General features: G+C 34.3%; 110 protein-coding genes, 2 tRNA genes, 1 other RNA gene and 1 riboswitch (1 of these 114 running past the window's edge). Of the genes, 66 read left to right on the top strand and 47 right to left on the bottom strand.

Going from position 1 to position 115,343, the window contains the following annotated elements; genetic code table 11:
• From BLT22_RS02475 to addA, 21 genes are all read left to right on the top strand, one after another.
• A protein-coding gene (locus BLT22_RS02475) for a PhoH family protein (RefSeq protein WP_236048772.1) crosses the window boundary here: on the top strand, positions 1–886 show its 3' portion. The gene continues 86 nt to the left of window position 1, outside the view; 886 of the gene's 972 nt are visible here — the last part of the coding sequence; its start codon lies off the left edge, out of view; it ends in the stop codon at positions 884–886.
• Positions 886–1,359 carry an rRNA maturation RNase YbeY gene (ybeY, locus tag BLT22_RS02470; protein ID WP_087059573.1) on the top strand — a complete coding sequence of 158 codons (474 nt, stop codon included), beginning with the start codon at positions 886–888 and terminating at the stop codon, positions 1,357–1,359. Before BLT22_RS02475 ends, ybeY begins: the two co-directional genes overlap by 1 nt.
• A complete protein-coding gene (locus tag BLT22_RS02465; RefSeq protein ID WP_087059571.1) occupies positions 1,343–1,738 on the top strand; it encodes a diacylglycerol kinase family protein in 396 nt (131 codons plus the stop codon). The genes ybeY and BLT22_RS02465 overlap by 17 nt, the downstream gene beginning before the upstream one ends.
• 15 nt (positions 1,739–1,753) lie before the next feature.
• Entirely contained in the window at positions 1,754–2,158 is a 405-nt protein-coding gene (locus tag BLT22_RS02460) for a cytidine deaminase (protein WP_087059569.1), read from the top strand.
• Position 2,159: 1 nt separating this feature from the next.
• Positions 2,160–3,068, top strand: a complete 909-nt coding sequence (gene era, locus BLT22_RS02455; RefSeq protein WP_091760298.1) for a GTPase Era — start codon at positions 2,160–2,162, stop codon at positions 3,066–3,068.
• A 128-nt stretch (positions 3,069–3,196) separates the two neighbouring features.
• On the top strand, positions 3,197–3,973 hold the full coding sequence (gene recO, locus BLT22_RS02450) for a DNA repair protein RecO (RefSeq protein WP_087059565.1): 777 nt from the start codon (positions 3,197–3,199) through the stop codon (positions 3,971–3,973).
• Positions 3,974–4,070: 97 nt separating this feature from the next.
• Positions 4,071–4,559: a hypothetical protein gene (locus tag BLT22_RS02445; RefSeq protein ID WP_087059564.1), complete on the top strand. Its 489-nt coding sequence runs from the start codon at positions 4,071–4,073 to the stop codon at positions 4,557–4,559.
• 345 nt (positions 4,560–4,904) lie between these two features.
• Positions 4,905–5,834 (top strand): glycine--tRNA ligase subunit alpha, encoded by a 930-nt coding sequence (gene glyQ, locus BLT22_RS02440; RefSeq protein WP_087059562.1) that lies wholly within the window; start codon positions 4,905–4,907, stop codon positions 5,832–5,834.
• A gap of 1 nt (position 5,835) precedes the next feature.
• Positions 5,836–7,926, top strand: a complete 2,091-nt coding sequence (gene glyS, locus BLT22_RS02435; protein WP_087059560.1) for a glycine--tRNA ligase subunit beta — start codon at positions 5,836–5,838, stop codon at positions 7,924–7,926.
• A gap of 117 nt (positions 7,927–8,043) precedes the next feature.
• On the top strand, positions 8,044–9,759 hold the full coding sequence (locus BLT22_RS02430) for an ABC transporter ATP-binding protein (protein WP_091760295.1): 1,716 nt from the start codon (positions 8,044–8,046) through the stop codon (positions 9,757–9,759).
• A 128-nt stretch (positions 9,760–9,887) separates the two neighbouring features.
• Positions 9,888–10,400 carry a transcription repressor NadR gene (locus BLT22_RS02425; RefSeq protein ID WP_087059558.1) on the top strand — a complete coding sequence of 171 codons (513 nt, stop codon included), beginning with the start codon at positions 9,888–9,890 and terminating at the stop codon, positions 10,398–10,400.
• 87 nt (positions 10,401–10,487) lie between these two features.
• The gene (locus tag BLT22_RS02420; protein WP_087059651.1) at positions 10,488–11,054 is read left to right on the top strand and encodes a hypothetical protein; all 567 of its coding nucleotides are present in this window, start codon (positions 10,488–10,490) and stop codon (positions 11,052–11,054) included.
• A 41-nt stretch (positions 11,055–11,095) separates the two neighbouring features.
• Positions 11,096–11,428 (top strand): tRNA-binding protein, encoded by a 333-nt coding sequence (locus tag BLT22_RS02415; RefSeq protein ID WP_087059556.1) that lies wholly within the window; start codon positions 11,096–11,098, stop codon positions 11,426–11,428.
• 158 nt (positions 11,429–11,586) lie between these two features.
• Positions 11,587–13,470 carry a DNA primase gene (gene dnaG, locus BLT22_RS02410; RefSeq protein ID WP_087059554.1) on the top strand — a complete coding sequence of 628 codons (1,884 nt, stop codon included), beginning with the start codon at positions 11,587–11,589 and terminating at the stop codon, positions 13,468–13,470.
• 20 nt (positions 13,471–13,490) lie between these two features.
• The gene (rpoD, locus tag BLT22_RS02405) at positions 13,491–14,627 is read left to right on the top strand and encodes an RNA polymerase sigma factor RpoD (protein ID WP_091760292.1); all 1,137 of its coding nucleotides are present in this window, start codon (positions 13,491–13,493) and stop codon (positions 14,625–14,627) included.
• Positions 14,628–14,817: 190 nt separating this feature from the next.
• Positions 14,818–15,438: a 50S ribosomal protein L25 gene (locus BLT22_RS02400; protein ID WP_087059550.1), complete on the top strand. Its 621-nt coding sequence runs from the start codon at positions 14,818–14,820 to the stop codon at positions 15,436–15,438.
• A 145-nt stretch (positions 15,439–15,583) separates the two neighbouring features.
• Positions 15,584–16,285, top strand: coding sequence for a tRNA (adenine(22)-N(1))-methyltransferase (locus BLT22_RS02395; RefSeq protein ID WP_087059548.1), 702 nt, complete (start codon positions 15,584–15,586; stop codon positions 16,283–16,285).
• Positions 16,282–17,400: a Nif3-like dinuclear metal center hexameric protein gene (locus BLT22_RS02390; RefSeq protein WP_091760288.1), complete on the top strand. Its 1,119-nt coding sequence runs from the start codon at positions 16,282–16,284 to the stop codon at positions 17,398–17,400. The genes BLT22_RS02395 and BLT22_RS02390 overlap by 4 nt, the downstream gene beginning before the upstream one ends.
• A 73-nt stretch (positions 17,401–17,473) precedes the next feature.
• On the top strand, positions 17,474–18,703 hold the full coding sequence (gene pepT / locus BLT22_RS02385) for a peptidase T (protein WP_091760285.1): 1,230 nt from the start codon (positions 17,474–17,476) through the stop codon (positions 18,701–18,703).
• 90 nt (positions 18,704–18,793) lie between these two features.
• Entirely contained in the window at positions 18,794–22,411 is a 3,618-nt protein-coding gene (locus BLT22_RS02380) for a PD-(D/E)XK nuclease family protein (RefSeq protein WP_091760281.1), read from the top strand.
• Complete coding sequence (addA, locus tag BLT22_RS02375) at positions 22,408–26,214, top strand: helicase-exonuclease AddAB subunit AddA (protein ID WP_091760278.1); 3,807 nt, start codon at positions 22,408–22,410, stop codon at positions 26,212–26,214. The genes BLT22_RS02380 and addA overlap by 4 nt, the downstream gene beginning before the upstream one ends.
• Positions 26,215–26,269: 55 nt before the next feature.
• Here the strand turns inward: addA and BLT22_RS02370 are convergent, their stop codons facing one another.
• From BLT22_RS02370 to BLT22_RS02360, 3 genes are read right to left on the bottom strand one after another with little or no spacing between them, the layout of a single operon-like run.
• Complete coding sequence (locus BLT22_RS02370) at positions 26,270–27,496, bottom strand: putative glycoside hydrolase (RefSeq protein ID WP_091760275.1); 1,227 nt, start codon at positions 27,494–27,496, stop codon at positions 26,270–26,272.
• Positions 27,496–28,380 (bottom strand): polysaccharide deacetylase family protein, encoded by an 885-nt coding sequence (locus BLT22_RS02365; RefSeq protein WP_091760272.1) that lies wholly within the window; start codon positions 28,378–28,380, stop codon positions 27,496–27,498. The genes BLT22_RS02370 and BLT22_RS02365 overlap by 1 nt, the downstream gene beginning before the upstream one ends.
• A gap of 12 nt (positions 28,381–28,392) precedes the next feature.
• A complete protein-coding gene (locus BLT22_RS02360; RefSeq protein ID WP_176935284.1) occupies positions 28,393–29,037 on the bottom strand; it encodes a YkyA family protein in 645 nt (214 codons plus the stop codon).
• Between the two features lie 228 nt (positions 29,038–29,265).
• On the opposite strand from BLT22_RS02360, the gene lspA reads away from it, so the two are divergent.
• Genes lspA through pyrR form a run of 3 tightly spaced genes read left to right on the top strand, consistent with a single transcriptional unit; the run spans position 29,266 to position 31,228 of the window.
• Entirely contained in the window at positions 29,266–29,742 is a 477-nt protein-coding gene (gene lspA, locus BLT22_RS02355) for a signal peptidase II (protein ID WP_087059532.1), read from the top strand.
• Complete coding sequence (locus tag BLT22_RS02350; protein ID WP_091760265.1) at positions 29,742–30,647, top strand: RluA family pseudouridine synthase; 906 nt, start codon at positions 29,742–29,744, stop codon at positions 30,645–30,647. The genes lspA and BLT22_RS02350 overlap by 1 nt, the downstream gene beginning before the upstream one ends.
• A gap of 29 nt (positions 30,648–30,676) precedes the next feature.
• Entirely contained in the window at positions 30,677–31,228 is a 552-nt protein-coding gene (gene pyrR / locus BLT22_RS02345; protein ID WP_091760262.1) for a bifunctional pyr operon transcriptional regulator/uracil phosphoribosyltransferase PyrR, read from the top strand.
• A gap of 76 nt (positions 31,229–31,304) precedes the next feature.
• On the opposite strand, the gene BLT22_RS02340 is transcribed toward pyrR, so the two are convergent.
• The gene (locus BLT22_RS02340; protein WP_091760258.1) at positions 31,305–33,005 is read right to left on the bottom strand and encodes an NFACT RNA binding domain-containing protein; all 1,701 of its coding nucleotides are present in this window, start codon (positions 33,003–33,005) and stop codon (positions 31,305–31,307) included.
• Positions 33,006–33,173: 168 nt separating this feature from the next.
• Between BLT22_RS02340 and BLT22_RS02335 the strand changes: the two genes are divergently transcribed.
• The 16 genes from BLT22_RS02335 to ffh all read left to right on the top strand — a co-directional run bounded on the left by BLT22_RS02335 (position 33,174) and on the right by ffh (position 51,977).
• On the top strand, positions 33,174–33,623 hold the full coding sequence (locus BLT22_RS02335) for a MarR family winged helix-turn-helix transcriptional regulator (RefSeq protein ID WP_091760255.1): 450 nt from the start codon (positions 33,174–33,176) through the stop codon (positions 33,621–33,623).
• A gap of 30 nt (positions 33,624–33,653) precedes the next feature.
• Positions 33,654–34,250 (top strand): ECF transporter S component, encoded by a 597-nt coding sequence (locus BLT22_RS02330; protein WP_091760252.1) that lies wholly within the window; start codon positions 33,654–33,656, stop codon positions 34,248–34,250.
• A gap of 129 nt (positions 34,251–34,379) precedes the next feature.
• Complete coding sequence (locus tag BLT22_RS02325; protein WP_091760249.1) at positions 34,380–35,519, top strand: zinc-dependent alcohol dehydrogenase; 1,140 nt, start codon at positions 34,380–34,382, stop codon at positions 35,517–35,519.
• A gap of 159 nt (positions 35,520–35,678) precedes the next feature.
• The gene (locus BLT22_RS02320) at positions 35,679–36,380 is read left to right on the top strand and encodes a YrrS family protein (protein WP_091760245.1); all 702 of its coding nucleotides are present in this window, start codon (positions 35,679–35,681) and stop codon (positions 36,378–36,380) included.
• A 159-nt stretch (positions 36,381–36,539) separates the two neighbouring features.
• Complete coding sequence (locus BLT22_RS02315) at positions 36,540–37,817, top strand: YcjF family protein (RefSeq protein WP_091760242.1); 1,278 nt, start codon at positions 36,540–36,542, stop codon at positions 37,815–37,817.
• 378 nt (positions 37,818–38,195) lie between these two features.
• Positions 38,196–38,507: a PTS sugar transporter subunit IIB gene (locus tag BLT22_RS02310; RefSeq protein ID WP_087059514.1), complete on the top strand. Its 312-nt coding sequence runs from the start codon at positions 38,196–38,198 to the stop codon at positions 38,505–38,507.
• Positions 38,508–38,536: 29 nt separating this feature from the next.
• Positions 38,537–39,835 carry a PTS cellobiose transporter subunit IIC gene (celB, locus tag BLT22_RS02305; protein ID WP_091760239.1) on the top strand — a complete coding sequence of 433 codons (1,299 nt, stop codon included), beginning with the start codon at positions 38,537–38,539 and terminating at the stop codon, positions 39,833–39,835.
• A gap of 83 nt (positions 39,836–39,918) precedes the next feature.
• Positions 39,919–40,227 (top strand): PTS sugar transporter subunit IIA, encoded by a 309-nt coding sequence (locus BLT22_RS02300; RefSeq protein ID WP_212745561.1) that lies wholly within the window; start codon positions 39,919–39,921, stop codon positions 40,225–40,227.
• A 13-nt stretch (positions 40,228–40,240) separates the two neighbouring features.
• A complete protein-coding gene (gmuD, locus tag BLT22_RS02295) occupies positions 40,241–41,626 on the top strand; it encodes a glycoside hydrolase family 1 protein (RefSeq protein WP_087059512.1) in 1,386 nt (461 codons plus the stop codon).
• A gap of 101 nt (positions 41,627–41,727) precedes the next feature.
• Complete coding sequence (locus BLT22_RS02290) at positions 41,728–43,674, top strand: BglG family transcription antiterminator (protein WP_176935282.1); 1,947 nt, start codon at positions 41,728–41,730, stop codon at positions 43,672–43,674.
• A gap of 162 nt (positions 43,675–43,836) precedes the next feature.
• Positions 43,837–44,535, top strand: a complete 699-nt coding sequence (gene rnc / locus BLT22_RS02285; protein WP_091760233.1) for a ribonuclease III — start codon at positions 43,837–43,839, stop codon at positions 44,533–44,535.
• Between the two features lie 58 nt (positions 44,536–44,593).
• A complete protein-coding gene (smc, locus tag BLT22_RS02280) occupies positions 44,594–48,157 on the top strand; it encodes a chromosome segregation protein SMC (protein ID WP_091760230.1) in 3,564 nt (1,187 codons plus the stop codon).
• A gap of 88 nt (positions 48,158–48,245) precedes the next feature.
• Positions 48,246–49,058, top strand: a complete 813-nt coding sequence (locus tag BLT22_RS02275) for a Cof-type HAD-IIB family hydrolase (RefSeq protein ID WP_236048770.1) — start codon at positions 48,246–48,248, stop codon at positions 49,056–49,058.
• A gap of 64 nt (positions 49,059–49,122) precedes the next feature.
• Positions 49,123–50,184 (top strand): signal recognition particle-docking protein FtsY, encoded by a 1,062-nt coding sequence (gene ftsY, locus BLT22_RS02270; RefSeq protein ID WP_087059504.1) that lies wholly within the window; start codon positions 49,123–49,125, stop codon positions 50,182–50,184.
• Between the two features lie 12 nt (positions 50,185–50,196).
• Complete coding sequence (locus BLT22_RS02265; protein ID WP_087059502.1) at positions 50,197–50,547, top strand: putative DNA-binding protein; 351 nt, start codon at positions 50,197–50,199, stop codon at positions 50,545–50,547.
• Positions 50,548–50,552: 5 nt separating this feature from the next.
• Positions 50,553–51,977, top strand: coding sequence for a signal recognition particle protein (ffh, locus tag BLT22_RS02260; RefSeq protein WP_087059500.1), 1,425 nt, complete (start codon positions 50,553–50,555; stop codon positions 51,975–51,977).
• Positions 51,978–52,046: 69 nt separating this feature from the next.
• On the opposite strand, the gene BLT22_RS02255 is transcribed toward ffh, so the two are convergent.
• Positions 52,047–52,382 carry a helix-turn-helix domain-containing protein gene (locus tag BLT22_RS02255; RefSeq protein WP_091760227.1) on the bottom strand — a complete coding sequence of 112 codons (336 nt, stop codon included), beginning with the start codon at positions 52,380–52,382 and terminating at the stop codon, positions 52,047–52,049.
• Positions 52,383–52,567: 185 nt separating this feature from the next.
• Here BLT22_RS02255 and rpsP point away from each other — a divergent pair, with 185 nt between their 5' ends.
• From rpsP to BLT22_RS02225, 6 genes are all read left to right on the top strand, one after another.
• Positions 52,568–52,840: a 30S ribosomal protein S16 gene (gene rpsP, locus BLT22_RS02250; protein WP_087059497.1), complete on the top strand. Its 273-nt coding sequence runs from the start codon at positions 52,568–52,570 to the stop codon at positions 52,838–52,840.
• A 67-nt stretch (positions 52,841–52,907) separates the two neighbouring features.
• A complete protein-coding gene (locus BLT22_RS02245; protein WP_072694908.1) occupies positions 52,908–53,153 on the top strand; it encodes a KH domain-containing protein in 246 nt (81 codons plus the stop codon).
• A 153-nt stretch (positions 53,154–53,306) separates the two neighbouring features.
• Positions 53,307–53,822 (top strand): ribosome maturation factor RimM, encoded by a 516-nt coding sequence (rimM, locus tag BLT22_RS02240; RefSeq protein ID WP_087059494.1) that lies wholly within the window; start codon positions 53,307–53,309, stop codon positions 53,820–53,822.
• Entirely contained in the window at positions 53,819–54,553 is a 735-nt protein-coding gene (gene trmD / locus BLT22_RS02235; protein ID WP_091760224.1) for a tRNA (guanosine(37)-N1)-methyltransferase TrmD, read from the top strand. The genes rimM and trmD overlap by 4 nt, the downstream gene beginning before the upstream one ends.
• Positions 54,554–54,693: 140 nt before the next feature.
• On the top strand, positions 54,694–55,044 hold the full coding sequence (gene rplS, locus BLT22_RS02230) for a 50S ribosomal protein L19 (protein ID WP_072694905.1): 351 nt from the start codon (positions 54,694–54,696) through the stop codon (positions 55,042–55,044).
• Positions 55,045–55,153: 109 nt separating this feature from the next.
• Positions 55,154–55,945 carry an alpha/beta fold hydrolase gene (locus BLT22_RS02225; protein WP_087059490.1) on the top strand — a complete coding sequence of 264 codons (792 nt, stop codon included), beginning with the start codon at positions 55,154–55,156 and terminating at the stop codon, positions 55,943–55,945.
• A 99-nt stretch (positions 55,946–56,044) separates the two neighbouring features.
• Here BLT22_RS02225 and BLT22_RS02220 read toward each other — a convergent pair whose 3' ends face one another.
• Positions 56,045–56,395, bottom strand: coding sequence for a YjgN family protein (locus BLT22_RS02220; protein ID WP_087059488.1), 351 nt, complete (start codon positions 56,393–56,395; stop codon positions 56,045–56,047).
• 191 nt (positions 56,396–56,586) lie between these two features.
• Here BLT22_RS02220 and BLT22_RS02215 point away from each other — a divergent pair, with 191 nt between their 5' ends.
• Entirely contained in the window at positions 56,587–57,072 is a 486-nt protein-coding gene (locus tag BLT22_RS02215) for a hypothetical protein (RefSeq protein WP_087059486.1), read from the top strand.
• A gap of 8 nt (positions 57,073–57,080) precedes the next feature.
• Positions 57,081–57,500, top strand: coding sequence for an OsmC family protein (locus tag BLT22_RS02210; RefSeq protein WP_236048769.1), 420 nt, complete (start codon positions 57,081–57,083; stop codon positions 57,498–57,500).
• A 395-nt stretch (positions 57,501–57,895) separates the two neighbouring features.
• On the opposite strand, the gene BLT22_RS02205 is transcribed toward BLT22_RS02210, so the two are convergent.
• Positions 57,896–58,804: a helix-turn-helix domain-containing protein gene (locus BLT22_RS02205; RefSeq protein ID WP_091760218.1), complete on the bottom strand. Its 909-nt coding sequence runs from the start codon at positions 58,802–58,804 to the stop codon at positions 57,896–57,898.
• A 144-nt stretch (positions 58,805–58,948) separates the two neighbouring features.
• Between BLT22_RS02205 and BLT22_RS02200 the strand changes: the two genes are divergently transcribed.
• Positions 58,949–59,239, top strand: a complete 291-nt coding sequence (locus BLT22_RS02200; RefSeq protein ID WP_091760214.1) for a hypothetical protein — start codon at positions 58,949–58,951, stop codon at positions 59,237–59,239.
• A 345-nt stretch (positions 59,240–59,584) separates the two neighbouring features.
• On the opposite strand, the gene BLT22_RS02195 is transcribed toward BLT22_RS02200, so the two are convergent.
• Positions 59,585–59,677 carry a putative holin-like toxin gene (locus BLT22_RS02195; protein ID WP_091760211.1) on the bottom strand — a complete coding sequence of 31 codons (93 nt, stop codon included), beginning with the start codon at positions 59,675–59,677 and terminating at the stop codon, positions 59,585–59,587.
• 335 nt (positions 59,678–60,012) lie between these two features.
• Between BLT22_RS02195 and BLT22_RS02190 the strand changes: the two genes are divergently transcribed.
• Both BLT22_RS02190 and BLT22_RS02185 read left to right on the top strand, forming a co-directional pair.
• A complete protein-coding gene (locus BLT22_RS02190) occupies positions 60,013–60,492 on the top strand; it encodes an AI-2E family transporter (RefSeq protein WP_176935280.1) in 480 nt (159 codons plus the stop codon).
• Positions 60,493–60,549: 57 nt separating this feature from the next.
• On the top strand, positions 60,550–61,305 hold the full coding sequence (locus tag BLT22_RS02185; RefSeq protein ID WP_143020614.1) for a hypothetical protein: 756 nt from the start codon (positions 60,550–60,552) through the stop codon (positions 61,303–61,305).
• A 697-nt stretch (positions 61,306–62,002) separates the two neighbouring features.
• On the opposite strand, the gene BLT22_RS02180 is transcribed toward BLT22_RS02185, so the two are convergent.
• From BLT22_RS02180 to BLT22_RS02175, 3 genes are all read right to left on the bottom strand, one after another.
• Positions 62,003–62,395: a GNAT family N-acetyltransferase gene (locus tag BLT22_RS02180; RefSeq protein WP_171034345.1), complete on the bottom strand. Its 393-nt coding sequence runs from the start codon at positions 62,393–62,395 to the stop codon at positions 62,003–62,005.
• Entirely contained in the window at positions 62,331–62,516 is a 186-nt protein-coding gene (locus tag BLT22_RS12295) for a hypothetical protein (RefSeq protein WP_176935273.1), read from the bottom strand. Before BLT22_RS12295 ends, BLT22_RS02180 begins: the two co-directional genes overlap by 65 nt.
• Positions 62,517–62,853: 337 nt before the next feature.
• Complete coding sequence (locus BLT22_RS02175) at positions 62,854–63,711, bottom strand: aldo/keto reductase (RefSeq protein ID WP_091760199.1); 858 nt, start codon at positions 63,709–63,711, stop codon at positions 62,854–62,856.
• 213 nt (positions 63,712–63,924) lie between these two features.
• Positions 63,925–64,135: riboswitch (Lysine riboswitch) on the top strand.
• Positions 64,136–64,241: 106 nt separating this feature from the next.
• Between BLT22_RS02175 and BLT22_RS02170 the strand changes: the two genes are divergently transcribed.
• The 7 genes from BLT22_RS02170 (at position 64,242) to BLT22_RS02140 (ending at position 71,114) form a co-directional block, all read left to right on the top strand.
• Positions 64,242–65,444 carry an aspartate kinase gene (locus BLT22_RS02170; protein ID WP_091760196.1) on the top strand — a complete coding sequence of 401 codons (1,203 nt, stop codon included), beginning with the start codon at positions 64,242–64,244 and terminating at the stop codon, positions 65,442–65,444.
• Between the two features lie 36 nt (positions 65,445–65,480).
• Positions 65,481–66,473 (top strand): aspartate-semialdehyde dehydrogenase, encoded by a 993-nt coding sequence (locus tag BLT22_RS02165; protein ID WP_091760192.1) that lies wholly within the window; start codon positions 65,481–65,483, stop codon positions 66,471–66,473.
• A complete protein-coding gene (gene dapA / locus BLT22_RS02160; RefSeq protein ID WP_087060218.1) occupies positions 66,470–67,354 on the top strand; it encodes a 4-hydroxy-tetrahydrodipicolinate synthase in 885 nt (294 codons plus the stop codon). Before BLT22_RS02165 ends, dapA begins: the two co-directional genes overlap by 4 nt.
• Positions 67,355–68,089 (top strand): 4-hydroxy-tetrahydrodipicolinate reductase, encoded by a 735-nt coding sequence (gene dapB, locus BLT22_RS02155; protein ID WP_091760188.1) that lies wholly within the window; start codon positions 67,355–67,357, stop codon positions 68,087–68,089.
• Between the two features lie 4 nt (positions 68,090–68,093).
• Positions 68,094–68,807, top strand: a complete 714-nt coding sequence (gene dapD / locus BLT22_RS02150) for a 2,3,4,5-tetrahydropyridine-2,6-dicarboxylate N-acetyltransferase (RefSeq protein WP_087060222.1) — start codon at positions 68,094–68,096, stop codon at positions 68,805–68,807.
• A 98-nt stretch (positions 68,808–68,905) separates the two neighbouring features.
• The gene (locus BLT22_RS02145; protein ID WP_091760185.1) at positions 68,906–70,054 is read left to right on the top strand and encodes a M20 metallopeptidase family protein; all 1,149 of its coding nucleotides are present in this window, start codon (positions 68,906–68,908) and stop codon (positions 70,052–70,054) included.
• Between the two features lies 1 nt (position 70,055).
• Positions 70,056–71,114: an alanine racemase gene (locus BLT22_RS02140; RefSeq protein WP_091760182.1), complete on the top strand. Its 1,059-nt coding sequence runs from the start codon at positions 70,056–70,058 to the stop codon at positions 71,112–71,114.
• Between the two features lie 218 nt (positions 71,115–71,332).
• On the opposite strand, the gene BLT22_RS02135 is transcribed toward BLT22_RS02140, so the two are convergent.
• From BLT22_RS02135 to pflB, 3 genes are all read right to left on the bottom strand, one after another.
• The gene (locus BLT22_RS02135) at positions 71,333–72,262 is read right to left on the bottom strand and encodes a manganese-dependent inorganic pyrophosphatase (protein ID WP_087060197.1); all 930 of its coding nucleotides are present in this window, start codon (positions 72,260–72,262) and stop codon (positions 71,333–71,335) included.
• Between the two features lie 113 nt (positions 72,263–72,375).
• Positions 72,376–73,119 carry a pyruvate formate-lyase-activating protein gene (gene pflA / locus BLT22_RS02130; protein ID WP_072694883.1) on the bottom strand — a complete coding sequence of 248 codons (744 nt, stop codon included), beginning with the start codon at positions 73,117–73,119 and terminating at the stop codon, positions 72,376–72,378.
• A 47-nt stretch (positions 73,120–73,166) separates the two neighbouring features.
• Positions 73,167–75,425, bottom strand: coding sequence for a formate C-acetyltransferase (pflB, locus tag BLT22_RS02125; RefSeq protein ID WP_091760178.1), 2,259 nt, complete (start codon positions 75,423–75,425; stop codon positions 73,167–73,169).
• 319 nt (positions 75,426–75,744) lie between these two features.
• On the opposite strand from pflB, the gene adhE reads away from it, so the two are divergent.
• Positions 75,745–78,360: a bifunctional acetaldehyde-CoA/alcohol dehydrogenase gene (gene adhE, locus BLT22_RS02120; RefSeq protein WP_091760175.1), complete on the top strand. Its 2,616-nt coding sequence runs from the start codon at positions 75,745–75,747 to the stop codon at positions 78,358–78,360.
• Positions 78,361–78,431: 71 nt separating this feature from the next.
• Here the strand turns inward: adhE and parC are convergent, their stop codons facing one another.
• Together parC and parE are read right to left on the bottom strand one after the other, a co-directional pair.
• Positions 78,432–80,897 carry a DNA topoisomerase IV subunit A gene (gene parC, locus BLT22_RS02115; protein ID WP_091760172.1) on the bottom strand — a complete coding sequence of 822 codons (2,466 nt, stop codon included), beginning with the start codon at positions 80,895–80,897 and terminating at the stop codon, positions 78,432–78,434.
• 19 nt (positions 80,898–80,916) lie between these two features.
• Positions 80,917–82,890: a DNA topoisomerase IV subunit B gene (gene parE / locus BLT22_RS02110; protein WP_091760170.1), complete on the bottom strand. Its 1,974-nt coding sequence runs from the start codon at positions 82,888–82,890 to the stop codon at positions 80,917–80,919.
• Between the two features lie 339 nt (positions 82,891–83,229).
• Here parE and plsY point away from each other — a divergent pair, with 339 nt between their 5' ends.
• On the top strand, positions 83,230–83,826 hold the full coding sequence (gene plsY, locus BLT22_RS02105; RefSeq protein WP_091760167.1) for a glycerol-3-phosphate 1-O-acyltransferase PlsY: 597 nt from the start codon (positions 83,230–83,232) through the stop codon (positions 83,824–83,826).
• Positions 83,827–83,890: 64 nt separating this feature from the next.
• Here plsY and BLT22_RS02100 read toward each other — a convergent pair whose 3' ends face one another.
• The 16 genes from BLT22_RS02100 to BLT22_RS02025 all read right to left on the bottom strand — a co-directional run bounded on the left by BLT22_RS02100 (position 83,891) and on the right by BLT22_RS02025 (position 98,941).
• The gene (locus BLT22_RS02100) at positions 83,891–84,715 is read right to left on the bottom strand and encodes a hypothetical protein (RefSeq protein ID WP_091760164.1); all 825 of its coding nucleotides are present in this window, start codon (positions 84,713–84,715) and stop codon (positions 83,891–83,893) included.
• 59 nt (positions 84,716–84,774) lie between these two features.
• Positions 84,775–86,196, bottom strand: a complete 1,422-nt coding sequence (hslU, locus tag BLT22_RS02095) for an ATP-dependent protease ATPase subunit HslU (RefSeq protein WP_371861788.1) — start codon at positions 86,194–86,196, stop codon at positions 84,775–84,777.
• A gap of 10 nt (positions 86,197–86,206) precedes the next feature.
• Positions 86,207–86,746 carry an ATP-dependent protease subunit HslV gene (gene hslV / locus BLT22_RS02090; RefSeq protein ID WP_091760158.1) on the bottom strand — a complete coding sequence of 180 codons (540 nt, stop codon included), beginning with the start codon at positions 86,744–86,746 and terminating at the stop codon, positions 86,207–86,209.
• A gap of 54 nt (positions 86,747–86,800) precedes the next feature.
• Positions 86,801–87,697: a tyrosine recombinase XerC gene (xerC, locus tag BLT22_RS02085; protein WP_091760155.1), complete on the bottom strand. Its 897-nt coding sequence runs from the start codon at positions 87,695–87,697 to the stop codon at positions 86,801–86,803.
• A gap of 166 nt (positions 87,698–87,863) precedes the next feature.
• Entirely contained in the window at positions 87,864–89,933 is a 2,070-nt protein-coding gene (topA, locus tag BLT22_RS02080) for a type I DNA topoisomerase (protein ID WP_091760152.1), read from the bottom strand.
• 224 nt (positions 89,934–90,157) lie between these two features.
• Positions 90,158–91,033 carry a DNA-processing protein DprA gene (dprA, locus tag BLT22_RS02075; RefSeq protein WP_176935277.1) on the bottom strand — a complete coding sequence of 292 codons (876 nt, stop codon included), beginning with the start codon at positions 91,031–91,033 and terminating at the stop codon, positions 90,158–90,160.
• A gap of 74 nt (positions 91,034–91,107) precedes the next feature.
• On the bottom strand, positions 91,108–91,881 hold the full coding sequence (rnhB, locus tag BLT22_RS02070; RefSeq protein WP_091760146.1) for a ribonuclease HII: 774 nt from the start codon (positions 91,879–91,881) through the stop codon (positions 91,108–91,110).
• A complete protein-coding gene (ylqF, locus tag BLT22_RS02065; protein WP_091760143.1) occupies positions 91,874–92,743 on the bottom strand; it encodes a ribosome biogenesis GTPase YlqF in 870 nt (289 codons plus the stop codon). Before ylqF ends, rnhB begins: the two co-directional genes overlap by 8 nt.
• Positions 92,744–92,861: 118 nt before the next feature.
• The gene (lepB, locus tag BLT22_RS02060) at positions 92,862–93,503 is read right to left on the bottom strand and encodes a signal peptidase I (protein WP_091760141.1); all 642 of its coding nucleotides are present in this window, start codon (positions 93,501–93,503) and stop codon (positions 92,862–92,864) included.
• An 82-nt stretch (positions 93,504–93,585) separates the two neighbouring features.
• Complete coding sequence (gene lepB, locus BLT22_RS02055; protein WP_171034407.1) at positions 93,586–94,137, bottom strand: signal peptidase I; 552 nt, start codon at positions 94,135–94,137, stop codon at positions 93,586–93,588.
• 163 nt (positions 94,138–94,300) lie between these two features.
• Positions 94,301–95,785, bottom strand: coding sequence for a S41 family peptidase (locus BLT22_RS02050; RefSeq protein WP_091760138.1), 1,485 nt, complete (start codon positions 95,783–95,785; stop codon positions 94,301–94,303).
• A 53-nt stretch (positions 95,786–95,838) separates the two neighbouring features.
• Positions 95,839–96,549 carry a purine-nucleoside phosphorylase gene (gene deoD / locus BLT22_RS02045; protein ID WP_091760136.1) on the bottom strand — a complete coding sequence of 237 codons (711 nt, stop codon included), beginning with the start codon at positions 96,547–96,549 and terminating at the stop codon, positions 95,839–95,841.
• Between the two features lie 18 nt (positions 96,550–96,567).
• Positions 96,568–96,792 (bottom strand): YozE family protein, encoded by a 225-nt coding sequence (locus tag BLT22_RS02040; RefSeq protein ID WP_087059709.1) that lies wholly within the window; start codon positions 96,790–96,792, stop codon positions 96,568–96,570.
• The gene (gene msrA / locus BLT22_RS02035) at positions 96,789–97,313 is read right to left on the bottom strand and encodes a peptide-methionine (S)-S-oxide reductase MsrA (RefSeq protein WP_091760134.1); all 525 of its coding nucleotides are present in this window, start codon (positions 97,311–97,313) and stop codon (positions 96,789–96,791) included. The genes BLT22_RS02040 and msrA overlap by 4 nt, the downstream gene beginning before the upstream one ends.
• 75 nt (positions 97,314–97,388) lie before the next feature.
• A complete protein-coding gene (locus tag BLT22_RS02030; RefSeq protein WP_087059713.1) occupies positions 97,389–98,027 on the bottom strand; it encodes a YpmS family protein in 639 nt (212 codons plus the stop codon).
• A gap of 35 nt (positions 98,028–98,062) precedes the next feature.
• On the bottom strand, positions 98,063–98,941 hold the full coding sequence (locus BLT22_RS02025) for a GDSL-type esterase/lipase family protein (protein ID WP_091760131.1): 879 nt from the start codon (positions 98,939–98,941) through the stop codon (positions 98,063–98,065).
• A 223-nt stretch (positions 98,942–99,164) separates the two neighbouring features.
• On the opposite strand from BLT22_RS02025, the gene trhA reads away from it, so the two are divergent.
• Complete coding sequence (trhA, locus tag BLT22_RS02020; protein WP_087059717.1) at positions 99,165–99,821, top strand: PAQR family membrane homeostasis protein TrhA; 657 nt, start codon at positions 99,165–99,167, stop codon at positions 99,819–99,821.
• A 45-nt stretch (positions 99,822–99,866) separates the two neighbouring features.
• On the opposite strand, the gene BLT22_RS02015 is transcribed toward trhA, so the two are convergent.
• The 4 genes from BLT22_RS02015 to BLT22_RS02000 all read right to left on the bottom strand — a co-directional run bounded on the left by BLT22_RS02015 (position 99,867) and on the right by BLT22_RS02000 (position 103,741).
• Positions 99,867–100,355: a dihydrofolate reductase gene (locus BLT22_RS02015; protein ID WP_087059719.1), complete on the bottom strand. Its 489-nt coding sequence runs from the start codon at positions 100,353–100,355 to the stop codon at positions 99,867–99,869.
• Positions 100,356–100,426: 71 nt separating this feature from the next.
• The gene (locus BLT22_RS02010; RefSeq protein WP_087059721.1) at positions 100,427–100,867 is read right to left on the bottom strand and encodes a GNAT family N-acetyltransferase; all 441 of its coding nucleotides are present in this window, start codon (positions 100,865–100,867) and stop codon (positions 100,427–100,429) included.
• 26 nt (positions 100,868–100,893) lie between these two features.
• On the bottom strand, positions 100,894–101,841 hold the full coding sequence (locus BLT22_RS02005; RefSeq protein WP_087059723.1) for a thymidylate synthase: 948 nt from the start codon (positions 101,839–101,841) through the stop codon (positions 100,894–100,896).
• A gap of 13 nt (positions 101,842–101,854) precedes the next feature.
• The gene (locus tag BLT22_RS02000; RefSeq protein ID WP_091760127.1) at positions 101,855–103,741 is read right to left on the bottom strand and encodes an ABC-F family ATP-binding cassette domain-containing protein; all 1,887 of its coding nucleotides are present in this window, start codon (positions 103,739–103,741) and stop codon (positions 101,855–101,857) included.
• A gap of 211 nt (positions 103,742–103,952) precedes the next feature.
• On the opposite strand from BLT22_RS02000, the gene BLT22_RS01995 reads away from it, so the two are divergent.
• Positions 103,953–104,168 (top strand): cold-shock protein, encoded by a 216-nt coding sequence (locus BLT22_RS01995; protein ID WP_087059727.1) that lies wholly within the window; start codon positions 103,953–103,955, stop codon positions 104,166–104,168.
• A 51-nt stretch (positions 104,169–104,219) separates the two neighbouring features.
• Here BLT22_RS01995 and BLT22_RS01990 read toward each other — a convergent pair whose 3' ends face one another.
• Positions 104,220–104,645 (bottom strand): EbsA family protein, encoded by a 426-nt coding sequence (locus BLT22_RS01990; protein ID WP_091760124.1) that lies wholly within the window; start codon positions 104,643–104,645, stop codon positions 104,220–104,222.
• A gap of 42 nt (positions 104,646–104,687) precedes the next feature.
• Between BLT22_RS01990 and BLT22_RS01985 the strand changes: the two genes are divergently transcribed.
• Positions 104,688–105,101: a ribonuclease HI family protein gene (locus tag BLT22_RS01985; protein ID WP_091760121.1), complete on the top strand. Its 414-nt coding sequence runs from the start codon at positions 104,688–104,690 to the stop codon at positions 105,099–105,101.
• A 19-nt stretch (positions 105,102–105,120) separates the two neighbouring features.
• On the opposite strand, the gene BLT22_RS01980 is transcribed toward BLT22_RS01985, so the two are convergent.
• The 7 genes from BLT22_RS01980 to BLT22_RS01950 form a co-directional block, all read right to left on the bottom strand.
• Positions 105,121–106,437: a hemolysin family protein gene (locus BLT22_RS01980; protein ID WP_091760118.1), complete on the bottom strand. Its 1,317-nt coding sequence runs from the start codon at positions 106,435–106,437 to the stop codon at positions 105,121–105,123.
• Positions 106,438–106,739: 302 nt separating this feature from the next.
• Positions 106,740–107,252 (bottom strand): GNAT family N-acetyltransferase, encoded by a 513-nt coding sequence (locus tag BLT22_RS01975; RefSeq protein WP_087059734.1) that lies wholly within the window; start codon positions 107,250–107,252, stop codon positions 106,740–106,742.
• Positions 107,253–107,297: 45 nt separating this feature from the next.
• Complete coding sequence (locus BLT22_RS01970; protein WP_226910226.1) at positions 107,298–108,419, bottom strand: THUMP domain-containing class I SAM-dependent RNA methyltransferase; 1,122 nt, start codon at positions 108,417–108,419, stop codon at positions 107,298–107,300.
• Positions 108,420–108,454: 35 nt separating this feature from the next.
• Positions 108,455–108,883, bottom strand: coding sequence for a hypothetical protein (locus BLT22_RS01965; RefSeq protein WP_143020613.1), 429 nt, complete (start codon positions 108,881–108,883; stop codon positions 108,455–108,457).
• 144 nt (positions 108,884–109,027) lie between these two features.
• An RNA gene (rnpB, locus tag BLT22_RS01960) (RNase P RNA component class B) lies at positions 109,028–109,400 on the bottom strand.
• 21 nt (positions 109,401–109,421) lie between these two features.
• Positions 109,422–109,739, bottom strand: a complete 318-nt coding sequence (gene gpsB / locus BLT22_RS01955) for a cell division regulator GpsB (RefSeq protein WP_087059740.1) — start codon at positions 109,737–109,739, stop codon at positions 109,422–109,424.
• 126 nt (positions 109,740–109,865) lie between these two features.
• Positions 109,866–110,408, bottom strand: coding sequence for an SLOG family protein (locus tag BLT22_RS01950; protein ID WP_236048768.1), 543 nt, complete (start codon positions 110,406–110,408; stop codon positions 109,866–109,868).
• A 96-nt stretch (positions 110,409–110,504) separates the two neighbouring features.
• On the opposite strand from BLT22_RS01950, the gene recU reads away from it, so the two are divergent.
• The 3 genes from recU to BLT22_RS01935 all read left to right on the top strand — a co-directional run bounded on the left by recU (position 110,505) and on the right by BLT22_RS01935 (position 114,567).
• Positions 110,505–111,128 carry a Holliday junction resolvase RecU gene (gene recU / locus BLT22_RS01945; RefSeq protein ID WP_091760110.1) on the top strand — a complete coding sequence of 208 codons (624 nt, stop codon included), beginning with the start codon at positions 110,505–110,507 and terminating at the stop codon, positions 111,126–111,128.
• 153 nt (positions 111,129–111,281) lie between these two features.
• Positions 111,282–113,900 carry a transglycosylase domain-containing protein gene (locus tag BLT22_RS01940; RefSeq protein WP_091760108.1) on the top strand — a complete coding sequence of 873 codons (2,619 nt, stop codon included), beginning with the start codon at positions 111,282–111,284 and terminating at the stop codon, positions 113,898–113,900.
• Between the two features lie 355 nt (positions 113,901–114,255).
• Positions 114,256–114,567: a hypothetical protein gene (locus tag BLT22_RS01935; protein ID WP_091760105.1), complete on the top strand. Its 312-nt coding sequence runs from the start codon at positions 114,256–114,258 to the stop codon at positions 114,565–114,567.
• Between the two features lie 82 nt (positions 114,568–114,649).
• On the opposite strand, the gene BLT22_RS01930 is transcribed toward BLT22_RS01935, so the two are convergent.
• The 3 genes from BLT22_RS01930 to BLT22_RS01920 form a co-directional block, all read right to left on the bottom strand.
• Positions 114,650–114,722, bottom strand: a tRNA-Gln gene (locus BLT22_RS01930).
• Positions 114,723–114,732: 10 nt separating this feature from the next.
• A tRNA-His gene (locus BLT22_RS01925) sits at positions 114,733–114,805 on the bottom strand.
• A 296-nt stretch (positions 114,806–115,101) separates the two neighbouring features.
• The coding region (locus BLT22_RS01920) for an ATP-binding protein (RefSeq protein WP_176935275.1) at positions 115,102–115,343 on the bottom strand (242 nt) is incomplete at its 5' end.

The following is a 115,343-nucleotide window of genomic DNA, read 5'->3' as shown; positions in this document are numbered from 1 at the left end:
TAAATTGCTGGAAGAAGAGTTATCTGTATCCATTAATAGCCGCGGTAGCCAAATTGAAATTCTTGGTGAATCCCAAGCCGTCGAACAAGCTGATGGTATTTTAAGTGAGTTGGAGCATCTGATTAATAAAGGCAATAGGATTAAGCGCTCTGACATTTTATCTGCTATTCGTATGGCGCAACAAGGAAAACTTTCCCAGTTTTTAAAAATGTATGAAGAAGAAATCGGTAAAGATAGAGATGGACGTCCAATACGAATTAAAAATGTTGGCCAAAGAAACTATGTTCACTCCGTTAAAAATAATGATATTGTTTTAGGGATTGGTCCTGCCGGAACAGGCAAGACATATGTAGCCGTTGCTTTAGCTGTCGCTGCTATGAGAAAAGGCGATGTCAAAAGAATTATTTTGACTAGACCAGCAGTAGAAGCTGGGGAAAAATTAGGTTTTTTACCAGGTGATCTCAAAGAAAAAGTTGATCCTTATCTTCGTCCTCTTTATGACGCTCTTTATAATATATTTGGAACAGAACATACCAATCGTTTAATGGAGAGAGAGGTAATTGAAGTAGCACCTCTTGCTTATATGAGAGGAAGAACTTTGGATGATGCTTTTGTTATTTTAGATGAAGCTCAAAACACCACTGTTCCTCAAATGAAAATGTTTCTGACAAGACTCGGTTTTGGATCAAAAATGATTATTAATGGAGATAAAACTCAAATTGATTTGCCTGCAGGTACTACGAGTGGCTTAATTCATGCTGAAAGAGTACTAATGGGAATTCCCGGAATTGGACATGTACACTTTGAAGCAGAGGATGTAATTAGACACCCTCTTGTAGCTAAAGTCATTAAAGCTTATGAAAAAGAAACGGATTTGAAAAAATAATGGAAATTATATTATATGATGAAACAAATCAATTAAAAAAATCAGCTAGTCAGCTCATTCATGATATCTTAGAATTTGCTGCTGATAGGTTATCATTAGAAGTAGATGCTGAGATTTCAGTCACGATAGTCGACAATAACAGAATTCAAGAAATCAATAAAACGTATCGTAATAAAGATTATGCAACAGATGTTATTAGCTTCGCAATGGAAGATGAAACGGAAGATGACTGGTTAAACTCAGATGAAGTCGAGATTGATTTACCCCGGGTGTTAGGTGATCTTTTTATTTCAATTGATAAAACCGTAGAACAAGCAGAAGAATATGGACATTCCTTTGAACGTGAACTTGGTTTCCTCGTTGTCCACGGCCTGTTGCATCTTAATGGGTATGATCATATGACGGAAACGGATGAAAAAGAGATGTTTGCATTGCAAGAAAGAATCTTGAAGGAGTATGGACTTGAGCGATAAAAATCAGCTGCCACAAAAAAATAGACACTATAGCGATTCTTTTCGTTATGCCTTTGAAGGAGTTAAAACAACCTTCCAAGAAGAGAGAAATATGCGTACTCATGTATTAGCAGGAGTGATTGCTTTATTACTTGGTCTTTTTCTTTCACTATCTATAGCAGAGTGGCTCTGGATCGTTTTATCTTCTTTTTTAGTCTTTGTTATGGAGATTCTAAATACTGTAATTGAAAACTTAGTTGACCTTGTAACAAAGGAGTACCATCCTTTAGCAAAAAAAGTAAAAGATATGGCAGCTGGGGCGGTATTAAGTACCACTATATTCGCAGTAGTAACTGGATTACTTATTTTTGCACCAAAAATCATCCAGCTGTTTTTTTAAGAAAGGTGGCCATTTATGAATGATGAACAATTAACAAATTTAATAAAAAATGCAACAGATATGCTCGACAGAGCATATGTCCCTTATTCTAAATTTCCTGTGGGCGCATCATTATTAACAAAGGGCGGGACGATCTATTCAGGATGCAATATTGAAAATGCTTCTTTTGGACTTACAAACTGTGCTGAAAGAACAGCAATTTTCAAAGCAGTCTCAGAAGGCGAAAAAAACTTCGAATACTTGGTTGTAACAGGAGATACAGATGGACCAATTTCTCCTTGTGGAGCTTGTAGACAAGTTATGGCTGAATTTTTTTCTCCTGAAATGAAAGTACTTCTTACAAATAGAAAAGGGCAGAACCAGGAAACAACTGTACAAGAGTTACTTCCTGGTGCCTTTACATCAAAGGATATGGTTTAGAATGACAGAAGAAAAAATATTTAAATCTGGTTTTGTGTCACTTATTGGAAGACCTAACGTTGGTAAATCAACGTTATTGAATCGTATTATTGGACAGAAAATTGCAATTATGAGTGAAAAAGCTCAAACTACTAGAAATAAAATTCAAGGTATTCATACAACGGATAAAGAACAAGTTGTATTTATCGATACGCCAGGAATTCATAAACCGAAACATCGTCTTGGAGATTTTATGGTTGATTCCGCATTAAGTACATTCAACGAAGTAGATGTTATCTTATTCTTAGTAAATGTTGCTGAAAAACGCGGACCTGGAGATAACTTTATTATTGAAAAACTGACACATATTTCAACTCCAGTATTTCTAGTATTGAATAAGATTGATCAAGTACATCCAGATGAGCTATTGCCAATCATAGAAGATTATCAGAAACAATATGATTTTGATGAAATTATTCCTATTTCAGCGATTGAAGGAAATAATGTGGATCGTCTTTTAAAGGTCGTAAATGGATATTTAGAAGAAGGACCCCAGTATTACCCTGAAGATCAGGTTTCTGATCATCCAGAGTATTTTATTGTTTCAGAGCTGATTCGTGAAAAGGTACTAGAAATGACTAGAGAAGAAGTCCCACATTCAGTTGCAGTTGTTGTCGAAAGAATGCAGCGTGATGAATATGATAAGGTAAAAGTAGATGCTACGATTATTGTAGAGCGTAAAAGCCAAAAAGGGATTATTATCGGTAAAGGCGGGAAAATGCTGAAAGAAATCGGTACTCGAGCTAGAAAAGACATTGAAGCACTGCTTGGTGATAAAATATATTTAGAAACATGGGTCAAAGTCCAAAATGATTGGCGAGATAAACAGACCTATCTGCAAGACTATGGCTATAAAAATGAAGATTATTAAGTAGATTATTTCTATCACTAATTCAATAACTAGATAACTTATTTAACGGATTGGATAAACTTAAAGCAAATATTCTGGACGTTTTCTATTTTAAAGAGAACGTCCATTACTTTTTTTGGAGGAATCTCATGGCTCATCTAGAGGAAGTCGAAGGCATCGTAATATCTGTTAGAAAACATCGAGAGCGAGATTTTCTGGTTAAATTATTCACTGATCGATATGGTAAAATGATGTTCTTTGTCAGAGGTACAAAAAATCCTAATAATAAACTAAATCGGGCAATTCAGCCATTCTCTCATGGAACGTACATCGCAGATATAAGGGACCAAGGTCTGAGTTTTTTAAGAGATGCAAAAGATATTGCACCCTATTCACAAGTCCAACTAGATATTTTCAAGAATGCCTATGCCACTTATGCTTGTGGATTGGCTGATGCTGCACTAGAAGATCGGATTCCTGATTTTAATTTGTTTATACAGTTAAAAGAAGGTCTGAACCTAATGGATGAATTAGATGACCCTGAAATTATTTTAAATATTCTAGAAATCAGATTTCTTAGATACTTTGGAGTAATGCCGGAACTTCGTGGTTGTGTAATCTGTGGAAAAACAGAAGGTGCATTTGATTATTCTAGTAAATTTCATGGATTATTATGTCCAAAGCATTATTTTGAAGACGAAAGACGTTATCATGCAAGTCCAAAAGCGATTCACTTCATACGTTTGTTTTCCGTTATTTCTTTTGATAAAATAGGATCCATATCCATGTCGGATCAGACAAAGAAAGATATAAGGTATGTAATCGATATGCTTTATGAAGAACTAGTCGGTTTAAAGTTAAAGAGCAAACGATTCATTGATCATATGCATGAGTGGGACGGCATTTTAAAAAGACCAGAAGAATAAACCTAGCAGAGGTGTAAAATAGTCGGTTTATTATCTCATAGCCAATCGCACATCTACGAATATGCTGTAAGCTATATTTCAGTTTTGGAGGAGACAGATGAGGGATTTTTACCTATTAATAATTCTAACCGTTTTAGCAATAGGCGCAGTGTATATACAAAGGCAACAATCGAAGAATATTATTATACGTGCTTATATTTCTAAATATGTACGTATATTCTTATATCTATTTACTATTTCAATGAGTATTTTTATTTTTATGAATATAAAAAATATTATTGCAATTATAAGTTTTTCGATTCTGTTAGTTGCTTTAAACCTATCTGTAGACGTATCAGGACTGGGAGATAGCAATCTTTACTATAACCGTCAAGGTATAATTAGTAAAAAAATTCCTATCGAAAGAACTTCTGATTGGTTAATTTATGAAACGAAAAATAAATTGAAGTGTAGAGTAAATGTCAAATGGTATAAAAATTCAAATGATGAAGTTATTTATCTTTCATTTAATAAAAGTGACAAAGAAAAAATTATTGAACACTTATTTAAAAAAGGTGAGTTAGTTAAAGTTGAAAAGACTGCATAATTTTAGGGGTGATACATAAATTATAGTCATTTAATGAAAACTAATTGCAAACTTCATTTTAATTGTGTAAGATATAAAAATAAGTGAATAACACAGTGAAGGAAAGAGTAGGAATGTTTAGATCTGGTAAGCGATCTTGGGGTAGTGTAAGCCAAGAGAGATCATGTTTCGAAAGGCATCCCGAGTGTTGGAATAAAGTGCTGATATATTAATTATAATATGTCAGAAGTAGGGTGGAACCGCGAGAAAACTCGTCCCTATACTGGTAGATTCTATCAGTATAGGGACGAGTTTTTATATTTATTCAGCTGAAAGGAAAAACAATAGATAAAAAGGAGAATAAAAATGCAAAAAGCAAAAACGTTTCAAGAAATCATTTTAACGCTGCAACAATACTGGTCAGAACAGGGTTGTATGCTCATGCAAGCTTACGATACTGAAAAAGGCGCAGGTACCATGAGCCCTTATACGTTTTTAAGAGCTATTGGCCCTGAACCTTGGAACGCTGCATATGTAGAGCCATCAAGGAGACCAGCTGATGGACGTTATGGAGAAAATCCCAATCGTCTTTACCAGCATCATCAATTTCAAGTCGTAATGAAACCTTCTCCCAACAATATACAAGAACTGTATTTGAAAAGCTTAGAAATTTTAGGTATTGATCCACTCCAGCATGATATCCGCTTTGTAGAAGATAACTGGGAAAATCCTTCCCTTGGCTGTGCGGGACTTGGTTGGGAAGTCTGGTTAGATGGAATGGAAGTTACACAGTTTACCTACTTCCAGCAAGTTGGGGGCTTAGAAGTAGATGCTGTTACCAGTGAGTTGACATATGGACTTGAAAGACTGGCTTCTTACATTCAAAATGTTGAAAGTGTTTATGATATTGAATGGGCACCTGGTGTTAAATACGGAGAAATCTTTAAACAGCCAGAATATGAACAGTCCGCTTATGCGTTCGATTATAGTAATCAAGAGATGCTGTTCAACCATTTTAAAGACTATGAGACAGAAGCACATGCTTTAATTGAAAAAGGATTAGCTCATCCAGCTTACGATTGTGTATTAAAGTGTAGCCACACATTTAATCTTTTAGATGCAAGAGGAGCTGTTTCTGCTACTGAACGTCCTGACTTTTTAAGACGTATCCGTAAAATGGCTCAAAGTATTGCTAAAGCATTCGTATTGGAACGTGCCAAATTAGGATTCCCTTTATTAAATGAAGCCGAAAGTAAAACCTGGATAGAACAGTATATTAATAAGGAGGAAAAGTAATATGAACCATACATTTTTATTAGAAATCGGCTTAGAAGAAATGCCGGCTAAAATCATCGATCCTTCCGTTGAACAATTAAAGAATAATGTCGAATCTTTTTTAAATGAAGCGAACTTATCTTTCGAATCGATTAAACTATTTTCGACTCCAAGAAGATTAGCTTTAATGATTGAAGGCCTGGCTGAAGTCCAACCAGATGATGTACAAATGGTCAAAGGACCTGCAAAAAAGATTGCACAAGATGCTGAAGGGAATTGGTCAAAAGCTGCAATTGGCTTTACTAAAGGGCAAGGAGCATCTACTGATGACATTGTATTCAAAGAAGTCAAAGGTGTGGAATATATCTTCGTAGAAAAATTTACAAAAGGAAAAAAGGCTGTAGAAGTTTTACCTGGAATCACTGCATGTATTACTTCAATGAATTTCCCAGTCAGTATGAAGTGGCACACACACTCTTATAGATTTATCCGTCCAATACATTGGATAGTTGCTATGTTGGATCAGGCGGTTGTACCTTTTGAAGTTTTCAATGTACACTCAGGTTCGATTACTCAAGGTCATCGTTTCTTAGGAAAAGAAGTACAACTGACACATGCTTCAGAATATGAACATATCCTTGAAAAACAAAATGTAATTGCAGACCGTGAGAAAAGAAAATCTACGATAGTGAATCAGATTACTGATCTTTGTCAAGAGAAAGGATGGAAAGTCCCCCTCGATAACAAAGAACTATTAAATGAGGTTACTGATTTAGTAGAATATCCTACTGTATTCTTTGGCTCATTCAACGAAGATTATCTTCAAGTACCTGAAGCTGCTCTAGAAGTATCGATGGCAGATCATCAGAGATACTTTCCAGTACGAAAACAGGACGATACACAAGTATTTCTACCTTATTTTATCGCTGTTCGTAATGGTTCAGAAGACCAAATTGATACTGTGATAAAAGGCAATGAAAAAGTTTTAGCAGCTCGCTTAGCCGATGCGAAATTCTTCTATCAAGAAGATCAGAAGATTTCCATTGAGGCGTGCGTGGACAAATTAAAACGGGTCTCTTTTCACGAAAAGTTAGGTTCTTTATACGATAAGCAAGAACGTGTTAGTGTTATAGCACAAATTTTAGCGAATGAATTTGATTTATCAAAACAAGAAAAAGATGCACTTAATAGAGCAAGTGAGATTTTTAAATTTGATCTTGTAACAAACACAGTCATTGAATTCACTAAATTACAAGGAAAAATTGGAGCAATACTAGCTAAAGAAAAAGGAGAAAAAGAATTAGTAGGGGATGCTATTTCTGAACAATACCTGCCTTCTTCTGCTACTAGTGAACTTCCTTCCACAAAAGTGGGTACGGTCTTATCTTTGGCAGATAAATTAGATACTTTAATTATGTTCTTTGCAATCGGTCAAGTCCCTACTGGTTCAAATGATCCTTTTGCATTGAGAAGACAAGCAATGGGTATTGTGCGAATGATCGAAAACTCTGGTCGTCATTTCTCACTGAAAAATTTAATGAATCAGATAGAAGAAGCTTTAAATATCAATGTCGAATTAAAAGCTGGTGTGGCTCAGAATCAAAATTTGGTACTGCAATTCATTAAGGACCGTATAGATCAGCAGATGCAACTCTCTAATGAATCAGGAGGGCTTCCTTTTGATATTAGACAGGCTGTTTTAAAAGCAGACCAGGATGATATTGTCTTTACTTTTGACGCCGCATTAACTTTGAACAAAAATAAAGATACTGCTGATTATAAAGCAACTATCGAAGCTCTAACACGGGTTTCAAATTTAGCCGACAAAGCATCTGAAGAGATCTTAGTTAATGAAGAACTATTTGAAAAAGATTCTGAAAAGAATTTATATCTTGCTGTTAAACAAACTAAAAATATATTTAGCCACACCATTGATGCAAATAAAAGATATCAAGCCTTAAAGGAATTAAGTCCAACAATTGATAACTTTTTTGAAGAAAATATGGTTATGGCAGATGATGAAAAAATCAAAAATAATCGTTTAGCTATGCTTAAATCAATCAAGCATCTTTTGATTACATTTGCTGATCTAAGCCAGCTTCTAATTAAATAGCACTATTTGTCTTTAAGAGCAGGGTGAATTGATCCTCTGCTCTTGAAGCATATTTCAAGCATTGTTGGTGACTAAGTGTGACAGTTTGTCAGGATTAAATATATTGGAGGTATTTAAGTGCTAAAAAAATTTTTTAATTATTATCGACCCTATAAATGGTTGTTCACTCTAGATTTTAGTTCTGCTATTGTTGTTGCGATTTTAGAATTAGCTTTTCCGATCATTGTACAGCGAGTGATTGATTCAATCTTACCTACAGAAGAATGGTCAATGATCGTTTGGGTATCCATTGGTTTATTTTCTATCTATATTCTAAATACTTTTCTGCAATTTATCGTTACTTATTATGGACATAGATTAGGCACAAATATAGAAACGGATATGCGTCAAGATTTATATAAACATATTCAAAAGCAATCATTCAAATACTTTGATAATAGAGAAACAGGGAAACTCATTACTCGATTAACCTCTGATTTATTTGAAATAGCTGAAGTAGCTCATCATGGTCCCGAAGATATATTTATCACTGTTTTTACTTTACTGGGAGCATTCGGATTGATGTTAACTGTACATGTTCGTCTTGCAATAATGACATTTATATTAGTTCCCTTAATTGCAGTTGCAGTCATAATTTTTAATAAAAAGATGACTTATGTAAATAATAGGATCTACGATGATCTTGCCGGCTTTAGTGCGGGTATAGAAGCTTCGGTAGGAGGTATTCGGGTTGTACAGGCTTTCGCCAATGAAGATTATGAAGATAAGCGTTTCGGTTCATTAAACGAAGCATACAAACGTTCTAAATACTTGTTTTATAAAATGATGGGATTAAGTAGTTCATACAATTATCTGCTTATGCGTTTAATTAGCTTGTTTGCAATGTTCTTTGGTGCTTATTACACGATCCAAGGGGAATTAACATACGGAGATTTTGTAGCATTCATTTTATTTGCAAATATTCTAGTTCGTCCTATTGAAAGAGTCAATGTTATGATAGAAAGTTATCCTAAGGGGATTGCTGGGTTCAGAAGACTTCAGGAAGAAATTAGCCGTGAACCAGAAATACAAGACTCTTTGCATGCAATAGAAGTAGAATCATTAATTGGTAATATTGACTATAAAAATGTAACTTTCAGTTATGAAGAACATAACCCGATATTAGATCAAGTCAATCTTTCAATTAAAGCAGGAGAAACCATTGCTTTTGTTGGGCCAAGTGGAGCTGGTAAAACCACTATATGTAATCTGCTTCCAAGATTTTATGAGATTGATTCAGGAAGTATTGAAGTTGACGGGCATAACATCCATGATATAAAGGTACAGTCTCTTAGAGAACAAATTGGAGTCGTTCAACAGGATGTCTTTCTATTTCCAGGAACAATCAAGGAAAATATTCTATATGGTGATTTGACTGCTAATGATGAACAAGTTCGTATGGCAGTGAAATTAGCCAACCTAGAAGAGGTTGTCAGCACCTTGCCAAATGGATTGAATACAGTAATAGGAGAACGCGGAGTGAAATTATCTGGAGGTCAAAAGCAAAGACTTTCCATTGCCAGAATGTTTTTGAAAAATCCTCCTATTTTGATCCTTGATGAAGCAACTTCTGCTTTAGATACTGAAACAGAACAGGCAATTCAAGAAGCATTGGATTCACTGTCTGAGGGTCGAACAACTTTGATTATCGCTCATCGGCTTGCTACAATCAAAAATGCTGATCGTATAGTTGTAGTAACAAAAAACGGTATTGAAGAAAAAGGAACTCATGATGAGCTGATGAATTTAAATGGCGCGTATAAACGTCTTTATGATGCTCAATTTGCCCAATAAATATCTTATTCATACAGCCAGCAACTCTTTTGTGATCTATTGAAGAGGAATTGCTGGCTGTACTTTTTATTTTATAAAACTATATAGTATACTAAGGATAAATCTTTACACAGAGAGAAGGCAGTGGGATGGAACCAGAAATAAGACGAGCTACATTATTATCTAGCTTAAAAAAAGCGAGTGAACCAATCATAGCCAGGAATTTTGCAGAACAGTTCGATGTCAGTCGTCAGGTTATTGTAGGAGATATTGCTTTGTTAAGAGCAGAAGGACAAGAAATCCTTTCTACTCCAAAAGGGTATGTTATGAGATCTAGCTCATTAAAGAGACAAGAGCGGAGAATTGTTTGTCAGCATACTTTTGAACAGACACTTGAAGAGCTTTATCTAATTGTAGATCATGGCGGAGAAATTATAGACGTAATCGTAGAACATCCCATTTATGGAGAATTGGTTGGGGGATTAAGTATATCAAACAGAGTAGAAGCAAATGAGTTTGTACAAAAAATCAAAAATAATAAAACATCTTTATTAGCAGAACTAACTGGCGGACTGCACAGTCATACAATATCTGCAAAAGACCAGCTAACATTAGATCGAATTGTTGAAGAACTAAAAGAGAAAAATCTAATCTATTATTAAGTTTCTGTTGTAAAAAATTTCAAATCGTATATACTATTCAGTGTAAAGACACCTGTAAATACAGGAGTACATTGAGGAGTGATTTTTATCAAAAAGACAAATACATTAAGATTGACAGTGACAGCACTATTGACTGCGATCGCTATTGTTATCCCGATGGTGATGCCTATAAAAATACTGATCGAACCTGCATCATTTACATTGGCGAGTCATGTACCAATATTCTTAGCTATGTTTTTCTCACCTGGGATAGCCATAGCAGTTTCTTTAGGATCAGCTGCAGGATTTTTATTGGCTAGTTTTCCAATCGTAGTAGTGCTGCGTGCTTTGAGTCATGTCGTATTTGCATATGTGGGAGCAAAATACTTAGTTAATCGTAGAGAGCAAGTACTTAGATCGCCATTAAAAAGTACGATCTTCTCATTATTGATTGGATGTCTCCATGGCGCTGCCGAAATGTTAGTTGTTTCAATGTTTTTCTTCGGTCTGATTCCAGGATCAAGCTATTCTGAAGGTTTCTTCTTAGCTGTATTCTTACTAGTAGGGGTTGGAACAATTATTCATAGTATGGTTGATTTCCTGATTTCACAATTTGTATGGACATCATTAGGTAGTAGAGTACAGTCACTAGCAAAAAGAATAGAGAATAAGTAAATGACTCATCTACTTTATCATGTAATAAAAGGAAAATTCATATGACAAATATTGAGCATTTTAAGAGTTTAGACATTAGAGTTGGTACAATAGTGAGAGCCGAATTTTTTAAAGAAGCTAGGGATCCAGCTTATAAATTACAAATTGATTTTGGAGACGAAATAGGTATCAAAAATAGTTCTGCTCAAATTACTGATCGTTACGATATTTCGGATCTCCTTGGAAAGCAAATTATTGCGATAATTAACTTTCCTCCATTAAGAATTGCAGGATACAAATCAGAAGTACTTGTAATAGGTGGCGTTCTTTCAGACAAAGAAGTTGTTTTATTAAATATAGATGAAGCAGTTCCCAATGGCACTAAAATAAGCTAAAAGCATTCCTCATCTTATTGGTGGGGAATTTGCTTTTTAATAGGATTATGGTATACTAATGTTTGATTATTATAGGGTAATTATGCCCCGTTTTTAAAAATCGAATTTTATAAAATATTTATATTTAGTGCTGATTTTTGTGTGAGGGAGGCATTGATTTGGTTCGTATTCCAGAAGAAACAGTTACACAAATTAGAGAAAAATCTGATATCGTCAATGTGGTCTCACAATATGTTCAATTAAAAAAATCAGGTCAGAATCACTTTGCTCATTGCCCATTTCATGAAGATAAAACACCTTCTTTTTCGGTCAATGAGAAAAAACAGATTTTCCACTGTTTTAGTTGCGGGAGAGGAGGAAACGTATTTAGTTTCCTCCAAGAAATGGAAGGTATTTCCTTCCCGGAAGCCGTTATCAAGTCAGCAGAAATAGCCGATGTACCATTAGATCAAGAAATTATTGATCAAACAAACCATTCTAGACCAAGTGAGAATAGTAGGTTCAGTAAACTACTAGCGATCAATGAAAAAACTAAAGAGTTTTATCATCATATTTTGATCAATACAAAAGTAGGAGAAGCTGCCTATCTGTATCTTTTAGACCGAGGTGTAAAAAAAGAAACCATAGAGGAATTCAAGCTTGGATTTTCTCCGCCGCAAAGAAATGCTTTGAAGTTATATCTAGATAATCAAGAAGATATTGATCATACTTTGCTGTCAGAAACTGGTTTATTTTCAGATAGAGACGACAATCAATTATTAGATCGTTTTTCTAGCAGGATCATTTTTCCTATTACAGATCACAGAGGTCACACAGTAGCTTTCTCCGGTAGGATATTTGAAGGAGATAACAGTGAAACGACTCCTGGATTTCATTCTGCAAAATATGTAAATAGTCCAGAAACTGATTTGTTCAATAAGCGTAAGGTCTTGTTTAATTATGACAAAGCCAGACCAAATATCCGTCGTGAAGGTGAAGTTTACCTTTTCGAAGGATTTATGGATGTAATTTCTTCCTGGCAAGCTGGGATTAAAAATGGGATTGCTTCAATGGGCACTAGTTTGACCCAAGAACAAATTAAGCAAATGGATCGAGTAACAGACAAGGTCATTATTGCTTATGATGGAGACCCTGCTGGGTTGGAAGCGACCAAACGGGCTACAGAATATTTTATTGAGCAAACGCATTTTTCAATTGAAATAACTAGTTTCCCTGAAAAATTAGATCCTGATGACTACATTAAGTCAAGAGGGAAAGAAGCTTATAAAGATTTTTTATTACATGGTCGAGATACACTAATGAGCTTTCTGATGAAATACTATCGAAATGGAAAGAATCTGAAAAACGAAAGTGAACGGATATCTTATATAGAGCAAGTCTTAAAAGAGATGACTACTGTTAATTCTCCAGTAGAACGTGAGCTTTATTTCAAACAACTTGCTGAAGAATTTAAAGTAACTCAAGATACTTTAAAAGAACAGTTTCAGCAACATGTGTTTGAAAATCAAAAAACTCGTACAAAAGAATTACAACAACAAAAAACTGATCGACGAAATGAAGCGTATTCTGTCCAAGTGACTCGTCAGAATAGACCTAAAAAAAGTTCTGTTGAACAAGCTGAAAAAATGCTGTTGAATAGACTTTTCTATCATGATGAGGTATGGTATACATTGCAAAACTTATCATCTGAATTTATTTTCCCCCATGAACACTACCAAATTTTATATCTACTATATGAATCATACTTTAGAGACAAAGGTGAGAACAATGTAGAAGCTTTTCTAGATTTTATTAAAGATCCCGAACACAAGAAGAAAGCTACAGAAATTTTATGGATGGATCTAGGAGAAGATCTGGTAAATGGAGAAATAGAAGATTATATTGATGTAATTACCAATCGGTCACCAGCCGAAGCAAAACTGAAAGCAAAAAGAGCTGAATTAAAAGAAGCTGAAAGAATTGGTGACAAAGAGAAACAACAGTTTTTAACTATTGAAATCATTAACTTGAATCGTCAGCTAAAAGCTGCGAAAGAAGCATAAAGCAGGAGGCATACTATTTTATGGCCAAAACTAAAAAAGAAGTAAATAATGTTCAACCAAGCAAGAAATATGAAGCAGCTGTAAAAGAATTAATTAAAGAAACAAAAGGGAAAATGGAGCAGACAATATCATATGTTGAATTAACAGATAAATTAGCGGAACCTTTTGAACTTGATAAGAATCAAATGGATAATATGATTCAAAAATTTGAAGATGAAGGTATCGGAGTAGTGGACGAAGATGGAAATCCTCTAGCTAAGCAACTTGATAAAGAAGAGGAAATTGTCGAAGAAGCTAAAAAAGAAGAAATGATTGCTCCCCCAGGTGTCAAAATAAATGATCCTGTTAGAATGTATCTTAAAGAAATTGGTCGAGTGGACTTATTAAGTGCTAAAGAAGAAATAACATTGGCAAAAAGAATCGAAAATGGAGATATTATAGCTAAACAAGAATTAGCTGAAGCTAATTTACGGTTAGTTGTTTCTATTGCTAAGCGTTATGTTGGACGTGGTATGAGCTTTTTAGACTTAATTCAAGAGGGTAACATGGGCTTAATGAAAGCTGTTGAAAAATTTGATTATGAAAAAGGATTTAAATTTTCAACTTATGCAACATGGTGGATTAGACAAGCTATAACCCGTGCGATTGCTGACCAAGCAAGAACAATTCGTATACCCGTTCACATGGTTGAAACGATCAACAAACTCGTTCGTATTCAACGTCAATTACTTCAAGATTTAGGAAGAGAGCCCACACCTGAAGAAATCGGGGCAGAAATGGACTTGCCAACTGAAAAGGTTAGAGATATTTTGAAAATTTCTCAAGAACCTGTATCTCTTGAAACACCTATTGGTGAAGAAGACGATTCTCATCTTGGAGATTTTATTGAAGACAACGAAGCCACTAGTCCTGCTGACAATGCTGCGTATGAACTATTAAAAAGTGAATTAGAAGATGTTTTAGATACCTTAACAGATCGAGAAGAGAACGTATTGAGACTTCGTTTTGGTCTAGATGATGGTCGTCAGAGAACACTTGAAGATGTGGGTAAAGTATTTGGAGTTACAAGAGAGCGTATTAGACAGATAGAAGCCAAAGCACTTAGAAAACTTCGCCATCCAAGTCGTTCAAAACAGTTAAAAGACTTTTTAGAATAAAATTTATTATTGACAAAAAGACCACTTTAAAGTGGTCTTTTTTCATTTAAAGTTAGTTGATTTTATAATTATGAGGCTATTACTTAGCTGTTTCTTTTGCTTTACTCATCATTTTTTGGTACACTTATGTAGTAATCGTCAGAAAAAATAAGTATCATACTTATTAATATATATTCGGAAGGTGAAATTTATGAAATTAAAAGCAACTAAACGTACTGAAACAGGTACATCAGCTTCGAAAAAAGCAAGAACTGAAGGTTTAGTGCCTGCAGCTATCTATGGGAAAGAATTAGAAACTGTGCCGGTATTATTGAACCAGAAAGAATTGGAAGACACATTGCGTCAGGTAGGGGCTAACGGAGTATTCGACGTTGAAGTCGACGGAGAAACTTATCATGTTTTCGTTAAAGAATTAAAAACAGCAGCTATCAAGCCCATTTTGTATCATGTAGACTTACTATCCTTTACTAAAGGACAAAAAGTTCATATGACTATTCCAGTTTATATTTCTGGGGAAGATGAAATCAAAGAAGGTTATGTTTCTCAATCAATCTCTGAATTAGAAGTTGAAGTTGCTCCAGCTGAAGCACCTTCTGACTATACTGTAGATGTATCTTCACTTACTATTGGTGATACCATTAGTGTTAGTGATTTAGAAATTGGAGAAGGTACTACGTTATTAACAGATGCTGAATTAACTGTCGTTTCAATATCTGCTCCAGATGCAGTTGAAGAAGAAACAACTGAAACATCTGATGAGATGCCAGAACCAGAAGTAATTGGCGAAGATAAAAATGAAGATTCTGAATAATCTTTATTTTTCCTAACAATCATCGTTTTTAACAAGATCTACAGAAGAGATTTCTCTTCTGTAGATCTTGTTTTAATATTTCCTTTTATTCTGCTAGTAGAAGCTGTTAAAATATAGGATATAAAGATCTTAGAAGAGGTGCCAGATGGAATCAATACAATTATCAAAAAGATTAGAATTAGTATCATTATACATACAACCCGGCGCAAGACTGGCTGACATTGGTTCTGATCATGCTTATTTGCCCTGTGCATTAGCTCAAAAGAATTTGATTGAATGGGCAGTGGCTGGTGAAGTAGTAAAGGGGCCCTACAATAAAGCAAAACAAGAAGTTTCGTATAGAAAACTTGAAAATCAAATTGAAGTTCGCTTTGGGGATGGTTTGGAAGTCATTCACTCAGATGATAGAATCGATACAATTACCATTTGTGGAATGGGCGGTGCCCTGATTCGCGATATTTTACAGCGAGGAATCAATAATAAAATACTTTCTAGAAAAGAAAAACTGATTCTTCAACCAAATGTAGGCGAAAAGACACTTCGAACATTTCTGATGAATAATCATTATAAAATTATAAACGAAGAAATTTTAGCAGAAAATGATAAAATCTATGAAATTATAGTAGCAATTCCAACCGATGAAACTATTCAATATAGCGAATTAGAATTAACTTTTGGACCTTTTTTACTTATGAATTCTTCTTCTATATTCAAGTTAAAATGGTCTCGTGAGTTAGAAAAACTCTTATATATTAAAGAAGAACTTAAAAAGTCTAAAGAAGTGGATTCAATGAAAGAAAATAGGTTAAATCGGGAAATTAATCAAATCATGGAGATGATAAAATGACACAAATAAAAGTTGAAGATATTATTCAACGAATCGAGCAGTTTGCACCTTCCTATTTAGCTGAAGACTGGGATCCCATTGGTCTTTCTTTTGGTACATCAGATAAAGTAGTTAATAAGCTCATGATTGCTCTTGATGTTGATGCAGATACAATACAGGAAGCTCAGGAATTAGGAATAGATCTGATTTTTACGCATCATCCTGCTATTTTCAAATCATTAAAAACATTAAATACTGAGAATTCTCGCAGAAATGAATACATTAATTTGATTAAGTCTGATATAGCTGTTTTTTCTGCACATACAAACATTGATGCTGCTGACTATGGTATGAGTGACTGGTTAGCAGATGCTATGGAACTTCCAAAAGGTAGAGAAATTATTTCCCCATCTTATCAAGAAGGGTATAAAAAATTAGTTGTATATGTTCCCGAAAGAGACGTCGAAGAAGTTCGCAGAGCCTTACATAATGCTGGAGCTGGTGAAGTAGGAGACTATCAGGATGTTTCATACAGTATTAAAGGACAGGGTAGGTTCACTCCACAGAAAGGGGCAGATCCTGCTGTTGGAAAGATAGGAAAAGAAGAAATCGTCAATGAAGTTCGTATTGAAGTAATGTTTCCTAGCCAGTTAACGACGAATGTAATAACTGCAGTTCAAACTGCTCACCCCTATGAAGAACCTGTTTATGATCTTTATACTCTTGAAAATGAAAAGAAAGTCTATGGTTATGGAAGAATTGCTGACTATGAAGCTACAACTGAAGAAATGATTGGAAAGATTATATCTAAATTTGATTTGGCTGGTCTAAAATATGCTAGTAAAGATCCTAAAAAGTTACACAAAAAAATAGCTGTTTTCGGTGGTGCTGGTGCTGACTATTATTTAGAAGCAAAACAAAAAGGGGCAACACTTTTTATTACGGGTGATGTCTCTTATCATAATGCACAAGATATGCTAAGAGATGGAATAGATGTTATTGATGCTGGACATTATATCGAATCAGTTTTCGTTTCTGAAATGTCTCAAGTTATTAACAAATGGAAAAAGGAAGAAAGTTGGGATTTAGATATCTTTCCAACAAAAAAACAAAAAGATGTATTTAAATTTAGTTAATGTCAGGAAATGAATAAGCTTTTAGTGTAAAATAAAAGAATCAATTACAGCAAATAGAAAAGGAATGACCAATATGTATACAAACTTAGTAGATCGTTTTATAAAATATGCAAAGATCAATACTCGTTCAGATGAATCGAGTACGACCATTCCATCAACTCAATCACAAGTAGAATTCGCAAAAATTTTAATGGATGATTTAAAGGAAATTGGATTAAGTGATATTGAATATAATGAAAAAAACGGCTATGTTACAGCAACTCTTCCTTCCAATATAGATAAGAAGGCTCCAACAGTTGGGTTTATTGCACATATGGATACTGCTGATTTTAATGCGGAGAATATCAACCCACAATTCCATAAAAATTATGATGGTAAAAAAATCATCTTAAATAAAGAAAAAAATATTATTTTATCTCCAGAAGATTTTCCAAATATGAAAAATTATATTGGGCAGACGTTGATTACTACTGATGGAACCACACTTTTAGGATCAGATGATAAATCAGGAATCGTAGAAGTAATCAGTGCAGTAGAATACCTACTTGCTAATCCAGAAATTAAACACGGGGATGTTAGGATCGCTGTTGGCCCAGATGAAGAAATAGGAATTGGAGCAGACCTGTTTGATGTAGAACACTTTAATGCAGAATTTGCATACACGGTAGATGGTGGTCCGAAAGGCGAACTTGAATATGAAAGTTTTAATGCAGCTTCTGCAAATATAACTATTCAAGGTAAAAATGTTCATCCAGGTACTGCTAAAGATACAATGATCAATGCACTCAAATTAGCCATTGAGCTTGATTCAATGTTACCTGAAAATGAAGTACCTGAAAAAACAGAGGACAGAGAAGGCTTTTATCATTTATTAGGTATAAATGGAACGGTGGAAGAAGCTAGTATGGGCTATATCATCCGAGATCACAGTCGTGAGAAATTCAATGAGAAAAAAGAAATGATTCAATCCATTGCAAAACAAATAAATAATCGATTTGATCAAGATAGAATTAAAGTAGAAGTAAAAGACCAATACTACAACATGGGAGAAATTATTGAAAAAGATATGCGGTCAGTAGAAATTGCCGATGAAGCTATGCGAAATATCAATATCGAACCTGATATTAAACCAATTAGAGGCGGAACTGATGGATCTAAAATCTCATTCATGGGCCTTCCAACACCAAATTTATTTGCAGGTGGAGAGAACTTTCATGGCCGTTATGAATTTGTTTCAGTTGAAAGTATGGTAAAAGCTACAGATGTAATTGTCGAAATCATTAAATTAACGAGTATAAAATAAGAATTTATTTAAAAGATAGATACTAGAGAATAAAGTATCTATCTTTTTGCCTTTATTGTTTTTATTTTATAGAGTAGGGAGGGGTTTATTTTGAGTTTACGATTTATAATCGGACGGGCAAATACGGACAAAGAATCTAAATTAATTCAAGAAATGAAACAAACGATAGATGAAGACACCACTGCACAAGTTTTTTATTTAGTTCCTGATCATATTAAATTTGAAACTGAAATTAATGTACTTGAATTTTTAAAAAGTAAACAAAACACAAAAAAAGAGTATACAGGTATGATTAATCTTCAAGTGTTCAGCATCAGTCGTTTGGCTTGGTATTATTTGCAAAATTCGGCAATTTACAACAAAACACAATTAACCGAAACTGGTCTTTCAATGTTAATAAGAAAATTATTAAAAGAAAACGAAGAAAATTTGACGATATTTCGTGGTCAAAGTATGCAACAAGGTTTTATTGAAAAACTGACAGGACTATTTATGGAAATGAGAAATGGTCGAATCACCTCAGACGATTTAGAACCTTTCTTTACAAATGAACAAATACAGAATCATTCAGGAAATGATTTCACCCAGAAAATTGCAGATATAAAACTATTATTTCAAGCTTTTAATTATAAACTAATTGGGCAATATATTGAAAAAGAAGATATTATCAGATCTTTAATTGAAGAAATCAAGAATAGGGATATGTCTAATACTACGATCTATATCAATCATTACCAGAGTTTTTCCGCGCAAGAACAAGAACTGATTATCGAGTTAATTCGAGTTAGTAAGCAAGTCACAGTTTCACTCGTACTAGACCAGAAATTTGCAGTAGAGCCTCCTGAGATGACCCATTTGTTCTATGAAACTGGAATAACCTATCACCGTCTATACCAAAATGCAATAAAGGAAAAACTTCCTGTTTTAAATGATACTCTTTTAAAAGAACCCAGTAATAAAAGATGCCTCGAACTAAATTATTTAGAAAATTATTGGATAGAAAGTTCAGTCGGTTCTAAAATTTCCCCTTCTAGAACCAGTTTGAACTTGAATGAATGTTTAGAAATATGGTCAGCTGAAACTAAACAAGCTGAGGTAATGCATATAGCGAATACAATTCGTAGTCTGGTTGCTTTTGAAGGATATCGTTTTAAAGATATTATGTTGATGAGCCGTTCTATAGAGGATTACAAGACTGTATTAGAACCAATTTTCGCAGAAAATGAGCTTTCTTTATTTATTGATGAACCCGATTCAATGGCTGGGCATCCTTTAGTTGAATTTATTCAAACTCTTTTTTTAATCACAAAAAGACATTGGCGTTACGAAGACGTTATGCGTTTTTTAAGAACAGAATTATTTGTTCCTCAAACTAGCGAAACTGCTCCTATAGATAACAGTCATAGAGTGGACTATACTAAAAAGGCTAACACGGACTGGAGATACAAAGTTGATTTGACCGAAAATGTCATTTTGGCTTATGGTTATGAAGGCAGTGCTTGGACAATAGACCAAGAATGGGTTTATGCACGTTATCAACTGGAAGAAGCGGATGAACAGTTGGATGTTGACAAAGAGATACAATCTATTGCGAATCAGGTTAGGAAGACAATGAGAAATATACTACTTCCTTTCTTCAAAAAGATTCAAAAAGCTAAGACTAATAAAGATGTGGCCCAATTGCTCTATCAATTTATGATGAACAATGGAATTGATAAACAGATTAGTTATTGGCGAGATCAAGCAGTAGCAACAGGAAATCTTGTTGAGGCCAGAAAACACGAACAAGTCTGGGAGACGTTCATTGGCCTTTTAGATGAATTTGTAGATGTGCTGGGAAATGATGCATGGGATATGGACTCCTTTTTGGCTATTATAGAAACAGGGTTTGAACAAGCTACTTATAGTATTGTTCCTCCCAGTTTAGATCAGATAATGTTTACTAATTTTGATAAAATACGTGTAAATACAAAAAAAGTTGTTTTTATTTTAGGAATGACTGATACTAGTTTACCATTAAACCAAGATAACGAGTCTATACTGACAGATGAAGATAGAGAAACAGTACAAGGAAACCTTCCGATCGAGAAATTTTTAGCCCCTTCGTCGCAATCTATATTAGCTGCTGAGCCCCTTGCTGCTTATATGGCTTTCAGTAATGCATCAGACAAATTAATTTTTAGTTATCCTGTTCAAAAAGATGGTAGTACTGATAATCGAATAAGCCCTTATATCCAAAGAATATCAGATCATTTAAGGATTTCAATCCAAAAAAAGCTTGCTGATAGTCATCTAGTTCTAGATGAAGCTGTTGAAACAAATTTGGCTTTTATTGGCTCTAGAAAGCAAACAATAGGACAACTAGTAACGGTTTTGAGAGAAGGTCTAGATCGAGATACTCTACCCAATGTATTCTGGTTATCACTATATGAAAAAATAAGAGATTACACTAATTCATTTGAAAATAGAGTCTTTCACAGCCTTGAACATAAGAATATTCCTGTTCCATTACCCCCAGAACTTGCTGAAAACTTATATGGCAAAGATCTCTATTTGTCTGTATCACAACTCGAAAGTTTTTATTTAGACCCATACAGTCATTTTCTTCAATATGGATTAAAGCTAAGAGAAAGAGCCATACAGGAGCTTACGCCTATGGAAACGGGTAATTTTTACCATGATGCTCTTGATAATATCTTTAAAACAATTATTCAAAGAGATATCCGCCTAGAAGAACTAACTGACAAAAACCTAGCTCTCTTGGCTGATGAAGTGCTTGAAAAAATGTTTGATAAAAATCAGTTCAGACTCTTATCTATGTCTAACAGAATGAAATTTATCCGAAATCAGCTAAGTAAAACAGTAAAAAAAATGATGTGGGCTATCAGTAATCACAATAGACGCAGTAAGCTGACTCCTCAAAAATCAGAAGTCTTATTTGGTAGAATCGGTACTGCAAATGGCATACCTGGTTTATCTTTTCCTATGAAAAATGGTGGTAAACTTCATGTCAGAGGGAAAATTGACCGCTTAGATACTATGGAAATCAATCAGCAACTTTACCTAAGTATAGTTGACTACAAATCTAGTCAACATAAGTTTAAATTTGATGAATTATATTATGGTTTAATGATGCAGATGATTACTTATCTAGACACAGCGATTGAGTTTTCTCCAGAATTATTTGGTAAAAAAGCTAAACCAGCTGGAGCTTTTTATGCTCAAGTCCAAAATCCGTACGTCAAACCGAAAAAAAGTAATCCTGAAGATTGGATGTTAGAGCTCCTTAAAGAATTCAAACTAACAGGACTAGCCATTAATGATGAGGAAGTTTTAAGCAATCTGGATCTATCGCTAGAAGCAGGAAAGCATTCTTTAATTTATCCTATCAATCAATTAAAAAGTGGCTTGTTAAAAGGGCGAGGATTAATGAGTGCCGAAGAGTTAGCTGTTTTATTTCAACATAATCGAAAACTGATTACTGATGCTGGAAACAAAATATTGTCGGGTGCAAATGAATTACAACCTTTCATGGAGAAAAGAAGATTCACACCCTCTGTATCCGGTCCCTATAAAGCAATTTCTCAATTTGATGTTTTACTTGATGAAAACAATTATCGTCATTTTGAAACAATATCCGATAAAAACAGTTTAATTGAAAAAATTTCTAAAAAATTAATTCTACCCGGAGAGGAGGAGTATCAATGAATCGAATACCTGAAAAACCTAAAGATAGTTTATATACTGAAAGTCAATGGAGATCGATTCATGACGGCGGAAAAAACCTTTTGATATCAGCATCTGCTGGTTCAGGAAAAACTACGGTCCTCGTTCAACGTGTTATCGAGAAAATCAAAAAAGGTGTCGGTGTAGATGAACTACTAGTCGTTACTTATACAAACGCTGCTGCTAGAGAGATGAAGGAACGAATACAAACAGCCATTCAGAAAGAAATTAACCAAACAAAAGATGCCGCATTAAGACGACATCTAGTTCAGCAATTACCTTTACTAAATCAAGCTAATATTTCAACTCTTCATTCATTTTGTCTAAAGGTTATTAGACGTTTCTATTATTTAATTGATTTAGATCCCGTATTTCGCTTATTAACAGATGAGACTGAAAATCTCTTAATGAAAGAAGAAGTTTGGAATGAATTAAGAGAAAGATTATATGGAGAAGAAGACTCCATGTTTCAAGTCTTAGCTGAAACTTATTCTAACGACCGTACGGATGATGGTCTAACTGAACTGATATTTTCATTATACAATTTTTCAAGATCAAACCCCGATCCTAATCAATGGCTAACCGAATTAACTAAATTATATACGATTCCTGAAGGTAAATTAATCGATAGTGAGCTCTATAAACTATTGGCAAAACCTCAAATGCTGCAAATAATAGAAACTTTTATTGAACTCAATGAAAATGCTCTTGCTATCGGACAACAAGATAGTGAACTGGAAAAATTGAGTGCGATTCTAGAGAATGAAAACAGCCACTTTAATTTGATCAATTCTTATATAAATGAAGATCGGTTAGAAGAAGCTTTTGCCGCAATTCAATCATTTAAATTTAAAACTTGGAGTGCACCTAGAAAAAAAACAACAACTGATGAAATAAAAGCAGCAGCAAATGAGATGAAAAGCTTCAGAGATCAATCTAAAGCTGCTTATCTAAGACTGCAAGAAGATTACTTCAGTGTGGCAATAAACAATCAAGTCGCGCTTATACATTCTGTTAAAGTCTTGGTAGAAGAAATGTCAAGAGTGACTAAATTATTCTCACAAGCCTTTCAAGAATACAAATATGAACGTCGCCTTCTGGATTTTAATGACTTAGAGCATATGACCTATGAAATATTAACCCAAAAAGTTCAGGGTGAACTTATCCCCTCAGAAGCATCTAATTACTATCGAAATAGTTTTAAAGAAGTTATGGTAGACGAGTATCAAGATATTAATTTCTTGCAGGAGAGCATCTTAAAATGGTTAACACATGACTCGACTACATCAGGGAACCAATTTATGGTAGGGGATGTCAAACAATCTATCTACGCTTTTCGTTTGGCTGATCCTGACTTATTCATCGATAAATACGAACGCTATGCTTCTGGAAACGAAGGGGAGCGTATTATTCTAGCAGAAAATTTCAGATCCAATGCTAATGTCTTGGATTTTACAAATTATATTTTTTCTCAGTTAATGGATAAAGAGGTAGGCAATCTTTCTTATGATGATTCAGCACGATTAGTACAAGGTTATAAAGCTTTCCCAACAGAGTTACAATGTGAGACAGAGATTTTGATATATGAAAAAGAGTCAGAAGAAGAAGAGCTGGAAATATCAGAACAGTCGGACTTTGAAGATTTATCTGAAACCTTTCAGATTGATTCTAAAACCGAAGGCGAATTATTGATGGTAGGAGAAAAAATTCTCGAGCTGAAAAACAGTGAGTTTGAGATATTTGATAAAAAATTGAATCAGACTAGACCGATTCAATTCAATGATATTGTTTTACTGACACCTACTAAAAAGAACAATATTGTTATACAAGATGTGTTCAATAAACAGTTAGATATTCCCACTGCTATTAAAGATACACAGAATTATTTTAGAACCACTGAAATAAGTATTATGATGGCTTTATTGAATGTTATTGATAATCCCTGGCAGGATATTCCTTTAGCTGCTGTACTAAGATCTCCGATCGTTGGACTAAATGAAATTGAGTTGACAAAAATCAGGTTAATGAATACTTCTTCCAGTTATTATGAGTCTTTACTCGAATTTGTAGAACAAGAAGAGATAGAACCAAGTAATAGACGTTTACAGGTCAAATTAATTGAATTCTTATCTACATTAGATCGATGGAGGGAATTAGCCAGACGTCACGCCATCGTAAAATTAATTTGGACTATTTATGAAGATACTGGTTTTTTATATTATGTTGGTGGAATGAGCTCAGGAAAACAACGTAAAGCAAATCTGCATGCTTTATATGAACGAGCAGCTTCTTACGAAAAAACTAGTTTTAAAGGTCTCTTCCAATTTATTCGTTTTATTGAAAAAATGCAGAAAAAAGATAAAGATCTTGCCGAACCTTCCGTTATTAGTGACGGAGAAGATGCTGTTAGAGTAATGACAATCCATGCTAGTAAAGGATTAGAATTTCCTGTTGTGTTTATTTTAGATATGACTAAGAAATTTAATCAGACAGATCTAAAAAAACCCTATATATTCGATGAGAAATTTGGTGTAGGAGCAGAATATAAAGAAATTTCTGAATCAGCTGATTTTCAAAATGGAAAATTCACAACTTTACCTGAAAGAGTATTGAAAACACATAAAAAGAACAAGCTTTTATCAGAAGAAATGCGCGTTTTGTATGTTGCTCTAACACGAGCAGAACAAAAACTCTTTTTAATTGGGTCTTATAATGATAAAGAAACTGCTTTAAGAGAATGGGGAACAGTAACTGGACATAAGCGAACTGTTTTACCAGCTGACATTAGATTGCATTCTTCAAGCTATATGAATTGGATAGGGCTTAGCTTAGCTCGTCACCATACACTAAATCACCATACTTGGCTTACAAACTCCAATAAAGAGATTACTAACCATGCAGTAAACTTTACTGTATCATTTTATAAACGTGGGGACTTAGAAGCAAATTTGGTAAATCTGCAAAGTAAAGAAAAAACAATGTGGTTTGAAAATTTCAAATCTAAAAAGTTATCATTAAAAAAAGATGCTCAAACTAAGCAAGCAGTTTTAAAAGCTACAGAGCTAATTAATCTAACTTATACTCATAAAGTTGCTACGATGACAACAAGTTATCAATCCGTATCAGAAATCAAGCGGTTGTTTGAAGAACCAAATGATGGACAAATGATGAAAATAGATGTTACAAATCCAAGAAACCCAAATCGATTTGTTGAAGAGCAGCTGGAAAGACCTAACTTTATATCTGAAGTTCTTCAACCGACAGCTGCTGAGATTGGACAGGCAACTCATTTAGTTTTACAAACGTTAACTTTTGACGAACATCCAACAGAAGCATTGATAAAAGAGCATATAGCTTCTCTTGTAAAGAAAGAAGTTTTAACTAAAGAAATGGCTCCTTTAATTAAGATTGATCAGCTAGTTCGTTACTTTAATACTGATTTCGGTCATAAGATTATTGAATCCGCCAATCTAATACAACGAGAGGTTCCATTTTCTTTGATTCTGGAAGCAAGAGAATTATTTTTAGATATGGAAGACGAACAGGATCATATCCTTATTCATGGTATTGTGGATGGGTACATTGAGGAAGAAGATGGATTAATTCTTTTTGACTATAAAACAGATCAATTAAGTCGTTACAAAGATCCTGAAAAAGTTATGCGTAAAAAATATAGTGGTCAATTAAAGCTTTACCGAAAAGCGTTAGAGTCCATTTTAAACAGACCCGTCAAAGAAACTTATTTGATTTTATTGGACAATACAGAAATATTGTCTATTCCATAAAAAAGGCAAAGCTTAAGATATTAATCTTCTTAAGCTCTGCCTTTTAATTTTCTACTTAATCAAAACTGTATTGAGCACCTTCAGAATATACATTTCCGGCATTCCACAACAGAAATTCATTTACTCCATGTTCATTTAATGCACGAATTTGTTCTTGAACTTCTTCAGCGCCATATTGTTTGTAATAGCCAGAACCTAGATAAGAAGCAGTGAAATCCTGCAACCAGGGTCTGGATACTGGAGCTTTCTCACCAAGTTGTTCAAAGATAGCATTTTCATGTTCCATATATTTGTCAACAACACTGTATGGCTCCAAGTCAGGTCGATCAATGCCTAAAGATCCGACTCCCCAGTGGCTTGGATAAATCATGGAGGATATTACATCTACATTTTCTGAGATACGAGAAAAGTTTTGTCCAATTCCTGGTGTTTCTTCAAGCGTAGCAGCATAACCAAATATATCGACTGAAACATCAACATCATAAGCTTGCAATTCTTGTTTCGCATAGGCAACAAAGTCCGTTACTGCTTCGACACGTTGTTTTGTATTGTTCAAATCACTGTCTGCATACTCTCCACGAGAGTAATTTAATTCTTCATCCCTGTTTTCAAAGCCTTCTGGAAAACGAACATAGTCAAACTGGATATCTTTAAATCCGAGTTTTGCAGCTTGTCTTGCAACTTCTACATTGTAGTCCCAAACTTCTTTTTCATATGGATTAACAAAACTTTCCTTGCGTCCGTTTTTCCATACTTCACCGTCTTTTGTAAAAGACAGGTCAGGACGGTCAGTTGCCAGTTTAGTATCTTTGAATACAACAATTCGTGCAATAGGGTAGATATCATTTTCTTGCATCGTATTCATGAACTTTTCAGGATCTACTACATCCTGAGTAGATGAATTGATCAATTCATTATCTGAATCAAGCGGCATCATCATATTGCCATGATCGTCTTTTACATCGACAACCATTGAATTCAGTTCTGTTTCATTTACCATTTTTACTAAACTATCCAATTTTGAGCCGCCCGCAGAATAACCTGTTACAAATATTCCTTTAACTCCATCTTCTGGATAAGCAATATCAACGCCACTATCATATTTAAATTGGCTTGGGAATTCTTCAGGAATAGATAAAATTGGTTCTTTTGAAAGTGTTAAAAATTTAGTTGAAGCGTCTTCAGTTTGTTTAGCATTTTCATCTGCTAGTACTGGAGTCGATAAGGAGACTAAAGCAATTAAGGTAGCAGCTCCTAAAGTAATTTTCTTTTTCCAATTCATTATTGTGAATCCTCACTTTCATTATCTACTGATTTGATAAGGGCAGGGTCTATAATTTCATAATCTTTCTCTCGTAGGCCTTTTACGATATTCGGGGTGGCTTCCATTGTCCATTCGCGGTCATGCATTAATAAATTAGAACCGGGGACTAACAATTCAGTATTTAACATGATATCAGTAAGTGCCTCAGCATCTTGATATTCTGCGTTCCAGTCATAACCATAAGTCCAATTCATTAACTCCATGCCTTGCTCGTGAGCTAGCTCAGTTGAGTAGTCAGTATTTGAACCAAAAGGTGCTCTGAAAAAGCGAGGTCTTTCCCCAGTAGCTTCTTCAACTAAATCGCTAGTTTTGACTATTTCGTCATATTGTTCTTCTTGGCTGATATCAGGGAGACTAGCGTGTGTTTGGCTATGATTGCCGATTTCAAATCCCATGTCATGAATCTTTTTGATTGTTTCTTTTCCTTCATCATCTTCTAAGTACATTCCATTGACAAAGAAAATGGCTCTTGCATCGAGATCAACTAGTGATTCGGCGATCTCAAGAGCGTGCTTATCTGGGGCGTCGTCATATGTAAGTAATGCGACTTGTTTGTTTGCATCTGTATCTTCAATTGGTTTAATGTACGCATAGTTATCAGTATTGACCTGATATTGGAATTCAACTTTTTCTTCTTCCTCAGAAACTTCAGGCTCTTCTTCCGATATTTCTTCTTTTGATTCAGGGTTTGTTTCGTTCTTTTCTGTTTCGGGTTCATTTTCTTTAGTTTCCGAATCCACAGCTGCTTGTTCGTTTTCTGAAGTATCTGTATCTTCATTACTTCCACAAGCAGTTAAGAGTAGGACAGAAGTGAACAAAAAAGCATATTTTGTTTTTTTCATGAATTATTCTCCTTATTCGTTTTCATTAAGTGCTGTTTCAATCATTTCTTGTGCTTCTGTAATTTGAGTATCTAAAGAAACTAATGTTTCATCTAAAGTAACTAGGTCCTCTTGCATGGCTGACTGTTGCTCATTTACTGTACTAATACCTTCAGAGAAAGTATCATACGTTGCTTTTTCACCAGCAATAGACGTAAAATAATCCTTTTGTGAGGTAAGGGAAGCATCGTACTCTTTGGTAAACTCTTGAAGCTGTGATGAAAATTCGTCAATTATACTATTTAATCCATCTAGTTCTTCACCTGATAAACTTTCACCTTCATAAGAAGCTAAAGTTTCTTCCTGTTCTTCAAATTGTTTATCTAAATTCTTTATGGATTCCAAGTGTTCTCTTCTTGATTCGATGTTTTCAAAAACAGGAGCAGAACCATCTGCAAATGTACTTAGCTCTTCATCAGATTTAAGTGTTTCATCAAATGAAGTTTGCAGCTCCGCCTCTTCATCAGTTAGTGCATTTAATTCTGTGATAATGTCATCATGAATTTGATCAATTTCACTGACTGATGACTGCATCTCCTTTATGTTTTCTCCATCACAGCTTGCTAATAGAAACGTCGAGAGACCAAGGCTCGCTAAAACATATTTTTTCTTTATCATTTCAAAGATCTCCTTTAAATAAAATAATACAATTTTATTCATTTATAATAGTGTTACCAAAAGAGTATAACAAAAATATACAGTAGTTAAAAAGGAAAAGAATAATAATTTAATAAAACTACTCATATGATTTAAATGTATTATAAAATGAAAATGTTTATAAGTATGTTTTTCACTATGAAAATAAGGTACAATTAAAAGGTATATTATTTAAGAAAAGAGGCCAACATGATTATTTATTATATTATTGCAGCGATTTTTATCTGTATTGATCAGCTGGTGAAATACCTAACCGTTCAAAATATACCGTTACAGAAAACCGTTGAAGTCGTTCCGGATGTATTATCACTCACTTACTATCAAAATACTGGTGCAGCTTGGAGTATTTTAGAAGGACAAATGTGGTTTTTTTATATTGTTACATTAATTGTTATTGGTGTGATTATATATTACCTGCATACTCATGGACGTCAAAGTAAGCTGTTTTCTACAGCATTATCACTCTTGCTGGCAGGTGCAGTGGGTAATTTAATTGACAGATTGTTCCACCAGTTTGTAGTAGACATGTTCAAATTAGAGTTTATTCAATTTCCAATTTTTAACGTTGCCGACTCAGCATTAACAATAGGAGTCGCTCTTATGATTATCTATTTGATTATTGATGAAGTTAAACTTTACAAACAAAAGAAAGCAGTTGATAAGTAATGCAAGATCATTATTCATTCACCAACGAAGGTTTAAATGAGCGTATTGATAAATTTATAACAGATAAAATAACAGATGCTTCTCGTTCACAAATTCAAAGCTGGATCAAAGCAGGGCTTGTCACCGTTAATGACTCTTCCGTTAAAGCAAATTATAAGTTGCAACCTGAAGATAAAATTGAAATTACTATACCTGAACCGGAAGTTATAGATGCTAAACCTGAAGATATCAATATTGAAATCATTTATGAGGATCAAGATGTCGTGGTTGTCAATAAACCTCAAGGCATGGTTGTTCATCCATCTATCGGTCATAGTTCTGGAACATTGGTAAATGCTTTGTTGTATCATACAAAAGATTTATCTGGAATTAATGGAAAAATCCGTCCTGGAATTGTCCATAGAATTGATAAAGATACATCTGGTCTATTAATGGTCGCAAAAAATGATGTAGCTCACGAAAAATTGTCTGAGCAATTAAAAGACAAAAAAGCCCAGAGAGAATATATAGCCTTAGTTCATGGTCTGATTCATCATGACAAAGGGACAATTGATGCTCCAATCGGAAGAGATTCTGGCAACAGAAAAAAGTATGCAGTCGTAGATAACGGGAAACCGTCTGTAACACATTTTGAAGTCATTGAACGATTTAATAAGTTCACTCTAATAAAATTAATTCTTGAAACAGGCAGAACGCATCAAATTAGAGTTCATATGAATTATATAGAGCATCCTTTAGCAGGAGATCCTATCTATGGGCCTAGAAAAACAATTAAAGGAAATGGACAGTTTTTACATGCGGAAACATTAGGCTTCACACATCCTACCACTGGAAAAGAAATGAAGTTCTCTTCTGCAATACCGGAAATTTTCAAAGAAACACTCGAGATTCTAAGAAAACAATAATACCTAATTTATCAAGGAGGTTATCTAGATTGGCTACAACCGTTACTGTATTAGATGAAATTGCTATACAAAGAGCTTTAACTCGGATTTCTTATGAAATCATCGAACGAAACAAAGGGATTGATCATTTAATTTTGGCAGGCATTAAAACCCGCGGTATACACATTGCTAATCGCATTGCAGAACGTATCGAACAAATTGAAGGAAAGATGATTCCAGTTGGAGAACTGGATATCACTTTATATCGAGATGATCGTCATTTTCCTGATGAAGTTGGCAATCCAGAAGTTAAAGGACAAAAATTTTCTGTTCCAGTAGAAAATAAAGTTGTTATATTAGTTGATGACGTTATCTTTACTGGCCGCACAATTAGAGCAGCAATGGATGCTGTAATTGACCTTGGAAGACCTAAAAAAATCCTAGTAGCTTCCCTAATCGATAGAGGACACCGCGAAATTCCAATCAAAGCTGACTTTATAGGGAAAAACATTCCTACCTCAATGAAAGAACAGGTTAAAGTATCTGTTGTAGAAGTAGACAATAAAAATGCAGTAGAAATCATTAAGCTTGAAGAAATCTAAAATAAAAAAGCATGCCTATATTCAACTTATGTACTGTAAAAGTAATAAGTTAAAATAGGCATGCTTTATATTAGGGTTACTCTTTTTTTAAGTTGTTTATTAATTCTTCTTTTGGTGTTACGTAGTAAGTTGTTTGACCTTCATAAATAACAAAACCAGGTTTAGCTCCATTGGGTTTTCGGATGTGTTTAACTTGAACAGCATCAACAGGTACTGAAGCTGATAATCGATACTTACTGAAGTAGGCAGCAATTGCTGCAGCTTCTTCCAATGTTTGTTCAGAAGGATGATCGCTCCTTATAATCACATGTGATCCTGGAATATCTTTGGTATGAAGCCACCAATCAGTTTTACGGGCAGTTTTCATAGTTAATTCATCATTTTGCAGGTTATTTTTTCCTACCAATATCAAAGTGCCATCTGAAGATAGATATTGATCCGCCTTTGATGACTGACGTTTTTTACCTTTTTGTGGCTTGCGTTTTTTCTTTATATATCCGCCGGCTTGTAACTCTTCTCTGATCTCTTCAATATCTCTGGGAGAAGCTACTTCCATCTGAGTCATCACTGACTCAAGATAATGAATTTCTGCTTTTGTACTATTTATCTGACCTTCAAGATGCTTGATAGCATTTTTCAATTTTTGATAACGAGAAAAATATGCTTGAGCATTCTTAGAAGGTGATTTTCTAGGATCTAGCTCAATTACAATTGTTTCATTCTCTTCATAAAAATTATCCAAAGTAATAGACTTCATACCTTGTTCAATCTCATGAAGGTAAGCAGTCAAAACTTCTCCCTTAATACGATATTGATCTGCTTTTTGAGTTTGTTTCCATTCTTTTTCAAGCTTAATCAATTTTTTCTCATTTCGTTCCGTTTCATTTTTTACTAAACCAAATAGATCATTGGCTTGTTGTTGAACTCGATCTCGCTCAGATTTATTCCCATAGAAACGATCTGCACAAGCACTAAGCGTTTTAAATTTGATTTGTTCTCCCACAAGTGAATCATATTTAACAGCTGTAAAATATTCTTTATTTTTGACTTTTGTCAAAGTAGGCGTTAAATTTTGCTTTTTATAGGGCTCCATAAATTTCTGGAAAACTAGGGCAGGCGCATCGTCCGGATGTGTTTCTATTTGATACGCTAATTCTTCTGCAGAATCTTTACCAAAGCCTTGGAAAGTTTGCTGTATCCATTTCACTTTTTCATTAGTTGACAATGACGATACTGGTAATGGTTTATCAAAGTGGAAAGGGTCGTGCTTATCTTGGGTTGGTGCTTGTCTATATTGGGCACCCGGAACTAAAGTACGGTAGGTATTTTGGCTTGATGAGATGTGCCGGATTGTTTCAAGGATTTTTTCTTCTTGCTTTTTAACCAGTAAAATATTACTGTGTCTACCCATAATCTCAACAATCAGTACAAGATTTTCTATATCTCCCAATTCATTACGACTATTAAATGAAAATTCAACCACGCGATCATTTTCCAGTTGTTTGATATCCTCTAAAATTGCTCCATCCAGATATTTTCTCATTACCATACAAAATTGTGGTGGAGAAGTTGGATTTTCAAAAGGAATTTCGGTTATCTGCATACGCGCATATTGAGGATGAGCAGATAATAATAGTTGTACATTTTTCCTATTAGAACGAATTTTAAAGATAATTTCGTTATCGTAAGGCTGCTGAATCTTAGTGACTCGTCCACCTACGAGTGTTTCTTTCAATTCTGTTATCATTGCATGTGTAAATAATCCATCAAATGACATTTTTCTGTCTCCTTTCAAATGAGACTCCTTAATATTATAGCATTTTTGCGAATATAGTACCATCCGAGGGACATAAAAAGCGTTGCCCAATTTGTTAAACAATGGTATAGTTGACTAATACAAATAGTTATTTTCGTTATGAAATTATTTTAGAAAGCGAGCGATGACATGCCACAATCAGTTGACACAAATGAAATTTTACTTAAACTAGCAGACTTGCAGTCACTCTATAAAGTCATGACCCAAAATCTTCTTCAAGATTATAATTTATCTGCTTCTGCTTTGAATCTAATTGAAATTTTAGGTGAAGAACAAGCTACTCTAAAATCTATTACTGAACAGAGTCAATTAGATAAATCGACCATTAGCAGACAGATGAATACATTAGTAAGAAACGGTTTAGTTGTTAAGACGACTGGCGCTGACAAACGTTATGCTTATTTTACTTTATCAGAAAATGCTAAATCAAAATTTCAAAAATATAACACAGCTGCCCAAAAAACATTTTCAGATATACTAGCTGGATGGACCGAAGAAGAAAAACAATTACTTTCAGTATTAATAGGTAGATTAAATAGAAGTTTAACAAACGGACTTTCTGGGATTCAATCATTATAATAATTTTCATATTGAGAAAAGAGGAATTATATGTCTTTAGGTAGAAAAAAATCTAATCCTTATCGTTTAGCAATTTTAGGAATATTAACAGCCATTATATTAATACAAAACTTTGTTCCTTTTTTAGGCAACATCCCAATACCACCACTTAATCCAACCATCATTCATATTACTGTGATTGTGGCAACACTGACTTTGGGAACAAAAGACGGAATGATCATAGGCGCTGTTTGGGGTATTACCCGAATGGTTAGAGCTTACACTGTACCAGCAACGCCTCTTGATTGGTGGCTATGGACTAATCCTATTATAGCTTTATTGCCTCGTATCCTAATTGGGTTAATGACAGGATGGAGTTATCAGTTTTTTAAAAAATTCTGGCCTGATAAAGAGAAAATCTCTATGTCAGTATCTGCCGTAATCGGTTCCTTCACAAATACAGTGTTAGTACTGTTCTTTATTTACATCTTTTACGGTGACAGATATGCTCAGGCTATAGAGGTCGATTTAAGTAACTTGGCAGGAGTTCTTCTAGTTATAGTTGGAACAAGTGGTGTTGCAGAAGCCGTTGTGGCTGCTGTTGTTGCACCGTTAATCACTACACCTCTTAAAAAAATCAAACATTAAGCTTTTTTTAAAGTCTCTTAAGATAAATTCTTAAGAGACTTTTTTAACAAATACAAGCATTTTATTTCCTATTCCATTTGAATCGTGCTAAATTTGTTTTGTAGAAAGCATATGAAAGGGGTAAATAAAATGAGAGCAGTAACATTTCAAGGAAAAGAGAAGATGCAAGTAACAACCGTTCCAGATCCTATTATCGAGGAACCTACGGATGCTATTATTAAAGTTACTTCCACTGCTATTTGTGGTTCTGACTTACATTTGTATCACAATGGGAATCTAGTATTAAATGACGATTATGTGGTAGGGCATGAACCAATGGGGATTGTTGAAGAAGTCGGGCCTGACGTAAAGCATCTTAAAGTCGGAGATAGAGTAGTTGTTTCTTTTAATGTAAGTTGCGGGCATTGTGAATTCTGTAAAAATGATATGGAAAGTCAGTGTGATGAGTCAAATAAAAATCCGGAAGTGGATTATGGTGGCTTATTTGGTTTCGGAAAATTAAATGGAGATTACCCTGGTGGACAAGCAGAATTTATGCGGGTTGCACATGCTGATCATTCTGTTTTTAAAGTTCCTGATAATGAGCTTCCTGATGAAAAAGTCTTATTCTTATCTGATATCGTTCCAACAGCTTGGTGGAGTGTAGAACATGCAGGTGTTAAGCCTGGGGATACGGTCATTGTACTTGGCTCAGGACCTGTTGGATTATTTGCTCAAAGGTTTGCTAAAATGAAAGGCGCAAAACGAGTGATTGCTGTAGATAGTGTTAAGCATCGCTTAGAGTATTCAGCAAAAAACATTGGAATTGAAACATTGAATTTTGAAGAAGTAGATATTCCAGGTATGGCGCTCTTGGACATGACACATGGTGGCGCAGATGTTGTTATCGATTGCGTGGGTATGGATGGAAAAGAACGAAAAATTGAAAAAGTGACAAATCTAATTTCTCCTCAAAAAGGGACAACGAGACCTATAGAGATGGCAAGTGCAGCCGTTAAAAAATTTGGAACAATTATGTTAACCGGTGTTTACTTAACTCCTGCAACGACTTTTCCAATCAACCATATTTTTGCAAGAAATGTAACTTTAAAAACCGGCCAAGCCTCTGTACCCCATTTAATGCCGAAACTATATGAGAAAATCAGAAATAATGATTTTGATCCTACTGATATTATTACGCATACAATGCCACTAGAAGAGGCTGCTAAGGGTTATGATATTTTTGATAAAAAAGAAGACAATAACATAAAAGTTGTTCTTAAACCCTAATTACAGATTAAGTCTGCACGCTTTCCGTTCATTTTTATTGCAGAGAGCGTGTTTTTTGTTGTTTAGTTGTTATACGATATACTCAATATTGAAATCTTGGTGTGCTAAACTACGCTAATAATAAAAAGAAGAGCATTATTATAAAGGAGACAAGCTTTCATGAAAAGAAATCATTCTAAACAATCCCGTTCTGAAAAAAAACCTTCTGAAAATAAATTCGATAAAATTTATTATGTTGTAATTGCTATTCTTGTCTTTATTTTATTAGCATTACTGACCTATGTTTTTATTATCCGTGATAATGATTCAAATCAGATTTCGAATAATATATCCCCTAACACAGAGCTGAACTCAAAGCCAGAACAGAATACCTCAAAAGAGAATGTACAAACTCCAACTGAAGATGCTCAAAAAGAATCTGAAGATGCAATTCAAGAGGAAACTAGTGAAGCAGATAGTGAAGACCCAGAAGCAGAGGAGTCTCCTACTGAAGAAAAAAATGATTCTGAAGTAAGTAATGTTGAAGAAGCTGAATCTGATGATCCACTTGTTGAGAGAGCTTATACTGGTAAATGGACCCCGATCGGTACTGAACAATCTGGAGAACATGTTACAAATTTTAATGAAGGATCTCAAGATCGTGTTGAAATCAATCAAGCTGTTACTTCAGTTACTGGGTTAGATTCAGGTAATATTATCGAATGGTGGATTGCCGGGGACGGTCCTAACCGAGTAGAAGCAACGGTTTCAAATGAAAATAAAACTGAAGTATATAGAGTGTATCTACAGTTTATCAAAGAAAAAGGATGGCAACCAACTCGAGTAGAAGAATTATCAAAAGTTCCTGATGAATATCAGTAACAACAAGTACTATCCTTAATGTGAGCATTCTTGCCTATTTTATGAAACGGGCAGAATGCTTTTTTCGCTATTCATGCTAACTGAGAATCTAGATTCTTCCTTTTTGGTAAATATTCATGTTAAACTATTTGTAATCATGTTAACAATAGGAGGCAATTTATGAATTTATCAGGCGATAAGCTTAATGTGATTCAAGAAATACTAGATAAAACTGAAAAAGAAGTTGAGAATATGGCGCCTGTCAATATCCTTATTGCAGGTAAAACCGGAGTGGGGAAAAGTACGTTAATTAATAATATTTTCAGAGAAAAATTAGCGGATACCGGTATTGGGAAACCCGTTACAACACACTTAAGAAAAATATCTAAACAAAATATTCCAATTGTTCTTTACGATACTAGAGGATTAGAATTAGAACAATCTATTCAAGAGCAGGTAAAACAAGAAGTTTTTGATTTAATAAAGAAAAATAAAAACAGCCAAGAATCAATACATGTTGTTTACTATTGTATTCAAGCTACCTCATCACGTATTGAAGATATGGAACTAGAATTAATCACAGATATTGCGGATAAAATTCCTGTTATACTCGTATTAACTCAAGCTATCGGTAAACCAGCTGAAGAATTTAAAAAATATTTAGAAGATATGAACCTTCCAGTAGCAGCTATTCAAACTATCATGTCAGAACCCTATGAAATCTCTGATGATTACGTTATACCTGCATTTGGATTAAAAGAGTTAGTTGCTAAATCGCTCCAACTCATTCCAAAGGATGTACAGAAAGCTTTTACGAACGCCCAGCAGGCAGATATCGAGAAAAAAGCAAAAGATGCTAGACGCTGGGCCACTAGATATGTAGCAACTAGCTTTGGTGTTGGATTTATTCCGATTCCTTTTTCTGACGCCTCAGTGTTAGTGCCGATGCAAATAACATTGCTTGCTCATATAACAGCTATATTCGGTATTTCCTTAGATAAATCTACGATTGTCTCCATTGTAGCAGCTGTTGGCGGAACTAGCTCGGCTACTTTATTAGGTAAAACATTAGTGGCGAATGCATTCAAGTTCATTCCGGGGGCTGGAACTATCGTTGGCGGTATCATCAGTGGCACTACTGCATCAATTGTGACGAGCGCTTTGGCCATCAGTTATATTGAAGTCTTAAGCGTTATTACCGTCAAAGAAAAAGCTGGTGAATCAATTGATTTATCGCTAATTGAAAATCTTATGCGCAAACAATTCAAAAGAAATATTAAATTAAACCACAACGAAATGAATCATAAAGAATTAGAATTTGAAAAAGGTTCTGAATTAGAAACGGCCTTAAGTGAATATGAGTTTCAAGAAAGTAAGCATAATCAGTCTTTACCTTTTTACAAAAAGATTATTCCTACCATAAAGAAAACGATTGAGAAGCGTCAAAATAAGCGGTAGGATTCATTATTTATTTTTCCCCATTCCATACTAATGGTAGTTCAACAGCTCATTTCAAACTCATTCTCTGATTGAATCATTATAGGACTACTTTAGCTATTACTGAATATTTAAAAGCAGCTTTCATTGAGCATTTGAAACTATCCTAATCAATTGCTTCATCTAATAGTTATTATTTCCATCAGAGAATCAAACGTCAGAAATCCAAAAATTATGGATTGTTTTTTGGATTTCTGATGTTTTTCACTTTCGAAATTTTATAAAATCATTGAGAACATACATAAAACTTCCACTTCATAACGGAAATTAACCACATGGATATGTAAGCGTTGTTAATTTATGATATGACTATAGAAAGAAAAGAAAGGAGGGAATAATATGAAAAAGATTTTACTCGCTTGCTCATCTGGTATGTCAACTAGTTTGTTGGTAACAAAAATGGAGGAAGAAGCAGCAAAACGTGGTGAAGAAGTTGAAATCTGGGCTGTAGCTCAAGATAAAGCGGAAACAGATATGGAAAAAGCTGACGTTTTATTGATTGGTCCACAAATGCGTTTCATGAAAAAGAAATTTGCAGTTACTGCTGAAAAAGTTGGAATACCGTTAGATGTAATTGATCCTGTAGCATACGGTAGAGTGGACGGAGTCGCTGTACTCGATAAAGCTATATCGTTAATCGAACAAAATTAATAGGATTATTTAGCTCAAGGAGGAAAAAAATGAATAAATTTATGAGCGTACTAGAGGATATCTTACTTCCAATTGCGGATAAGTTAAATAATAATCGCTATTTAACAGCTTTACGTAATGGTTTTATGGTAGCGTTACCTCTCATTATTTTTGGTTCAATATTTGTAGTTATTGCAAACTTTCCATTTTTAGATCAGGTGTTAAGTCCTGAAGCTTTCGAGGCATATAAAGCAGCACTAGATCCTGCATCAGCTGCTACATTAAGTATTATGGGATTATTTGTTATTATTGGTATCGGTTATAAAATGGTGGAACAACGTGGTGGAGAAGCCATTTATGGTGGAGTAGTAGCGTTATCTTCTTTCTTAGTTTTGACACCTCAGATTCTAGAAGACACTACAGGTGTAATTCCCACTAGTGCATTAGGTGCTCAAGGAATGTTTTTAGGCATATTTACAGCATTTATTTCTGCAGAATTATATCACTTTTTTGTTAGAAAAAATTTAACCATAAAAATGCCTGCTGGAGTACCAGATGCAGTATCAAGATCATTTAGCGCATTAATTCCGATTACTTTAACTCTGACAGCATTTTTAGTCATTAGAATTTTGTTTAGCTTTACATCATTTGAAACAGTTCAGAACTTTATATATACTTTAATCCAACAACCACTTACAGCATTAGGTAGTGGACTTCCTGCTACAATTATTGCTGTACTACTGATTCAAGTATTCTGGTTCTTTGGACTTCATGGACAAATCATTATCAACTCTGTTTTCGATCCAATATGGTATTCTTTAAACGACCAGAACCTAGCAGCTTTTAAAGCTGGTGAAGAACTACCAAATATCGTAACAAAACAATTTATTGATACATTTATAGTAGGTATCGGTGGGTCTGGTATGACATTAGCTGTTATCATTGCTATTTTTGTAGTAACGAAAAGTAGACAACTACGAGAACTTGGTAACTTAGGTGGACCAGCAGGGATATTCAATGTTAATGAACCGATTATCTTTGGACTTCCAATTATAATGAATCCACTAATTCTTATCCCTTGGCTATTAGCTCCAGTTGTGGTAGCTATTGTAACTTATTTTGCAATGGATATCGGATTTGCACCTAAGCCAGCAGGATTAATTGTTCCTTGGACAACTCCAGCTTTATTAAGTGGATACTTGGCTACGGGAAATAAAATTATGGGTGCGGTGATGCAATTAATTAATATAGGAATTGTATTTGTTATCTGGTTGCCATTCTTGAAATTATTAGACAACCAATATTACGGTGAAGAACAAAAAGCTCAAGAAGCTCAAAAAGCTGAATAAATTAACTAACAATAGAAAATTGCATAAAGGGAATCGAATGTCTTTGAACATTCGCTTTCCTTTTAGTTTTTATGGAGGATTATATGATGGATACAATGACTGAGGTTGCGTTCCAAATTATCTTATTTGCAGGTAATGGAAAATCAAGTGCAATGGAAGCTATTCACGAAGCAAAAGATGGTAACTTTGAAGAAGCAGATAACAAATTAAAAGAGGCAAGTGAAGAACTAGGAAAAGCTCATCAACATCAGACTAAACTACTTCAAAATGAAGCTAGAGGAGAAGAACAACCACTGAATATTATTCTTGTTCATTCTCAGGATCATTTAATGACGGCTATGACAGTTCGAGATCTAGCAGTTGAATTAGTTGAAATATATAGAACAAGATAAGGAGGAAATGCAAATGTCATTAGACTATCAATTTCCAGAGAATTTCTGGTGGGGCAGCGCAGCTTCCGCAACTCAGACTGAGGGTGGAGAGAATGGACCGAAAGGTAAAAATATTTGGGATAAATGGTATGAGAGCGAACCAAATCGTTTCTTCGAAAATATAGGTCCTGAGGTTACATCTGATTTTTATAACCGTTTCAAAGAAGATATTGCGAATATGAAAAAAATTCATCATAATAGTTTTAGATTATCAATATCTTGGGCTAGATTAATTCCTGGTGGAAGAGGAGACGTTAATCCCGAAGCAGTCGATTTTTATTCTAAAGTGTTTGATGAATTAATTAGAAATGATATAGAACCTTTCGTAACCTTATATCACTTTGACATGCCTTTAGAATTACAAGAAATCGGTGGATGGGAAAACCGTGAAGTTACTGAAGCTTATGCTGATTATGCAGAAAAAGCATTCGAATTATTTGGAGATCGCGTAAAAAAATGGTTTACTTTTAATGAACCTGTAGTTCCTGTAGAGGGAGGTTATTTATACGATTTTCACTATCCAAATATTGTTGACGCAAAGAAAGCTATTCAAGTAGGTTATAATACGATGGTTGCCCATGCCAAAGCAGTTAAACTTTATCATGAAAATTATGATGGTAAAATTGGAATTGTTCTTAATTTGACGCCATCATATCCTAGAAGCCAAAATCCTGCTGACTTAAAAGCTTCTCACATTTGTGACTTATTCTTTAATAGAAGTTTCCTTGACCCAGCAGTTAAAGGAGAATATCCGCAAGATTTGATCGACTTACTTGCTGAATATAATCAGCTTCCAGCAACAAAACCAGAAGATAAAGCGTTACTTAAAGAGAATTTAGTAGACTTACTTGGAGTCAATTATTATCAACCTAGGAGAGTAAAAGCAAGAGATTCCCAACCGAATCCCGATAGCCCTTTTATGCCGGACTGGTTCTTTGATAATTATGAAATGCCTGGTAGAAAAATGAATCCTTATCGTGGATGGGAAATCTACGAAAAAGGCATTTACGACATCATGATTAATTTAAAAGAAAACTATGGTAATATTGAATCCTTTATTTCCGAGAACGGTATGGGTGTTCAAAATGAAGAACGATTCTTAGTTGATGGTCGCATTGAAGATGATTACCGTATTGATTTTATAAAAGATCACCTAAAATGGCTGCATAAATCCATTCAAGAAGGGTGTAATGTTAAAGGTTATCATTTATGGACGTTTATGGATAACTGGTCTTGGATGAATGCCTACAAAAATCGTTATGGATTCTATTCAGTTGACCTCAAAACTCAACAAAGAACTGCTAAAAAAAGTGCTTCATGGTTTGCAGAAGCCTCAGAGAAAAACGGTTTTAACGATTAGAATTGAACAATTTGAGACATAAGCGTAGTGATAACGAATTACTGCGCTTTTGCCTTGTGTTCTTTTTATACTGATAGAAAATCTGGAAAGGAGGGATGCTAATGATAAATAGGAAAGTTAAAATTCTAACTATCTTATCTTCTGCTACTGATCCCATTACGAGCACACAATTAGCAGCAATTACTGAGGTTTCTTCCAGAACAATCCGAGAAGACATTAAAGAGTTAAATACAGATCTAAAAAGCAATGGGGCCCTAATAGAAGCATTAAAGGGCAAGGGATTTATACTCACTGTTCTTAACGAACCTTTATTTACCAATTATTTAGAAAAAATTGATCAGTCATTAGAACAAATCAGCAGTAATCCAGATACCCCGAATGAACGGATTGATTATTTATTAAATCTTTTTTTGAAAGAAAGTAAACCTGTGAAACTTGATGATCTCAGTGAAGAGATACATGTTAGTCGTTCTACAATTCAAGCAGATCTAAAAACAGTTAAACAACTACTTGAACCTTATTCACTAAAACTAGTCAGCCGACCAAATTATGGTATCCGCTTAAAAGGGACTGAATTAAATCGCCGTTTTGCTATGTCAGAATTTTTATTCAATCAACAAAAATCAGGACCTAATCTAATTCATATGCAGAATGTCAGTTCAATTGCGGGGATCAATGAACCTATTTTAAATAGTATGTGGTCTATTCTACTTGATCAAATCAATCAGAATGATATTGTACTTTCCGATGTAGCTTTAAATAATCTGTTTGTACATATTGTTATTGCATATAAAAGGATCAAAGAAGGCTATAGTGTAAATCTTATTGAAAAAGATTTATCAGATATTCAAACCCAAAAAGAATATACAGTTGCTAAAAAAATCGTTCAACAAATTGAACAATCACTACATGTTACTTTTCCTGAAATTGAAATCGCTTATATAGCAATTCACTTGCTTGGAACAAAGCTAATTGGTGAATCAAATAATACAAAATCTCAATATGAACAAGTTATTGATCCAATGATTCAAAAATTAATTGATCAAATACTTTTACAGTTGAAAAAAGAATTAAATCTACCACTTTTAGATGACCAAGAGCTAATCATGAGTTTAGCTTTACATTTAAAACCAGCAATTAACCGCTATAAATTTAATATGAACATTCGCAATCCTATGCTAGAAGATATTAAAGCACATTATCCTCTTGCATTTGAAGCAGGTATTATCGCAGCACTTGAGATCAAAAAAACTTTATCTGTGGAAATTGATGAAAATGAGGTAGCTTATATCGCTTTACACATCGGTGCAGCAATGGAAAGAGAAAAAGAAGCGCATTTTTTAAAAAAATGTTATATCGTTTGTGCCTCAGGAGTGGGTAGTTCTAAACTAATTCAATATAAAGTCACTTCGGAATTCCGCTCGGAAATAGAAGTGGTCGGCACAACAGAACTATATAGAATCAACGAGATTCCTTATAATAACATTGATTTTATTATAAGTGCTGTTCCAATCAAAGAAATACTTCCAGTTCCCGTTATTGAAGTTAATACAATTTTAAGTCGGTATGATCTTTCTAGGATTGAACAATTCATAGGCGGGAATAACTCAGATCCTATTACATTTATTAATAAAGAACATACTTTTTTAAATCAGTCTTTAAAGACTAAAGAAGAGGTTTTTGAATTTTTAATTGATCAATTAACACCGTTTCATGATTTGCCGGAAGACTACCAGCTTTTACTTGAAAAAAGAGAAGAAATTGCACCAACATCCTATGGAAATAATGTGGCCATTCCACATCCGATTACACCACAAACCAAAAAAACATTTTTAACTTTCTGTACATTGGATCAACCAATTCTCTGGGGAGAAAGGAAAGTCCAATTTATATGTCTTTTGAACGTTGAAAAAGATAGCCAAGAAGACTTACAATTGTTGTACGATATTTTAGGAAAAATTGTAAATACGCCTGCCATTGTATCGAAATTACTACACTGTTCAGACTATGATGAATTTATTTCAATCATTCAATCTGTAAAAAATTAATATCATTTTAAACTATAGAAAGATACTTTTAGCGAAGTATCTTTTTTCGCGCTTTTTATGAAAATAACGTTACATCCGCTCCACAAATGGATTGTATATTTATTTTTAAATTTTTTTCAAGTATAATATAGTTATATAATCGATTGAAAGGGGTGTAAATGTTTGAGTGAACAACTTTTTGAGCATGTAAAGAAAAATTTTGGCATTACATTTCATGATAATGAGTTATTGATTGAAGCCTTTACTCATTCATCCTATGCGAATGATCACCGAGAGTTAACTTTGAAAAATTTAGAACGGTTAGAATTTTTGGGAGATGCCGTGTTAGAATTAACCGTTTCTGAATATCTATACAAAAAGTTTCCAGAATTACCTGAAGGACAATTAACTCGCATGCGTGCTGCTATTGTTAGGGCAGAAAGTCTTGCCAATTTAGCTAAAGAATGTGAGTTAGCCCAGTTTCTTCGTCTAGGGAAAGGGGAAGAGCTAATGAATGGCCGTAAAAGACCCTCACTGTTATGTGATGTTTTTGAAGCTTTCGTAGGGGCTATCTTTTTGGATCAGGGAATGGAAACTGTAATGGATTTTCTAAACCGGATTTTATTTCCTAAAATAGATTCTGGTGCTTTCTCGCATGGGATGGATCATAAAACAGCTTTACAGGAGCTATTACAGAAGAATGGTGTCGTAACAATAGAGTATCAGGTCATAAAAGAAATCGGACCAGATCATGATCGGAAATTCGTTGTAGAAGTATTTGTAGAAGGAGATTCATTAGGTACTGGAAAAGGTCGTTCTAAAAAAGGCGCTGAACAAGAAGCTGCTAGAGTTGCCTTACAGACATTAGAAAAAAATAGTTAGATGAAGCGAAAGAATTTTGTGTTTATCGCTTATACGTTAGCAAGGAGAGAAAACGTCTGTGCAATTAAAGAGGCTAGAATTAAAAGGATTTAAGTCGTTTGCTGACAAAACGACGCTAGAATTCAATGATGGTGTGACAGCTGTTGTGGGTCCAAATGGTAGTGGAAAAAGTAATATAATCGAAGCCATCCGTTGGGTAATGGGCGAGCAATCTGCAAAAAATCTTCGTGGCGGTCGAATGCATGATATTATATTTTCTGGTACGGATTCAAGAAAATCAGTAAACATTGCGGAAGTCACCTTGGTTTTAGATAATCAAGATGGCTTTCTTCCTGTTGACTTCGAAGAAGTCAGCGTAACCCGTCGAATTAATCGTAATGGGGAAAGCGACTATTTCATGAATAAGCAATCTTGTCGTTTGAAAGATATTGTAGACCTTTTTATGGACTCTGGATTAGGAAAAGAATCTTTTTCTATTATATCTCAAGGACAAGTAGAGGCAATCTTTAATAGTAAAGCTGAAGATAGACGGTCTATTTTTGAAGAAGCTGCGGGTGTTTTTAAGTATAAGATGAGAAAGCAAAGCGCAGAACGGAAACTCGAGGATACTCAGGACAATCTTGATAGAGTCCAAGATATTCTTTACGAATTAGATGCACAAGTAGAACCATTGAGAATACAAAGTGATTTAGCAAAATCTTATTTAGAACAAAAAGAAGAGTTAACTGGAATTGATATTAGTTTCACAGTAATGAAAATTCAGCAACTTCAGCAAACAGTTGAAAAAAATCAAGAGAAACTGTCTGTTGTTACTGTTGATCTTACTGAACTGACGCAATCCATTGACCAGGATAATCATAGTCTGCAAAATTATAAATTTGATCATCTAAAACTTGAACAACAGCGGGAAGAAATACAAAACCAGTTATTGCAGATTGTACAATCAATTGAACGAACTGAATCAGCTTTAACACTTTATGCGGAAAAAGAGAAACATAAAGAAGCCTTTGTAACAGAAAAAAAGGCTTCAATCAAAAGATTAGATGAGCAAAAAGCGACCATCACTGCAAAACTAGACAGTGTGTTGACCAAATTAAAAAATCTATCTGAAAAAGAAAGCTATTTAAATAGCCAGATTAAAGAAAAACAAGCACAAAAAGATCGTTTAGAAGGTAATAGAGAAGAAGCTATTGAAAATCTGCGGACTACTTATATTGATTTAATGCAAGAACAAACTACTTTAAAAAATGAACAAACGTATTTGGAACGGCAGTTACAACAACAGGCCATTTCAAAAGAAAAGGTATCAAGAAATTCAGTTAAAACGAACCAAGAGTTGCAAGAACTTGAAAAACAAGTTTCAGCTAAAGCAGAACTTCATTCCAAATTAAAAAAAGAAGTCGATGATTTATTGGTTTCTTTTCAATCGACGAAAGAACAGTTGAATGAGCTGACTCATTCAATTGACAATAAAGAAGTTCGTCTAAATCAATCTCAAAGCAAATTACAGCAAGCTCTTGCAAAGAGAACAACTTTACTTGAGATGCAGGAGAATTATGCGGGCTATTTTGCAGGTGTAAAAGCAGTAATGAAACAAAAAGCAACATTAACCGGTATTGTTGGGACTGTTGCCGATCTGATTGAAGTACCAAAATCATACGTAGAAGCAATCGATACCGTTTTATCTTCTTCAAGTCAATTCATTGTAGTAGAAGATGAAAAATCCGGTCGAGAAGCAATTCAACATCTAAAAACAACACGCTCTGGTAGAGCAACTTTCTTACCGCTTACTACAATTAAATCTCGTTTGATCAGATCAGATATCAAAGAAGCTGCCCAAAGAATCCCTGGATTTATTGGGGTAGCAAGTGAATTAATTCATTTTAATGAACGGGTAGCAAACATTTTGGAGAACTTATTAGGCAATACAATTGTTGCAGAGTCATTAGAAGCTGCGAATGCAATAGCTCGGACAGTGAATTATCGTTACCGAGTTGTCAGTCTTCAAGGTGATATGATGAATGCTGGAGGATCAATGACTGGTGGAGGCGGAAAAAGGTCTTCAAATTCTCATCTTTTTTCTCAAAAAAAAGAGCTCAAAGATTTGAATATTTTTATTGATGAAGCTGAAAAAACTGTCGATCTTCGAAGAAAAGAACTTTCTAAAGAAAAAGATACTTTAACCTCTCTAAGTAACACGCTCGAAGAGATTCGAACTAACGGAGAAGAGAAACGAGTAGAAGAAAAACAGCTTCAGAATGAACTCAATTCCGTTGAGGAGAAACGTACTCGTCTCAGTAGAGAACAGCAAGCATTATCCTATGAATCTAGCCAAGTAGAAAAAGAATATTCTTCCAGTCAAAAGCGGTTAGAAGAAATTAGTAGTGAGAAACAACTAATTGAAGAACAAATGGATAAGCAGAAAAAAGAAATGACTGAACTATCTGCTGAAAAAGAAGATATAGAATCTCAAAAAATTCTAATCCAAACAGAATTAGAAAGTCTGATAAAGAATTTGCAATCTGTTAATGAGCAGCAGGCAGCTGTAAAAGCTGAAGTAACTCATTTTAAAAATCAAAAAACTCAAATTGAAGAAAATATTACTTTATTACATGCTGACCTTACAGCTTATGAAGCTGGAGAACATTTTGGTTCTAAAGAGGAACTACAACAGCAATTACTCGATTACAAGCAAAAGAACAAACAGCTAAGAGAAAAAGAAACCACTTTAAAATCTAATATACAAGAGATTGAAGCATTGCAGACTCAAGTTGAGGACCGTTTAATTGCTAAACAAGCTGATAAGCAAAAGCTTAGTGATTTAAAAGCGAAAATCGAAATTGAATCTTCACGTGCCGATGTATCGTTAGATCATTTATTAGCTTATTTATCAGAAGAATACGGAATGAGTTTTGAAGAAGCCAAACTAGAAGCGCCCATGGAATTGTCCGAAGAAGAAGCTCAGAAAAAAGTTAAATTATTAAAAAAGGGAATTGAAGAATTGGGGCCCGTGAATATTGGGGCAATCGAAGAATATAAAAAAGTATTTGAACGGTTTACATTTTTAAGCGATCAGCAACAAGATTTGCTTGAAGCTAAAGCAAAACTTTACGACACAATGGATCAGATGGACACAGAAGTCGCTAAACGATTTAAAGAAACTTTTGATCAAATTAAAGAACAGTTTACGCTTGTTTTCCCTCGTATGTTTGGCGGGGGAAAGGCAGAATTACGCTTAACCGATCCGCAAAACCTTTTAACCTCTGGTGTTGAAATTGTTGCTCAACCACCTGGGAAAAATCTACAATCCTTAAGTCTTTTATCTGGAGGAGAAAGAGCCTTAACTGCTATTTCATTATTATTCGCCATTATTCAAGTCCGTCCCATTCCGTTCTGTATATTAGATGAAGCAGAAGCTGCACTGGATGAAGCCAATGTATCAAGGTTTGGTAAATATCTACAGAATTTTTCAATGAATACTCAATTTATTGTCATTACGCATAGAAAAGGTACCATGGAAGAAGCCGATAGCTTGTATGGCGTTACAATGAGGGAAAAGGGTGTTTCAAAATTAGTATCTGTACGATTGAAAGATGTAGAAGAAATAGAAGGTATTTCTTAATCTAATAGAATACCAGCTATTCTTTCAAATATATTCTATCAGTACGTAAAAATATCTTAGGAGAATTAATCAATTAGGAGCGTGTAGAGTGGGAATTAAGTTAGTAGCACTAGACCTAGACGGAACTTTACTAAATAAAGAAAAAGAAGTTTCAAAAGAAAATAGACAAGCAATCCAAAGAGCAAAAGAAGCAGGTGTGAAAGTCGTATTATGTACAGGAAGACCTTTAAAAGCAATTCTTCATATTCTTGAAGCTTGTAACTTACTCGAAGAGGGCGATTTAGGCATTACCTATAATGGTGGATTGATCCAGTGGACACAAACGGGAGAAAGTCTAAGTCAAATCACTATGAGTAAAGAAGAGGTTTTAGAAATCTACGAATTGAGTAAAGAATTAGATGTTCCATGTAACTTTATTGACTTAAATACAGTATATGAACCTGCTTATCCCAAAGGAAAAAATTCTTTATATCCAACCATCATGGATATACTCGCTTTTAAGCCGATTAATACAGCTTCTCTTCCAGACTCTACTGCTATGAATAAGCTAATATTCTGCTGGCATGAATATGAATTGGATGAAGCAATCAGAAAAATCCCTGATGAGTTCCATGAAAGATATACAATTATGAAATCCAGACCCAACTTGCTTGAAATATTACCAAAAACTGTCGATAAAGGTAAAGGATTAGCATTATTAGCAAAGGAATTAAAATTAGATGTTAGCGAAATCATGGCAATTGGTGATCAAGAAAACGACCTAGCTATGATCCAGTACGCAGGTATTGGAGTTGCGATGGAAAATGCTACAGAAGAAGTGAAACAACATGCAGATCTTGTTACGAAGTCGAATGTCGACCATGGTGTTGCTTATGCTATTGAACAATATGTGTTAAACTGATTTAAATAGCATTTGACATTTATTCTAAATAACCTACTACATTTAAATAGAAAGTTGGGAAAACATGGGATTATTCGATAAAATCAAATCCGCCTTTACGAATACAGATAAAGAAATTATATCGCCAGAAGAAACTGAACAAGTGAGTAATGAACAAAAACAACCTGAAGAAGTAAAAATAGAACAAGAAAAAGCTAATTCATATGAAAAAGGTTTGCAGAAATCCCGTCGCTCTTTCACACGGCGCTTAAATGAACTTTTTGCTAATTTCCGTTATGAAGATGAGGAATTCTTTGAAGAATTGGAAGACTTGCTGATCGAATCCGATGTTGGTTTTGAAGCTACAATGTATATCTCTGAAACATTAAGACATGAATCTAAAGTGCAGAATGTTAAAAGTATGGCTGATGCAGAACGTGTGATCGTTCAGACAATGGTTGATTTGTATGGAGATACTAATCCGGATCATCATATATTTAATGACAATCCAAACGGTTTGACTGTCGTTTTATTCGTGGGTGTTAATGGTGTGGGCAAAACAACTACAATAGCTAAAATGGCTCATCAATATATTGACCAAGGAAAAAAAGTAGTCTTAGCAGCTGGGGACACATTTAGAGCTGGCGCTATTGAACAATTGCATGTTTGGGGAGACCGTGTAGGCGCACAAGTCGTATCAACCAAACAAGGTGGAGACCCCGCTGCAGTTGTTTATGATGGAATCGTTCAAGCAAGAGAACATCAGGCTGATGTTTTACTTATTGATACCGCTGGTCGTCTGCAAAATAAAAAGAATCTAATGAACGAGTTAGAGAAAATGAAGCGCGTGATTAGTAGAGAAATCCCTGATGCTCCTCACGAAACGCTATTAGTGTTGGATGCCACGACAGGTCAGAATGCATTGAACCAAGCTAAAATTTTCAAAGAAACAACAGATGTTACAGGAATTGTACTGACTAAAATGGATGGTACTGCCAAAGGTGGTATCGTACTTGCAATTGGTAAAGAATTGAATATCCCCGTCAAATTCGTCGGGCTTGGTGAGACAATGAATGATCTTCATCCATTTGATACAGAAAAATTCGCGTATGGATTATTCAAAGAATTAATTCAGCAGACTGCTTAGAGGAGCATATAAATGGAATTAGAGAAAACACTTCAAATGAATACTCTTTTCAGTTTCTATGGACCACTTTTAACAAGCAAACAGCAAGAATATATGAAATTGTATTATGGTGATGATTATTCACTTGGTGAAATCGCCGAAGATTTTGGCATTAGCAGACAAGCTGTTTATGATAATATCAAACGATCTGAAATAATTTTAAACGACTACGAAGATAAACTACATTTAGTTGAAGACTTTGATCGAAAACAAGATGCACTAAATGAAATCCGTTCATATGCAGAAAAGAATTATGCTAAGGATGATACCTTACTGAATTTACTTCAAAAAGTAAGCTATGAACCTAAACGAGAGGGGAAATAACCTGAATGGCCTTTGAAGGATTAACTGGACGTTTGCAAGATGCATTTTCTGGTCTTCGCAAAAAAGGAAAGATTACTGAAGCTGATGTTAAAGATGCAATGCGTGAAGTACGTTTGGCTTTACTTGAAGCCGATGTAAACTATAAAGTTGTTAGAGAATTTGTAAAAACCGTAAGGGAAAAAGCAATTGGAGAAGAAGTTCTTGAAAGTATTAATGGAGGTCAACAAGTCGTTAAGATTGTGAATGACGAGTTGACTCATTTGATGGGTGGAACACAAGAAAAAATCATTTTCGCTGATCGCGGACCAACAGTGTATATGATGACTGGTTTACAAGGTGCTGGTAAAACAACAACCGCTGGTAAACTAGCGAACTATTTACGTAAACAGGAAAACAAAAAACCTATGCTGGTTGCTGCCGATATTTATCGTCCTGCTGCGATTGATCAATTACAGACTGTCGGAAGTGACTTGAATATTCCTGTATTCAGTATGGGTGACCAGGTCAGTCCCGTAGAAATTGCAGAAAAAGGGATTCAAGAAGCGAAAGATACGAACCGAGACGTTGTGATTATTGATACAGCTGGTCGTTTGCATATCGATGAGACCCTCATGGACGAACTGGAAAATGTGAAAACAGCGGTAAATCCACATGAAATTTTCTTGGTCGTAGATGCCATGACTGGACAAGATGCTGTTAATGTAGCGAATACATTTAATGATCGTCTTGATATTACCAGTGTAATTTTAACAAAATTAGATGGGGATACTCGTGGTGGGGCAGCTCTTTCAATCCGTTCTGTAACACAAAAGCCAATTAAATTTACTGGTACCGGAGAACGACTGGATGCGTTAGAACCCTTCCATCCAGACCGTATGGCAAATCGAATCCTTGGAATGGGCGATATTCTTACATTAGTAGAACGTGCTCAGCAGGAAGTTGATGAGAAAAAAGCAGAAGAAATGGCTGTTAAAATGCGTGAAAACACGTATGACTTCAACGACTTCATTGACCAGATGGACCAAATGCAGAATATGGGCCCCATGGAAGACTTGTTAAAAATGATTCCAGGTGTCAACCAGATACCAGGAATGGATCAATTCGAAATGGATCCTAAAGATATGGCTCATATGAAAGCAATTGTTATGTCCATGACTCCTGAAGAAAGAGCTAACCCGGACCTGTTATCTCAAAAACGGAGACGCAGAATTGCTAAAGGTTCTGCTAGAAATATTGCAGAAGTAAATCGCATGATCAAGCAATTCAAACAATCAAAAGAGATGATGAGTAAAATGTCTAATGGCAATATGAGCGGGATGGAGAATCTATTTGGCGGTGGAGTTAAAGGAAAACTAGGAAAAATGGCTTTCAATAAGGCTTCCAAAAACTTGAATAAAAAGAAAAAGAAAAAAATCAGACGTAAAAAATAATCCTACTGAAATAAGACCCTGACAAATTTGGTCAATAATTTGTCAAGGTCTTATTTTTTATTGCTTAACTTAAAGCCATACTTGTTTATCTTCTACATACTCTATAATCCTGGATAGCTCTACTTCTTTTGCAATTTCCTCATTATTCAAAAGAACCGTTAACCTTTCAGGATCAATTCCTAATTCCCGACTCATTTCTTCTGCGGTTAGACTTCTTGCTGCTTGTATTTCTTCTATTCTCACCATATACACAATTGATTCAATCTCTCTATCTGTCATCTCATCTTCAATAGAATATTCTGATTTGAGAATTTCTTTTATTGAAAAAATATCTAAAAATTTACCGATTCCTTTAGCAAATAATTGAATTTGTCTCATGATATAATCCTGATCTTCTAAGCTCATTTTTAGGAACTCCTTTTATTTTTACTATAGCATAAATCTTCTGAAAATAATTAATTTGTTCTGTAAAGAAAAAACACTTTACAACATATGCTTTGCATGTTATGATAGGTTTCGTGAGATTGAGAGAAGGCATTAGTTGATGTATTCAAGTAGTGCTGGACACTAACAGGAGGTGCAAGTTAAACATGGCAGTAAAAATTCGTATGAAACGTATGGGTTCTAAAAGAAAACCTTTTTACCGTTTAGTTGTTGCGGATTCTCGTGCTCCACGTGATGGTCGTATTATTGAAGCGGTTGGAACTTACAATCCAGTATCAACACCGGCTGAAGTTAAAGTGGACGAAGAACTCGTTTTAAAATGGTTAAGAGAAGGCGCTAAACCGTCTGATACAGTTAAAAATCTTCTTTCTAAAGAAGGAATTATGAAAAAATTCCACGACGAAAAAAGAAGCAAATAACAGAATTAAAGATCTTACTTGATTGAACGTAATCAAGTAAGTGATCCTACATAAAAAGGATGGTATTATGACTGATAAAGAAATGAGAGAATTGATTCTTACAATTGTCAATCCGTTAGTCAGTCATCCCGATGAAGTCAAACTTGACTTGCAAGACACCGATGAATTCCATGAATATCTATTATCGGTTCATCCTGATGATGTCGGTCGTGTGATTGGAAAGAAAGGACGAATTGCTAAAGCCATTCGTGCTATTGTCTATAGTATCCAATTTGACGGACCAAAACGTGTACGTTTAACAATTGTAGATTAATAGAATAGTCTATATTTTACTGATTCTAGTAAAATAAAAACTATAGATCAATCCATGTAAGTTAATTTGATGATTAATAGGGAATGGGGATGCCTCTGAGGAGAACATCTCCATTTTCTTGTATTATAGAATAAATATACTTTTAGGAGAAGAATAATGGAATATTTTGATGTAGGAAAAGTTGTTAATACCCATGGTTTAAAAGGGGAAGTTCGAGTCATTTCAATTACAAATACACCTGAAGAGCGTTATTTTCCTGGTGCCAAATTGATCTGGTTTGGTAAGGATAATCAACAGGTTGAATTAACTGTTCGTACACATCGAGTCCATAAAAATTTTGACTTAGTTGCTTTTGACGGATATCCAACAATCAATGATGTAGAAAAGTTTGTGGGCGGATTACTAAAAATCAGTGAAGATCATCTACTTGAATTAAATGATGATGAATTCTATCTACACGAAATTATTGGCTGCACAGTCATCAATGAAGAAGGAATTGAATTGGGTAAAGTGAAAGAAGTTCTTTCCCCAGGCGCCAATGATGTCTGGGTTGTTCAACGTGAAGGAAAACGGGACTTGTTGCTTCCTTATATCGATCCTGTTATTTTAGATGTAGACATAAGAAATAAGGTGATTACTGCTCATATAATGGAAGGGTTAGACGAATGAAAATCGATATAGTGACTTTATTTCCAGAAATGTTCGATAGTCCATTGAGTCATTCTATTATGAAACGAGCAATAGAAAATGACTTATTAGAAGTTAACATGGTAAACTTCCGACGTTTTGGCAGCGGCAAACATCAGCATGTTGATGACACGCCTTATGGAGGAGGAGCGGGCATGTTGCTCAAACCGGAGCCTATCTTTCAATCTATTGAAGAAATCCAGCAGCGGTCTCCTATAACTAATAAACGCATTATTCTAATGGATCCAGCAGGTAAACCTTTTGATCAGTCTATGGCCGAAGAATTTTCAAAAGAAGAACATTTGATATTTATATGCGGACATTATGAGGGGTATGATGAGCGCATTAGAAGCCTAGTGACTGATGAAGTATCACTGGGAGATTATGTGCTAACAGGTGGCGAACTAGCTTCTATGGTCATGATGGACGCTGCTGTACGTCTAATTCCAGGAGTACTCGGTAACGAAGAATCTGCAGAAACAGACTCTCACTCTAGTGGCTTACTAGAACATCCTCATTATACACGGCCAGCTGAGTATAAAGGGATGACTGTACCAGAAGTATTAATGAACGGAAACCATAAATTAATTGAAGAATGGCGTCATATGGAATCTTTAAAGCGTACATTTGAAAGAAGACCAGATATGCTTGAGAAGCGAGAATTAACTGATCAGGAAAAAGATTGGATAAAGCAATGGCAGAAAAAAGATTAAATTTAAAAAAATCAAGTGAATTCCCTTTACAGTAAATGCTTAATATGATAGAGTTAATAGTCGAGTGGGCAACCACTTGTATTTGACAATATTCCGCTGGGACAAGTGCCTAAGAGTATTGTGCGAAAGGAGTAGTTAAAATGAATCCATTAATTCAAGACATCACTAAGGAACAACTACGTAGTGATCTTCCTGACTTTCGTCCTGGAGATACAGTTCGTGTTCACGCACGTATCGTAGAAGGAACTCGTGAGCGTATCCAGATCTTTGAAGGCGTAGTGATTAAACGTCGTGGACAAGGTATTAGCGAAATGTATACTGTTCGTAAAGTATCTAACGGAGTAGGCGTTGAGCGTACTTTCCCACTTCATTCACCACGTGTTGCAAATATCGAAGTTACACGTCAAGGTCGTGTACGTCGTGCTAAATTGTATTACCTACGTAACTTACGTGGTAAAGCGGCACGTATCCAAGAACGTTCTCGTCGTTAATTACAATGAGTATATTAAAAGAACTGTCGTCTCTGTGGAGAGGACAGTTCTTTTTTTTAGAATAAATGGTATATTTAAGTAAATAAATCAACTAAAAGAAGGTAATCTAATGAATGAATTTATCTATTCTAAACATGCTAAGATCTCAGTAGATAAATCAGGAACTGGAGAAGAGGTTGTGCTCTTTATCCATGCCGGTATTGCAGATAAAAGGATGTGGTTTAATGAAATAAAATCATTAGCCCATCAATATTCTATTATTAATATGGATTTACCAGGATTTGGTAAAAGCGAAATATTGGGTACTAAGATAGAATATACTGATGTTATCAGAACAGTACTTGATTATTACGATTTAAAACAAATAGCAATTGTATCAGCGTCATTTGGAGCTAAAATTGCTATAGATTTTTGCTTGATTTTTCCTGAATATGTTAACAAAATGGTATTGGTTTCACCAGCTATAAGTGGTTGGGAAGATTCAGCTGAAATAACTGAATATGAACAGATGGAAGAAAGTCTAAGCAGTTTGCCTGAACGTATAGAATTAAACTATAATTTTTGGATCAAAAGAGAGCGAAACGAGAAAAGTATAAATTTAACTACCAAAGACCTAATGTATAATATGCTTTTTGACAATCTTTCTATAGATACTTCAGAAATAGAAGAAGTTGAGTTGATTGATAATAGTTTGAAGCGTATTGAAAATATTCGTCACCCCATATTGATCATAAATGGCGCACAAGATGTTTCAGATTTTATAGCGATAGGGAAAAGACTACTTTCAAAAATTCCAAATGCAAAATTGAAAGTAATTCCTGAAGCAGCCCATTTGCCAAATCTTGAAAATTCAACAATATTTATTCAATATCTTTTAAGTTTTTTGAATCAATCAAAATAATTCTTTCATTATATTGTAATTTAGCTTATTACATCTAATAAATTTATAAAAAAATAAGAAGGGCTATCAAAATAGCTTCCTTCTTAGTATAAATTTTTTCTAATTTACAAAGTGAGTATTTTTTATTTTCCAATCTTCTAGTTTAATTGCCACCCAGAAGCCGTAGATACCTAGCGTAATGATCATTAATAATAACCATTTGATCCAGTTACCGAATAATCCAATCCCCGTTCCGTAAAAATGCATTCGATGTCCATCTACTACAGTATGGTTAATTTTCCATCCAAATACCCAACATAGTACCCATGGATAGGCAATTCCAATAGTAAAAAATGTAACGATCGATCCTAATATCTGAATCAATATGTAAGTAAGTAATCCTCCATCAAAATAAGATTGCCGTCCCCACTTTTCTTCAGGACCGTAATTAATTTTTCTTGTGTAATCCATATTCTTTCCTCCTAATCAGTCTGAGAGTAGTATACCATGCTCCTTTTAACGAAACGAGGATTTTCTGACTTTGACAGTCCTCATTTTAATCAAATCGGTTCAGAAGACTGTAATTGCAATACAATCTACGTTATAATAATAAGAGTGAGCGTTTAACCATAACTACAATCAAATTAACTGGAGGATTCATTATGAGTATAATTACAGAAAATTTTAAAAAACTAGCTGAAGAAAAAAAGATACAATTTCAAACTAAAGAACTCCCAGCTCCTATTCGTAATAAAGAAGGAGATACTGTGGAACAGAAACAGCTCTTGTTTCAATCTGCTTTACGTGTAAATAAAACTAAACCAGTTGGATGTGCTGTCATTATTCACGACGCAGAATTAGAACGGGTCAATTACCAGATTACCTATAGCAAAATTGGTTATGTTACAGATCGAAATAAATTACCTGATATTTTAACTGAGTTAAACGATTTAAACGCAATGAGATCTGGATATTATCGCTTCTTAGTGTCTGGAGATGGGGAATTATTTATGCGTTTCTTAGGTATTACTGGAGAAGATGTAGCACCTGTCATGGACATCTTTATTTTCGGTGGGCGCATTTTACGAGCTCTGCTACCAGAACTAAATAAAATCGACGGAATAGACTTAACGCCTAGAAAAGGATAAGAATAAATATGAATAAACCACTTTTTGAAACAAAAATCGTAAATAAAAACGGAGTAGATGGTGTTGCTTATGTTAATACCAGCGAAGGTTTACGTGTTGTTACTTCTAGTCCTTTAAGCGACGCCCCAGGTACTAACCCTGAAGAATTATTTGGATTGGCTATGACTACATGTCTTAATGCCACTATTCAGTCTCTTTTAAAAGCACGTGGTTTTGCAAACGAGAGCAAGGTTGAAAGTACGATTCAGCTAAAACGTGAACCTAGCGGTGTTGGATTTTTCTTTGACGTTAAGTTATTTGCTTCTATCAATGATTTTGATTTTAAAGAGGCAGAACAAATCATTGCTTCTGCAGAAAAGCGGTGCCCCGTTTCTAAATTGACTCAAGGAGCAGAAACTTTAGAAATTCACACTGTTCCTTATTCTTAGTCTTCGATAAAAATATATAAACCAAATAAGGTTGATAATTGATAATCAACCTTATACGGATTATGATTTTACTGTCTTTTGTTTCTAGTAATTTAATTCCTATTGTAGCAATACTATCTATAAAAGCTTTTGCGAGGTACAAACTGATTGTAGAAGATGCTTCTTTTTCTGAGTATTTTGTTATTGGTACAATGCTTAGCGTGGTCATTACGTTTATTTTATATTTAATGCTTCACGCACTTTTAGTATTTTACTAAAGTTTGATATATTTAGAATGCTATACAAAAAGACCAGTCAAAAATTTATAGTACCTTTAAAAAGTTAAACTTTTAGAGGCATTATAAAAAATACTGGTCTTTAATTATTAATAATGGATAGAGAAATCACTACTGAACCTATTCAAGATTGAGTTCGATATCCACATACCCATAAGGATTATAAACAAGTTTAGGATTTTCTTGGGTTAATTTAACCAAATCTTCCCGATCCATTACACGAAATAATTTAATAGCTAGTGCATAACTTTCCTGACTTTCTTTTTCTTTATCTAATCCCTGCAGACATAAGCCTTGACGAACCAGTGCAGCTCCAAAAGAAATGACATTACTATCATTCTTAGATTTAGTAATAAGCTGATCAACATACTTTAATGCAAGATCATATTTTTCATGTGCAATCAGTATGCAAGAAAGGTGAGATAAGTAGGATAGTCTCAGCTCCTCAGCTTCTTTAAAAGAGTAATATTTTTCTAGATCCTTTAAAGCTCTATCTGTCAGAGAAATCACTGTTTCTACCTCAAACAAATAGAGAATGCCATTTAACAAATCAAGTTCTGAGAGATAGAATTTATCTAATTCCTTTAATCTCTCCCATGTACTCTCTGCATATTTACGAGCAGCTTCAAGATTATGATCTTCCATCAAACTATAATAAGCTTGAGCAATATTCAGCACATCTTTTGTCATGTGATCATAACGATTCTCAAGCAAACTATTAGCAGCGTTTATTAATTTTTTTACATATGTTATTTCAGGAAATTGTTCCATTTGCTTATATAAATACAAAACAGTATCTTTATCATTTAAACTATAATCGTTTAATATAAATGAATACTCATCGTGGTGCATATCCATATAATCAAGAATAGCTAGATATTTCACTACATTTGGATTGATTTCATCTCTTTCAAGCTTTGTATAATTAGACCTTGACATAGTACTATCAGAAATTTCTTGCTGAGAATAGCCTTTATTTTCTCTAATAACTTTTAAGACTTTACCTAAGTGATAATACGCATTTTCCATTTTAAAACCTCCTAATTATTTGGTTAAAATAATAACAATTATTAAGAATATGACATTTTTCTGTTATTATTCTATTTATAGAAACGATACTGAGTAAATTATTGGTATTTTTTTAATAGGATGAACTAATTAAAAGGTGGTCATATGACAACAATTGAACAAGTAAAATTATCCCAGGAAAAAGAGTTTAAGTATATCATAGAAGGTAAAACTGTCCTCATAACTTTATCAGTGGACAACAACGACGTAATCTGTAATGCAGATGGAAATATTGATTGTCCTTTAGAAACAGTGCTGAGAAAAAATAATTTCACCTTACAAGAACTAAGAAAATGGGAATTAATAGACATTCGCTTTGTAAAAATAATTGATGATCAAGAAATTATTATCAGCCAAATTGAATATGAATTTGCATTAAATTCGTTACAAGTTTAACATGAATATCATGAAATATATAACGATATTTATTTATTGTATCTCTATCTATGATAATACAATCTAGGAAAGGTAACATCATTTAAATAAAAAAACATATTATTTTGAAGAATTAATACCTAGGGAGTGGAGTAAATATGAAGAGAAAGGGAGTGTAGGGAGGAGAACTCAATAATTTGTAATTTTAAGATTGACAGTGTTATGTATTGTGATATACTTGAAATGAAAAAGAGTCTTGCGCTAACAAGACTCTTTGCGTAAGCCGTTTAATTCAACGGTGACAAAATATATATGAACAATTAACCGTCCTTGAACTCGCCAAAGTTAGGACGGTTTTTTGTGCATTCATTTATCTTTTCTATTGATGCTAACAATGAGAGAGATTAAAGCAACTATAAACATGCCAAATCCCATCATCAGTTGCAAAGCATCACTCACACTCAAAACAGGCTTCTACTTTCTGAAAAATGGACTATGGGGGACATAGAACCACCTCCTAAATTAAAGCCACCGTCGTAACTTCTTACAAAACCATTATAGCAAACGTGTGTTCGAAATCAAGCGAAAATCATCTTGATTAACTAATTATCTTTTGTTGTGATTAATATAAAAGCAATTGTTCTTTCCTATGTATATATGTATGTAGACAAATTCAAAAGATTAGCCACTGCTTAAACAGGGTAGTTCTTTCATTAGATTTCAAATTTCTGGTATGATTCTGGTATAGTGTGTGGGCAGTAAAACAAAAAATTATGGAGGAGAAGGTTGAAAATATGAATTTAGATAAATCATTTTGGTCAGAAGTTCTGCAAGTAGGCTTTCGCAATATTTGGCTCTATTCAAAAGTACAAGTTAAAATTATTGGTCTGACATATATTCTATTGACGCTGGGACTTTGGTTCATCGGCTATGGCGCCTGGTCTTTATTAATCGCTTTGGGCATCAGTATATTAGACATCGTTCCAGTTATCGGGGCCGGCATTGCATTTGTTCCTTGGATAATTTGGGAATGGATAGCAGGAACGGCCAGTCAAGGTTGGTGGCTGCTCTTACTTTACATCGGGGTAGAGGCTTTCAAACAACTCATTGAGCCGTACATCTTAGGAAAAGATATGCAATTGCCATTTTGGGTACCCTTTTTCATCACGATTGGCTGCGGCCTGATTTTTAATATTTTCGGAATAGTTGCAGCCGCATTGATTATTCCATTTTTAAGTGCTTATCGACAGGTCCGTAAAACTTATGATAAATAAAGGGATGATCGTATTTTCACGTTAAGTAGAAAGATTCGATTAGATGATAAAACAAACGTGACCATTGTATTTTTCACGCTCGTAGCATCTGCTCTAGGCTGGTTGTTTACTGAAGACTTTTTCTCAGGTCTTAGTACAGGTGGAGGCGTATTTTTGACATGGGCAGTAACTCGAGAAATCGATCCGGCACATCAGTCTTCAGCAATCATAGCTGCTTTTTTTTCTTTGTTCCACCTGCTTTTTTATACGGAGTCCATCCATCTACTAATGCTGGCATGGATACTGACACTTTTGAGAGCGGTCAATGGTATTACAGGAAAAAAGCTGACACTAGTCGATATTTTAGGAGTTTTCGCATTAACGGTTTTTCTGTCCTTTTTAAATGAAAACAGTTTATATTTAATTGTATTAGGTTTAGCACTTACGCGTTTATTCGTATTACAGATAAAAAAAGCGGCGGTTCTAATATGTGGAGTGATCACGTTCGTTTTAATCATTGTCCAATTAACTTTTTTTGATTATGGTTCTTTTATGGGCATTGATCAGCTAACGGCTTTCCATTTGGCCGCAGCAGCATCAGCAGTTTTATTTGCTATTTTTTTAAGTTTTAGTCAATCCTTTCAAGCAAAGATCGAAGCAAAGGATGACCAAGGCAACAAAGTCGACGAGAAAAGAATCCTTCATGGGCGGTATTTATATAGTGCAACAATTGTTGGGTTCGTTTTTTTCGCTCATCACACGACCAGTGATGTCCTCATTCATTTATCGGTCCTGTGGGGTACTTTTATATCCTATTTAATTTTTAAAAGTTAAATAGGATACTGGTCTTTGATCGTTACTAGGTATAACGATTGGAGGAGAGAGGGGAGAGGAGGAAAGGTTTACTTTGCAAAAAGAAGAAAACTACATGGAAATGACGTTAGTTGAATTAGTTAGTCTAATAGCAAAAAATTAAAGCACAGTACTTTCAATTAGCAATATTGCTGAATCTAATATCTGATATGAAATCATAGATTTAATCAGTTAAAATATCCTTTGCACTATGTAGTTATAAAATTAGTCCATTAAGCTGATTTCTCAGTATTTTTAATCTTGAAAAAATCTTAATGATGAACGCAGTATATAATAGCAAGTTTTATAGGCTTACCATTATGCAAACTAAAATTTACGGCTATATAAACATCGACATTCGTATAAGCAATCATTTTTGTTATAAATGGATAATTATTTATCTTAAATTGTTTTAGAATTAAAATTATAGATTAATTTTCGAATCATCAGAACCTGATACATCATTCGACATTTAGTAGAACTTGTGTTAATGAATGTTTTTAAAATAATAGATAAAAATAGGGTATTTAATCATATAGTACATATTTGGACTATACAACCTTAAATTTTTACATTAGTTTACATAATATATATTATACAAAGTAGATTATATAAGTTAAACTCTCTTCTCGTTTTTTCTGGATTGAATTCCAATTGAATTTCAATCTAAATACTAAATTTATTTGGAATTCATGATTTGTTTTATATTTTCCCAACTATATACCGATTTTTCTAATACCTTTCCTAATATTGAAATTCTACTTGAGTCTAAATATTTTGCACCAGTTTTTTCATAAAATTTCTTTGCAGCATTTCCAGTTAGCACTTGGACAATCATTTTATGATAATTTTGTTTATCTAATGCTTCAGTCAATTTTTTAATCAATTTACTGCCGATCTGTTTTCCTTGATAATCTTCAACTAGACAAATCGTATGTAGTTCACAATCATTTTCTCTCAACCTGTTTTCTCCCCCTGATTTGAATCCTTCTACACGATGATTAGAATCAGTTGCTACGAAACCTACTAATGGGGTCCTTTTCCAGGAAGAGCTCTTTGAATCGATTTTCATATAAATCGTAATGCATATCATTTAAAAATCTATCAGGAACCATTTCTTTATATGTCATTTTTCCACTATCTACTTGAACCATAGCAATTCCTGCTGCATATTTTAATCTTGTCTCACACATTCACATGGATATCTCTCCTACTTTCATCATCTTCATAGTTGAATTACATAATACTTACTTGCCCATATTAAAAAGATCACTTTATAAAAATAAGTGATCTTTTTAACGGTTAAGAACATACGTTTCGCTCATAGAATTTCTTCATTATTTGTTAACGATCTTTATATTTATGGAAAAAACAAAGTGCTCAAAATGCATAAGATACTATACAAATCGTATAATCAGGTCTATAACTTTCCTTTTTTCAAGTAATGAGGCTCTAAAGATCAACTTCTTGAATCTTTCTTGGATCTACACCGACATTAACGACTTATAAACAATAGAGTGCTTTAGTTTATTATTGTACTCTTAATGGTATTCTTTTTTCTGGTGCCGGAAAAGCTTCATCAAGTAAGGCTAATTCTTCTTCTGATAACTGAATATCAAAAACATCTACGTTTTGACTGACATGATTTGCTGAACTGGCTTTAGGGATAGCAATCGTATTATCTTGCTGCATAACAAAAGCTAATAATAATTGGATAATTGAAATTCTATGAGCATCCGCAATTTGTTTAACTACGGGACTATTATAAACTTTATCTTTTAATTCAGGTTCTTGACCAATAATCGGACAATAAGCCATAAGTGGAATATTATTTTCTCTCATATAATCTCTTAAAACTACTTCAATACCTCGTGACGCCATATGATACATCACCTGATTTGTTTGACAGTTTTCACCATTTCTCAAAGATAAAAGGTTCTGCATATCTTCAAGATCAAAGTTAGAAACACCCCAGTTTTTGATTTTTCCTTGTCTCTTCAGATCTTCGAAACAGTCTACCGTTTCCTGAAGTGGCACACTACCTGGCCAATGTAAAAGGTACATATCCAAATACTCTACCCCTAGCCTCTTTAGAGTTCCATCACAAGCATCAAAGATATTCTGTTCTCCGGCGTTATGAGGATATACTTTAGAAATTAAAAATAAATTCTCTCTATTGTATGGTTTAATTGCTTCACCAACTAGCTGTTCTGATTTTCCATCTCCGTACATCTCAGCTGTATCAATAAGGGTGACCCCTTTTTCAATACCAATTCTTAATGCATCCACTTCTTGATCATATTTACTTGGCTCTTCACCCAATCTCCACGTTCCCTGTCCAAGGTTTAATACTTTTTGACCACTCGGAAATTGTATCTGTTGTTTCATACTCGTCTCTCCTTCTCAAGCTTGTTTATTCTATTGTATCAATAAACATATACAAATCGAAAAATTTGCTTTTACACTTTAAAATGAATAAATATTGGATTCCATGTGAATAGAATCCAGTTTGAAATGTATATTTCACTTTTTTAGCGAATAATTGTTTACTTTCATTTATATTTTTGATATGGTTATAAGCAAATAACAAACTACAACTTAATGACTGGATGAGGCGCAAAGATCATTAGTACTTAATCATACGAAGAACCTGTAAGTTCGTGATAAGGAAAGGGAGATTTGCCGAAATGGTTTATATTTTGCAGAATATAAACTGTTGGGCTGTATATGAAGAATAGACAGACTGCCGTTTTATAAGTAGACGACCTAATAATTGAATAGGTAATCTACTTTACGGAGTGCTTCCGCTTGTATATATAGATTCTTTAGGACAAGTCGGCAACCTCGACTTGTCCTCTTTTTTATTATTATGAGGCAGAAGATTACAGGTAATCTCAGTACATTTAGAAAGGATAAATATGAAAAGAAGTGTATTGAAGTTTGGCGGATCTAGCGTTGCAGACTTACCAAAAATTAAAGATATTGCAAACTACTTGAAAGATCGAAGTGAAAATAATGAAGAATTAGTCGTCGTCGTTTCCGCTATGGGAAAAACAACTGATGAATTATTGGCAAATGTTAAGCATATTACTTCTACTCCTAATGATCAGGATTTAGCTATGTTGTTGACTACTGGTGAACAGCAGACTATTTCTTACCTCTCCTTGACTTTGAATGACATAGGAGTAAAATCCAGGCCTTTAACTGGATATCAAGCTGGAATCGAAACCATTGGTCATCATTTGAAAAGTAAAATTTCTTCCATTAAAACAGATCTATTTAATCAGCTGTTTAGAACAAACCAAGTCATTATTGTTGCAGGATTCCAAGGATTTAATAAAGAAGGAGAATTAACAACTCTTGGTCGCGGTGGATCTGATACAACTGCTGTAGCACTTGCAGCAGCATTAGGTTGTACTTGTGAAATCTATACAGATGTAACGGGCGTCTACAGTACAGACCCCAGAATCTTTCCTACTGCAAAAAGTTGGGATATGATCTCCTATGAAGAAATGATGGAGATGTCCGCTTTAGGAGCTGGCGTACTAGAAACTCGGAGTGTTGAATTAGCCAACAATAATGGACTTCATCTATATCTTGGGAAAACATTATCAACTGAGAAAGGAACATGGATCGTGCCTAATGACCAAATACTTGAAAGAAAAGCAGTAACAGGTGTAGCTTTAGATAAAGATATGTCTCACGTTACTCTGACAGACTCGTCAAACGGAGAAGCACTTCTTAATGATATCTTTAAAAAACTTGAACAAGAAGAAATAAACATTGATATGATTTCTCAAATTAGAAATACTTATGGAATGCAGTTATCTTTCACTGCTAAAGATTCTGATGAAAAACAATTGATCAGTATCTTTAATCTCCTTAAAGAAACGTATCCTGATCTTACAGTAAATATTGTCGAAGATTATGCAAAAATATCCGTTATTGGTGCTGGAATGAGAGATATGTCTGGTGTTGCCTCCCGAATATTCAGAACTTTAATTAAATCAGAAATCCCTTATTATCAAGTTACAACATCTGAAATAAGTGTTTCTTGTGTAATTGATGAAACGAACGGAAAAAAAGCTACTAAACTTCTATGTAAGAAGTTTGATTTATAAAAGGATTTTAAAATTCAATTCAGAAAGGAATTATTTATGTATTCTATTGCAGTTGTTGGAGCGACCGGGTTAGTAGGCAGTACGATGCTTGAGTTGCTGAAAAAAAGAAATATTCCTATAGAAAAACTAACACTTTTCTCATCAGCTAGATCAGCTGGAAAAGAAATTATATTTAATGATAAATCTTACATTGTAGAAGAATTAACTGAATCAAAAACTCAGGGCCCTTTCGATTATGTACTAATGTCCGCTGGTGGAGAAACCAGTTTACAGTTCTCTCCATTATTTGAACAACAGGGTGCCATTGTCATCGATAACTCCAGTGCTTGGAGAATGGATCCTGAAATTTCACTGGTAGTACCGGAAGTGAATCCCCCTTCCCTTTCACGAAAAATTATAGCTAATCCAAACTGCTCCACCATCCAATCAGTTGGTCCCTTAAATATTTTAGCAGACGCTTATGGCTTAAAACGAGTAGCTTACACAACCTATCAATCGGTTTCGGGATCGGGCTGGAAAGGGATAGAAGATCTTAAACGCGGTGAACGTGGTGAGGAACCTGTCAATTATCCTCATCCAATCTATAATAATGTTCTACCACATATAGACGTCTTTCAAGAAGACGGATACACTAAAGAGGAAATCAAAATGATCGAAGAAACCAGAAAGATCCTTCAGCTTCCTTCTCTGCCCGTTACCGCAACTTGTGTACGAGTACCCGTTACCAGTGCTCATTCAGTAGCCATAAATGTTACCTTAGAAAAAGAAACAACTTCAGAAGAAATCAAAATGTTATTCAATGAGAATCCTTATGTTACACTTGAAGATGATCCGAAACACGATATTTACCCTATGCCAGTAAACGCCGGGGGTAAAGAAGGTGTTTTTGTAGGTCGAATCAGAAAAGATAATAGCTTGCCTAATACTTTCCATGTCTGGACAGTCAGTGATAACATTCTAAAAGGCGCTGCCTTGAATGCTATTCAAATCCTAGAACAATTGATCACCAGAAAGGAGAATACTAAATGACCCACCTATTCACCGGTATCGGAGCTGCAGTGACTACTCCTTTTTCTGAAGGAGATGTTGACTACAAAAATTTCCGTAAACACCTAGCATTTTTAAAAGAAAATCATATTCAAAGCTTTATTGTTAATGGAACAACTGGAGAAGGTTCTACGCTAACTTCCGAAGAAAAAACTGAACTACTCAAAGTATCGCTTGAGGTTTCTGATGGACAAGTACCTGTAATAGCAGGAACTGGCTCAAACAATACTAAAATGAGTATTCAGGCTTCACAAGAAGCTGAAGAACTCGGCGTTGATGGCTTACTAGTCATTACACCTTATTATAATAAAACCAGTCAGCGTGGGTTACTGGCGCATTTCACTGCTATTGCAGATGCAGTCAATATCCCAGTGATTTTATATGATGTGCCCGCACGTACTGGCATGACAATTGAACCAGAAACGTTGCGCGTGTTGGCAGAACACCCAAATATAGTTGGATTAAAAGATGCCACTGGTGACTTGACTCACTTAAGTAGACTTCAATCTGTAGTCAATAATTCGTTTGCTTTTTATAGTGGTAACGACGATCTTGCTCTGCCTTTTTTCTCTCAAGGTGGGCATGGATTAATCTCAGTAGCTGCAAATGTATTGCCTAAAGAATATCAGGAAATGTTTGAATCTGTAAAAACAAACCTGGATAAAGCAAATTTGCTTTATAAAGATCTTTTCCCTTTACTGGAAGTATTAAGTATCGATGTCAATCCTATTCCAGTTAAAGTATTAACTAGCTTTTTAGGATTCGGAGATTACGAAGTGAGACTTCCATTAGTGACTCTAGAAGAAGTTGACCAAATTGCAATTATCGAAACTTACCGTCATTTAATAGAAAGAAGGAATTAAATGGATATTTTATTAGTCGGATTTGGAGCAATGAATAAACGCGTTGCAGCTATCGCTGAAGAAAGTGGTCATAAAATTGCTGGAGTAGTTACTCCAGAAGCAAAAATTGATGCATCCTATCCCATATTTACAAATTTTGATAACCCCTTACCTGAAGTAGATGTTGTGATCGATTTTTCACACCCTACACTAACAACTCAGCTTTTAAAATCTACGATCTCTGTACCGTTAATTATTGCGACAACTGGAGACAAAGATACATTGGTCGAGCTTATGCAGAAAAAAGCAAAAACGCAACCCGTTTTCTTTAGCGCCAACATGAGTTATGGCGTGCACATTTTAACAGAAATCATTAAATACGCTACCCCTCTTTTACAAGATTTTGATATTGAAATGATTGAAAAACATCACAATCAAAAAGTGGATGCTCCAAGTGGAACTTTAGTAAAATTGTATGATGCCATTGTCCAAAATCCCCGGCAAGATGCTCAGCCAGTTCATGATCGTCATGAAAAATCTGAGAAACGAGATAATAGAGAAATTGGTATATCCTCTATTCGCGGAGGAACCATTGTTGGTGAACATGAAGTGCTATATGCCGGTCATGATGAAGTCATCTCTATCAAGCATACTGCACAATCAAAAGATATTTTTGCAAGTGGTGCACTGACCGTTGCCGCTCAATTGCTCAATAAACCAAATGGATACTATACTTACAACAACTTAGGAGAATGAAAACATGAGAGAATTTTCAGCAGACGAAATCATTCAATATATTAGCGACTCAACTAAAACAACCCCTGTTAAAATCTATGTGAATACGGATTTGAAGAAAACTGATTTCCCTGATACTTTTAAAGTATTTGGGAGCAATAATAGTTATACCCTATTTACTGATTTAAATGACTGGAAAAAATTCTTTGTCGATCATAAAGAATCATTAATAGATCACGTATTGGAACAAGATCGCAGAAATTCTGCAATTCCTTTATTGGATGCTACTGAGATCAATGCCAGAATTGAGCCCGGTTCTTTTATTAGAGAACACGCAGTGATTGGAGACAATGCGGTCATCATGATGGGGGCTGTCATCAACATCGGAGCAATCGTTGGAGAAGGAACTATGGTGGATATGGGCGCTGTCTTGGGTGGACGAGCAACTACCGGAAAAAATGTTCATGTTGGTGCTGGAGCTGTTTTATCAGGTGTAATTGAACCTGCTAGTGCAAAACCTGTCATTATTGAAGATGATGTTCTTATTGGCGCTAATGCGGTTGTTCTTGAAGGCGTAACCGTTCATAAAGGCGCAGTGGTCGCTGCAGGTGCTATTGTAACAGAAGATGTTCCAGCAAATACTGTAGTAGCTGGAGTCCCTGCTCGAGTAATCAAAAATACTAACGAAGTAGCAGCTGGAAAAGTAGATATTATTTCTGCCCTTCGTAATTTAAATTAATTTATTCAGCTAAAGTGAATTTTATTTTTAATTTCACTTTAGCTTTATTCTTATAAACAACTACCTATTAATTATACAAATCAAGGAGTCCTTAAACTATGAAAGACTATATACAAACTGTATCAGCCCACCGTCAAGCATTGCATCTGATTCCTGAATTATCTTTTAATGAATATAAAACAACAGCTTATATAAGAGATACTTTAAATCAATTAAATATCGATTATTTAACACCTCTTGAAACAGCAACTATTGTATATCTAAAAGGAAATTCTAGTAAAACAATCGGCTTCCGCGCGGATATTGATGCTCTTCCAATTGAAGAAGAAACTTTATCTCCTTTTACCTCTACTCATGCCGGAGCAATGCATGCCTGTGGCCATGATGGCCATACCTCTATCCTACTCACTTTCGCTGAGTTATGTAAGTCGCAACAAGATCAAGGTTTGCTAAAACATAATGTACTCTTAATCTTTCAGCCATCTGAAGAATCAAATGCTGGAGCAAACGCTCTTATCAAAGCCTTTCCATTCTCAGATTATAATTTAGAAGCTATTTTTGCTCTTCATTTAGGTCCAGATACTGATGAAGGAATCATCATGACAAAAGAAGGTCCATTAATGGCAAGTGCTACTGAATATCGAATTAATATTAAAGGAAGGTCTGCTCATGTAGCCGAAAAAGAAACAGGAGCAAATGCTTTAGGCTCATTGTCACATATTGCTAATCAAATTGCTCAAATTCAACAGTATCATCTAAATGGATTAAATCAGAACGTTATTCATATTGGTAAAATGACTGCCGGAGAAGCTATTAATACAGTAGCAAGTACGGGTTATTTAGAAGGCACTATTAGAACCTATGATCCAAAAGATCTTGAAATCATTAAACAAAAAATTGAAGCCGTCGTTAAAAGTAGTGATTTGATTTTTAAAACATCTTCTACTTTAACTGTAGCTGAAGGATATCCACCTGTCATAAATACTAGTTCTTTACTTGAACTAGTTGAAAAAAGTGTAGAGTCAGCAGGTTTAAGATTTAAAGTCAAAGAACATCCTTATCTTTACGGAGAAGATTTTTCTTTTTATGACACAGTAGCGAAGACTAATTTTGCTTTTTTAGGTATTCGAAATGAGGAATTAGGATATACCAGCGGACTCCATACCTCTACTTTTAACTTTGACGAAAAAGTACTGATTAATGGCGTAATTTACTTTCAAGAAATACTAAATAATTTAGGAGAATAAGATGACTGCTATACTAAAGCTGAATCAACAAAGACTCTATGAACAAGCCAAATCCTTACAAAGTCAAAATGATGTTATTGTAGTGGTTAAAAATGATGCCTATAATTTTGGAATGGAACGTGCGTTTACTGCATTTTATCAAGCTGGAATCAAAAGTTATGCAACAACTAATCTATCTGAAGCTATTTGGTTGCGTAAACAAGATAAGGAAATCATGATATTACTGTTAGATCCTTCTATTGAGTTTAATCTGTTGAAAAAATATGATATTACATTAACTGTTCCCAACTTAACATTCTATAATAAATACAAAATACAACTAAAAGGAATAAAAGTACAACTAGTCTATAAAAACTTGTTGAATCGATTTGGATTTGATCATTCAGAAGAAATGCTTCAAGTATTGAAAGAAGATTATGTTGAGATAACGGGGATTTGGACACATTTTGCTTTTGCAGATGATCTCACAGAACCTAAATATGAGATTGAAAAGAATAATTGGTTAACTGTATTGAAACATCTAAAAGACTATATTAGAGACCTAGAGTATATTCATGCTCAAAATAGTGCTTCTTATACGAGAGAAGGGCTATTGGAAGGACATACTCATATAAGACCTGGGGCTACAGCTTACGGTGCACTTCCCTATTTTGATAAAGTTCCTACATCATTACCAGCTCAGACAATTGAAGTAAGCGCTAGTGTAAAAGACATCGTTCGGCTCAAAAAAGGGCACAGCGCTGGGTATTCTGCTGCTTTTGTTGCAGAAAAAGATACTTCTATAGCTATATGCGATATTGGTTATGGAAATGGTATAATGAAAAATCGTGCAAAGCATGAGGTTCTAATCAATGGTAAACTCTATCCTATTGTTGTGTTAATGATGAGTCACTTAATGGTCGAAGTAGATGAACAGGTTAACATAGAAGATATCGTTATTCTTTATAATGACCAATTACGCTTAGATGAATTTGCCTATAAAGGTGTAGGAGCCATTTCTGAACAAATGGCTAGTTTGAATCGGCATACCTTTAACTTGATAGAAATCCCCATAAATTAAAAATTCAAAGTATACAAATTTCACTTAGAGAATGTTTGTATACTTTTTAATTTCAATTTAATATTGTGATTTATATTACAAATAATGAATTTTTCAAAATTATTTGTGCACATATAATGAATTTTTCAAAATTATTTGTGCACATATAATGAGATAATTACTATTATAATAGTAAAAAAGCAAAACTCATTTATTTGAGCTTTGCTTTTTTGATTATATTAATTTTCAAATTTAACAGTTAATTGGGGAACAACTTGTTTCTTGCGAGAGACAATTCCTTTTAAAAATATAACATTATCTTTTATAGAACTATTCAATGCCTCACTAACTTCTTTAAAATGATCTCCATATACAATAGCTGTAGAGTCATTTTCCAGAACATTCGTAATCAACAAAATAAATAAGTCATATCCTTGAATTCCACTTTGTACTTTCATTGCTTCTAATAATTCTTCTTTCCTTATTATAATTTCATTTACATCTACTACATTCACTTGCCCAATACGAACAGTTTTTTTGTTCATTGGAAAAGATTTTGCATCAGCATTGAGAAGATCTTCTGCAGATTTATCGCTAGTTTTCGTACCTGATTTTAAAAGTTCTATACCGTAATTTTCTAGGTCTACTCCTGCAATTTCAGCTAGTTCTTTTGCAGAAGCTATATCGATATCTGTGCAAGTTGGAGATTTCAATAATAGAGTATCTGAAATAATTGCAGATAGCATAATTCCAGCTATGTCCTTTGGAACAGTGACACCATGTTCTTTATATAATTTCAAGATGATAGTATTTGTACAACCAACAGGTTCAGCTCGATAATAAAGAGGATTAGCAGTCTGAAAATTCGCGATTCTATGGTGATCTACAACAGAAAGTACTTCAACTTTTTCGATATCTTCAACACTTTGTTGTGATTCATTATGATCAACTAGCATAACCTGCTTCACTTCATTTGAAACTGTAGTTACCACTCTAGGTTTATTAACGTTAAAGTAATTTAACGCAAAAGTTGTTTCTTCACCGATTTCTCCAAGTGCTACTGCCTCTGTATCTAAGCCTAACTGATTTTGTAGATAACTAAAACTAATAGCTGATGTTACTGCATCGGTATCTGGACTTTTATGTCCAAAAACTAGTATTTTATCCATTTAAAAATCTCCTTTTAATCATTTATGTCTATTATTAGAATATATGAATTTTTAAATAAATTCAATCATATAAAAAGAAGCAAAAGTTAGACTTCTGCTTCTTTCTTTAAAGACTAGTATTTATATGTCTGTAATATACGGTTTGCATTGGCAACCCGTTCAGCAGTTGGTGGATCAATGTGCTCTAATTTATAGGGAATTCCCAACTCTTTGTATTTATAAACGCCTAATCGATGGTAAGGTAACACTTCAACTTTTACAACACTTTCTAGTTGCTCAATGAATTCATGTAGTTGTTCGAGATATTCATCATAATCAGAACGTTCTGGTACTAATACATGCCTTAGCCACATCGGTACGCCACGAGTTGATAAATACTGAGCCATAGCCAATATACTCTCATTAGAATGCATCGTATATTTTTTGTGTTCCTCATTATTAATATGCTTCACATCCATCAACACAAGATCAGTATAGTTCATTAATTCTTCAAATCGCCCAAAGAATGGCTGATCATATGTGAATGGTTGTCCACAAGTATCAAGAGATACATGGATACCTTCTTGTTTTGCTAATTTAAAAAATTCTATTAGAAAATCAATATGGAGCAGGGGTTCACCACCACTAACGGTAATGCCTCCCTCTTCTCCCCAGTATTCTCTATAATCAAGTGCTTTTTTCATCATTTCTTCTGCTGTATACGGAGTTCCTCCACCCATATTCCAAGTATCAGGATTATGACAGAACTCGCATCGCATACGACATCCTTGCATAAAGATCACAAATCGAATACCCGGGCCGTCTACTGATCCAAAGCTTTCCGTAGAATGAACGTACCCTATCGCTGGTTCTGTCATAATAATTCCTCCAATAATAATTGTTCTGCTTTTGTTATTGCTTTTCCTTACATACTTTCGTGGAATGTTCTACCTAAGACATCCATTTGTTGTTCTTTTGTTAATTTTACAAAGTTAACGGCATATCCAGATACTCGAATGGTTAATTGAGGATACTCTTCTGGGTGTTCCATTGCATCTTCAAGTGTTTTGCGATTTAAAACATTCACATTAAGGTGATGTCCGTTCTTCTTAACATATCCATCAAGCATAGTTGCAAGATTTTTTCTTTGAGTTGTGTCTTCTTTTCCTAGTGCTTTAGGAACGATAGAAAAGGTGTTTGAAATTCCATCTAAAGATTCTTTATAAGGTAGTTTGGCTACTGAATTCAAACTTGCCAACGCCCCATGCGTATCTCTTCCGTGAAGTGGGTTAGCACCTGGAGCAAATGGCGCACCTTCTCTTCTTCCATCTGGTGTATTTCCTGTTTTCTTACCATATACAACGTTTGAAGTAATAGTAAGGATTGAAGTAGTATGTTTAGCATCTCGATAAGTTGGATGTTTTTTAACTTTAGTCATAAATGTTTTTAATAAATTAATCGCTATTTCATCTACTCTGTCATCATTATTACCGTATTTTGGATAATCTCCTTCAATTTCATAGTCCATTACTAATCCATTGTCGTCTCTGATTGTTTTTACTTTCGCATATTTGATTGCTGAAAGCGAATCTACTGCTACAGAAAAACCAGCAATACCAGTAGCCATTGTTCTCATTACTTCTGTATCATGTAAAGCCATTTCAATTCTTTCATAGCTATATTTATCATGCATATAGTGGATGATGTTTAATGTATTAATATACATACCTGCTAGCCATTCAAGCATATCATCATATTTTTCTAATACAACATCATAATCTAACTCTTCAGATGTAATAGGTTGATATTTTGGCCCAACTTGTGTTTTTGTACGCTCATCTACCCCACCGTTAATAGCATATAAAAGTGCTTTAGCAAGATTAGCACGAGCTCCAAAGAACTGCATTTGTTTACCAATCGGCATAGCAGATACACAGCAAGCTATTCCGTAGTCGTCTCCCCATTCCTCACGCATGATATCATCATTTTCGTACTGAACAGCACTACTTTCAATAGACACTTTAGCACAGTATTCTTTAAATGAAGATGGTAGTTTTGTTGACCATAACACTGTTAAATTTGGTTCTGGTGCAGGTCCTAGGTTTGTTAATGTGTGTAAGAAACGATAACTGCTTTTTGTGACCATATGGCGTCCGTCTATACCAACTCCGGCAATTGATTCAGTAACCCAAGTAGGATCTCCAGAGAACAGTTCATTATATTCTGGTGTACGAGCAAATTTTACCAGTCTTAATTTCATAACGAAATGATCGACTAGCTCTTGCACTTCTTGTTCAGTCATTGTGCCTTCTTTTAGATCTCTTTCAATATAGATATCTAAAAATGTTGACGTTCTGCCCAGAGACATAGCCGCTCCATTTTGTTCTTTAATTGCTGCCAAATAACCTAGATACAACCATTGGAATGCTTCTTGAGCATTTTTAGCTGGTCTAGATAGATCAAATCCATAAATGTTTCCTAATTCTTTCAATTCTACTAAAGCTCTGATTTGATCACTTAATTCTTCACGCTGACGAATGATTTTTTCACTCATCATGCCGTTTCCGCAGTTTGATTTATCAGTTTCTTTATCTGCAATTAGACGATCTACTCCATATAAAGCTACTCTTCTATAGTCACCAATAATACGTCCACGGCCATAGGCATCGGGAAGACCAGTAATAACACCCGTACGTCTAGCATTTCTAATTTCTGGTGTATAAGCATCAAACACACCTTGGTTATGTGTTTTTCTCCAATCTCTAAATACATGAGATAACATTGGATCAACTTCAAATCCATAAGATTCAGCAGCTTGTTCCATCATACGGATACCACCAAAAGGTTGTAGAGAACGTTTGAAAGGTTTTTCTGTCTGGAATCCTACAATTTTTTCTTTTTCTTTAGCTAAATAACCTGGTCCGTGAGAAGTGATAGTAGAAACAACTTCCGTATCCATATCCAGCATTCCACCAGCATCGAATTCTTTTTTGTTAAGATCCATAACTTGGTCCCAAAGTTCGTTTGTACGTTCAGTAGCATCTTCTAAGAAAGTATCATCTCCATCATAGGGAGTATAGTTTTTTTGGATGAAATCTCTAACATTGATTGAAGTTTTCCAATCTGATCCATTAAAACCCTTCCATAAATCTTCTGCTAAAATATTTTTATGTTGTTTTTCCATATTATTTGCTCCTTTATAAATTATATTATCTTCACGTTCAATATATCACAATTACTTACATCTAACAAGTGAAAATTTGAGCTATTAACTATATACATACATAAAAAAACAGTTAAAAAAATTCCATTGTGAAAGTTGTCACAAAAATGTCACAAATGTTTTTTTAGTAACCGTTTACACTATGGTATAGTCAATTTGTGATAAATACATGTTTTATTTTATACTTCTTTTAATCCTAGGAACAGAAGTAAGAATAGAACATTTTATTTTTAGCACTACATGCTCATAACTTCACAATAATTAATCGGAGGGATTTACCATGGTTCAATTAACATCAGTTAAGAAAAAAGAAGAAGTCAAAGTTGAAAATTCAATCGAAAGCATGATTGATCGCTTAGTCGGTAACGCACAAACAGCCTTGAAGGAATTAGCTTCATTAGATCAAAAACAAATTGATGAAATTGTTAAACAAATGGCTTTAGGTGGATTAGATCAACACATGCCATTAGCTAAAATGGCTGTTGAAGAAACTAAACGTGGTGTATATGAAGATAAAATTATCAAAAATCTTTTTGCTACCGAATATATCTATCATAGTATCAAGAGTGATCGTACAATTGGAGTAATTGCGGAAAACAAACATGAAGGAACTGTCTCAATAGCAGAACCTATTGGGGTTATCGCAGGCGTTACTCCTGTTACCAACCCAACTTCAACAACCATGTTCAAATCAATGATTTCAATTAAAACAGGAAATCCAATTATCTTTGCTTTCCACCCTTCTGCTCAAAAATCTAGTGTGGCAGCAGCTAAAACAGTTTACGACGCAGCAGTAAAAGCTGGCGCTCCAAAAAATTGTATCCAATGGATTGAAGCACCTTCTGTGGAAGCAACTCAAGCTTTAATGAAACACAGCGGAGTAGCAACCATTTTAGCAACCGGAGGTCCAGGCATGGTAAAATCAGCATATAGTTCAGGTAAACCAGCTCTTGGTGTAGGTGCAGGGAACGTTCCTTGCTATATTGAAAAAACTGCAAATGTTAAACGTTCAGTTAATGACTTGATTTTATCTAAGACTTTTGACAATGGGATGATCTGCGCATCAGAACAAGCCGTCATAATTGATAAAGAAATTTATACTGAAGTAAAAGACCTATTAACTAAATATGATTGTCACTTCTTATCTACAGCTGAAAGAGAAAAAGTTGAAAACTTTATGGTTTCTCCTGAAGGCAATTTAAATGCTGATATTGTTGGTAAGCCAGCTTACGAAATTGCTAAACTTGCAGGTGTTTCCGTTCCAAAAGAAACGAAAATTTTGATCGCTGAACTTGAAGGCGTAGGTAAAGATTATCCACTTTCAAGAGAAAAACTAAGTCCAGTTCTTGCAGCCTATAAAGTTAATAGTAGCGAAGAAGGAATCAAGCGTGCTGAAGAAATGCTTGCTTATGGCGGACTAGGACATTCTGCTGTCATCCACTCAACAGATGAAACTGTAATTGATGCATTTGATCGTCGCATGAAAGCTGGACGTTTAATTGTGAATGCACCTTCTTCACAAGGGGCAATTGGGGACATTTATAATGCTTACCTCCCTTCATTAACACTGGGCTGCGGTTCTTATGGTGGAAACTCAGTATCTTCAAACGTAGGAACAATGCATTTGATTAACGTAAAAACTCGTGCAAATCGTAAAAATAATATGCAATGGTTTAAATTACCACCTAAAATTTACTTTGAAAAAAATTCAGTTCAATATTTAGCAAAAATGCCTGATATTAAAAAAGCTTTCATTGTTACAGATCCTATGATGGTTAAATTAGGTTATGTAGATAAAGTTCTTTATTATCTAAGAAACCGTCCTGATTACGTTCACTGTGAAGTATTTTCAGATGTAGAACCAGACCCTTCTAAAGAAACTGTTCTTAGAGGTGCAAAAGCAATGAATGACTTCCAGCCAGACGTTATTATTGCTTTAGGTGGTGGTTCTCCAATGGATGCTGCCAAAGGTATGTGGTTATTCCATGAACATCCTGATGTAGATTTTAACGGTCTAAAACAAAAATTCATGGACATCAGAAAACGTGTTTATAAATACCCAACTCTCGGACAAAAAGCTAAATTTGTAGCGATCCCTACTACATCAGGTACTGGATCAGAAGTAACCTCATTCGCAGTTATTACTGATAATGAAAATAACATCAAATATCCATTAGCAGATTATGAATTGACTCCAGACGTAGCGATTATTGATCCTCAATTTGTAATGAGTGTACCAAAAACTGTTACCGCTGATACGGGAATGGATGTTTTGACTCATGCAATCGAAGCTTATGTCTCCAACATGGCAAATGATTATACTGATGGCCTTGCTATTAAAGCAATTCAACTAATATTCGAGTTTCTTCCTAAAGCTTACCGTAATGGTGACGATGAACTAGCAAGAGAAAAAGTGCATAATGCCTCTACTATGGCGGGTATGGCCTTTGCAAATGCATTCTTAGGAATTAATCATAGTTTAGCTCACAAGCTAGGTGCTCAATTCCATATAGCTCACGGTAGAGCTAATGCTATATTATTACCACATGTTATTCGCTACAATGCTAAAAAACCGACAAAATTTGTTTCATTCCCTAAATATGAACACTTTATTGCTGATTTACGTTATGCTGATATTGCAAGAACTTTGGGTCTTCCTGCCAGCACAACTGAAGAAGGCGTTCAAAGTTTAGTAAACGCTATTTACAAACTTGCTAAAGAATTGAATATTCCAATGAGTATCAGAGAAAATGGTGTTGATAAAAATACTTTCGAAGCAGAAGTTGATGCATTAGCTGAAAGAGCTTTTGAAGATCAATGTACAACTGCAAATCCTAAATTGCCATTAGTTACAGAACTTGCTGAAGTTTACAGACAAGCTTTCATTGGTAAATAAATAATTTAAGAATTAAACAATAAAAAGGATGTCCGCCTTAAACAGCGGACATCCTTTTTTTATTCAACTTTTCAATTCTCAGATTCATTGATCACGACTTGATCATAACGAAAGTCTACTGGTACTCCATCAGATGTTTCATCTAATAAGAATGAACCATTATTGTAACGATCACTTACTTTGTAATCTTTAGGAAGAATCGTAAATTCTTTTTGTTTATCCGTGATGATGGTAATGCTTTCTTTATTATTTTTTGCATCAATCAATAAGTTTACTCTATGAGGATTCTTTTTCAATTCTTTGAGTACATGTAATCCTCGTTTTGCTCTAGAAATTGTATCAAACTCAATTAAATTCATTTTTTTGACTGATCCTCGCTGCGTAACGAGTAACGCATTATACTGTTTCTGGTCTTGTTCAAATACTATACCAGAAATAACATAATCTCCTTTTTTTAGATCTATTGATTTTACACCAACAGCATTCGCTCCGACAACTGAAACTTCATCTAGGGGATATTTCAAGCCGAATCCCATATTACTTACTAAGAACACATCTCTAGCATTTTCGCTCTCAAGAAAATATACTGCAATCAAACGATCATCATCTGATTTTAATTTTATTCCATTAGCAGCTCTTGAACGATAAGTTCTTTTCGGTTCGTACTCGGTCGCCAATGTTTGTTTAATAAACCCGTTTTTAGTTATTAAAACAAATCGATGTTGTGAACTAAACGCACTGATTTTAAAGACCGCTAAGACTTTTTCATCTTGAGCTAAAGCAATTGATTGAGAAATATGATGTCCTAAATCCTTCCAACGTATCTCTGGAAGTTCATGGACGGGACGATTAATCACATTTCCTTTCGTAGTAAATATAACAATCTGCTGCAAAGTGGTCATTTGTTCGGAAAAGACAGGATAGTCGCCCTCACGCAGACCAATTTCTTCTGGTTTTGAAGCACCATAAGATCGTAAGCTTGTACGTTTCAGGTAACCTTCTTTTGTTACAGACACAACCACCTCTTCTTCAGCAATCAGAACTTCTGTATCAACGGTAAGTTCTTCAATCTCATCTTGAATAGTGGTCAACCGGTCTGTAGCATAAGTTTTTCTAGTTTCTTTCAATTCCTTTTTCATTACGTTATTAAGTTTTGTAGAACTATCCAATATTTCTTGGTATTGCTTAATTCGAGTTTGCAACTCGGCTTCTTCTTTTCGCAATTGAGTAATATCCGTATTTGTTAATCGATAAAGTTGTAAACTGACAATTGCTTCTGCCTGAGCTTCAGTAAATTCATATTTTGTAATCAGGTTATTTTTAGCGTCAGCTTTATTTTGACTGTTTCTGATTACTCTAATTACCTCATCTAATATTGAGATTGCTTTAATTAGACCTGCAACTATATGTTCTCTCTTCTGATCTTTACGCAATAAAAATTCTGTACGTTTTAAAATTACTTGCCGTTTATGGCCAATATATGCCTCAATAATTTGTTTCAACCCCACTTGCTGAGGTCGTTTATCATCAATTGCTACCATATTTAAGTTATAAGATACTTGCAGGTCTGTATTTTTCAGGAAATAGGTAAGAATTCCTTCAGCATTTGTTTCTTTTTTTAATTCTATAACAATTCTTAAACCCGTACGATCAGATTCATCTCTAACCTCTGCTATTCCTTCAATCTTTCGATTAATTCGAATCTCATCCATTTTCCTTACGAGGTTGGCTTTATTGACTTCATATGGAATTTCCGTTATAACAATTTGCTGCTTCCCACCACGAACTTCTTCAATTTCAGTCTTAGAACGTACGACAATTTTTCCTTTTCCAGTTTCGTATGCAGCTGTTAATCCCGCTATTCCTTGTATAATTCCACCCGTTGGAAAATCAGGCCCTTTAACAAACTGCATCAATTCTTGAGTTGTTGCTTTAGGATGCGAGATTAAATGAACTGATGCATCAATAACTTCTCCAATATTATGGGGAGGAATATCTGTAGCATAACCAGCAGAAATACCAGTTGCTCCATTAACCAATAAGTTAGGGTAACGTGCCGGTAAAACGGTAGGTTCATGTGTTGTGTCATCAAAATTCAGCACAAATTCAACTGTTTCTTTATCAATATCTGCAAGTAACTCTGCTGCTATTTTTGAAAGACGCGCTTCAGTATAACGCATAGCGGCTGGAGGATCTCCGTCCATGCTCCCGTTGTTACCATGCATGTCGATCAATGGTTCTCTCATTTTCCAAGACTGACTTAAACGAACCATAGCATCATAAACACTGCTATCTCCATGAGGATGAAAATTACCAATTACATTACCAACTGTTTTAGCAGATTTTCTAAAACCTTTATCTTGAGTATTTCCTTCTGAAAACATTGCATATAAAATACGTCGCTGAACAGGTTTAAGTCCATCTCTAATATCCGGCAATGCTCTTTCTTGGATGATATATTTACTATATCGTCCAAAACGATCACCCATTACTTCTTCTAATGTCAATTCTTGGACTTCTACTCTTTTTTCTGACATTCAGTTGTTCAAACCTTTCCTACTTTTGAGAAGTTTCGTTCTCTTCCAGCATTGTATTAGTTTCAAGAATACTACCATCTTCTTCTAGAGAAAACTCTACATTTTCTTCAATCCATTTTCTACGAGGATCTACTTTGTTTCCCATTAAGACAGAAACTCTTCTTTCTGCTTGCGCCAAATCGTCTAAGGTAACGCGTATCAGTGTTCTGGTAGCAGGATCCATAGTTGTCTCCCAAAGCTGATCTGCGTTCATTTCACCCAAACCTTTATATCGTTGGATCAGATAAGTTTTTCCGAAATCTTTTAAAGTCACATTTAGCTCTTCATCTGTCCAGGCATACGCCGTTTTTTCATTTTTCCCTTTACCTTGAGTAACTTTATATAAAGGAGGCATAGCTAAATAGATTTTCCCATTCTCAATTAATGGTTTCATATAACGGTAGAAGAAAGTCAATAATAAAACTTGAATATGCGCACCATCGGTATCCGCATCTGTCATGATAATAATTTTATCATAATTGCAATCCTTAATATCAAATTCCGGTCCTACCCCTGCTCCAATCGTATAAATCATTGTGCTAATCTCTTCATTTTTTAGAATATCTTGCATATTTGCTTTCTCAGTGTTGATGACTTTCCCTCTTAAGGGCAGTATAGCCTGAAATTTACGGTCTCTCCCTTGTTTTGCTGAGCCCCCAGCAGAATCACCTTCGACTAAGTAAAGTTCATTTTTAGCCGCATTTCGTCCTTGAGCAGGGGTCAGCTTACCAGAAAGTAGAGTCTCTCGTTTACGCTTCTTACCGTTTCTAGATTCCTCTTTTGCTTTTCGTGCAGCTTCCCTTGCTTCTCTAGCTTTAATCGCTTTGCGAACAATTTGCTGGCTCATTTCACCATTCTCAGATAAATAAAAGTTTAGTTGTTCTGAAACAACATTATCGCAAGCGGCTCTTGCCTCAGTTGTTCCAAGTTTGCTTTTTGTCTGTCCTTCAAACTGTAATAAGTTTTCTGGAATACGAACCGATATAATAATCGCAATTCCTTCTCTTACATCTGTCCCTTCTAAGTTCTTGTCTTTTTCTTTTAAAAGGCCTGTTCTTCTAGCATATTCATTGAACGTTTTTGTGATAGCTGCTTTTGTTCCGATTTCATGTGTTCCACCATCTCTAGTTCGAACGTTATTGACGAAACTCAAAACACTCTCAGAATAGCCATCATTATACTGAAAAGCACATTCTACTTCTATACTATTATTTTCTCCTTCAAAATAGGCAATAGGAGTCAATGTATCTTTTTCTTCATTGATGTAATGAACAAATTCTTTAATGCCTTCTTCATACATAAATTCTTCTTGTATATCATCTCTCTCGTCAGATAGCGTTATCTTTAGGCCTTTTAATAAAAAGGCTGATTCTCGTAGTCTTTCGGATAACAGAGAGTACGAATAATCTACTGTAGAGAAAATCTTCATATCCGGCTTAAAATGGATAGTTGTCCCGTTTTTTCGTTTAGAGACTTTCTTGCTTTCTAATTTTCCAACTGGTCTTCCGCCATTTTCAAAACGTTGTTTATATAGTACATTATCTCTTACTACTTCTACTGTTAGCCACTCAGATAAAGCATTCACAACCGAAGCACCGACTCCATGTAGGCCACCAGAAGTTTTATATCCCCCTTCTTGCCCGAACTTTCCTCCAGCATGAAGAACAGTAAATATCACTTGGATGGTTGGAATCCCAGAAGCATGCATACCCACAGGCATTCCTCTACCATCATCGGAAACGGATATACTATTGTCTTTGTTTATTTTGACATTGATTTCTGATCCGAATCCAGCTAATACTTCATCTACTGAATTATCTACGATCTCATAAACTAAATGATGTAGACCTCTTGAATCTGTGGATCCAATATACATCCCTGGTCTTTTTCTAACTGCATCTAATCCTTCTAATACCTGGATCGATGTATCGTCATATTGAGGTTTTTTTACCAATTATAGCCACTCCTTATACTTTATTCTCCAAATATAATTTGAAGAAAACAATCTTTATATTCATGTTAGAATCTATATATATTTGCTTATTGAATTTAAGCAAGCATAGTTATCTTACCATAAAGTAACGATTTATGTGAAGAACGTATGTACCTGATACAAACATATTCGCTGTTTTTGTACAATTATGATCCCTACTCCACATTCTCCAATTCTTTTACTTTATATTTTTTCACTAGAATAATCAATAATCTAATTGATTATCAATAATTATTTTTCTTTATACCTATACGTGGTATTATATTAAAAGATAGAAATTGTTTGTAAGGAGTGAAGCCTTTGTTAGAAGCGATCATGTTTCTCTTGGCATATTTATTAGGATCTATACCTTCAGGAGTCTGGATCGGTAAACTATTTTATAAAACAGATGTACGTGAACATGGTAGCGGTAATTCAGGGACAACAAATACATTTAGGGTGCTCGGTAAAAAGGCAGGAATTATTGTTCTAGTATTAGATATTTTAAAAGGGACTTTAGCTGCTCTATTACCCATGTGGCTAGGATCTGATGTTCATCCTATGGTAGTAGGTCTTTTCGCAGTCATTGGTCATGTGTATCCTATTTTTGCTAAATTTAAGGGTGGCAAAGCAGTTGCTACCAGTGCTGGTATCGCTTTAGGTGCTCAACCAATATTTCTACTTTGTCTAGCTGTCCTCTGGGGAGCAGTACTATATACTTCTAGTATGGTTAGTTTAGCTAGTATTATAGCAGTCATCATTGGAGCAATTGCTTCTCTTTTCTTAGGAGATCCTTTATTTGCACTAATTGTATGGGTCGCAATGATTATAGTGATTGTCAGACACAAGTCAAATATTGGACGAATCAAAAATGGAACAGAAAACAAAGTACCATTTGGTTTTAAAAAAAATAAGTAAATTTATCTCAACTATCATACAGAAAGCCTTCCTCTATCATTATAAATAGAGGAAGGCTTTCTTATTAGTCGAGATTTCCAAAAAGTACTTTAGTAAATAATGGATTCAAAACTTTTATATAAGTTCCTCTCATTCCCATAGATCGTTGCTCGATAACAGAGGCAGAGACTAATTTTCGTAAGCCATTAACTACTATAGATCTAGTTACTCCAATTTTATCCGCAATTTCTGAAGTAGTAAGTATCATCTCCATAGTCCCTTCACCCATATGATTAAAGACCCCTTGCAAAGCTTTAACTTCGGTAATGGAAAGTGTAGACATTGCCAATTTAGCTCCGGAAACCTGTTTATCAATCTCTACTTCAATTTTACCGTATTCTAAAGCAATTTCTATCGCAATCATTGAAGCAGCATGTTCAATAACCAAATGATCTACCTCACTGATTTTTTCTTGAATTCTCCCTACCAACAACGTACCTAACCTATCATCTGAAAGCTTTATCGGTACTATGGTAGTTAAAGCTTCAGGGTAATTCGCTCTTTTCTCCACTGGAAATATTGTTAAATTGTCATCGATTTTGATGTCTTTAATGGTCTCTTGAACATTAACTAGTCTGTGAATATAGTTATAAGGAAATGATTTATTTTCAATCAAATTCCTAACCCGTTGAGTATTTACCCGATGTCGCTCATAATATCCTAAAAGGATTCCTTCAGCATTAATCACATATATATTTGCATCTAACAGTTTACCTAAGGCAAAAGAAATACTTTTTAATGGAAAATCAATTTCTTTTGAATCATTTGAAAGAATGTATTTTGCCCAATCTTTTATGTTAGCCTGTTTGTTTAATTCTTTTATTTTGTCTAAAAAGAGTTGATTACTCATTTAATGTAGTGTTCCTTTCCTTACGAAACTAGATCATCTATCTGGATTCAGACTACAATTTAAAGAATATAACGACTAAGATCTTTATTTTCAACAATATGACCTATTTTATCATCTACATATTTTTGAGTGATCTTAACTTCTCCCATTTGCATATCTGGAGCTTCAAAAAGCAACTCTTCAAGTAGCCTTTCAAGAATAGTATGCAACCGTCTTGCGCCTATATTATCAGTTGATTCGTTTACTTCAAACGCAATTTCTGCAATTCTTTCAACAGCTTCCATTGTGAAAATCACATTAATATTCTCTGTGCTTAACAAAGCTTGATATTGTTTTACCAGTGCATTTTTTGGCTCAGTTAAGATTTTAACAAAATCTTCTTTTGTTAAATCCTTCAATTCAACACGAATCGGGAAACGTCCTTGTAGTTCTGGAATCAAATCACTTGGCTTGGAAACATGGAATGCTCCAGATCCAATGAACAAAATATGATCAGTATTTACTGTACCATACTTTGTTTTCACACTAGACCCTTCTACAATCGGTAAGATATCTCTTTGTACCCCTTCTCTTGATACTTGTCCACTATTGTTTTGACCTTTTGAAGTAATCTTATCAATTTCATCAATAAAAATGATACCAGCGTTTTCTGTGAGATGAACAGCTTCAGCATGAATATCTTCTTGGTTAATCAATTTATCTGCTTCTTCTTCCATAAAAATTTCAATTGCTTCTTTAACTGTTACTTTACGTTTGGTTTTTTTTGAAGGTTTAAATTGACCGAATGTCTCCGAAAGATCAATCCCCATTTGTTCTAATGGAGCGTTCATCGGGCTTACAGATTGCTTTTTCTCTTCAACTTTGATTTCTACTTCTCTAGAATCTAATATACCTTTTCGAATTTGATTTATTAACTCTTCTCTTTTAGATGAGATTTCTGCTGTAACTGTTTCGTCTTCTTCAACAGGTTCAGCATATAATTGATTCGGATCAATTCCCATCCCTTTAAACATACCTGCTAATGGGTTTTGATCCTGTTGTTTTTTCTCTTTTTTTATACCAGGAGCTAATACCTTTGCAATTCTTTCGATTGCTTTATTCTCTGCTCTTCCTCGAACATTCTTGCGCTGTTCTTCACGAACAATTTGTACCGATGCTTCTGTCAGATCTCTAACCATTGATTCCACATCACGACCAATATAGCCGACTTCTGTAAATTTAGTTGCTTCAACCTTTATGAAAGGTGCATCAACAATATCTGCTAAACGTCTGGCAATTTCTGTTTTACCAATACCTGTAGCACCGATCATCAAAATATTTTTAGGGGTAATTTCTTTTTGCATGTCACTATCCAGTTTCAAGCGACGATATCGATTTCTCAAGGCTATGGCAACAGATTTTTTTGCTTCTGTTTGACCTACGATATATTTATCAAGTTTTTCTACAATTTCTCTGGGTTTTAAGTCTGTTTTTGTGCTCATCATAGTCTCCTTACAATTCTTCTGAAATGATATTGTGGTTTGTATAAACGCAGATGTCTGCAGCTATTGATAAACTATTTTCTGCGATTTCTTTTGCCGATAATGGCCCGCCAAATTGTTTCAAAGCTCTAGCAGCTGAAAGGGCAAAGTTCCCGCCTGATCCTATTCCAAGAATGCCATCGTCTGGTTGGATAACTTCACCATTTCCAGAGATTAGTAACATTTCTTCTTTATTCATAACAATCAATAAAGCTTCAAGATTTTTCATCATTTTATCAGTACGCCATTCTTGAGCTAATTCTACTGCTGCCCGCATAAGGTTTCCGTTATATTGATTCAAATATCCTTCGAATTTTTCCTCTAATGTAAAAGCGTCAGCAACGCTTCCGGCAAATCCTACTAAGACTTCTCCATTGTATATTTTTCTTACTTTACGCGCTGTTCCTTTCATTACGACCTGTTCGCCCATTGTAACTTGTCCGTCTCCTGCCATTGCTGACTTACCATTATGTTGTATTGCTAATATTGTTGTAGCGTGAAATTCAGTCATATTGTACCTCCATACGTATTTGATACTATTTATTAATATAATATAAACTATCCATCAAGCTCTAGGATGATATTTTTTATAATCAGATTGTAGATGTTCTTTTGTAACATGAGCATAGATTTGAGTTGATGACAAACTTTTATGTCCAAGTAATTCTTGAACTGTTCTCATATCTGCTCCATTATCCAACAAATGAGTAGCGAATGTATGCCTAAACATATGCGGAGATATATTCGATGTTAGCGTACTTTTTTTAATAATTTGGTTCAACGTATACTGAACACCTGCTGATGTGATCTGTTCACCATGGTGATTAATAAATACGTAGGTATGCTCTTTCGCATATCTAGTCATAAGTTCAGTACGAGTTTTTTCCATATATTCTTGTAATGCAATGGAAGCATAGTGACCAAAAGGAACATATCGTTCTTTATTCCCTTTTCCGGTTACTAACATAACGCCCATCTCAAAATCTATGTCTTCTACCCTCAATCCTACACATTCGCTCACACGGATACCAGTTCCATACAGAACCTCTAAGAGCGCCATATTTCGATAATCCAGCAAGGTGGTACCTGAGGCAGCCTCGAATAACTGCTTAATTTCTTGGTCATAAAAAAAAGTAGGCAGTCGCAGCCCTTTCCTTTTCATATTTAAATAGGAGAAAGGGTTGTCATTAGCTAATTCATTATTCAATAAAAACTGATAAAAAGCTCTAAGGCTAGAAATTTTTCTAGAAATTGACGTTCTGGAATAACCTTTATCATTTAAAAAACCTAAATATATTCTAGCATCAGGTAAAGTTACAGACAAGAAATCGTCGTTTCCTGTCTCTTTCAAAAACATGGAGAAAGCTTGTATATCTTCTAAATAAGCTTTTTTTGTTAAATCTGAATAATGTCTTTCATGTATTAAATAATTCATGAATAGATGAACTAAATTTTGTTCCATTTCTACCCCTCCAACGTTCATGCTACTATAGTTTACCATAATACTATTAAGAATCGTATAAAGGAATACAAACGAAAGAGACGCTTTCACAGTGAATCTGAATTTTTATTAAAATAATAAAAACTCAGATTCTCTATACTGTTTATAAGACGTCTCTAATAATATTTTATTTTTGAATATCCTCTGCATAATCACAATTCGAGCATTTTACTTGGCTTTGTTTTTTTGTGATTTTTTCCACTAAGAAATGATCACATTTAGGACAGTTTCTACCGATTGGTTTATCCCATGATGTGAATTCACACTCAGGATAACGATCACAACCATAAAATATACGATTTTTTTTAGATTTTCGTTCTACAACTTCACCTTTTTTACATAAAGGACAAGTAATTTCCAATTTTTTAACGATCGGTTTAGTATTACGACAATCGGGAAAGTTAGAACAAGCATAGAACTTACCATATCTGCCTATTTTAATAACCATTGGATGACCACATTTTTCACAATCAAATCCTGCTGGTTCATCTTCTATTTCCACTGCTTCGATTTCATTTTCTGCTTTTTCTACTTCTTCTTTGAAAGGATTATAAAATTGATCAATAATTTTGACCCATTCTATCTTTCCTTCTTCAACAGAGTCCAAGTCTTTTTCCATTTTAGCAGTAAAGTGTACATCAACAATATTAGGGAAAAATTCTTTAATCATCTCGTTCACTATTCCGCCTAATTCAGTTGGTTCAAAACGCTTATTTTTCAAGGCTACGTAATATCTTCTCTGAATAGTTTCTAGTGTAGGGGCATACGTGGACGGACGTCCTACACCATTTTCTTCTAAAGTCTTGATAAGACTCGCTTCACTATATCTAGCTGGTGGTTGGGTAAAATGCTGTTCTGGATCAATTTTATCTAATGTTACTTCATCTTGTTCTTGCATTTCAGGCAAAATATTATCTTTTTCTTTTGACTGATCTTTATAAACAACTTGGTATCCATCAAACTTAATACTAGATCCATTGGCACGAAACATTACACTATTTTGCTCAAGATCTACTCTCATCGTATCATAAACTGCCGGTTTCATTAGACTTGCTATAAACCTTGACCAGATAAGATTATAAAGTTTATATTGATCTTTAGACAGATATTGTTTGATGTCATTGGGTCTTCTCATTGCGCTAGTCGCTCTTATTGCCTCATGAGCATCTTGTGCTCCTTCTGCATTCTTTACTTTGCGAACTTTAGAAGCAGAATACTCTTCGCCATAATCCTCAAGAATAAGCTGTGTCGCTTCAGCTTTAGCAGTTTCAGATAAACGAGTGGAGTCGGTACGCATGTATGTGATTAGACCTACAGTACCACCACGCCCTAAGGAAATTCCTTCATATAGTTGCTGAGCAACCATCATTGTTTTACGAGTCCTAAAATTCAGTTTTCCAGCAGCTTCTTGTTGCAAACTACTTGTTGTAAATGGATTCTGTGGATTTCTTTTTCGTTCTTTTTTCGTAACTTTTTTTATTGTCCATTTTTCATCTTTATCGATTCTATCTAAAATTTTATCAGTTTCTTCCTTATTAGATAGAGAAGTTTTTTTCCCATCTACACCGTAGAAATTAGCCTTGAACTTCTTACGTGTTTTAATAAAGTTTCCTTCGATAGACCAATATTCTTCCGGTTTAAAGTTCTTAATTTCTTCTTCACGGTCACAAATAATTTTTAGTGCAACAGATTGAACGCGTCCTGCACTTAATCCACGTTTGACTTTTTTCCATAGTAATGGACTTATCTGATAGCCCACGATTCGGTCAAGTACACGTCTTGCTTGTTGAGAATCAATTAGATTTTCGTCAAGATCGCGTGGATTTTTGAGAGCGTTTTTTACTGCTTCTTTAGTAATTTCATTAAATACAACACGATTTTTTTCATCTTCTCGTAGACCTAACAGAAAGCTTAAATGCCACGCAATAGCTTCCCCTTCACGATCCGGATCGGCTGCGAGATAAACTTTTTCAGCTTTTTTTGCATATTTTTTTAAATCTTTTATTACAGGTCCTTTTCCTCTAATCGTTATATAGTCAGGCTCATAATTATTCTCAAAATCAATGCCCATTCTACTTTTCGGTAAGTCTCTTATATGTCCTAAACTAGCGACTACTTTATAGTTTCTACCTAAATATTTTTCAATCGTTTTTGCTTTGGCAGGTGACTCTACAATGACCAGGTATTTATAAGCCAAATCAACGGCCCCTTTCAATTTATATAAGCTCTACTGAGTAATTTATTTGTTTGTACATTCATTAATCGTACGTTATAACTGATTTTTTCAAGTTTGAACTTTAATATCTAACACCAATTATTTTTTACGAAAGAATCGTTACTCATCATATGCCATAGAATAGGGTTTGTCAACTTGCAAGATTCATTTTTTCACAAATATCTACTATTTTACTTTCCATTCTCTTAAAATTTATAAATTAAATCTTCAATTATATCCTTGGGGGAGTTTACTGTTTTTGCACCAGATTTTATCAAATCATTTGCTCCTTCAGAAAGTTTGCTAAAGATAGATCCCGGTACTGCATAAACCTGTCGATTCTGCTCTAATGCTTGATAGGCAGTAATCAAACTACCACTTCTTTTTTTTGCTTCTACAACTATAATCCCTTCACTAATTCCAGAAATAATCCTATTTCTAAGCGGAAAATGATGCTTTAGCGGCTTTGAACCTATAGGGAATTCTGTTACTACTAAATGTTCATTTTCAATTTTTTTCTGAGTATCATAGTTACTAAAAGGATAGTATTTATCTAGTCCTGTACCAATCACAGCTATGGTCTTTCCATTTCCTTCAATTGTGGTGCTATGGGCGTAAGAATCAATTCCTTTCGCTAAGCCGCTGCTTATAATGATTCCTTGATCGACCAGAGGAGGAACAAGTTTGCTGACAACTGCTTTACCATATTCCGTGCATTCTCTTGCTCCAACAATTCCTATAATAGTTTCATTGATCCATTCTATATTCCCTTTATAAAATAATACTAGTGGCGGAAGGTAGATTTCTTTTAACATTATAGGATATTCATCATCCGATATTGTTATCCATTCTGCACCTTGTTGAAGTAATTCGTTTTTTTTCTGCTGGTAAGGAAATTTTTTTTGGAAATCTAAAAAAAAAGCTTTCTTTTGGTTAGAAAGCTTTTTTAATGGTTTTAAATCATATGAATACTGCCCGTTTTCTACTAAGAGATCTTGTAAAAAACTCCATTTTTCTTCAATAGACATTTTTGTATAGTGAGCTAGTACAAAACATATCTCTTCAAATTGATTAATTAGCATCATTTTGTCTCCTTATAAAATAATAATATATTTCCTTTTCTATATATATTATTTACATTTAAAAGACAAAATCATTAAATTGATAGCCTTTCTTTAACAGGTGCAAAAGAAAGTCTATGAATAGGGGTAATTCCCTTCTTATCTAATCCTAAAAGATGTTGTTTAGTACCGTAACCAGCATTTTGATCAAAGCCATATCCGGGATATTTCAAATGATATTCTTCCATCAGCCTATCCCGTTCCACTTTAGCGATAATACTTGCCGCAGCAATTGAAATACTCTTGGCATCACCTTTAATGATACTCTCTTGTGGTAACTGCAATGGAAGTTTCATCGCATCAATCAAAAGAAAATCAGGCATAGAATCTAGCTCTTTGACAGCTTTAACCATAGCAAGCTTACTAGCTTGATATATATTAATCTCATCTATTACGTTAGCTTCAACCAGTCCTACTCCAATTCCCAGAGCTTTTTCCTGAATCTCGTTATAAAGCAGTGTTTTCTGAGAAGTTGATAGTTTTTTTGAATCATTTAATCCTATAATTGGATTATCAGGGTCAAGAATAACCGCGGCAGCAAGTACTGGACCCGCAAGAGGACCCCTACCAACTTCATCTATTCCTGCAATAATCCGAGCACCTTGAGCGTAAGCTGACCTTTCATAATCACTCATGCGTTCATAATCCATCAGTAATTTTTCTTTTTTACTTCTTGCTTTTTCCCATTGAATTATTGCGTTCTTGACTCCTTTGCGATTATCTTTTTTGAAGTCTTGGAGCCTTGGGTCTTCTAATTCACTTATCTTTTCAAGGATTTTTTTTATTTCTTTAATTGTCAGTTCATTCATTAAAATCACTTTCTTCATTAATATCGTCTGGGGTTTCAAATGTGAATCTACCTAATTTACCATCTCGTAACTCGTGAATCAACACTTGCGCCCCTCTTTCATAGTCATCTTTAAAACCTCGTAAGCGAGTAATCTCCATTAGAAGTTCCGGAAGAGGCATCTCAGTTTCTAGTCTTTTTTCAAACTTATATCGATCTGCTAATACTCCGGGGTAATTATTAACTAAATAGGACATGCCAAATAAAGCAATATCATCTAAATGTAATAATGTATCTTTAATGGCTCCAGTAACAGCTAAACGCTTGCCCACTTCTTGATCTTCAAACTTCGGCCAAAGAATGCCAGGAGTATCTAATAATTCTAGTTCCTTACCATACTTAATCCATTGCTGCGACTTAGTAACTCCGGGTCGATTGCCAGTTTGAGCTATATTTTTACGAGCAAATCGATTAATTAATGTAGATTTTCCAACATTAGGAATGCCTACGCAAACCGCTCTAATAGCTCGAGATTTCATACCTTTAGCTTCTCTTTTTTCAAATAATTCTTTTAAAACAACTTTAGCTAATTTAATAACCTCTTTGATTCCTTGTCCCTGTTTAGCATTGATCGATATTGCATAAATTCCTTGAGACTCATAAAACTTCAACCAATCATTTACTCGTTTCATATCTGCCAGATCACTCTTCATTAAAATAGTAATACGAGGTTTATTCCCAATCATTTCAACTAAATCTGGATTTCTACTTGAATATGGAATGCGGGCATCTACTAATTCAAATACCACATCTACTAATTTTAATTTTTCTTGGAATTGACGTTTTGCTTTCGCCATATGTCCTGGATACCATTGTATTGTCATTGAATATTCTCCTAACACTTTAATTATTGTCAGTGTACCATAAAGGCTTTAATTGCATAAAAAAAGTTGGTAAAAGAGGCTTACTCTCTACCAACTTTTGATTCAAACACTATTATTATTAATCAATACTTCCAAAATGGTTAAATGGGAAAAACCTATAGGTTGTTTTTCCCGTTATTGTATCTCTAGAAACAAACCCGAAATAGCGACTGTCTCTAGAATTATTTCTATTATCACCCATTACAAAATATTGATCTTTTGGGACAGTTTCTACACCTTGCAAAGATTCTAATGAAAATTCATTAATTGTTCCGCCTATTGCATCTTCTGAGCTGCTAAGCTCTGCTCCTCCATCAAGGAACGGTTCATCAACTTCATTATCATTGATATAAAGTGTTTCATCGCTATATCGAATCTTATCCCCGGGAAGTCCGATTACCCGTTTAATATATTGTTTATCTGGATCATCTGGTGCTGGAAAAACAATAATATCAAACCGGTCATAATCACTGAATTTATTTAATAATAATTTATCTCCATCCTCTAAAGTTGGAGCCATCGATTCTCCTTCTACACTAACCGGAGCATATAAAAACATCTGGATAAGGTAAAAAACACCTGTCAAGACTATAATATATAAGATCGTACTAACTAGTTCCTGAAAAAAAGTACGTTTTTTTTCAGTTTTTTTCTTTTTACTCTTGCTATATTTGTTTTTTCTTGGTTCAAATTCACTTTCTTCATATTGTTGATCACTCATCAATCAACCTTCTCTCTAACTTAATTCAAAAAATTATACTTATCTATTCTCTGTTATCTCTTAATAATAGGCAACTATTAAATCATGGAATTTGACTAAAAAAATTAATCTTATCCGAAGGGTAATACATCATAACTACTTTACCAAGAACTTCTTCCCTAGATATACTACCATAAAAACGGCTATCATAACTATAACGACGATTATCACCCATCAAAAAATAGTGATCCTCAGGTACTTTGTTTTCATTGTCATTAATCATTGTAAAATTCGAAGTCCACAAACCAGGCTCACCTGATATTTCTGAACGCTTTAAAAAAGGTTCTTTTACTATTTTGTTGTTGATATAAAGATTATCTTGTTCATATCTTACAGAGTCTCCTGGGAGACCAATCACTCTTTTCACCACTGTTTTATTCATGGGATCTGTGAAAACAATAATATCAAACCGATTAATACTTGAAACTGTAGACATAACTACTCGATCATTAGGGTTTAAAGTAGGATACATTGAAATTCCAGTCACTTCTGTAGGAATAAAAATATATAATCTTAGAAACACCAGAATCAATGCTATGCCAAATAAGACTCTTCCGATGCGTAATCGTCTTGATCTTTCAAGACACTTTTGCATATACATCCTCTTCCTCATACGTTAGCTAGAAACCTAATAATTAATTATAGCTTACTATTTCAAGTATTATCAAGTTATTTTTAATATTTTCTTGTAAAATGTAAGTATTTTTATATTTTAAAAATAAAACGATTTATGGATTATCATAAATCGTTTTATTATATTATTTAGATTGCAAATATTTGATTGCCTCATTATATTGTGTATCATTTTTTTCTATTAATGTTCTTAATGCTTCTACTAAAGTGTTCGATGTTGCTCCCGTAACCACTCCATCGACATCAATTTCATTCTCTTGTTGGAATGATTTGACCGCTTCTACAGTCTGTTCATTAAATAGGCTGCTTGTTTTATCAACTTCATACCCTAAAGCATTCAGTACTGCATTAAGGTTTTTTACCTCATCAGAAGAATCATCAGACTTATAAGTTTTCTCACTGTTGATTAATAATAAGCTCTGATATTCAGGCATTGCAATTTCAACGTCTGGGGTTATACCTTTCTCGTTAATCCAAGTACCCTTAGCGGTTAACCATTTTCCAGTTGTATATTTCACTTCACCATTACCAGTTAAAGGCACAACATTCTGAATAGTCCCTTTGCCAAAAGTCGTCTGGCCAATCAAAGGAATGTCAGCAGATTCACTCATTGCTCCAGCTAAAATCTCAGAAGCACTTGCGCTACCTTCGTCAATCAATAGTACGGCCTTTTGGTCAAATTTAAAAGAACCATATTGTTCAGAATCTGCTGTATAGATAATTGGATCTTCTCCACGAATTTCAGATTGCATCAAGGGTTTGCCATCTTCAACGAAAATATTTGACATCTGCAAGGCAATATCTAATAAACCTCCAGGATTTCCTCTTACATCAAATACATATTTTTCAGCGCCTTTGCTATCCAACTCTTCAATTGCAGTAACGAGTTCTTCGTATGTTGGACGATTGAAGTTAGTAATTTGAATATAGCCTATTGAAGGATCAGATTTATCTAATTCGTAAACTACTGATTCAACAGGAATGGCATCACGAATAATTTTGACAGAAAATTCATCTTCAGAGCGCTGAAGTGAAAGTTCTACTTCTGAATCTTTAGGACCTCGAATCAAAGCAACTGCTTCTTGCAAAGAAAGGTCTGCTACAGACTCTCCATCAATCGTTATTATCTTATCATTTGCTTGTAAACCGGCCTTTTCTGCTGGGGATCCAGTGATAGGAGAAACAATTCTTACGAATTCTCCTTCTTTCATAACTTCAGCACCAATTCCTTCAAATTCACCTTGCGTATCCTCTTGTAATGAAGTGGATTCACTTGCATCTAGATATGCAGTATAGGGATCTCCTATAGCCCCTGCCATTCCTTCTAGAGCACCTTCGATCAGAACTTCTGAATCAACTTCTTCAAAATAATTCGTACGTAAAATTGAATATAATTCATCTATTTGTTTCAACTCAGTACTTTGAGAAGTAGAGTTAGCATCAGTATTTTGTGCTGATTCTTGTGCCGTATTTTCTTGATTAATGTCCATTAATCTAGAAAAGGACAATGTTCCAACGACTCCAACAATTAACATAATAATTAAAGAAGTTATATAAACCAAAAGACTGACCTTTTTTTTATGTTTTTTATTCTGCGGTTCTTGTTCCATATATTACCTCTTTTCTTAGCATACATCTGGACAAGTCAGTACATTAAAAATATTTATTTAATTTTTAATGCTGTTTCAAGCGCAATGATCATCATATCATTAAACGTTTTTTCACGTTCTTCAGAAGTGGTTTCTTCCCCAGTTAACAGATGGTCACTGATTGTAAGTAGTGATAACGCTCTTTTATTATACTTAGCTGCTAAAAGATAAAGACCTGCCGCTTCCATTTCAACAGCTAAAACCCCGTAATCAGCTAACTTCATTTTATCTAACTCTTCATTATAAAAACGATCTGCACTCAATACGTTTCCAACTTTAATTTTCGTTCCTTTATCGGAACCAATCTCATAAGCCGTTTTCAGTAAATCAAAGTCAGCAATAGGAGAAAAATCTACTTGGTTATTGAAAGTATTCTTTATAATACTAGAATCAGTAGTCGCTGCTTGAGCTAACACAACGTCTCGTATTTCTATTTCTTTTTTCATCCCTCCAGCAGATCCCACACGCATGAAAGTTTCAACACCGTATTCTTGGATCAGCTCCTCTACATAAATCATAATAGAAGGAATTCCCATACCCGTACCTTGAACGGAAATTCTTTTTCCTTTATAAGTGCCCGTGTACCCGAATGCATTTCGCACTGTATTATATTGTACAACATCCTCTAAGAATGTTTCTGCTATATATTTAGCTCTGAGCGGGTCCCCTGGCAATAAAACTGTTTGTGCGATATCTCCTTTTTTTGCATTAATATGTGTGCTCATATTTCCATCTCCTTTTTTTCAGTGTGAATCATGATCAAGATATTGATTCCAAGCTTCGTCATATACATCCATATTCGGTAAATAGTGACCATTCAATTCAAGATAAGCACTGACTTCATTATAGTCTTCACTTTGCTTTGGAAAACTACCGTCATCTTCTACAGCATTTGCAAACAATGTAACCTCATCTTTTTTATTTGGATCTCTACGGGTCATTAAGTAATGATAAAATGATCTTTTCATTTATTGGACCCCGATTCCTTTTTAGCTTCTTGCCAGTCAAATCGTTCCATTTTTTCTTGTTTATAACGTCTAGGATTCTTTTTATAAAATTCCTGATGTTCTTCTTCTGCTCTGTAAAAGATCTCAGCTTTTTGAATTTTTGTTACAATTGGTTCACTATATCTACCACTCTGTTCTAATTTGAGTTTAGAACTCTCTGCTATTTGTTTTTGCTTTTCATTTAAATAAAAAATAACCGGGCGATAACTATCTCCTCTATCCATGAATTGTCCCATGGCATCAGTAGGATCTGTTTGATTCCAATAAATCTCAACTAATTCTTCAAAACTCATTTTTTCTGGATCAAATACAATCTCTACCGCTTCGGTATGACCAGTAGTTTGAGATTTCACTTGTTCATATGTCGGATCCTCAACATGCCCCCCCGTATAACCTGAAGTAACAGATAGAATACCATCTTGATCTTCAAAAGGTTCTACCATACACCAGAAGCAACCTCCTGCAAATATTGCTTTTTCCATTTCTAATCATTCCTTCTCTGCCAAATTTCTGAACGAATTATTCAACTATTTCAGCATCTTATCTGAAATAGTGTATCATCTTACTGCATCAAGTGGCAAATGAATATTTAGTCTAATATCATTTTCTTGTAAGTTAATACGTTCAAGTGAAAACTGTGTTCCATTATCTAATGAAAACTCATTTAAATTAACAATGATAAACTGATCTTCACTATCGATTGCTATCCATTCCGGAAAATCTACTTGTCTAGATATTTGAGCCATTGCAAAGCTTATAGGCAAGTTCAAAGAACCTATATTTAAAGATTCACCTCGAAGCTGCAGATTTCCATTTTCCAGTACATAAGGTGTCATAAATAGTGAAAATTCAATCGGAAATCCGAATACTTCTATTTCACCACTTAATTCAGCAGAGTCCTCTAAATCAAAACTAAATCCTTCAAATTCCCCATCAAGTTCCTGATTTAAATACTTATTTGTCAGCCTAGTTACATCTTCTTTGGTCGTACTAACTTCAAAGACAAGATCATCTTCTGCTGTTTCAAAAGGTTCTTTATTTTCCTCTCCAACTTTTACTGGCTGCAATTGTACAAACAGCCATATTAACAGGCCGATAAATAAACCAATCACTATGAGAAAGGCCCATTTCCATGGATTAACCTCTCTCTTTTCTTTTTCAGATTTCTTGTTATTTTTTGATCTTTGTTCTGCCAATGTATTCTCTCCCTTGCTTTATTTGAAACTGACCACTACTTAATAGTTTGATTTTTTAAATCTGTTTCCATTAAATCATATAAAGTATCTGCCATAATCTGATAACCTCTATCATTAGGATGAAATAAATCTTCTTTATATAAATAAGGATGGTTCTCATCTTCAAGTTCACTTACATCTTCAACTGTTTCCGAACTATTTTCAGGTTCACTTGAAAATTCAGCAGGATTAAACCGTGAATCTATTTCAACAAAGTTTACATTTTCTGTATCTTCCGCTAACTGTTTAGTTCTAGAATTCCAGGTATCAAAAACTTTTTGAAGTTGTGAGAACTCATTAAAATAATAATGATAAGGGTTATATAATCCATAAATGTAAATAATCGCTTCACTATTTAATTCTTTAAGGGTTGAAAAAATAATGTTCACATTTTTTTCATAGGATTGAATAGTTGACTCAAAATCTTTCAAGGACCCATTCAAGCCTACCTTATCCAAATTATTGACAATATCATTCCCGCCAATTGTCAGCGTTATGATATCTGCTTGAGATAATGCAGACTGAACGGTTTCCTCTTCCTCTAGTAAGGCTAATAATTGCTTTGTTGTATCTCCTGCATGTCCATAATTTTGAGTTTCTACCGAACTCACTATAGGGTTGCTTCTTAATTGCTCTGCAACCAACGGCACATATCCCCCTCTTTTAGTACTATCTCCCACACCTTCAGTCAGAGAATCGCCAATCGCTACTATATCAAGTGCGACTCTTGTACTCTCTTTCTTATTCATATTTTCATTTAATTTATTACCTTGAGTAGAATTATTTGAAATAAAAGTGTTCAATAAAAGATAGCCGATAAGAGCTGATAACATAATGATTAAAAAACTAGAAACAAAAACTTTAAAATACTTCATACAAACCCTTCCTTAATTTTAATGAAAATTGCTATATATTATTTTTCCTCAATATATAATAAGATATTCTTTGAGATTGGCACTAAAGCATGTAAATATGATATACTAATTTTATCAAAAACTTGGTTACTACTTCATAAGTACTCAAAAGATAGTATACCAAATTATCAATTTGAGGTACAGAAACGAAGTTTAGTTAGAAGTCAGTTATAGGAGGTTTATTATGTCAGATAACACATCTGAAAAGTTAACTTCACGAGGATATCTTATCTGGAATGAAGTTTTAAATGCCATCACCCATGGAATGGGCTTTATATTAAGTATAGTCGGGCTAGTGTTCTTGGTTAAAAAAGGACTTGAAATGGGTGGAATAGTAGAGGTTACTTCCTATGTCGTATATGGAACTACGCTAATTTTACTTTATCTATGCTCCACCTTATATCATAGCCTTACTTTTACAAAAGCTAAACAAGTAATGAGAGTATTAGATCACAGTAGCATTTTCCTTCTCATAGCTGGTACTTATACTCCTTATACGTTGATTACCATTTCTGGACGTTTAGGAATTCTTCTAACGGTCATAATCTGGTCAATTGCATTACTAGGTGTTATATATAAGACTGTATGGTTTAAAAAATTTCAAGGTTTATCGCTATGGATATATATCAGTATGGGTTGGATATCACTGTTCTTTCTAAATTATTTATATCAAGGCTTAGGACTAGAAGGATTTATCTGGCTAGTTGCTGGTGGTTTATCTTTTACTGTTGGTGCTATTTTCTATCGTATGAAGTATGTACCATTTATGCATGTTATATGGCATTTATTTGTTCTAGGTGGGACGATCTGTATGTTCTTTTCAATTTACCTATACACTTAAATAAAAAAGGCAGGATCAAGTTTAGATAATTTGATCCTGCCTTTTTTATTTTCGTTTATATATCTGAAAAGTGTGCGCATGAATATTTTTTTCATCCACCACTCCTTCTCGTTCCTCAATTAATTCGAATGCATCATAGTCAATCGGAGACATAACTGTATCTCCTTCAAATTCCTCGTGAATCAGTGTTTTATATAACCTGTCTACATCTTGACTGAATAACTGAAAAATATCAGAACCTCCAATAATATGCAATGGTTTATCACTTTCTTCTGCATACTTCAAAACATCTTCTTTCGAATGTAAAACAATTATATTTTCAACTTCAAAGTTTTCGTTTCTGCTTAGAACTACATTTATTCTATTTTTCAAGGGTGGATTTGGAATTGACTCTAAAGTCTTTCTTCCCATAAGCACATTACCAGTCAATGTTACTTCTTTGAAAAATTTCATATCATTAGGTAGGTTCCATGGTAAAGATCCATCTTTTCCAATTACACCATTTTCATCTTCTGCCCATACAAACGTTAGCACAGTAACACCCTCCTATCAACTTGTCCTATACAACGATATATATTATAAATAGTTGTATAGGGCAAATTCAATTATCTAACTTCTTTACTTAAGAAAATCAGCCTATCAATTTGTACCATTCCCTTGGTTTTATAAAAGAATTCTGCATCAATCCCTTTGTCGGTTAACAAAGATAAAGTACTTATGTTTTTTTCTTTTAGTAAACCAGTAAGCTGTTCAAATAGCGAACTTCCTATTCCTTTACCCTGATATTTAGGATCGACAAACATCTCTTGTACAAAAAATTCATCCCCACTCCACCAATGTTTTCGGTTACCGATAATGGCAGCTACTACACAATCATCTATAATTCCTTCCATACCAATAAACCCAGGTGTATTAAAAATATCTTTTAAATAAAGAGAAGCTTTTTCTGATTCCCACTCATCATTCCATGGTGAATGGTTAAAAACCTTTAGAAAAAGATTTACATATAAATCATAATTTCCAGCTTCAATTTGGCTAATTTCCATATTTTTGACCTCTTTAACAACTAATTTCATACTGCTATAGGTGCTTTTATACCTTTATGCGGATTATATCCACTAACCTTTATGTCCTCTATTTCAAAGTCAAAAATACTTTTCTTTTCTTTATTCAACTCCAAAGTTGGAAAAGGTAATGGTTCTCTAGACAGCTGTTCTTTTATTTGATCCATATGATTCAAATAAAGATGCGCATCCCCTAAAGTATGGACAAAATCTCCTACTTCTAATCCAGTTTCATGGGCAATTAGATGAGTCAGTAAAGCATAACTAGCAATATTAAATGGTACACCAAGAAACACATCTGCACTTCTTTGATATAATTGACAGCTTAGTTTACCATCTTGTACATAGAACTGGAATAAAGTATGACAAGGCGGTAAAGCCATATCAGGAACTTCTTCAGGATTCCATGCGGAAACGATATGTCTTCTTGAGTTGGGATTATTTTTAATTGATTCAATTACATTCTGAATCTGATCAATCGTGTTCCCGTTAGTCATTGGCCAAGTACGCCATTGTGCTCCATAAACATTACCTAAAGTCCCATGTTTTTCTGAAAATTTATCATCTGAAAGAATTTTTTGATTAAACAATTCTTTTTCTTTTAGATAAACTTTGTTAAACTCTTCATCTTCTTGAGACCTCAATCCAAAATTTGTCATATCAGGACCTGTATAATCATCCGATTTTACATACCGCTCAAATGCCCACTCATCCCAAATATGATTATTATGCTCAAGTAAATATTTGATATTTGTATCACCTTTCAAGAACCATAACAATTCACTTTTTATTAATTTAAAATAGACTCTTTTAGTTGTTAAAAGTGGAAATCCTTCTTGCAAATTGAACCTCATCTGATGACCAAAGATAGATTTTGTCCCCGTCCCTGTTCGGTCCCCTTTTTCGCTACCTTCATTTAATATTTTTTGAGCTAAATCTAAATATTCTTGCTCCATTTTACTATCTCCTTTAAATATATTCACTTAAATATTCCCAGCGCTCCATCTTATCTGAAAGTTTATTTTCAACTTTATGCTGCCTGCTATTTAAATCTTCAATCACAGTATAGTCACTTCCAGCCTGATTCATCTCATTTTGTATTTCTTCAAGTTCTGCCTCCAATACAAAAATTTCTTCTTCAAGCGTATCCCATTCTTTTTGTTCCATATAGGTCATCTTTGTTTTTTCTTTTTTATTTGTTTCATCTGTTTGTATTTTTTGAGATGTTTGAATTTTTCCTGAGTCTTTATTGGCTTTTTCATCCTCAAGTGATAAGTACTCTGACATTTTACCGTAATATTCTTCGATTTTACCATTGCCTTGAAAAATTAGTAACTTAGTCGCTATCTTGTCTAAAAAGTAACGATCATGTGAGACGGCAATAACAGCTCCAGAGAACGTTTGAATATATTCTTCCAGTACTGTTAATGTCTGGATATCCAAATCATTTGTCGGCTCATCAAGTAATAAGACATTAGGTTGTTGCATCAATAGTTTCAGCAAATATAATCTTCTCTTCTCACCACCGGATAACCTGCCAATGAGTGTTCCATGAGTTGATCGCTCAAATAAAAATTGCTCTAACAATTGCGAAACACTGACACTTGTACCGTCAGCTAATCGAACTTCTTCTGCAATTTCTTGCAAATAGGATATGACCCGTTTACTTTCATCCATAGATTCATTGGTTTGTGTATAGTAAGCAATTTTTACGGTTTCTCCAATTTCAAGAACGCCGCTATCTAAAGGAATTCTTGAAGAAAGAATATCCAAGAATGTTGACTTTCCAGAACCATTCTCTCCTGTAATACCAATTCTATCATTTTGTTGTATCAATAAGTTATATTGATCTAATATAATTTGCTCATCCCTATGAAAAGTAGCCTCTTCTAATTCAAGCACTTTTTTACCTAATCGACTACCTGATAAATTCATATCAAGCGAAGCATTTGTGTCGTAATTGGATACAGTGTCTTTTAAATCACTAAAACGATCCATCCTTGCCTGCTGTTTTGTTCCTCTAGCCTTTACACCGGCTCGCATCCAAGCAAGCTCTTGCTTGTACAACTGCTTACGTTTATGAGTAATCTGAGCTTCTGTCTCTTCTCTTTCAGCTTTTAATCGAACATAGTCTTGATAATTCCCTGAATACTTTTCAAATCTTCCATGTGTCAATTCAATTATGGAATTGACTACATTATCAAGAAAATATCGATCATGGGTAACTAAGAGCAATGCTCCTTTATAAGACATCAAGAAATTCTCAAGCCATCTGATCATTTCAAAATCTAAATGATTCGTTGGTTCATCTAATATTAATAAATCTGGTTCTTGAATGAGTACTTGAGCAAGTGCGACTCTTTTTTGCTGTCCACCTGACAATTCTCCAACGATTAACTGCATATCTGATATTCCTAAACGGGTTAAAATCGCTTTTGCTCTTGTACTTGCATTCCAAGCATTTTCGCTATTCATTTTCTGTTCGAGTTTGGCAAATACATTTTGTGCCTTTTCATTCATTGGATTTTTTGTCAATGCTTGAAGCGCTGCTTCATAATCCCTTACAGTGGACATTAAAGAATTATCCCCAGCAAAAACGGTGTCTAAGACCGTTTTTGATTCTTCTAAATTACTTTTTTGCTCTAAATAGCTGATTCTATAGTCATTAGGCTGAGTAATATCTCCTTTATCAGGACCAAGTTGTCTTGTCAGTACTTTAAGAAAACTAGTTTTTCCAGTACCATTGACTCCGATCAACCCAACTCGCTGTCCTTCAGAAATTGAAAAAGATGCTGAATCAAATAATCGTTTCATTCCATATGAATGAGTCAAATTTTCTACTTTAAGTTCTTTCACTAGACCCACTCCTCATTTTTTATATTACATATATTCTATCATATCCTAGAAGTAATTTATCGCAAAAATAAATATTTAGGTTCTAGAATACGCTATGGCTATGATTTAGACTTCAACTTATTGTAAGATTGCTTAATTGATTGAATTTCTATATACTAGATGTAAGCATATTAATAAATATAACCTCAATACAATAAATAGGAGGATTATCATGACTTCAGGTAAAGTGAAATGGTTTAGTAATCAAAAAGGATATGGCTTTATTGAATATAATGAACATGATGATGTGTTTGTTCATTTTACTGGAATTGAAAAAGAAGGGTATAAAAGTCTGGAAGAAGGACAACTCGTTGAATTTTCAATTGTTGAAGGAAACCGTGGTCCTCAAGCAACTAAAGTTCAAGTCATTGAGCCAACTGCTGAATAATATATACTAAAAGGATTAGACAACTGTCTAATCCTTTTCACTGTACATAATTTATTTTTTTATGTTAACATTTAGTTTTTCCAATTGTTTAAAAAAGATTTGCTGATTGTTTTTATTTAGATAAAATACAATCACTTTATGATCCGCAGTAGTTAAAGAAGCTTTTCCACCAGGATTCATTATTACTATGTCGTTTATCTCCCCAAGATCAATTATCCTAGTTTTTATTCCCGCAAAATAGCGAATTTCAAGTTCTTCTTCATTGATTGTTAAGTATGTTTCTTTTTTTAAATAAAGTAATATTATGGCTAGTAATAAAAATAAAATCGTTCCCCAATTCAGACTTTCAATCGTGGTTGTACTAACAACTGCCACACAGAAAGATATGAAAATACTGGATAGATAAATCGTTTGAAATGCTGGTTCTAAGTTTAACTTTATCTTTACATTTGTTTCTGTTTTTGCTTTTATATTCATTATATCAATACTCCTACTTTGATTAATGGAAAGGATGACAATATGTTAAAAGTATACACCGATGCAGCTGTAAATGGCAATCCCGGCTTAGCCGGGATCGGTATTGTTGTTTCAGGAAATGGCCTTTATGAACAACTTTCAATCCCGTTATCAGGAAGTTGGGATAACCACAGAGCAGAATGGGAAGCTATGCGTGTCGCCCTGAAATGGATAGAAGCGAATCAAAAATTAAATTCCTTAATCTTATTGTACACCGATAGTCAAATTGTCGCAGACTCCATCAGTAAAAAACATGTAAAAAATATTAATTTCAAACCATTTCTAAATGATTGTTTAGCTTCACTGAATCATTTCTCTTTTTACGAAATTCATTGGATACCAGAAAAACAAAACAGAGGTGCTGATAATCTAGCTAAACAGGCATTGCAAAAGGCATTGAATAATCAAAAAAAGTGAGCTTGGAAGGTCTTTAAAATCAATCAATTTTTACAATAACTGCTTGATCTAATTTATCATCTATCAATTGAATATTTTTCATTATAAACCCATATTCTTTAACCAAAACAATCCGGTCTTCGTTATTTTGGTTATGATCTTTTACGCTACAATATAAATCATTCATAGTGTCATACTTGTCAATCGGTAAATTTAATCCTATCTGAGCAGCAACTTTTTTAGTTGAGGCATTTCCACTTACTTGCCAAGCTCCCTGATTTAAAGATTTAATATCTATTGCATCTTTAGACAGTAAAATATTGTCGTTGAATTCACCTACAATTTGTTTCAGTAGATCATTCATAGTGATAATTCCACTAGTTCCACCAAACTCGTCGATCACTACAGCAAACCGATCCTTTTTTTGTTTCATATTTCGGAATAAAACATCTGCACTTACCGTTTCTAATACATAACTCACCGGCCTTATAACCTCTCTTCGCAGATACTCTTTACTTCTATCTTCTACTCTAAAATAATCTTTCGTATACAGGATACCAATAATATTATCCGTGGATTCTCTACACACTGGATAAATAGAATGATGTCCATAACGTATGGTTTTTTCCCATTCTTCATCAGTATCACTCATCCAAAGAAACACTACTGCCGTTCTATGAGTCATAATTTTTTCTATAGAAATATCATCAAATTCAAAAATGTTTTGAATCATATTTTCTTCATCAGGTAAAATTTGTCCGTTTTGAGCTCCAATGTCCAACATTAATCGAATTTCTTCTTCCGTATTTTCATTGTCTTCCTCACCAATGTTCATACCAAATAAGCGAACAATACCAGTGGTAGAAGCTGAGAATAAACGAACGACAGGTGTAAATATTTTCGAAATAACATAAACTAACCCAGATAAAAATAGAGCAATCTTTTCAGGATTTCTGAGTGCAATTTGTTTTGGAACTAATTCACCTAACACAACTGTGAAGTATGTTAATAACAAGGTGATAACGAATAATGATACAATGCTCAATACAGCTTCAGGAATAGCAATTCCAATTGAAGAGAGCACATTAACTAACCGACTGGAAAAATTTTCAGTAGCGACGGCACTACTAAGTAAGTTGACTAATGTTATACCAATTTGAATTGTAGCTAGAAAATCTGAAGAGTTCTCTGTTAACTTTTTTAATCGAACTGCTCGTATATTTCCATCTCGAGCCATCTGTTCTAATTTGTTGTCATTGATTGTAATAACTGCAATTTCAGCACTTGCAAATATTGCATTTAGAAATATAAAGATAAGTTGTAGTGCTAAAAGCCATATCAGTGAAAATTCCGACAAGAAAATAACCTCCGTTTTATTTAAGTATTATTATATAGGAAATATAATTTAAATACAGTTTTATATCTCTTTAAAAAAATCTAGTTTATTAATCCCTTTAATATCTATCTGAATGTTTCTTATATTAAAATAATAACATTATTGAGTAAAAGTTCGCTAATACTAAGACTAGTTTTGAAAAAAATCCGTTTAATTCTATAATTATGATATTCGTTCGGCCTAATAATAAATTTCACAAAACAAAATAAGCCTCATGAAGAGTGCGATACTTCACGAGGCTAGTCTTATACATCATACTTGATTCACTTAGGTTTATAGTCACCTTTTAACAAGCCCATCAATAAACCATTGGTGTATTTACCATTAATATAATACTGTTGTTTTTTTTCACCTTCTATTTGAAACCCTACTTTTTTATATACATGAATAGCTTTTTTATTATAATCTACAACATCTAAATTAATTTTATTTAAATTCAATATATTGAACCCATATTCTACTATTAAACGAGTTGAATCAGCAGCATGACCATTTCCTTGATGATAAGGATCTAGCATAATTCCAAATGTACCCGTTCTATGACTAAAATTCAGGTTAAAAAGTGAAGTATAGCCTATTTTTTCATCATCTTGATAAATAATAAATTCTCTTATCGTAGTATCTGTCTGCCTATCTTCATAATTTTTTAATACTTTTTCTTTTGTTGTGTATGGTTCTCCACACCAGTATTGCATGATATCATTATTTTTTCTCATTTTATGGATGAAATCTAAATCACTTTTTTCTACTGTTCTAATTTGTAATTTTCCAGCCAATTCTTTGCCTCCTATTTTTATATAATCCAATAATAAAAACTGAAATTATCTTTTTCCCCAATATTGGAAATAATCCGTTCTTAAATAACCATTATAAAGTTTGCGTTTTTTAGTTGCTCGTTCTCCATAATGCTTTTCAAAGTCTAAATCACTGGTAATAATATATTTACTCCAACTTTTTAGCGGTCTGAAAGCTTTACCCATATCTTTATAGATTTGAGCTGCTTGTTCAAGGTCTCCTAACCGCTCTCCGTAAGGAGGATTTGCAACCATTACACCGAATTCTTTATCCGTTGTAAAATCTTTTACTTGCATCTGCTTGAATTTAACACTGTGAGATAGACCTGCTTCTAGAGCATTTTCTTTAGCGATTTCTATCATTTTAGAATCAATGTCGGTTCCCAAAATATCTAGTTCAACATCATAATCAGCTTGCTCTTCAGCATCTTGTCTGATCTTTTCCCACATTTCTTTATCCATCCAATCCCATTCTTCACATAAGAAAGAACGATTGAATCCAGGCGCAATATTATGGCCAATCAAAGCGGCTTCAATTGGTATTGTTCCTGAACCGCACACTGGATCAACAAAAGGTCGATCTTTTCTCCAAGTGGTCAACATAACTAGTGCAGCAGCCATATTTTCTTTTAGTGGTGCTCCCCCTTTGCCCGTACGATAGCCTCGTTTGAACAAACTAGGCCCAGTAGTATCAATTGTGAGCAATACTTTATCTTTCAAAATGGCTACTTCAATTGGAAATTTAGCCCCAGTTTCCGGCAGCATTCCGCGACGATGATAAACATCTTTAAGTTTATCAGCTATAGCCTTGTTCACAATCCTCTGCACATCTGGGACACTGTACAACGTTGACTTATGAGATTTACCTGATACAGGGAAAGCTGAATCGATTGAAAGAAATTCATCCCATGGTAAAGCTTTCGTCTGTTCAAATAATGAGTCAAAAGTATCAGCTTCAAATTCGCCAACTATAATTTTAACTCTATCTGCTGTTCTTAGCCACAAATTCGTTTTAGCTATATCTTCTTTTTCACCCTCAAAACGAGCTCGACCATTATCGACTTGTACTTGATAGCCTAATTGTTTCAATTCTTTTCCTACTAGAGCTTCGATTCCACTAGCGGCAGTTGCTAAAAGCTTATAGCTCATAATAAATAACCCTTTCTTTTCTTTTATAATTTCTATTAAATTAATGCACCCGTCAAAATCGCTATTCCTACGATATAAAAATAGGATGAGAATTTAGAGAGCCTTCTGTTTTGTATTAATTCTTTAAGATCCTTTGCTTTATTAATATTTACTAATTTGACAATAAACTCCGTTACTTGCACAACCATTAATAATAAAGCGATGAATCTTATGACTGAATAATCATAGATTAACCACAAACTAATTAAAGTATACCCAAAGAGGAGAAAAAACTGAAATAAAAAAATTCTACTCACAACTTTTTTCTTTTTGTTAAATTGATTTCCAAGCATTGAAGTCATCAATGACACAGTCAGTTGTATTTCCTTTTGTTTTTCCTGTTTAGGCTTAGTCAGACCCATTATAAGATAGATGCCTATCATTGTCCCATACAAAACCATTAAGATGCTAAGTATTTCTTTCATTATCATTTCAATCCTTTCTATAATTGATTTAGGACAAAAATAAATCCTCCCCTATACAGGGAAGGATTTAACCTGAATGAGTAGATGTTTATCTAGCAACTATCAAGAAGATAGTTGCTATACATCATAAACAAATGTGTAAATTACTATAAGCCATGTTCTGTCTAGAGAAAACGATCAGGCTGTTTTCTCAGAGATAATCATCTGTCTGCAATTAAAATTGCCTCTTCTCTCTGTTCATTTCCAGGAGAAAAGTGCCCCTACCATATGTTTGGGTTGCTCACTCGAGGGGTTTACCGCGTTCCACCAGCAGAGTTTCCCCTGCTGCTTCGTCACTGTGGCACTTTCAAGAATACTCAGGCGTAGCTTTAGCCTTAGCCCTTTTTTCTGCCGTCATCCACTCTATAGAATGGAGCCGCAGCTTATTTTTTCGCTGCGCACGAACACTACAAACATCTCAGTTTGTGTGAGCATGGACTTTCCTCACATTGTAAACAATGCGCGATTATCCGTAATTTACACATTTAATATTAATTATTTATTCATCATCTAATTTTGATCCAAAAACATGTCTTTCTAGATTAGATAATCTTTTCAAAATATCAAAATTAGTTACTGAAGAACCATTTTGACTCTGACCCTGTGGTTTTGCAACAGCCTGTTTAGATAATTCATCTAGCTTATTCATCAGACGATCGTTTTCAGACTTAAGTTGTGCGATTTCAGTTTGAAATGATTCATAATCACGAATCACAACATCTAAAAATTCATCTACCTCTGTCTGATTATAACCTCGCATTGTAGTTTTAAAATCTTTTTCAACAATTTCTTTTTGATTTAATTCTCTATCCATTATTTTGCACCTCTGATTTCTTCTGTTGCTCTTGAGTACATTTTATACTACATACTGCTTATAATTATAAAAAAGCAATTAAGCTACTTCTACATTTCAATTGTACCAAATTATACTCATAAATAAAAGCTAGCTTTCAAAATGATTTTCTTCATACTCTGAGACAAAGGCTTGTAATTCATCAAATGTAATGAAATCTAATTCATAATCATGTGAGTATTTGAATTCATTAATCATTTCTAGTAAAAATTTAGGTTTTCCTTCAGATTCAGTATCATAGAATAATAAGCATCCTTCTGTATGATCTATTAAAAATTGTTGATTTCCTTTAAGCTGCATAGGATTCTTGTAAGGATAACTAGATGTATGATTAGTATAATCTGCTTTTGCAATTATTTTATCAAATAATTCACGATTTCCTTCTTTCCAGTTTTCAGCAAATCCCGAATAAGGTAGTAACACACCTAGTTTTATTTCATTATAAGTTTCTTTTAATTCTAATACAATCTCCCCCACCCATAGTTCCGTACCAAGTTGAGCACTAATTAATACCCATTCAAGCCCTGTTTCAATATATTCAATCAATCTATTCTTTAAATACATTTTTATATAAAATAATTTTGGATCATTTTCTGTGAAAACACTTAATTCATAGGATCTATATCCACTCACATATAAATTTTTGATAAAAATTCACACCTTTCTTTCCTTACCGTTCATTTGTTTGGTATTATACTAGTTAATCATCATTAAAGGAGCGTGAAGTCATTGCTTAACTACCCAAATGGTCGACCTTATCACATCAATGGTGACAAACAGGCACTAAAAAAGCAAGTAAAAACTAAAAAAACAGATTATAGCAATAGAGGGATGACTTTAGAAAGTGACCTTAACCTCACAAATGAGCAATATCTTATAGCTAAAAAAGCTGTAATTCATAAAAAGCCTATTCCAATACAAGTCGTTAATGTAAGCTATCCTAAAAGAAGTGCTGCTAAAATTACAGAAGCTTACTACCAAAAAGCATCTACAACTGATTATAATGGTATTTACAAAGGATTTTACTTAGATTTTGAAGCTAAAGAAACTAAAAACAAGACTTCCTTTCCATTGAAGAACTTTCACGAACATCAGATACTGCACATGCGAGCTTGTATGGAACAAGATGGAATTTGCTTTATTATCATTAGATTTAGTACACTAAACCGTGTATTCGTGCTACCTTTTGATAAATTGGATACGTGGTGGAAACATCAAAAAGAAGCTTTAGGGAAGAAATCTATTCCATTAAAGAGTATCATAGAAGAAGCTCATGAGATATTTTATGGACTTTCTCCACGTCTTCCTTATTTAGACGCTATAGATAAAATCATTAAATCAAAGAAAACTTAATAAATACTTTGTAAAATACTATTATAGTATTATGTTGAGACTTGATTTCATCCAATTTATATTGATAATCAGGCTTATATTAATAAAATTTCTAGGTAGTATACGTAACTTTTCTCTTAATTTTTGAGGATCAGAACTGAAAAGGAGAACAATATGTCAGATAATAATATGTCCCGTATAAAAAATAAACAAAACAATCCACAAAGGAAAAATAAAAAGGATAAAGGCAAAAAGAAAAAATCATGGATTAAGCGTATTTTCCTTGCATTTATTGGTCTATTCTTACTAATTCTAGTTGCTGGGGGCAGCTTATTTGCCTATTACGCTTCAAGTGCACCTGAATTAACCGATGAAAATTTGCTAGGAAGCTTTTCTACGGATTTAGTCGATTCACAAGGTGAGGTATTTTATACTTTAGGAGGACAAAATAGAGATTTCGCAGAAGCTAATGATTACCCTGAAGTCATGAAAGACGCAATGACTGCTATTGAAGATCAAAATTTTTATAAGCACTTTGGTATTGATCCAATTGGGATTGGCCGAGCAGCACTTGGGTATGTTACTAATCTAGGTAAAATTTCTGGGGGTGGTAGTACCATTACCCAGCAATTAATAAAACTTTCAGTATTCTCTACTGAACGTTCAGACCAAACTCTAAAGAGGAAAGCCCAAGAAGCTTGGCTTGCTATTAAATTAGAACGTCAACTTTCTAAAGAACAAATCCTCACTCTATATATGAACAAAATTAATATGTCCGGAAATGTTTATGGTATCGCGACGGCTTCCGAAGAATATTACGGCAAACCTGTAGAAGAACTTGAATTACAAGAAGCGGCTTTATTTGCCGGAATGGCTCAAGCGCCAAATAGGTATAATCCTTATGTAAATCCCGAAGAAGCTACAAATCGTAGAAATACCGTATTAAATGTTATGCGTGATAATGGGGATATTACTGCAGAGGAAGCTGAAAAAGCTAAAGCAATACCCATTGAAGAAGGATTAGTCAATCGTTCAGATAGTAGCTTAAATAGTCAAATGTTCGATAGTTATTTAGTTAAAGTACTAGAGGAAGTCGAAGAAAAAACCGGGTTAAATCCAGCTACTGCAGGTTTAACCATTCAAACTAATATTGATATGGACGCTCAGCAAGCAGCATTTGATATTGCAAACAGTGAAGAATACGTAAACTTCCCCGATGATGAATTGCAAACAGCTATTTCTTTAGTAGATGCTAATACTGGACAAGTTAAAGCTTTAGTTGGTGGGCGTAAGCAAGAAGGTCAATTATTAACAAATAGAGCAACTAGTACTGACCGCCCCACTGGTTCTACTATTAAACCATTAACTACGTACGGTCCTGCTATCGAATATAATAAGTTTTCAACTTATCATCAGTTAGTTGATGAGAAATGGTCTTATCCTGATGGTACACCGTTAAGAAACTACGATGGTAAATATGTCGGACAGCTAAGCCTGCGAGAAGCATTAGTAGATTCTCGAAATATTCCAACTGCCAGGTTATTTGCCGAAGAAGTAGATCGTGCCGATGCAACCGAATTTGTAGAAAACGTTGGTTTAGACACTAATCTTATGTCAAAAGAAGGTGGTTTAGTAAACTCTAATGCAATCAGTGGAACAGCTAGTCCGTTACAAATGGCCTCTGCTTATAGTGCTTTTTCAAATGGAGGGAATTATACTGAGCCCTATACTGTCTCTAAAGTTATTACTCAAGATGGACAAGAAATAGACCTGACTCCTAAAACCAATCAAGCGATGTCAGATTATACTGCATATATGATTACTGATATGCTTAAAGATGTGGCCGCTAATTATAGTAGTTCTGTTGGTATTCCTGGTGTTCCTCAAGCTGGTAAAACCGGTACGACTAATTATACTCCAGAACAAATTCAAGAACATAATCTGCCATCAGATGCTGTTCCTGATTCTTGGTATGTAGGTTATACTTCAAATTATTCGTTATCAGTCTGGACAGGATATGATAAAAAATATGAAGACGGGCACTGGCTTAGCAATAAGGATGGAACTCGTCAGCTACCAAGAGATATCTATCAAGCTTTAATGAGCAAAGTTTCAGAAGGATTAGATAATTCTGACTGGACAAAACCCGCTTCTGTTTCTGAAGTTCGTGTGGAGGCTGGGTCAAATCCTGCAAAATTACCAGGTCCAAATACACCTGAAAGTGAAATTGTTACTGAATTATTCGTTGCTGGTACAGAACCTTCTGAAGTCTCAACCTCTTATGGAGAAGACTTGACTGCTCCAACCGGATTATCAGCACAATATGACGAAGACTCAAATGAAATCAATATTAATTGGAATGAATATACACTACAAGATGAAGATGAAAAAGCCACTTATGTTTTATCGGTAAATGGCAAAGAAGTTTCAGTAGAAGGAACAGAATATACTGTAGCTGATCCCGACAGCGGAACTGTCCAAATCACTTTATCTGTTCAGGCTTATGGGAATACAGGACCAGCTGCTACTACTTCTGTTACTGTCCCAGAACCTGTCGAGGAAGAACCCGAAGAAAATACTGAAGAAGAACCAGAAGCAAATCCTGAAGAGCCTGTTGAAGAAGATACTGGTGAGAACGATGAAGATGTTGAAGATAAACCAGATGATCCAGAAGAAGATTCTAATAATCCTGAGGATACTGAAGACAATCCTTCTGATGAATCAGACAATAATTCATCAACTCCTCCTGCTGACAACCCTGGTACTAACACAAATCCAGAAACTGAAGAATAATTTAAGCGGTAGTGAACAACTGATAACCTTGTTCACTACCGCTTATTATTGTCCCTCTCCTCTTCAGAGTCACTAGTAACTTGTCCCCTCCCACTCCATGATTTGATTTCAATATTCTATTTATAATATCTATTTATTTAAAATAACATTTAACTTTTCTTAACTAAGGATTAATACTCCTCCTGCTTTACATTTGACTCAGTGTACTCTTGATTTAAATCTCAGTATTCCTTACAAAATATTCCAGTAAAATAGTGCCTAAATTACTTTGAACTTGACAAAAGAGAACAAGTGTTTATAATATATTATAAACACTTGTTCTCTTTTTATTATGTATAGAAAAGGAGTTATACTTATGGAAATTATAATGATTGAAGGAACGGTTATTTCTGATGAAATCAAAGTTTTAAAAACTGATAACGGCGTGCCTTTATGTCGCTTCACTTTTTCTGCTAATTCTACTAATTTGAACTGTTTAATAACAGGTAAAATTGCCTACACATTTCTTTATGAAGTTGAAAATAATACAGTGCTTTCTCTAACTGGTAAAATCAATCGAAAAAATCAGTTTATAGTTCTACAATATTTCATTTTAAAGAAACCTACTTATTTTGGAAAAATTTTCAATTATAAAGGTCATGCTTTACCCTTCTCTAAAAACTATTAGTATCTATTTTATTACTCTGTTTAAAAATGAAAATGCCAAAAGAGCTACACCAATTAATGATGTAACTCTTTTGGTATTTTGACTGGGCTACCAGGATTCGAACCTGGGGAATGACGGGATCAAAACCCGCTGCCTTACCGCTTGGCTATAGCCCAATATTACAAGGGCGACTGATGGGGCTCGAACCCACGAATGCCGGGACCACAACCCGGTGCGTTAACCACTTCGCCACAATCGCCATTACGTTTAAAAAAGTTTTTAGCCGATTAACCTAATTAAGGATCGTTAACATACACCTATATATTGCATGCTTTACTATATAGATTGATTTTTTTATTCGCGATTTTAGAAATCAAAACAACAAAAATAGTATACGGTATTTCCCTGATAGTGTCAATTTCTTTTAAATTATATAATTCTTGTTTTTATAATTATAATTTAATTCTTTATTATCTTAGTTTGTGATGTATTTTGCAAGAATAAAATCCATAAGAGTGCAGGAAATTTATCCATAACTTTGCAGTTCCCATTTAGTTAATTTCTTAATTGAGACAAAGCATTGGTATACCGGTAACTTGTGCCCGCAAAAGTGAAGATATGAGCGTGATGAATCAACCGATCCACTAGTGCACTGGTCAATCTTGAATCTTGAAACACTTTACTCCAAGAGCTAAATTCCAGGTTCGTTGTGATAATCAAACTTTTCTCTTCGTAAAAATCTGATATTAAGTGAAATAGTAATTCTGCACCTTCTTTATCAAAAGGTAAGTAGCCTA

It is taken from the genome of Marinilactibacillus psychrotolerans, assembly GCF_900101525.1.
GTDB lineage: Bacteria > Bacillota > Bacilli > Lactobacillales > Carnobacteriaceae_A > Marinilactibacillus > Marinilactibacillus psychrotolerans.
This window is presented reverse-complemented; position numbering and strand designations above follow the sequence as displayed.

Bases quoted from the DNA above. Each gene is read 5' to 3' on its own strand.
- BLT22_RS02215 (WP_087059486.1), top strand. From the start codon at position 56,587: ATGAGTATAATTACAGAAAATTTTAAAAAACTAGCTGAAGAAAAAAAG.
- BLT22_RS02390 (WP_091760288.1), top strand. From the start codon at position 16,282: ATGACACAAATAAAAGTTGAAGATATTATTCAACGAATCGAGCAGTTT.
- BLT22_RS02320 (WP_091760245.1), top strand. From the start codon at position 35,679: ATGAAAAGAAATCATTCTAAACAATCCCGTTCTGAAAAAAAACCTTCT.
- BLT22_RS02300 (WP_212745561.1), top strand. From the start codon at position 39,919: ATGATGGATACAATGACTGAGGTTGCGTTCCAAATTATCTTATTTGCA.
- BLT22_RS02340 (WP_091760258.1), bottom strand. From the start codon at position 33,005: ATGTCATTTGATGGATTATTTACACATGCAATGATAACAGAATTGAAA.
- BLT22_RS02200 (WP_091760214.1), top strand. From the start codon at position 58,949: ATGACAACAATTGAACAAGTAAAATTATCCCAGGAAAAAGAGTTTAAG.
- BLT22_RS02010 (WP_087059721.1), bottom strand. From the start codon at position 100,867: ATGGAAATTAGCCAAATTGAAGCTGGAAATTATGATTTATATGTAAAT.
- dprA (WP_176935277.1), bottom strand. From the start codon at position 91,033: ATGCTAATTAATCAATTTGAAGAGATATGTTTTGTACTAGCTCACTAT.
- BLT22_RS02400 (WP_087059550.1), top strand. From the start codon at position 14,818: ATGAAATTAAAAGCAACTAAACGTACTGAAACAGGTACATCAGCTTCG.
- BLT22_RS02170 (WP_091760196.1), top strand. From the start codon at position 64,242: ATGAAAAGAAGTGTATTGAAGTTTGGCGGATCTAGCGTTGCAGACTTA.
- BLT22_RS01990 (WP_091760124.1), bottom strand. From the start codon at position 104,645: ATGAATATAAAAGCAAAAACAGAAACAAATGTAAAGATAAAGTTAAAC.
- lepB (WP_091760141.1), bottom strand. From the start codon at position 93,503: ATGAGTGATCAACAATATGAAGAAAGTGAATTTGAACCAAGAAAAAAC.
- BLT22_RS02335 (WP_091760255.1), top strand. From the start codon at position 33,174: ATGCCACAATCAGTTGACACAAATGAAATTTTACTTAAACTAGCAGAC.
- BLT22_RS02220 (WP_087059488.1), bottom strand. From the start codon at position 56,395: ATGGATTACACAAGAAAAATTAATTACGGTCCTGAAGAAAAGTGGGGA.
- BLT22_RS02350 (WP_091760265.1), top strand. From the start codon at position 29,742: ATGCAAGATCATTATTCATTCACCAACGAAGGTTTAAATGAGCGTATT.
- trmD (WP_091760224.1), top strand. From the start codon at position 53,819: ATGAAAATCGATATAGTGACTTTATTTCCAGAAATGTTCGATAGTCCA.
- BLT22_RS02040 (WP_087059709.1), bottom strand. From the start codon at position 96,792: ATGAAAAGATCATTTTATCATTACTTAATGACCCGTAGAGATCCAAAT.
- adhE (WP_091760175.1), top strand. From the start codon at position 75,745: ATGGTTCAATTAACATCAGTTAAGAAAAAAGAAGAAGTCAAAGTTGAA.
- BLT22_RS02190 (WP_176935280.1), top strand. From the start codon at position 60,013: ATGAATTTAGATAAATCATTTTGGTCAGAAGTTCTGCAAGTAGGCTTT.
- BLT22_RS02425 (WP_087059558.1), top strand. From the start codon at position 9,888: ATGGAACCAGAAATAAGACGAGCTACATTATTATCTAGCTTAAAAAAA.
- BLT22_RS02360 (WP_176935284.1), bottom strand. From the start codon at position 29,037: ATGATAAAGAAAAAATATGTTTTAGCGAGCCTTGGTCTCTCGACGTTT.
- rpoD (WP_091760292.1), top strand. From the start codon at position 13,491: ATGGCCAAAACTAAAAAAGAAGTAAATAATGTTCAACCAAGCAAGAAA.
- BLT22_RS01965 (WP_143020613.1), bottom strand. From the start codon at position 108,883: ATGAAAGAAATACTTAGCATCTTAATGGTTTTGTATGGGACAATGATA.
- BLT22_RS02165 (WP_091760192.1), top strand. From the start codon at position 65,481: ATGTATTCTATTGCAGTTGTTGGAGCGACCGGGTTAGTAGGCAGTACG.
- BLT22_RS01995 (WP_087059727.1), top strand. From the start codon at position 103,953: ATGACTTCAGGTAAAGTGAAATGGTTTAGTAATCAAAAAGGATATGGC.
- hslU (WP_371861788.1), bottom strand. From the start codon at position 86,196: ATGAGCACAAAAACAGACTTAAAACCCAGAGAAATTGTAGAAAAACTT.
- addA (WP_091760278.1), top strand. From the start codon at position 22,408: ATGAATCGAATACCTGAAAAACCTAAAGATAGTTTATATACTGAAAGT.
- BLT22_RS02025 (WP_091760131.1), bottom strand. From the start codon at position 98,941: ATGAAGTATTTTAAAGTTTTTGTTTCTAGTTTTTTAATCATTATGTTA.
- BLT22_RS01940 (WP_091760108.1), top strand. From the start codon at position 111,282: ATGTCAGATAATAATATGTCCCGTATAAAAAATAAACAAAACAATCCA.
- BLT22_RS02175 (WP_091760199.1), bottom strand. From the start codon at position 63,711: ATGAAACAACAGATACAATTTCCGAGTGGTCAAAAAGTATTAAACCTT.
- BLT22_RS12295 (WP_176935273.1), bottom strand. From the start codon at position 62,516: ATGTGTGAGACAAGATTAAAATATGCAGCAGGAATTGCTATGGTTCAA.
- dapA (WP_087060218.1), top strand. From the start codon at position 66,470: ATGACCCACCTATTCACCGGTATCGGAGCTGCAGTGACTACTCCTTTT.
- ybeY (WP_087059573.1), top strand. From the start codon at position 886: ATGGAAATTATATTATATGATGAAACAAATCAATTAAAAAAATCAGCT.
- BLT22_RS02180 (WP_171034345.1), bottom strand. From the start codon at position 62,395: ATGAAAATCGATTCAAAGAGCTCTTCCTGGAAAAGGACCCCATTAGTA.
- BLT22_RS02265 (WP_087059502.1), top strand. From the start codon at position 50,197: ATGGAATTAGAGAAAACACTTCAAATGAATACTCTTTTCAGTTTCTAT.
- BLT22_RS02460 (WP_087059569.1), top strand. From the start codon at position 1,754: ATGAATGATGAACAATTAACAAATTTAATAAAAAATGCAACAGATATG.
- BLT22_RS02255 (WP_091760227.1), bottom strand. From the start codon at position 52,382: ATGAGCTTAGAAGATCAGGATTATATCATGAGACAAATTCAATTATTT.
- BLT22_RS02100 (WP_091760164.1), bottom strand. From the start codon at position 84,715: ATGAGTAATCAACTCTTTTTAGACAAAATAAAAGAATTAAACAAACAG.
- BLT22_RS02310 (WP_087059514.1), top strand. From the start codon at position 38,196: ATGAAAAAGATTTTACTCGCTTGCTCATCTGGTATGTCAACTAGTTTG.
- pflB (WP_091760178.1), bottom strand. From the start codon at position 75,425: ATGGAAAAACAACATAAAAATATTTTAGCAGAAGATTTATGGAAGGGT.
- celB (WP_091760239.1), top strand. From the start codon at position 38,537: ATGAATAAATTTATGAGCGTACTAGAGGATATCTTACTTCCAATTGCG.
- BLT22_RS02330 (WP_091760252.1), top strand. From the start codon at position 33,654: ATGTCTTTAGGTAGAAAAAAATCTAATCCTTATCGTTTAGCAATTTTA.
- ffh (WP_087059500.1), top strand. From the start codon at position 50,553: ATGGCCTTTGAAGGATTAACTGGACGTTTGCAAGATGCATTTTCTGGT.
- hslV (WP_091760158.1), bottom strand. From the start codon at position 86,746: ATGACTGAATTTCACGCTACAACAATATTAGCAATACAACATAATGGT.
- rnhB (WP_091760146.1), bottom strand. From the start codon at position 91,881: ATGAATGAACTGACAATTAAAGAAATAAAAAAAATCCTTGAAAAGATA.
- dapB (WP_091760188.1), top strand. From the start codon at position 67,355: ATGGATATTTTATTAGTCGGATTTGGAGCAATGAATAAACGCGTTGCA.
- xerC (WP_091760155.1), bottom strand. From the start codon at position 87,697: ATGGAACAAAATTTAGTTCATCTATTCATGAATTATTTAATACATGAA.
- pepT (WP_091760285.1), top strand. From the start codon at position 17,474: ATGTATACAAACTTAGTAGATCGTTTTATAAAATATGCAAAGATCAAT.
- rpsP (WP_087059497.1), top strand. From the start codon at position 52,568: ATGGCAGTAAAAATTCGTATGAAACGTATGGGTTCTAAAAGAAAACCT.
- ylqF (WP_091760143.1), bottom strand. From the start codon at position 92,743: ATGACAATACAATGGTATCCAGGACATATGGCGAAAGCAAAACGTCAA.
- lepB (WP_171034407.1), bottom strand. From the start codon at position 94,137: ATGCAAAAGTGTCTTGAAAGATCAAGACGATTACGCATCGGAAGAGTC.
- BLT22_RS01935 (WP_091760105.1), top strand. From the start codon at position 114,256: ATGGAAATTATAATGATTGAAGGAACGGTTATTTCTGATGAAATCAAA.
- BLT22_RS02210 (WP_236048769.1), top strand. From the start codon at position 57,081: ATGAATAAACCACTTTTTGAAACAAAAATCGTAAATAAAAACGGAGTA.
- era (WP_091760298.1), top strand. From the start codon at position 2,160: ATGACAGAAGAAAAAATATTTAAATCTGGTTTTGTGTCACTTATTGGA.
- lspA (WP_087059532.1), top strand. From the start codon at position 29,266: ATGATTATTTATTATATTATTGCAGCGATTTTTATCTGTATTGATCAG.
- BLT22_RS01985 (WP_091760121.1), top strand. From the start codon at position 104,688: ATGTTAAAAGTATACACCGATGCAGCTGTAAATGGCAATCCCGGCTTA.
- BLT22_RS02005 (WP_087059723.1), bottom strand. From the start codon at position 101,841: ATGGAGCAAGAATATTTAGATTTAGCTCAAAAAATATTAAATGAAGGT.
- pflA (WP_072694883.1), bottom strand. From the start codon at position 73,119: ATGACAGAACCAGCGATAGGGTACGTTCATTCTACGGAAAGCTTTGGA.
- trhA (WP_087059717.1), top strand. From the start codon at position 99,165: ATGTCAGATAACACATCTGAAAAGTTAACTTCACGAGGATATCTTATC.
- BLT22_RS02145 (WP_091760185.1), top strand. From the start codon at position 68,906: ATGAAAGACTATATACAAACTGTATCAGCCCACCGTCAAGCATTGCAT.
- BLT22_RS02325 (WP_091760249.1), top strand. From the start codon at position 34,380: ATGAGAGCAGTAACATTTCAAGGAAAAGAGAAGATGCAAGTAACAACC.
- msrA (WP_091760134.1), bottom strand. From the start codon at position 97,313: ATGGAAAAAGCAATATTTGCAGGAGGTTGCTTCTGGTGTATGGTAGAA.
- BLT22_RS02365 (WP_091760272.1), bottom strand. From the start codon at position 28,380: ATGAAAAAAACAAAATATGCTTTTTTGTTCACTTCTGTCCTACTCTTA.
- BLT22_RS02140 (WP_091760182.1), top strand. From the start codon at position 70,056: ATGACTGCTATACTAAAGCTGAATCAACAAAGACTCTATGAACAAGCC.
- deoD (WP_091760136.1), bottom strand. From the start codon at position 96,549: ATGAGCACACATATTAATGCAAAAAAAGGAGATATCGCACAAACAGTT.
- ftsY (WP_087059504.1), top strand. From the start codon at position 49,123: ATGGGATTATTCGATAAAATCAAATCCGCCTTTACGAATACAGATAAA.
- recO (WP_087059565.1), top strand. From the start codon at position 3,197: ATGGCTCATCTAGAGGAAGTCGAAGGCATCGTAATATCTGTTAGAAAA.
- BLT22_RS02370 (WP_091760275.1), bottom strand. From the start codon at position 27,496: ATGAATTGGAAAAAGAAAATTACTTTAGGAGCTGCTACCTTAATTGCT.
- BLT22_RS02245 (WP_072694908.1), top strand. From the start codon at position 52,908: ATGACTGATAAAGAAATGAGAGAATTGATTCTTACAATTGTCAATCCG.
- parC (WP_091760172.1), bottom strand. From the start codon at position 80,897: ATGTCAGAAAAAAGAGTAGAAGTCCAAGAATTGACATTAGAAGAAGTA.
- BLT22_RS02135 (WP_087060197.1), bottom strand. From the start codon at position 72,262: ATGGATAAAATACTAGTTTTTGGACATAAAAGTCCAGATACCGATGCA.
- BLT22_RS02205 (WP_091760218.1), bottom strand. From the start codon at position 58,804: ATGGAAAATGCGTATTATCACTTAGGTAAAGTCTTAAAAGTTATTAGA.
- gmuD (WP_087059512.1), top strand. From the start codon at position 40,241: ATGTCATTAGACTATCAATTTCCAGAGAATTTCTGGTGGGGCAGCGCA.
- rplS (WP_072694905.1), top strand. From the start codon at position 54,694: ATGAATCCATTAATTCAAGACATCACTAAGGAACAACTACGTAGTGAT.
- BLT22_RS02290 (WP_176935282.1), top strand. From the start codon at position 41,728: ATGATAAATAGGAAAGTTAAAATTCTAACTATCTTATCTTCTGCTACT.
- BLT22_RS02465 (WP_087059571.1), top strand. From the start codon at position 1,343: ATGGACTTGAGCGATAAAAATCAGCTGCCACAAAAAAATAGACACTAT.
- dapD (WP_087060222.1), top strand. From the start codon at position 68,094: ATGAGAGAATTTTCAGCAGACGAAATCATTCAATATATTAGCGACTCA.
- glyQ (WP_087059562.1), top strand. From the start codon at position 4,905: ATGCAAAAAGCAAAAACGTTTCAAGAAATCATTTTAACGCTGCAACAA.
- BLT22_RS02415 (WP_087059556.1), top strand. From the start codon at position 11,096: ATGACAAATATTGAGCATTTTAAGAGTTTAGACATTAGAGTTGGTACA.
- BLT22_RS02225 (WP_087059490.1), top strand. From the start codon at position 55,154: ATGAATGAATTTATCTATTCTAAACATGCTAAGATCTCAGTAGATAAA.
- BLT22_RS02050 (WP_091760138.1), bottom strand. From the start codon at position 95,785: ATGGAACAAGAACCGCAGAATAAAAAACATAAAAAAAAGGTCAGTCTT.
- glyS (WP_087059560.1), top strand. From the start codon at position 5,836: ATGAACCATACATTTTTATTAGAAATCGGCTTAGAAGAAATGCCGGCT.
- BLT22_RS01970 (WP_226910226.1), bottom strand. From the start codon at position 108,419: ATGAGCTATAAGCTTTTAGCAACTGCCGCTAGTGGAATCGAAGCTCTA.
- BLT22_RS02445 (WP_087059564.1), top strand. From the start codon at position 4,071: ATGAGGGATTTTTACCTATTAATAATTCTAACCGTTTTAGCAATAGGC.
- BLT22_RS02315 (WP_091760242.1), top strand. From the start codon at position 36,540: ATGAATTTATCAGGCGATAAGCTTAATGTGATTCAAGAAATACTAGAT.
- BLT22_RS02395 (WP_087059548.1), top strand. From the start codon at position 15,584: ATGGAATCAATACAATTATCAAAAAGATTAGAATTAGTATCATTATAC.